The sequence below is a fragment of the Pelagicoccus sp. SDUM812002 genome (genome assembly GCF_031127835.1).
Lineage (GTDB): Bacteria > Verrucomicrobiota > Verrucomicrobiia > Opitutales > Opitutaceae > Pelagicoccus.
Genome location: NZ_JARXHX010000011.1, coordinates 55588 through 170930, shown reverse-complemented (window position 1 = coordinate 170930; position 115343 = coordinate 55588). Strand labels below are relative to the sequence as shown.

At 54.3% G+C, this 115343-nt stretch carries 89 protein-coding genes, 1 tRNA gene and 1 pseudogene (2 of these 91 only partly in view); 48 read left to right on the top strand and 43 right to left on the bottom strand.

The window, feature by feature from the left end; genetic code table 11:
• Positions 1-683, bottom strand: the 5' portion of a protein-coding gene (locus QEH53_RS16205; RefSeq protein WP_309024263.1) for a Gfo/Idh/MocA family oxidoreductase. It extends 343 nt beyond the left edge of the window; only the first 683 of its 1026 coding nucleotides appear in the window; it begins with the start codon at positions 681-683; its stop codon lies beyond the left edge, outside the window.
• 104 nt (positions 684-787) lie between these two features.
• Between QEH53_RS16205 and QEH53_RS16200 the strand changes: the two genes are divergently transcribed.
• Complete coding sequence (locus QEH53_RS16200) at positions 788-2068, top strand: hypothetical protein (protein ID WP_309024262.1); 1281 nt, start codon at positions 788-790, stop codon at positions 2066-2068.
• A 191-nt stretch (positions 2069-2259) separates the two neighbouring features.
• Here QEH53_RS16200 and QEH53_RS16195 read toward each other — a convergent pair whose 3' ends face one another.
• The gene (locus QEH53_RS16195; protein WP_309024261.1) at positions 2260-2655 is read right to left on the bottom strand and encodes a hypothetical protein; all 396 of its coding nucleotides are present in this window, start codon (positions 2653-2655) and stop codon (positions 2260-2262) included.
• Between the two features lie 26 nt (positions 2656-2681).
• On the bottom strand, positions 2682-5081 hold the full coding sequence (locus QEH53_RS16190; protein WP_309024260.1) for a response regulator: 2400 nt from the start codon (positions 5079-5081) through the stop codon (positions 2682-2684).
• 236 nt (positions 5082-5317) lie between these two features.
• Between QEH53_RS16190 and QEH53_RS16185 the strand changes: the two genes are divergently transcribed.
• Positions 5318-5734, top strand: a complete 417-nt coding sequence (locus QEH53_RS16185) for a hypothetical protein (RefSeq protein WP_309024259.1) — start codon at positions 5318-5320, stop codon at positions 5732-5734.
• A gap of 76 nt (positions 5735-5810) precedes the next feature.
• Here QEH53_RS16185 and mpaA read toward each other — a convergent pair whose 3' ends face one another.
• On the bottom strand, positions 5811-7346 hold the full coding sequence (gene mpaA / locus QEH53_RS16180) for a murein tripeptide amidase MpaA (RefSeq protein ID WP_309024258.1): 1536 nt from the start codon (positions 7344-7346) through the stop codon (positions 5811-5813).
• Complete coding sequence (locus QEH53_RS16175) at positions 7250-7618, bottom strand: hypothetical protein (protein ID WP_309024257.1); 369 nt, start codon at positions 7616-7618, stop codon at positions 7250-7252. Before QEH53_RS16175 ends, mpaA begins: the two co-directional genes overlap by 97 nt.
• 69 nt (positions 7619-7687) lie before the next feature.
• On the opposite strand from QEH53_RS16175, the gene QEH53_RS16170 reads away from it, so the two are divergent.
• From QEH53_RS16170 to QEH53_RS16160, 3 genes are all read left to right on the top strand, one after another.
• The gene (locus tag QEH53_RS16170) at positions 7688-8866 is read left to right on the top strand and encodes an N-acetylmuramoyl-L-alanine amidase (RefSeq protein WP_309024256.1); all 1179 of its coding nucleotides are present in this window, start codon (positions 7688-7690) and stop codon (positions 8864-8866) included.
• Positions 8867-8943: 77 nt separating this feature from the next.
• Positions 8944-12819, top strand: a complete 3876-nt coding sequence (gene purL / locus QEH53_RS16165; RefSeq protein ID WP_309024255.1) for a phosphoribosylformylglycinamidine synthase — start codon at positions 8944-8946, stop codon at positions 12817-12819.
• A gap of 236 nt (positions 12820-13055) precedes the next feature.
• Complete coding sequence (locus QEH53_RS16160) at positions 13056-14408, top strand: HAMP domain-containing sensor histidine kinase (RefSeq protein ID WP_309024254.1); 1353 nt, start codon at positions 13056-13058, stop codon at positions 14406-14408.
• A 20-nt stretch (positions 14409-14428) separates the two neighbouring features.
• Here the strand turns inward: QEH53_RS16160 and QEH53_RS16155 are convergent, their stop codons facing one another.
• Positions 14429-15256 carry an AraC family transcriptional regulator gene (locus QEH53_RS16155; protein ID WP_309024253.1) on the bottom strand — a complete coding sequence of 276 codons (828 nt, stop codon included), beginning with the start codon at positions 15254-15256 and terminating at the stop codon, positions 14429-14431.
• A gap of 78 nt (positions 15257-15334) precedes the next feature.
• Between QEH53_RS16155 and QEH53_RS16150 the strand changes: the two genes are divergently transcribed.
• Together QEH53_RS16150 and QEH53_RS16145 are read left to right on the top strand one after the other, a co-directional pair.
• On the top strand, positions 15335-16093 hold the full coding sequence (locus QEH53_RS16150) for an SDR family oxidoreductase (RefSeq protein WP_309024252.1): 759 nt from the start codon (positions 15335-15337) through the stop codon (positions 16091-16093).
• A 26-nt stretch (positions 16094-16119) separates the two neighbouring features.
• Positions 16120-17193 (top strand): mannonate dehydratase, encoded by a 1074-nt coding sequence (locus tag QEH53_RS16145; protein ID WP_309024251.1) that lies wholly within the window; start codon positions 16120-16122, stop codon positions 17191-17193.
• A 124-nt stretch (positions 17194-17317) separates the two neighbouring features.
• On the opposite strand, the gene QEH53_RS16140 is transcribed toward QEH53_RS16145, so the two are convergent.
• Both QEH53_RS16140 and QEH53_RS16135 read right to left on the bottom strand, forming a co-directional pair.
• Positions 17318-19615 (bottom strand): response regulator, encoded by a 2298-nt coding sequence (locus tag QEH53_RS16140; protein ID WP_309024250.1) that lies wholly within the window; start codon positions 19613-19615, stop codon positions 17318-17320.
• A gap of 155 nt (positions 19616-19770) precedes the next feature.
• Positions 19771-20967, bottom strand: coding sequence for an amino acid aminotransferase (locus QEH53_RS16135; protein ID WP_309024249.1), 1197 nt, complete (start codon positions 20965-20967; stop codon positions 19771-19773).
• A 342-nt stretch (positions 20968-21309) separates the two neighbouring features.
• Here QEH53_RS16135 and QEH53_RS16130 point away from each other — a divergent pair.
• Together QEH53_RS16130 and QEH53_RS16125 are read left to right on the top strand one after the other, a co-directional pair.
• Positions 21310-21588, top strand: a pseudogene (locus tag QEH53_RS16130) (peptidylprolyl isomerase); the annotation flags it as partial.
• A gap of 3 nt (positions 21589-21591) precedes the next feature.
• Positions 21592-21873, top strand: coding sequence for a peptidylprolyl isomerase (locus tag QEH53_RS16125; protein ID WP_309024271.1), 282 nt, complete (start codon positions 21592-21594; stop codon positions 21871-21873).
• Between the two features lie 97 nt (positions 21874-21970).
• On the opposite strand, the gene QEH53_RS16120 is transcribed toward QEH53_RS16125, so the two are convergent.
• Positions 21971-25387, bottom strand: coding sequence for an ATP-binding protein (locus QEH53_RS16120; RefSeq protein WP_309024248.1), 3417 nt, complete (start codon positions 25385-25387; stop codon positions 21971-21973).
• Between the two features lie 146 nt (positions 25388-25533).
• On the opposite strand from QEH53_RS16120, the gene QEH53_RS16115 reads away from it, so the two are divergent.
• The 5 genes from QEH53_RS16115 to QEH53_RS16095 all read left to right on the top strand — a co-directional run bounded on the left by QEH53_RS16115 (position 25534) and on the right by QEH53_RS16095 (position 29367).
• Entirely contained in the window at positions 25534-25875 is a 342-nt protein-coding gene (locus QEH53_RS16115) for a cupin domain-containing protein (protein WP_309024247.1), read from the top strand.
• Positions 25876-26056: 181 nt separating this feature from the next.
• Positions 26057-26473 carry an Hsp20/alpha crystallin family protein gene (locus tag QEH53_RS16110; RefSeq protein WP_309024246.1) on the top strand — a complete coding sequence of 139 codons (417 nt, stop codon included), beginning with the start codon at positions 26057-26059 and terminating at the stop codon, positions 26471-26473.
• A gap of 23 nt (positions 26474-26496) precedes the next feature.
• A complete protein-coding gene (locus QEH53_RS16105; RefSeq protein WP_309024245.1) occupies positions 26497-26874 on the top strand; it encodes an Hsp20/alpha crystallin family protein in 378 nt (125 codons plus the stop codon).
• 136 nt (positions 26875-27010) lie between these two features.
• The gene (locus QEH53_RS16100; protein ID WP_309024244.1) at positions 27011-27337 is read left to right on the top strand and encodes a hypothetical protein; all 327 of its coding nucleotides are present in this window, start codon (positions 27011-27013) and stop codon (positions 27335-27337) included.
• 722 nt (positions 27338-28059) lie between these two features.
• Positions 28060-29367: an NAD(P)/FAD-dependent oxidoreductase gene (locus QEH53_RS16095; RefSeq protein ID WP_309024243.1), complete on the top strand. Its 1308-nt coding sequence runs from the start codon at positions 28060-28062 to the stop codon at positions 29365-29367.
• A gap of 102 nt (positions 29368-29469) precedes the next feature.
• Here QEH53_RS16095 and QEH53_RS16090 read toward each other — a convergent pair whose 3' ends face one another.
• The gene (locus QEH53_RS16090) at positions 29470-30927 is read right to left on the bottom strand and encodes a Do family serine endopeptidase (RefSeq protein ID WP_309024242.1); all 1458 of its coding nucleotides are present in this window, start codon (positions 30925-30927) and stop codon (positions 29470-29472) included.
• A 562-nt stretch (positions 30928-31489) separates the two neighbouring features.
• Between QEH53_RS16090 and QEH53_RS16085 the strand changes: the two genes are divergently transcribed.
• From QEH53_RS16085 to QEH53_RS16075, 3 genes are all read left to right on the top strand, one after another.
• Positions 31490-31939 carry a CopD family protein gene (locus QEH53_RS16085; RefSeq protein ID WP_309024241.1) on the top strand — a complete coding sequence of 150 codons (450 nt, stop codon included), beginning with the start codon at positions 31490-31492 and terminating at the stop codon, positions 31937-31939.
• A 34-nt stretch (positions 31940-31973) separates the two neighbouring features.
• A complete protein-coding gene (locus tag QEH53_RS16080; protein WP_309024240.1) occupies positions 31974-32846 on the top strand; it encodes a cation diffusion facilitator family transporter in 873 nt (290 codons plus the stop codon).
• Positions 32847-33630: 784 nt separating this feature from the next.
• Positions 33631-36273, top strand: a complete 2643-nt coding sequence (locus tag QEH53_RS16075; protein ID WP_309024239.1) for a TonB-dependent receptor — start codon at positions 33631-33633, stop codon at positions 36271-36273.
• Between the two features lie 662 nt (positions 36274-36935).
• Here QEH53_RS16075 and QEH53_RS16070 read toward each other — a convergent pair.
• The 4 genes from QEH53_RS16070 to QEH53_RS16055 form a co-directional block, all read right to left on the bottom strand.
• Complete coding sequence (locus QEH53_RS16070) at positions 36936-37298, bottom strand: hypothetical protein (RefSeq protein WP_309024238.1); 363 nt, start codon at positions 37296-37298, stop codon at positions 36936-36938.
• A 293-nt stretch (positions 37299-37591) separates the two neighbouring features.
• Entirely contained in the window at positions 37592-39247 is a 1656-nt protein-coding gene (locus tag QEH53_RS16065; RefSeq protein WP_309024237.1) for an ammonia-forming cytochrome c nitrite reductase subunit c552, read from the bottom strand.
• A gap of 67 nt (positions 39248-39314) precedes the next feature.
• Complete coding sequence (nrfH, locus tag QEH53_RS16060) at positions 39315-39839, bottom strand: cytochrome c nitrite reductase small subunit (protein WP_309024236.1); 525 nt, start codon at positions 39837-39839, stop codon at positions 39315-39317.
• Positions 39840-40358: 519 nt separating this feature from the next.
• The gene (locus QEH53_RS16055; protein ID WP_309024235.1) at positions 40359-40529 is read right to left on the bottom strand and encodes a hypothetical protein; all 171 of its coding nucleotides are present in this window, start codon (positions 40527-40529) and stop codon (positions 40359-40361) included.
• A gap of 448 nt (positions 40530-40977) precedes the next feature.
• Here QEH53_RS16055 and QEH53_RS16050 point away from each other — a divergent pair, with 448 nt between their 5' ends.
• Positions 40978-42276, top strand: a complete 1299-nt coding sequence (locus tag QEH53_RS16050; RefSeq protein WP_309024234.1) for a cation:proton antiporter — start codon at positions 40978-40980, stop codon at positions 42274-42276.
• Between the two features lie 295 nt (positions 42277-42571).
• Here the strand turns inward: QEH53_RS16050 and QEH53_RS16045 are convergent, their stop codons facing one another.
• Entirely contained in the window at positions 42572-43531 is a 960-nt protein-coding gene (locus QEH53_RS16045; protein ID WP_309024233.1) for a right-handed parallel beta-helix repeat-containing protein, read from the bottom strand.
• Between the two features lie 323 nt (positions 43532-43854).
• Between QEH53_RS16045 and QEH53_RS16040 the strand changes: the two genes are divergently transcribed.
• Entirely contained in the window at positions 43855-45021 is a 1167-nt protein-coding gene (locus QEH53_RS16040) for an adenylate kinase (RefSeq protein ID WP_309024232.1), read from the top strand.
• Between the two features lie 137 nt (positions 45022-45158).
• Here the strand turns inward: QEH53_RS16040 and QEH53_RS16035 are convergent, their stop codons facing one another.
• From QEH53_RS16035 to QEH53_RS16015, 5 genes are all read right to left on the bottom strand, one after another.
• A complete protein-coding gene (locus QEH53_RS16035; RefSeq protein ID WP_309024231.1) occupies positions 45159-45329 on the bottom strand; it encodes a hypothetical protein in 171 nt (56 codons plus the stop codon).
• A 53-nt stretch (positions 45330-45382) separates the two neighbouring features.
• A complete protein-coding gene (locus tag QEH53_RS16030; protein WP_309024230.1) occupies positions 45383-45967 on the bottom strand; it encodes a hypothetical protein in 585 nt (194 codons plus the stop codon).
• Between the two features lie 10 nt (positions 45968-45977).
• Positions 45978-47123 carry a helix-turn-helix transcriptional regulator gene (locus QEH53_RS16025; protein WP_309024229.1) on the bottom strand — a complete coding sequence of 382 codons (1146 nt, stop codon included), beginning with the start codon at positions 47121-47123 and terminating at the stop codon, positions 45978-45980.
• Positions 47124-47760: 637 nt separating this feature from the next.
• Positions 47761-48651 carry a nuclease-related domain-containing protein gene (locus QEH53_RS16020; protein WP_309024228.1) on the bottom strand — a complete coding sequence of 297 codons (891 nt, stop codon included), beginning with the start codon at positions 48649-48651 and terminating at the stop codon, positions 47761-47763.
• Between the two features lie 37 nt (positions 48652-48688).
• Positions 48689-49465 (bottom strand): HNH endonuclease, encoded by a 777-nt coding sequence (locus tag QEH53_RS16015; protein ID WP_309024227.1) that lies wholly within the window; start codon positions 49463-49465, stop codon positions 48689-48691.
• 489 nt (positions 49466-49954) lie between these two features.
• On the opposite strand from QEH53_RS16015, the gene QEH53_RS16010 reads away from it, so the two are divergent.
• Positions 49955-50245: a hypothetical protein gene (locus tag QEH53_RS16010; protein ID WP_309024226.1), complete on the top strand. Its 291-nt coding sequence runs from the start codon at positions 49955-49957 to the stop codon at positions 50243-50245.
• Between the two features lie 488 nt (positions 50246-50733).
• Positions 50734-51531 (top strand): hypothetical protein, encoded by a 798-nt coding sequence (locus QEH53_RS16005; protein WP_309024225.1) that lies wholly within the window; start codon positions 50734-50736, stop codon positions 51529-51531.
• 69 nt (positions 51532-51600) lie between these two features.
• Here QEH53_RS16005 and QEH53_RS16000 read toward each other — a convergent pair whose 3' ends face one another.
• The 3 genes from QEH53_RS16000 to QEH53_RS15990 all read right to left on the bottom strand — a co-directional run bounded on the left by QEH53_RS16000 (position 51601) and on the right by QEH53_RS15990 (position 53395).
• On the bottom strand, positions 51601-52047 hold the full coding sequence (locus QEH53_RS16000) for a hypothetical protein (RefSeq protein ID WP_309024224.1): 447 nt from the start codon (positions 52045-52047) through the stop codon (positions 51601-51603).
• Between the two features lie 157 nt (positions 52048-52204).
• Positions 52205-52702 (bottom strand): DUF1456 family protein, encoded by a 498-nt coding sequence (locus QEH53_RS15995; RefSeq protein WP_309024223.1) that lies wholly within the window; start codon positions 52700-52702, stop codon positions 52205-52207.
• Between the two features lie 123 nt (positions 52703-52825).
• Positions 52826-53395 carry a phosphoribosyltransferase family protein gene (locus QEH53_RS15990; RefSeq protein WP_309024222.1) on the bottom strand — a complete coding sequence of 190 codons (570 nt, stop codon included), beginning with the start codon at positions 53393-53395 and terminating at the stop codon, positions 52826-52828.
• 66 nt (positions 53396-53461) lie between these two features.
• On the opposite strand from QEH53_RS15990, the gene QEH53_RS15985 reads away from it, so the two are divergent.
• Positions 53462-54016, top strand: coding sequence for a phosphoribosyltransferase family protein (locus QEH53_RS15985; protein WP_309024221.1), 555 nt, complete (start codon positions 53462-53464; stop codon positions 54014-54016).
• A 410-nt stretch (positions 54017-54426) separates the two neighbouring features.
• Here QEH53_RS15985 and QEH53_RS15980 read toward each other — a convergent pair whose 3' ends face one another.
• The 3 genes from QEH53_RS15980 to QEH53_RS15970 all read right to left on the bottom strand — a co-directional run bounded on the left by QEH53_RS15980 (position 54427) and on the right by QEH53_RS15970 (position 57491).
• Positions 54427-55830, bottom strand: coding sequence for an alpha-L-fucosidase (locus QEH53_RS15980; protein ID WP_309024220.1), 1404 nt, complete (start codon positions 55828-55830; stop codon positions 54427-54429).
• A gap of 345 nt (positions 55831-56175) precedes the next feature.
• A complete protein-coding gene (locus QEH53_RS15975; protein WP_309024219.1) occupies positions 56176-56691 on the bottom strand; it encodes an outer membrane beta-barrel protein in 516 nt (171 codons plus the stop codon).
• 712 nt (positions 56692-57403) lie between these two features.
• Positions 57404-57491: transfer RNA gene (locus QEH53_RS15970), tRNA-Ser, on the bottom strand.
• A 194-nt stretch (positions 57492-57685) separates the two neighbouring features.
• Here QEH53_RS15970 and nuoB point away from each other — a divergent pair.
• From nuoB to QEH53_RS15885, 17 genes are all read left to right on the top strand, one after another.
• Positions 57686-58201, top strand: coding sequence for an NADH-quinone oxidoreductase subunit NuoB (gene nuoB / locus QEH53_RS15965; protein ID WP_309024218.1), 516 nt, complete (start codon positions 57686-57688; stop codon positions 58199-58201).
• A gap of 12 nt (positions 58202-58213) precedes the next feature.
• Positions 58214-58834, top strand: a complete 621-nt coding sequence (locus QEH53_RS15960) for an NADH-quinone oxidoreductase subunit C (RefSeq protein WP_309024217.1) — start codon at positions 58214-58216, stop codon at positions 58832-58834.
• A 43-nt stretch (positions 58835-58877) separates the two neighbouring features.
• Positions 58878-60119, top strand: a complete 1242-nt coding sequence (gene nuoD, locus QEH53_RS15955) for an NADH dehydrogenase (quinone) subunit D (protein ID WP_309024216.1) — start codon at positions 58878-58880, stop codon at positions 60117-60119.
• A 97-nt stretch (positions 60120-60216) separates the two neighbouring features.
• Complete coding sequence (locus QEH53_RS15950) at positions 60217-60699, top strand: NAD(P)H-dependent oxidoreductase subunit E (protein ID WP_309024215.1); 483 nt, start codon at positions 60217-60219, stop codon at positions 60697-60699.
• Between the two features lie 5 nt (positions 60700-60704).
• A complete protein-coding gene (gene nuoF / locus QEH53_RS15945) occupies positions 60705-62069 on the top strand; it encodes an NADH-quinone oxidoreductase subunit NuoF (protein ID WP_309024214.1) in 1365 nt (454 codons plus the stop codon).
• Positions 62062-63762, top strand: coding sequence for a 2Fe-2S iron-sulfur cluster-binding protein (locus QEH53_RS15940; RefSeq protein WP_309024213.1), 1701 nt, complete (start codon positions 62062-62064; stop codon positions 63760-63762). Before nuoF ends, QEH53_RS15940 begins: the two co-directional genes overlap by 8 nt.
• A 5-nt stretch (positions 63763-63767) precedes the next feature.
• The gene (locus QEH53_RS15935; protein WP_309024212.1) at positions 63768-64871 is read left to right on the top strand and encodes a complex I subunit 1 family protein; all 1104 of its coding nucleotides are present in this window, start codon (positions 63768-63770) and stop codon (positions 64869-64871) included.
• Between the two features lie 12 nt (positions 64872-64883).
• On the top strand, positions 64884-65498 hold the full coding sequence (locus QEH53_RS15930) for an NADH-quinone oxidoreductase subunit I (RefSeq protein WP_309024211.1): 615 nt from the start codon (positions 64884-64886) through the stop codon (positions 65496-65498).
• Entirely contained in the window at positions 65495-65998 is a 504-nt protein-coding gene (locus QEH53_RS15925; RefSeq protein WP_309024210.1) for an NADH-quinone oxidoreductase subunit J, read from the top strand. Before QEH53_RS15930 ends, QEH53_RS15925 begins: the two co-directional genes overlap by 4 nt.
• A 49-nt stretch (positions 65999-66047) precedes the next feature.
• Positions 66048-66353 carry an NADH-quinone oxidoreductase subunit NuoK gene (nuoK, locus tag QEH53_RS15920; protein WP_309024209.1) on the top strand — a complete coding sequence of 102 codons (306 nt, stop codon included), beginning with the start codon at positions 66048-66050 and terminating at the stop codon, positions 66351-66353.
• A gap of 7 nt (positions 66354-66360) precedes the next feature.
• Entirely contained in the window at positions 66361-68232 is a 1872-nt protein-coding gene (locus QEH53_RS15915) for an NADH-quinone oxidoreductase subunit L (RefSeq protein ID WP_309024208.1), read from the top strand.
• Positions 68233-68266: 34 nt separating this feature from the next.
• The gene (locus QEH53_RS15910; RefSeq protein WP_309024207.1) at positions 68267-69793 is read left to right on the top strand and encodes an NADH-quinone oxidoreductase subunit M; all 1527 of its coding nucleotides are present in this window, start codon (positions 68267-68269) and stop codon (positions 69791-69793) included.
• An 18-nt stretch (positions 69794-69811) separates the two neighbouring features.
• Entirely contained in the window at positions 69812-71344 is a 1533-nt protein-coding gene (locus QEH53_RS15905) for an NADH-quinone oxidoreductase subunit N (RefSeq protein ID WP_309024206.1), read from the top strand.
• Between the two features lie 148 nt (positions 71345-71492).
• The gene (locus tag QEH53_RS15900) at positions 71493-72839 is read left to right on the top strand and encodes an FAD-dependent thymidylate synthase (protein ID WP_309024205.1); all 1347 of its coding nucleotides are present in this window, start codon (positions 71493-71495) and stop codon (positions 72837-72839) included.
• A complete protein-coding gene (locus QEH53_RS15895; RefSeq protein ID WP_309024204.1) occupies positions 72839-73258 on the top strand; it encodes a hypothetical protein in 420 nt (139 codons plus the stop codon). Before QEH53_RS15900 ends, QEH53_RS15895 begins: the two co-directional genes overlap by 1 nt.
• A 94-nt stretch (positions 73259-73352) precedes the next feature.
• The gene (locus QEH53_RS15890; protein ID WP_309024203.1) at positions 73353-75344 is read left to right on the top strand and encodes a DUF3857 domain-containing protein; all 1992 of its coding nucleotides are present in this window, start codon (positions 73353-73355) and stop codon (positions 75342-75344) included.
• A complete protein-coding gene (locus QEH53_RS15885) occupies positions 75341-77320 on the top strand; it encodes a DUF3857 domain-containing protein (RefSeq protein ID WP_309024202.1) in 1980 nt (659 codons plus the stop codon). Before QEH53_RS15890 ends, QEH53_RS15885 begins: the two co-directional genes overlap by 4 nt.
• Here the strand turns inward: QEH53_RS15885 and QEH53_RS15880 are convergent.
• Together QEH53_RS15880 and QEH53_RS15875 are read right to left on the bottom strand one after the other, a co-directional pair.
• Positions 77317-77598 carry a hypothetical protein gene (locus tag QEH53_RS15880; protein WP_309024201.1) on the bottom strand — a complete coding sequence of 94 codons (282 nt, stop codon included), beginning with the start codon at positions 77596-77598 and terminating at the stop codon, positions 77317-77319. The genes QEH53_RS15885 and QEH53_RS15880 overlap by 4 nt on opposite strands.
• A 99-nt stretch (positions 77599-77697) precedes the next feature.
• Positions 77698-79335 (bottom strand): ComEC/Rec2 family competence protein, encoded by a 1638-nt coding sequence (locus QEH53_RS15875; protein ID WP_309024200.1) that lies wholly within the window; start codon positions 79333-79335, stop codon positions 77698-77700.
• A 199-nt stretch (positions 79336-79534) separates the two neighbouring features.
• On the opposite strand from QEH53_RS15875, the gene coaE reads away from it, so the two are divergent.
• The 4 genes from coaE to QEH53_RS15855 all read left to right on the top strand — a co-directional run bounded on the left by coaE (position 79535) and on the right by QEH53_RS15855 (position 85390).
• Positions 79535-80110 carry a dephospho-CoA kinase gene (gene coaE / locus QEH53_RS15870; RefSeq protein WP_309024199.1) on the top strand — a complete coding sequence of 192 codons (576 nt, stop codon included), beginning with the start codon at positions 79535-79537 and terminating at the stop codon, positions 80108-80110.
• 91 nt (positions 80111-80201) lie between these two features.
• Positions 80202-82286 carry a transcription termination factor Rho gene (rho, locus tag QEH53_RS24210; RefSeq protein WP_345785732.1) on the top strand — a complete coding sequence of 695 codons (2085 nt, stop codon included), beginning with the start codon at positions 80202-80204 and terminating at the stop codon, positions 82284-82286.
• Positions 82287-82446: 160 nt separating this feature from the next.
• Positions 82447-84162, top strand: coding sequence for a GspE/PulE family protein (locus QEH53_RS15860; protein ID WP_309024198.1), 1716 nt, complete (start codon positions 82447-82449; stop codon positions 84160-84162).
• A gap of 145 nt (positions 84163-84307) precedes the next feature.
• A complete protein-coding gene (locus tag QEH53_RS15855) occupies positions 84308-85390 on the top strand; it encodes a type IV pilus twitching motility protein PilT (RefSeq protein WP_309024197.1) in 1083 nt (360 codons plus the stop codon).
• Between the two features lie 186 nt (positions 85391-85576).
• Here the strand turns inward: QEH53_RS15855 and glnD are convergent, their stop codons facing one another.
• The 3 genes from glnD to QEH53_RS15840 form a co-directional block, all read right to left on the bottom strand.
• Positions 85577-88384 carry a [protein-PII] uridylyltransferase gene (glnD, locus tag QEH53_RS15850; RefSeq protein WP_309024196.1) on the bottom strand — a complete coding sequence of 936 codons (2808 nt, stop codon included), beginning with the start codon at positions 88382-88384 and terminating at the stop codon, positions 85577-85579.
• 525 nt (positions 88385-88909) lie between these two features.
• On the bottom strand, positions 88910-94885 hold the full coding sequence (locus tag QEH53_RS15845) for an alpha-2-macroglobulin family protein (RefSeq protein ID WP_309024195.1): 5976 nt from the start codon (positions 94883-94885) through the stop codon (positions 88910-88912).
• Positions 94886-95053: 168 nt separating this feature from the next.
• Positions 95054-98413 carry a PVC-type heme-binding CxxCH protein gene (locus tag QEH53_RS15840; protein WP_309024194.1) on the bottom strand — a complete coding sequence of 1120 codons (3360 nt, stop codon included), beginning with the start codon at positions 98411-98413 and terminating at the stop codon, positions 95054-95056.
• 164 nt (positions 98414-98577) lie between these two features.
• Between QEH53_RS15840 and QEH53_RS15835 the strand changes: the two genes are divergently transcribed.
• The gene (locus QEH53_RS15835) at positions 98578-99498 is read left to right on the top strand and encodes a sugar phosphate isomerase/epimerase family protein (RefSeq protein WP_309024193.1); all 921 of its coding nucleotides are present in this window, start codon (positions 98578-98580) and stop codon (positions 99496-99498) included.
• Between the two features lie 138 nt (positions 99499-99636).
• Here the strand turns inward: QEH53_RS15835 and QEH53_RS15830 are convergent, their stop codons facing one another.
• A complete protein-coding gene (locus QEH53_RS15830; RefSeq protein ID WP_309024192.1) occupies positions 99637-100503 on the bottom strand; it encodes a TIM barrel protein in 867 nt (288 codons plus the stop codon).
• Positions 100504-100769: 266 nt separating this feature from the next.
• Between QEH53_RS15830 and QEH53_RS15825 the strand changes: the two genes are divergently transcribed.
• Complete coding sequence (locus QEH53_RS15825) at positions 100770-103502, top strand: valine--tRNA ligase (RefSeq protein WP_309024191.1); 2733 nt, start codon at positions 100770-100772, stop codon at positions 103500-103502.
• A 479-nt stretch (positions 103503-103981) separates the two neighbouring features.
• Positions 103982-105151: a right-handed parallel beta-helix repeat-containing protein gene (locus QEH53_RS15820; RefSeq protein ID WP_309024190.1), complete on the top strand. Its 1170-nt coding sequence runs from the start codon at positions 103982-103984 to the stop codon at positions 105149-105151.
• A gap of 13 nt (positions 105152-105164) precedes the next feature.
• On the opposite strand, the gene QEH53_RS15815 is transcribed toward QEH53_RS15820, so the two are convergent.
• Both QEH53_RS15815 and QEH53_RS15810 read right to left on the bottom strand, forming a co-directional pair.
• Positions 105165-105995, bottom strand: a complete 831-nt coding sequence (locus tag QEH53_RS15815; protein WP_309024189.1) for an arylamine N-acetyltransferase — start codon at positions 105993-105995, stop codon at positions 105165-105167.
• Between the two features lie 6 nt (positions 105996-106001).
• Positions 106002-106460: a DMT family transporter gene (locus tag QEH53_RS15810; protein ID WP_309024188.1), complete on the bottom strand. Its 459-nt coding sequence runs from the start codon at positions 106458-106460 to the stop codon at positions 106002-106004.
• A 120-nt stretch (positions 106461-106580) separates the two neighbouring features.
• Between QEH53_RS15810 and QEH53_RS15805 the strand changes: the two genes are divergently transcribed.
• Positions 106581-107243, top strand: coding sequence for a DUF561 domain-containing protein (locus QEH53_RS15805; RefSeq protein ID WP_309024187.1), 663 nt, complete (start codon positions 106581-106583; stop codon positions 107241-107243).
• Between the two features lie 9 nt (positions 107244-107252).
• Here the strand turns inward: QEH53_RS15805 and QEH53_RS15800 are convergent, their stop codons facing one another.
• Both QEH53_RS15800 and QEH53_RS15795 read right to left on the bottom strand, forming a co-directional pair.
• Positions 107253-107849 carry a cyclic nucleotide-binding domain-containing protein gene (locus QEH53_RS15800; protein ID WP_309024186.1) on the bottom strand — a complete coding sequence of 199 codons (597 nt, stop codon included), beginning with the start codon at positions 107847-107849 and terminating at the stop codon, positions 107253-107255.
• On the bottom strand, positions 107846-108403 hold the full coding sequence (locus QEH53_RS15795; RefSeq protein ID WP_309024185.1) for a hypothetical protein: 558 nt from the start codon (positions 108401-108403) through the stop codon (positions 107846-107848). Before QEH53_RS15795 ends, QEH53_RS15800 begins: the two co-directional genes overlap by 4 nt.
• A 270-nt stretch (positions 108404-108673) precedes the next feature.
• Between QEH53_RS15795 and mqo the strand changes: the two genes are divergently transcribed.
• A complete protein-coding gene (gene mqo, locus QEH53_RS15790; protein ID WP_309024184.1) occupies positions 108674-110188 on the top strand; it encodes a malate dehydrogenase (quinone) in 1515 nt (504 codons plus the stop codon).
• Positions 110189-110318: 130 nt separating this feature from the next.
• On the opposite strand, the gene QEH53_RS15785 is transcribed toward mqo, so the two are convergent.
• The 7 genes from QEH53_RS15785 to QEH53_RS15755 form a co-directional block, all read right to left on the bottom strand.
• Positions 110319-111401, bottom strand: a complete 1083-nt coding sequence (locus QEH53_RS15785) for an endonuclease/exonuclease/phosphatase family protein (RefSeq protein ID WP_309024183.1) — start codon at positions 111399-111401, stop codon at positions 110319-110321.
• 96 nt (positions 111402-111497) lie between these two features.
• On the bottom strand, positions 111498-112481 hold the full coding sequence (locus tag QEH53_RS15780; RefSeq protein ID WP_309024182.1) for a PEGA domain-containing protein: 984 nt from the start codon (positions 112479-112481) through the stop codon (positions 111498-111500).
• A gap of 226 nt (positions 112482-112707) precedes the next feature.
• Positions 112708-113112, bottom strand: a complete 405-nt coding sequence (locus QEH53_RS15775; RefSeq protein WP_309024181.1) for a hypothetical protein — start codon at positions 113110-113112, stop codon at positions 112708-112710.
• Between the two features lie 87 nt (positions 113113-113199).
• On the bottom strand, positions 113200-113553 hold the full coding sequence (locus QEH53_RS15770) for a hypothetical protein (protein WP_309024180.1): 354 nt from the start codon (positions 113551-113553) through the stop codon (positions 113200-113202).
• Positions 113554-113558: 5 nt separating this feature from the next.
• Positions 113559-115052 (bottom strand): hypothetical protein, encoded by a 1494-nt coding sequence (locus QEH53_RS15765; protein ID WP_309024179.1) that lies wholly within the window; start codon positions 115050-115052, stop codon positions 113559-113561.
• On the bottom strand, positions 115052-115318 hold the full coding sequence (locus QEH53_RS15760; protein WP_309024178.1) for a hypothetical protein: 267 nt from the start codon (positions 115316-115318) through the stop codon (positions 115052-115054). The genes QEH53_RS15765 and QEH53_RS15760 overlap by 1 nt, the downstream gene beginning before the upstream one ends.
• Positions 115315-115343, bottom strand: the final stretch of a protein-coding gene (locus QEH53_RS15755) for a DNA translocase FtsK (RefSeq protein WP_309024177.1). Its footprint extends 1828 nt past the window's final position; 29 of the gene's 1857 nt are visible here — the last part of the coding sequence; its start codon lies beyond the right edge, outside the window — the gene reads right to left on this strand; the stop codon is at positions 115315-115317. The genes QEH53_RS15760 and QEH53_RS15755 overlap by 4 nt, the downstream gene beginning before the upstream one ends.

The following is a 115343-nucleotide window of genomic DNA, read 5'->3' as shown; positions in this document are numbered from 1 at the left end:
CGATACGCTGAAACGAAGCCTACGGTACCGCTCGAAAATTGGATGGTAGCCTGTCCGCCTTGGTCCCTTATTTCGTTTGAGCTGTCGCAGCCGTGCTCAAGCTTGCCGCTGACTGAAAGAGCTTCGCCGCACCAGTAGCGGAGGATGTCGAAAGCGTGTGTACCTGTATGAATGAGCTGATGGGTCATATGACAGGTTACGGATTCCAGCCTCCCGTAGGTCTGGTTTTCGATGAGCTCCTTGATTTTTCGAAAATGGGCTCTTGCCCGTCGTGGATAGTCAACTACAGCTGTCGCCTTATGGTTCTCTAGGGCTGCCTGGATGGCCTCTCCTTCCGCGATGGAGCAGCCCAAGGCTTTTTCCAACCAGAGTCCTTTTATCCCGCACTCGAGCGCGGCGAGCGCCATCTCCTTCCTCTGCGGGGCGTAGGCGCAGATGCTTGCGATGTCTATTCGCTCTTTCTGAAGAAGGTCTCGGTAGTCTAGGTAAAGGTGTTCCTTAGAGATGTTCCAATCCTCTCCGAACAGCGTTAGAGCTTCGTCATCCGTATCCGCGCCAGAGACCAATCGCACCTCTTCGGAGGCGTCGTAGGTTCCAGCATGCGTGCAGCCGGCGGGTCTCAAGGGGTCTTTTTCGAGGGTGGAAGCGATGCGGCCGGTGCCAATGATACAAGAGCGAAGCATAAGATTTGGAAGTGCCGGGTTGATTTTTCGGTGTTAGCTATTCAGAGAATGGAGACCCTCCTTTATTGTAACCCATCTAACTCTAATGTGAATACCTCTAGCAAATGAATCCTCATACCTTAAAGAAACTCTCCGCAGCAGCAGCTCTGCTCGGATCTACTTCAATCGCTTTTGCAGGAGGCTCCTTTCAGGAGGCGTCCGATTATCTTGATCTCGATGGCGATTTCATCGGCTTTATGGACTTCGACGGCGACGGGCAAGCCATAGGCGAGAAGCTGAACGTCATCTATCAAGACATGGCTCAGGTCGTACCGGACATGCCGCCCATACCGCTCGATTTTCCCGCCCTGTTCGAAACGATGGGCTTCGGCTCGATTCGTTCGATGGGGGTAAGCTCTTCCGAGATTGAGGAAGGTCTTTACAGAAACCGCTCCGTAACACTCTTGGAAGGGGACCCAGAGGGCTTGTTCAAGCTCTATGGACTTGAATCAATCCCGTTCAGGGCGGCGCAGATTGCCCCTGCCGATGCGACTTCAGCTTTTTCGGGCAAAATCGATTTTAACCAACTTGTTAGCACAGCAAGGGCCTTGGCCGCTCAGGTCATGGGACCGATGGGTGAAGGCATGGTCGATCAAGGGTTGATGCAGCCGATTCCAGGAACGGATGTTACAGCTCAAGAGGCCGTCGCCGCTCTATCGGGAGGCATGGACGTGGTGATGAGTCAGAGCCTGGAGAACCCGGATAAGCCTGAGTTTAAGGTTTGGGCATCCTTAAAAGGCGCTGGCAGCTTGTTACCTCGCCTCGAGCCACTGTTCTCGCAAATGGGAATCCAGTTTGTGGATACGGCTGCAGGCCGCTTTGCAGACCTCTCGATGCTGATGGAAGGAGCCCCGATAGGATTGTTTATAGAATCGCCGGCAGGCTCGGAAGACCTGATCCTCTACACGGACAAGGAGTGGGTTAGCACTTTTGGTGTGGCGAGTGGGCGCCTTGTCGATACGGAAGGCTTCAAAAATGTAGCGGGGAGGCTCCCCCAGGATGCGGCTTTCTACGCCTACAGCAGCGGTTTTGACACTCAGCAGCTCGAAGCGATTTTGTCACGGAATCCGGATACGGCTGTGATGGCTCCGGCTATCGTCAAGGCGATCGATTCCTTGTTTGGTGGTTTTGTAGCTCCAAGCGCCTCTGCCACTTTTCGTGATGGCGATGCCTTAGTCACCGAAGGGTATGGAGGATTTTCCTACAAAAGTATAATCGTGGCTTTACCTGCCGGCATCGGAGCTGGCATCGGAGCCGGTATCGTCGCTGAGCAAGCCAAGAACGCGAGCTCTTGGAGCGGCGAGGATACCGAGGAGTACCAGGATGACGGCTCACTCGAAGAGTGAACCGCTAGGTTAAGCCTCTTAAAGTAGGATTTTCGAAGCGTTCCGGTCTAAGTGCTGGAGCGCTTTTTCATGTCTCTTCCTTTTCTGAAGGAGATAGGAAGGTGCGAGAAATCGGACGAATCGAAGAAGCCGAATTTGTAATCGGATTTTGGTTACACCTTGCTTGGGAAGAAGAGAAAGGTGGCCATCTTTCAATGGCGCTTATCGGCGCATTCTTCGCTTTCGGTGAGGTAAGCTAGGGCTTCCTCGCGGGTTTCGAAATGCACAACCGGCCAAGTCGGTTTTGAACCTGTATTCGAGTAGGCTACTTCCACTTCTTTGAGAATTTTCGTCGTCCCTTGAAAGGCGACGGTAATGTGAGGATTGCTGCGAGCGGCGGCTTGGTCCATGTACGCTATGAGGCGAATGCTATTTTCTTTGAAGGCGACTGACTCTGCCTCATCGAAAGAAACAAGTTCCCAGCGAAGGTCATCGAATCGCTCGTCACCGTAGACTTCTTTATTGCTTTCAACGATGTCCGCGCAGGTGACCTTTCCGAAGTATTCGAAAAGGACGTAGCTTGATTTCCAATTGATTCTGTAAGGCATCGACAGGTACTCTGTACTTGAGAAGCCTAGTTGCTTCTTTGAGTTTTGGCCTGTTGATAGGCCTTCTCGAGGGCCGTGCCAATCTTTTCTGGGCGTATCGGTTTACTTACGTAATCGTGCATGCCGGCTGCGATCGCTCTTTCACGGTCGCCCTGCATAGCATTTGCTGTAAGCGCGATGACATACGGACACCGCTCGACCGGGAAGCGTTTGGCAATCTCGCGGGTAGCTTCGTATCCATCCATGTTGGGCATTTGTACGTCCATAAGTATGACATCGTAGTTGTTGCTCTCGAGTTTTTCGAGGACTTCAAGTCCGTCATTCGCGATGTCTATTTGATAGGAGAGTTGCTTGAGGACAAGCCTGGCGACCTTCTGGTTGATCTTGTTGTCCTCGGCCATGAGGATGCGCAGCGGGTGAGTCTTGCCGAGTTTGCAAGCTGAGTTTTCTCGTGCGTCCTTTCTCGCCTTTTTTGTTTTTCCGTTCGTTTGTAGCGACTTTCCAATTACGTCGATCAGGTTGCTTGGTTTGATGGGCTTTGAGATCGAGTACTTGGAGTCCTGATCGGTGCTCTTGCCATATGGCGTTATTTTGATCAGGCTCGGGTTTTGGTTTTTCGAGCTAACGGAATTGAGCAGGTTATCTCGTTCGACCTTTGGGTAGCGTTGGTCAACGAGTATCAATTGGAAGTCTTGGGCTTCCGCAAGCAAGAGTGCTTTATCGATGGAACCGCAGCTATGGATAGTGGCTTCCCATTTTCTGAGCTGTCTCGCGAGTGACTCCCGGATGACCTCGTTGGGAGCCACCAGCAGAAGGGACTTTTGGGAGATAAGGGAGCATCCCCTGTTGTCGATCTCTGGCGAGTAGACTACGGGAGAGGTTCTCTCTGCCCGAATTGAGAAGATAAATGAGGAGCCTTTTCCTTTCTCGCTCCGCACGCTCATTTCCCCACCCATTAGCTCGGTTAGTTTCTTGGATATGGCGAGTCCGAGTCCTGTGCCGCCGTATTTGCGGGTGGTTGAAGAGTCAACTTGGCTGAAGGACTTGAATAGGCGGTCCTGCTTTTCTTTGGGAATACCGATACCGGAGTCTCGCACCTCGAATTCGAGTATGCAGTCAAGGTCCGTGGTCTCTTTAGCTCTCAGCAGGACTTCGACTTGGCCCATCTCGGTGAACTTGATGGCGTTGCCTACGAGGTTGACGAGAATCTGGCGCAGACGGGTGACGTCTCCTAGGATGCCGAATGGAATCTCGCCTTGCACTTCGTAGCAAAGTTCGAGCCCTTTGCTGGAGGCTTTCTCCGCAAGTAGTTCGAGCGATTCTTCGACGCAGCAACGCGGGTCGACGGGTCGATTTTCTAGCTCCATCTTGTCGGATTCGATCTTAGAGAAATCGAGTATGTCGTTGATGAGGACGAGCAGGGAGTCGCCGCTCGCGCGAATGGTCTGGAGGTAGTCGCGTTGGTCGTCGTCGATTTCTGTATCGAGGAGCACTCCGGTGAGACCGATGACCGCGTTCATGGGAGTGCGGATCTCGTGACTCATGGAAGCGAGGAAAGCGCTCTTCGCCTGATTGGCGAGTTCGGCCTCGAGGGCAGCCTGGTTTGCTTTGGCGATAGCCTCGTCGAGCTGCTGGTAAAGGTGTTCGGTCTCTTGCTTGATTTGCAGGAGGTCGGCTTGGTTGGAGGTGTTCTCCTGATGCTCGCGAGAGCAGACGAGGATACTTCCTAGGGAAGAGGCGGTTAGTGAGATATCGCGACCGGCGAAGCTGCCGCTCCAGCTGTCCGTGAAGGTCATCGATGGAATGATCTCGCTTATCCAGCGTTTCGACTGGTCCTCATCCAGCAGGTCCAGCCAGGGCGTTCCGACCAGGGACGGCATGGAAGAAGTGGAGTGGGCGACGGCGAAAGCGGGATTGAGAAACTCCAGAATACCCTCTTGGGAAATAGAAGCGAGGCCCTCGGACGCGTTTTCTACGAGGGCGATGCAATGCTCTGCCATTGAGTCAGCTCCCGGTTGACTGACAGTACTCGATTTTTCGGCCGGAAGATTGCGAATGAGCCCGATGCTGCCTTGCCCGCTTGGGCGGACGACCATGAATCCTGGGATAGAGTGTCCGTTGTGAGTGGGCATCCAGACTACGCCAGAAGCGCCGGTGCTGGGCAGCTGGTCTCCGGGTACTCGCTCCTCCAACCAATTAAGAGGGTTAATTTTCTCAGTTTCGGTTCGGTCCTTCAGGGAAGGGTTCGCGTGAGCTACTCTTCCATCCTCTCCGGTGACGAATGCGAACTCCGAGAGGGCGTCTAAGCTGTGGGCCAACAACTCCGAACCGAGCATGCCGTGCAGCCTCAAGAGAGCGTCAAGCTGTTCGTTCAGACTAGCTGCTGTCGTGGGGGGAAACGATAGAGAATAGTCCTTGACGGTCATTGTTTTCGAAATGGGGTGGCTTGCGTTTTCGTCTTAGGTATCGGCGTTCAGTGGCTTCGATTAAACCAGAGACTCGAAGCAAGTATGCTTAACCAGCGATATCTTCGGTATTGTCTTCGCGGCGAGGGGGTGATTCCCCTTCCTTTTTTTCGTCCGATTCGAGGTGTGATTGGATATGACAGCTTTGTAATTGGGGTAGCGGTTTGCATGTAATTTTAGTGGGTTAAATTGGGTGGATGAAAACCAAACTCGCTCTCGCTGCTCTTGTTCTCTCAAGTTTCCTCGCGACCTCGCCTGCAGTCGCTCGCTCCCATCCTAGTACGGAAAAGTCGTTCGAGGGTTTCCTTGCCCGAATGGATTTGAACCAAGATCACTTGGTCAATGAAGCCGAATTGAAAGTGGCCTTGCAGGCGCTCGAAGACCGGCTTTGGGAACGGGTTTCGAGAGTCGAGGAAGGCGATGCAGCGGAGGCGATGGTCCTCCGAGCTCGCCTAGAATCGAATGGGGAGGACCCGATGTTAGGAACGCCCGATCTGGCAGCGACGTTCATTATGGCTAATTTTGACGCCGATGGTAACTGGGAACTAGACCTTGAGGAACTTGGCCAAGCCTTTTCGACGCTTCGAAAGTGGCGTAGCGAAGGCCAGAGCTAAAGATCCTCGTATTTGATTTAGATTGATAGAACAGCCCTCCGCGATCGTCTCGATTCGGAGGGCTCAATCGATTATGTCAAATTTTGGATACTAGTTTTGGTTTGCAGGCATCGAGGCCGTAGCGGAGAAGTTCTACCAAGTTGTCGAGATGCTTGTCATGCAGGGCGGATACGGAAAGCGGAGGCAACTCGTAGGTGATTACGTGCCAACCTTTTTCCTTGGCCCAGCTGCCGAAGGAGCCTGGCGTCTGGTAGCCGATGTTTCCGACGAGTGGCAGTCCAGTTCGTTTGGAAAGCCAGTATCCGAGCGGATTGTATTCTGGGTCCTCTACGCACGCTAGCGGCGCGTGCAAGGAGATGATCGTTTTGGGAGCTAGCGATTCGACGAGAAGGGTGAGGGCCTGGGTCTCGGGCTCGGAGGCTGGATGCGATCCGGTTGAGTGAAAGACATAGCCATGGTTGGGTGCCCATTTTGTGGTTACCGGTTCGGCTTGCCAGTTGCTCGCGGGAAAATTGCGGTTGAGCTCGACGCCGTTGGCGTTGACGCGTGTCCCGAGGAGCGTGCCATCGGGATTTGCGCAGAGCACTGTCGCGCAGCGAGGCGAGGCTTGATCCAACGATCGCAGTGCTTTGGAAAGCAGGGTGGTTGTTTCGGGTTCCTCACCGTGGATGGCGGCGAAGATGAGCAGGTCGCATCGGCCTGAGCTGGGTAGGTGGACTTCGAGAGGGATGCCATTGACGGAGGAGCCGTAGATAGAATGGGCGGTTGGCGTGCGGGAGCGCTCAGCGATCGGCTTGGAAGCTGGAGGAAGCTCGGCCCAGTAGTCTTGGCGCGGCGTCACTCGGAGGCCTAGGATTTCGCCGCTGGGGTTGAAGCAAAGCTGTCCGGAGTTTTCAACTACGCCTTGCATGGGATCGTTTCGGGTGAGTAGGGCCCCGTCGAGGTCAAGCCAATCCGCGTGGGATGACAATTGTAAAGCAGCGGCGATCCCGAGGCTGGTTTCGATCATGCAACCGAATTGAACCTTCAATCCGAGGTTTTTGACGGAGGCCGTGAGTCGGCGGGCTGGAGCGATGCCGCCAGACTTCGATAGTTTGACGTTGATGCCATGGAAACCTTGCGAACAGTCGTCGAGATCTGCGAGTCGCGAGCAGGACTCGTCAGCGACGAGCTGCAGGGGGCTGTGTTGCTTGAGCCAGACCGTGTCTTCGAGGGAAGTGGCTCGTGGCATGGGTTGTTCGACGAATTCAATGGGTCCGTAGGTAGCGATTGTATTGATGGCGTCGAGGGCTTGCTCGCGCGTGGTCCAGGTTTCGTTTCCGTCGATGCGGAGCGGCTTGTCGGGGCTGAACTCTCGAAGGGCTTGTATTGAGGCTTCGAAGGAGCGGGCGTCGACCTTGAGTTTCAGCGCAGGGAAGCGGAGAGCGTCCGCGGTTCGCCGTTTAACTTCGTCAGGACTGCCGAGACCAATGCTGAAACAGGTTGCGACGGGGTTGCCGAGCGTTGGGCGAAGGCCTAGGAATGCGACGAGGTCTTGGCCGGCAGCTTTTGCTGCCCCGTCGTGTAGGGCGAGATCGATGCTAGCCTTGGCAGCGTTGTTTCCGGGAGACAAGCGTGCAAGTATTCCAAGCTGTTTTCTAGTTTGTGGAAGCTGAGGCGGGTCCAATCGAACTCGCGGAGGAAGCGTAGAGTGCTGAGAGCTGTTTCGCCGTAGGTTGAGACGGGAGCGGCTTCGCCGAGTCCAGAGTTTCCCAGAGAGTCTGAGAGTTTGAGGAGGATGCAGGTCCGCTCGGAAATACCGCGTTGGTTTTGGCCGAGTCTGCTGGCGATGGACCAGGGCTGTTTCAGCTCGAGGGAGTAGACATGGATCTGGCAGGTCAGCATTGACTGTGGCAGGAGCAAGTTTCTCGCCAAATCAGTGGACCTTGGCCTGGGAGTTGCATGGAGTGCGGCATGCGTTTCCTTCCCTTACTTTGGCTGCATGGCCTGCTCGCTTTTTCGGCGGTTGCGGATCCGGACGCGATCTATCGAGCCCTGTACTCGGAGCGGAATTGGGATGAGTTGGAAGCTTTTCAGGGCACCGCGAGCCGAAGCTTCTTTGAGGAGGCGATGGATCGGACTTATGCGCCTATCGTCGATTGGCGGTCGTGGATGCAGGTGGAGGCCGACGGTGTTTGGATCGAGAAGGGTGAAGCTCTCGGCGGGGAGCGTCTTTTTTTGCGATTCGCGGGTGAGGAGCAGAAAGATCGAGAGGAGCTGGAGGTTCCTCGTGGGTTTGTGGGACTGCGTATCGTTCTCGATCCGGGGCACATCGGCGGAGAGTGGGGACCGGTGGAAGAGCGCTCGTTTAAGATCGGCGATGGGCCGCTCGTGCAAGAGGGAGATTTGACGTTAGCGATCGCGCAGCGACTGGCTGATCGTTTGCGAGCTTTGGGGGCGGAAGTGCTTCTGACGCGGGAGTCCGCAGTGCCGACGACAGGCTTGCGCGTTGAGGATTTTTTGGGAGAGGCGAAAGCACGACTCGGGGAGGGAGACGAGAGGCTGCAGGCTTTAGCGGAACGATTGTTTTATCGAACAGCGGAAATTCGGGCTAGAGCGGACCGCATCGAAGATTGGGGCGGAGCGGATTTGGCGCTGGCCATTCACTTGAACGCCAGCGGCTTTTCCGACCCAGAAAATCCTGAGCTGCACGAAGCGAACGACGCTCATGTTCTGATCAACGGCTGTTATTTAGAAGGAGAGCTCGCTTCGCCAGATCAGCGCTTGGAGCTATTGCTTCGCTTGTTCAAGGGTTACCACTTGCAGGAAGAGCGGGTGGGCTCCGCTCTCGTAGAATCGATCCGCGAGCACACTGGCCTGCCTGCCTACCTCTATGAGAGCGGCAATGCTCACCCCCTCGACGATTGGGGCTACCTTTGGGCGAGGAACCTTTTGGCGAGCCGGATTTTCGATTGTCCCGTGGTTTACCTGGAGCCTTGGCAAGCGAACAGCGCGCCCGTCTACGAGTGGGCGGCAGCTGGCGATTACGAAGGGTTGCGGGAATTTGATGGGCAGTTGAAGCCCTCCTTGCCGTCACTGTATTGCGACTTTGTGCTAGCGGGCTTGTCGAAGAGCTTTCCGATGCCGGAGTGAGCGAATTGGGAGTCGGCTAGTTTTTTCCCGACTCCGCGCTTGTCGGGCAAGCGGTAAGCTCTCAGTTTGCCAGCGTTATGATCATCCTTCGTGGCGCGCCCTCTCATTCTCACTTCCGTTTGCAAAAGCTGCAGGCTGCTCTCTCCGCAGCGGGCCTGCCGGTCAAATCCGTTTACGCTGAGTACCTGCATGCTGCCGAAATCGAAGGTGATCTCACGGCTGACGAGCATGAGGTCCTCGCCAAGCTGCTGACCTATGGTCCCACGCTCGAAGAGCATGAACCTGTTGGCCTGCAACGAATTGTGGCACCGCGTCCAGGCACGCTTTCTCCCTGGTCGTCTAAGGCAACTGACATCGCCCACATCTGCGGTTTGGCTAAGCTAGAGCGGGTGGAGCGAGCAATTTCGTTCTGGATCGAATTTGAGGACGGCGACCTCGATGTAGATCAGTTGAAGGCGATCGACGCCCAGCTGCATGACCGGATGACGCAGGTCGTTTTCAGTACGCAAAATGAGCTCGCGGTGCTATTTCGCCACGAGGAGCCCAAGCCCTACGCGACCGTTCCGGTTTTGGAAGGTGGCCGTGCAGCCTTGGCCGCTGCTAACAAGGATCTGGGGCTTGCCTTAGCGGAAGACGAAATCGACTACCTCGTGGAAAGCTTCCAGAAGCTCGGCCGAGATCCGGCGGATATCGAGCTGATGATGTTTGCCCAAGCGAACTCAGAGCACTGCCGACACAAGATCTTCAACGCGTCTTGGGATATCGACGGCCAAGCCCAAGAGAAGTCGCTCTTCAAGATGATCAAAAACACCTTCGAGATGCGCAGCGAAGGGATCCTCTCGGCTTACAAGGATAACGCCGCCGTGTTTGAAGGCAGCAAGAGCAACCGATTTTTCGCTGACCCGAAGACCAACGTTTACGGAACCTCCCTCGAGGACATAGCGATCCTCTGCAAGGTCGAGACTCATAACCACCCGACCGCGATATCCCCGTTTCCTGGTGCAGCAACCGGCTCCGGCGGCGAAATTCGCGACGAAGGCGCGACTGGGATAGGCTCCAAGCCTAAGGCTGGTTTAAATGGATTTACGGTATCCAATTTAAGACTACCAGGAGCTGTTCAGCCGTGGGAGAAGGAATTCGGCAAGCCGGAGCGTATCGTATCTGCCCTCGATATCATGATCGACGGACCGCTCGGCGGGGCCGCTTTCAACAACGAATTTGGCCGTCCCAACATTCTCGGCTACTTCCGTACGTTCGAACAGGAAGTTCCTGGCGCTAACGGGCCGGAAATCCGCGGCTACCACAAGCCCATCATGCTCGCCGGCGGCTTGGGCAACATCCGCACAGAGCACATCGAAAAGGGCGAAGTCCATGCTGGCGACAAGCTCGTAGTGCTCGGCGGTCCGACCATGCTCATCGGCTTGGGCGGCGGAGCGGCGAGCTCTATCGATAGCGGAACCGGCAACGAGGATCTCGATTTCGCCTCTGTGCAGCGCGACAACCCGGAGATGGAGCGTCGCTGTCAGGAAGTTATTGACCGCTGCTGGGCCCTCGGTTCTGAAAACCCGATCTCTTTTATTCACGACGTCGGAGCTGGCGGTCTTTCCAATGCGATGCCCGAGCTCGTGAACGACGCCGGCAAGGGCGGTATCTTTGACCTGCGCAAGATCAACAATGACGAGCCAGGCATGAGCCCCCTCGAAATCTGGTGCAACGAGTCGCAGGAGCGCTACGTGATGGCCATCCCTGGGGGACGCATCGAGGCCTTCGAAGAAATCTGTAAGCGTGAGCGTTGTCCGTATGCTATCATAGGCGAAGCGACCGATGAGCGACGGCTCGTTCTAAACGATCCGCACTTCGGCAACACGCCTATCGATATTCCTCTCGACGTTCTGCTCGGAAAACCACCCCGCATGCACCGTGACGAGAAATCGCTGGTTCGTCCGCAAGAGCAGCTTAAGCTCTCCAGCGTCACGCTCGCGGAAGCGACCAAGCGCGTTCTCTCGCACCCCACCGTAGCGGACAAAACTTTCCTCATCACCATTGGCGACCGTACCGTTACGGGTCTCATCCATCGCGATCAAATGGTCGGACCGTGGCAAGTTCCAGTCGCAGATTGCGCTGTGACAGCGTCATCGTTCGATGGATACACAGGTGAAGCCATGTCCATCGGTGAACGCACGCCGACGGCCGTCAACAACGCTGCTGCTTCGGCTCGCCTCGCGGTAGGTGAGGCGTTGACCAATCTCGCTTCCGCGCAAGTTGGCCCGCTAACGCAAGTAAACCTTTCCGCCAATTGGATGGCAGCTCCCTCCGTGGCTGGCGATGCGGCAGATCTTTATCAAGCTGTTAAGGCGGTCGGCATGGAGTTGTGTCCTGATCTCGGAGTTACGATTCCTGTTGGCAAGGACTCCATGAGCATGAGCACCGTTTGGCAGGAAGAAGGTGGCGAGAAGCGTGTCACTGCTCCGACTTCGCTCATTATTTCTGCCTTCGCTCGTTGCGAAGACATTCGCCTCTCGCTCACGCCACAACTTATCCAAGATTCGGATACGAGCTTGATTCTCGTCGATCTTGGCCGTGGAAAGAATCGTCTCGGCTCATCCATTCTCGCCCAGACCGTTAGCCAGATGGGCGAAGGATCGCCAGATGTGGACAGCGCCGAGGACCTCAAGAATTTCTGGAACGCGATCCAGCAGCTTGGCAAGGAGGAGAAATTGCTCGCATACCACGACCGCTCCGATGGCGGTTTGTTGGCAACTGCGGTCGAGATGGCGTTCGCGGGCAACGTTGGTGTCGATTTGGAGATCCCCACCGATACGGACGCCTTCGCGTCGCTTTTCGCGGAAGAATTGGGAGCATTGATTCAAGTCAAGGATAGCGATCAAGACGCTGTTTTTGAGGTGCTTAGTAATTATAAGTTGGATACGTGTAGTTCGGTAGTCGGAGCTCTCAACGATGATCAAACGTTCAAGGTGCTTCAAGGTGGGGAAGACATTTACGACGAAGACCTTTCGGTGCTTCGCGGTATTTGGTCGGATGTGACCTTCCGCATGCAGAGCTTGCGCGATAACCCAGAGTCGGCCCAATCCGAGCAAGAGATTCGTCAAGACTTATCAAATAAGGGTATCAACCCGAAGCTTACCTTCGATATTCAGGTCGGTAAGGATTTCGACTCGCGCCCGAAGATGGCGATCCTTCGCGAGCAAGGCGTAAACGGAGAAGTGGAGATGGCGGGAGCCTTCCACCGCGCTGGTTTTGAGGCAATCGACGTGCACATGACTGATGTACTCGATGGTAAAGTTTCGTTAGCGGACTTCAAGGGACTGGCGGCTTGTGGTGGTTTCAGCTATGGAGACGTGCTCGGCGCGGGCGAGGGCTGGGCCAAGAGCATTCTTTTCAACGCGAAAGCCCGCGAAGCTTTCAGGGCGTTCTTCGAGCGCGAGGATACTTTTTCGCTCGGCGTGTGCAACGGATGTCAAATGTTGAGTAATCTGCGTAGTTTGATTCCGGGTACGGCGCATTGGCCGCACTTCGTGCAAAACCGCAGCGAGCGTTATGAAGGTCGTTTGGTTTCCGTGAAGATCGAAAAGAGCCCAAGCGTACTCTACAAGGACATGGCTGGCAGTGTGCTGCCGATAGCGGTAGCTCACGGCGAAGGCAGAGCAGAGTTTAAGAGCGCAGCGGCTGCGGCGGCTTGCGATGCTTCCGGGCTGGTCTCTGCTCGCTACGTGGACAATAACCACAATGCTACGGAAGCGTACCCGCTTAATCCTAACGGATCGCCGTTTGGTATCACTTCTTTGACGAGCGAAGATGGTCGGTCGACGATCCTGATGCCGCATCCTGAGCGTGTATTCCGTACGGCGCAGCTTAGCTGGGCGCCTAAGGAGTGGGGCGAAGATTCGCCTTGGATGCGCCTATTCCGGAACGCTCGCACGTTTGTAGGGTAGGTTTTAGAACCACGGATTCGCTGTGATTTTACTGGATAGGGTTAAGCTTTGGCTCATCCCTTTCTTCGGTTTATCCGAAAATCGCGTTTAGATAGCGATTTGTGGAGGATGGGGATGCTTTACGGTTTTGAGAATCTGGTTTGACGGGCGTCGATACTGGTCCTTACGTAGGCTTTACCCTTCGGTTTAGGCGACATTTGTCGTTTAGGTAATATATCCGATTTTCCATCCTCACCATGTATAAATCTTTTCAATACGCGTTGCAGCCCTCAGAGCTTGAGCTCAAATTTCACGCGAGCCGCCTCGACTCGGATAAGCGTCGGCTGGCGCGTGTATTCTGGTTTGCTTTGACCGTGACCTGCACGTTTGCAGTGCTTGGCTTGATACTAGTGCCAGCTTCGAGTTCCAGGACGGCTATGAATTTGCTGCGTCTAATTGGCTTTATTGTACTGGGCTCGGGCTTGCTTTCGATGAGCCGGATAAAAACGAAGCATACGTTGGACTGGGTGGGGTTTGGCTGCGTGGCGTGGTTGATCGTTCAGGTCGAGTTCGGACACTATCTGAAGTTAGGCTCATTCGAGGCGATGGTGGCTTGGGACGTATTCATTCTTTTTCTGTTGTATTTGGCTTTGCCTATCTCCCTGGTTTTTCAAGTCGTGCTCGCGTTGATCTTGAGTGTGACGAGCCTTTCGATTTGGATCTCTGGGCTGGGGGACCTCTATTTTGGGGTGGAGTACGTGGGAGTGACGAGCGTCTACATCGGGGCTAACTTTTTTGGCTTCGTTTGTTCGGTACATAACGAGCGAACGGCTCGAGAAGAGTTCGGGCTACTCGAGAACGAGAAGCGTTTGAAGGCGGATCTCGAATCTGCATTTTCCCGTCTGGAGTCGACGATTGAAAGCCGTAACCAGATTTTCAGCATATTGGCTCATGACTTGAGGGGGACGATGGGTGGGCTCGATTCGGTTGGGAAGTTACTTTCCGAAGAAGATTCAAAGTGCGAAGTCGAGCGCCAGGAGTTGCTCGATTTGCTGTGCCTGGGTACGAAAGCTAGCTACGATTTGTTAGAGGATCTTCTTCAATGGGCGCTGGCGGAAAATGAGAGGTTCCAATCCGAGCCTGAAGATGTGTCGCTGAGCGCAGCGGTTTCCCGCAGCATGGAGCTCACGGCGGTGGTGGCTCGCAATAAGGGTATCGAGCTTAGTTCGTCGATTGACGAAGCGCTGATGGTTCATGTCGATCCCAAGATGTTGGATACGGTGATTCGGAATCTCATCTCAAACGCTATAAAGTTTACCCATTCGGGTGGTTCCGTGAGGGTTGCGAGCGCGGAGGTAGAGGAAGGATTTGTCGAGGTTTCGGTTTCGGACACCGGGGTTGGGATCGATGAGGGGCGTCTGTCTCGACTCTTTCAATTGTCGCCCAGCGAAAGCTCGAAGGGTACGGCGGGAGAGCTGGGAACGAGTCTTGGCTTACGCGTCTGCGGAGATTTCGTGGCCAAGCTGGGCGGCCGTATTTCGGTGTCGAGCGAGGTCGGGATCGGGACGTGCTTCACGGTTACGCTTCCATCGATGCGACTAACTGTTTAATGTGCGCGCGGGCATGAGGCTCACCTGCTCGGAGCGCTGCCGTGGTGCTTTTTGTAGGCTCGGCTGAAGTCTTGGGGGTGACGGTAACCCATCTCGTAGGCGACGCTTTTTACGGAGTGGCCTTCCAGCTTTAGCAAATGGCGGGCGTGGTCCATCTTGAGCTTTTGGAAGTGGCTTCCAGGGGATTCGCCGAGCTCGTTCATGAAGAGGCGGTGAAGTGTCATGGGAGAGGTGTCAAGGAAGCGGGCGAGTGAGCTGGCGGGGTTGGTCTTGTTGAGGTTATGCAGCATCCATTGGCGAGCGGCGCGAATGCGGTTTTGGCCAGGGCTGCTATTCTGCGTTTCGCCTGCTTTTTGAAATGTGAGGTCGAGCAGGCTACGGATATGGAAGAGCTCGATCCTGTTTTGTTTCGATGTATCTAGGGTGGAGATACGGGATTGCTCATGCAGGGCGGCGAGGAGCCTCGTCTGATCCTTGGAGAAGGAGAAGGTTTGGTAGAAATCTTTAGCGAGCTGCGTCTCGCTGAGCGGGGCTTCGCTCCAGATCCAGTTGAGCACTTTGACCCCGGTGGCCTTTTGTATGGGAAAGCCGAAGGGTAGGGCAGGCCCGCATAGCATGCCTTCTCCGGCTTGGAAGTTTTGGGTGCCTTGCGGGTTCTGGAGAGTTACGGCTCCCTCGAGCAGGATCCAATAGGTCCATCCTGGGTTGCTATGCATAGGGATCGCCTCGCGAGCGAAATTGCGTTCGCCCCACCCGAGGTAGACGAGAGGCTGGTTTATGTCTCCCTGCCAAGTCGGATAAAGGTCGGAGGGCGGGTGCAGGCGGTGCGGATATTCTGGAGGGGACATAGGAATTTATAACATCGGGTTAATTTAACCGTTATCAATTCTCTTTTTATTAGGGAGCTTGCGCGTAGATTCGACCTTATGAAGAACGCATTTGATCTCGCGGGCCAACGGGCCCTGATCACCGGAGGAGGCACGGGAATTGGCTTGGGCATGGCCAGATGCTTGGTGGCCAGTGGCGCCGAGGTTATTCTGGTAGGTCGGCGCGAATCGGCCCTGCAGGAAGCGGTGGAGGAAATCGGCGAGCGCGCTTCGTATCGGGTTTGCGATGTGACGGATCTGGCGGCGATTCCGGACTTTGTGACGTCAGTGGAAGCGGCGTTAGGCCCGGTGGACACTTTGATCAATAACGCAGGCGTACACTTGAAAAAGGACGCAGCTGGGATCAGCGATATTGAGTTCCAGACGGTGATGCAAACGCACGTGAACGCGGCGTTTGCCTTGAGCCGAGAATTCGGCAAGGCCATGATGGAGCGGGGATCGGGCAACATCATTTTTACAGCGTCGATGGCTTCCATTTTCGGGATCCCCATGGTGGCGGCCTATTCGGCGGCCAAGACTGCCCATCTCGGTTTGGTGCGGGCTTTGACGGCTGACTTCTCTCCGCGTGGGGTGCGTGTGAATGCGATCGCTCCGGGGTGGATACATTCCGAGATCATGCACAAGGCGGTAAACGCGGATCCCAAGCGCAAAGAGAAGATTCTATCGCGTACGCCGCTTGGCGACTTCGGTGACCCCGAGGACGTGGGCTGGGCGGCTGCCTATTTGGCTTCGCCCGCCGCCAAGTTCGTGACAGGGGTTTGCTTGCCAGTGGACGGCGGCGCATCGATCGGCTTTTAACTGTAGGTAATCTTAGGATACGGTTTATGAAATTGGGATTTGGCCTCTATCGGCATATGCTCGACCGCGAGCACCTTCGCTTCGCCAAACAGGCGGGAGCTACACACATCGTTGTGCACTTGGTGGACTACTTTAACCAAGGTGGCGACGGCAAGGACCAGCCGACGACAGGAGGTCGTGGCGGGGGCTGGGGCCATGCAGGCAATCCGGACCACCTATGGAGTAAGGAGGAGCTGCTGGAGATAAAGGCTTTGATCGAGGGCGAAGGCTTGGTTTGGCACGCCATCGAGAATTTCGATCCGGCTCATTGGCACGACGTCTTGTTGGACGGTCCGAAGAAGGCTGAGCAAATTGAGGGCTTGAAGCAGATGATTCGCGTTATCGGCGAATTGGGGATCGCGGTGATGGGCTACAACTTCAGTCTGGCGGGTGTTTTTGGTCGTACCACCGGCAACTATGCCCGTGGTGAAGCGGGCGGCGTGGGGATGGAAGGTTTCGTGGACGAAGAGCCGATGCTGGATGGCATGGTTTGGAACATGACCTTCGACGAACACGCGACAGGCACAGCGGAGCGCACGCGAATCAGCAGCGACGAGCTTTGGGCTCGGCTTAGCTATTTCTTGCAGGAGCTCGTTCCGGTAGCGGAAGAAGCGGGCGTCATGTTAGCGGCCCATCCGGACGATCCTCCGGTACCGCGTTTGCGCGATACCCCTCGTCTGGTTTACCAGCCGGAAATGTATCAGCGCCTCTTGGATATCGTTCCGAGCCGGTGCAACGGCCTTGAGTATTGCCTCGGCACCTTGGCAGAGATGACGGAGGGCGATATCTACGAGGCGACCGAGAAGTATGCGGCGCAACAGAAAATTGGATACGTGCACTTTCGCAACGTCCGAGGTAAGGCTCCGAACTACGAGGAGGTCTTCATCGACGAGGGTGACATCGATATGGAGAGAATCGTAGCGATTTTGAAAAAGCACGATTTCCAAGGTGTACTTATCCCGGACCATGCTCCGGCTATGGCGTGTTCAGCTCCTTGGTTTGCTGGAATGGCTTACTCGATGGGCTACATGAAGGCCTTACTGGGAGCTCTACAGAAGTAGGGAGCAGCGTCGTCGATTGATCTTAGGCTCGGGTTTGCGGATTGAATAGTTCTGGGGGGAACTTTTCCGCGGCCCGGGCCTTTTTCTATTTTTGGTTCCGAAGTTAACGAGTGAGGGCAAGAAATTAGGATCGGTTCTTCTTTTTTTGGAAATCTCCGAGGACTCGCTTAATCTTGGAGCGGGAGATGGGCTTTGTAATGAAATCTTCGATACCTGATTCCGTACAGGATTGTCTGGTCTGCGGCGTCGAGTCGGCTGTGACCGCTACGAAATAGGGGCGCGGTCGCCCGTTGCCTTTCGAGCGGAGCTGGTTGTGAGTCTCGATGCCGTTCATTTGGGGCATGTGGATGTCGAGGAAGACAATGTCGTATGGGTTTTGGGAAATGAGCTCGATGGCGGTGGCGCCGTCGCTGCAGGCCTCGGAGTCCAGCTCGAGTTCGGAAAGAACTTCGCGCAGGACCTCCCGGTTGCTCTTGATGTCGTCGACGATAAGAGTACGGGTATTGGGCGGTGGCTTGAAGTCGGCGTCGCTGGAGTGTTCGGGGAGGTCGCTTTGGGAAACGTGGGTTGAGTCGACTGGGATCCAGCCGCTAAAGGTCATGCCGTGCTCAATGTTGCGAGAGGGTTCAATATGGCCTCCGAGGATGTCGAGGGCGCGGCGGCAGATGCTGAGCCCGAGACCAGCGCCTTCCTTCTCGCGGGAGTTGGAGGAATCGACTCGAACGAAGGGTTCGAATATCTGCCGCATGCTGTTTGGGGGGATGCCCGGGCCGTCGTCGATGACATTGAAAATCAGTTTGGCGGAGCTGTTGGTCGCATCAGCGGCCTTTAGCTTAAGCATCAGCAGGACCTTGCCTTGCTCGGTAAACTTGATGGCGTTGTCTATTAGGTTGTTGAGAACGTTCCGTAGAAGTTTCTTGTCGAGAGCGAAGCTTTGGTCCCGTGGCCCAGATAACGAGGTGAGAAAGCTGATGCCTTTTACTTCGGCCTTGAGGGAGAAGGTCGATTCGAAGTCACTGCGCAGGTCGTTGAGGGTGACAGAGTCCGATTCGCGGTCGTAGATTTCGGGATCCATCTTGGAAATCTCGAGCAAGCTGTTGATGTGCTCATGGAGTTGGTGTCCTGCCGAGTTTATGCTGCTGGCGATAGCGGAAACCTTGGGATCGACGCCGGGGCGTTTCATGAGGATTTCGGAGAATCCAAGGATGGGGTTGAGGGGTGTTTTGAGATCATGGCTGATCATCGCGAGGAAGCGGTCCTTGGCTTGGTTTTCGCGATTGGAATTTACGAGCGCTTCCTCGAGGCACTTCAGGGCGGTGACGTCGCGTCCGGAAAATTGGATTTCTTGGGCGTCGTTTTGCAAGTCGCCGATCGAGGTCGCTTGCCAGAGGTGACGCAGGTCTTGCCCGTTGTGGGTTAGGCTATGTGTGAGGAATGAGTGTTGGAGAGCTTCTTTGGCTCCGGTTCCGGTGGCGATGGAGAAGTCTGCGAGATTTGGGTACTGCTCGATGGCCTGTTCGAGTGTAAGTTCGAGATCGAGCTTGTCGGTGTGGAGGAAGTGCATTGCGAAAACTGAATTGTAGTAGGTGATCTGGAGATCAACGTTGACGCGAACGACCGCGTCTCCTTGCGATTCGGCGATCGCTCGGTAGCGTTCCAGCAGCTGGAGGTTTTCGTTTTCGGTTCTTTTGCGTTCTTCTATGAGTTGGGTTGTTCCTTCCATGTGAACAGCGGTTCCGTCCCTCCGGCGTTGGGTAACGACTCCGAACTGTTTTATCCAAAGGTATTGGTTATCAGCGGTGCGGCAGCGGTACTCCGAGTCCCAGGTATTCTTTTTCCCATCGATGGTTTCTTGCAGGCATTGCTTCGTTTCATCAGAGTCTGCGGGGTGGATTCGATTGATCCAAAAGGATGAGTCGCTTTGTATTTCCGAGTACTGGAAACCGAGCATGCAGCCGTGAGGTCCGGCAAGGTCCAAGGTGTCTTTGCTAAGGTCCCAGTCCCAACAGACTTGTTGGGAGCAGCTCATCAACAGGTTCGTTTTCTGCAGAAGATTCTCGTAGCGTTGGCGGTAGCTCTCTTCAGCTTTGAAGCTTGGGTGCTCAGGTCCGATGGGGCTGAGGGTGACTCGAAAGCATGTCTCTGCTTGGCTGTTGTCACCGAGACGCTCGAAGTGGAGTGTCGTCGCTGGGCGGTTTTGGGGGTTGGGAAGCGTTACGTGCCAGCTTTGTTGCTCGCTTCTGAGGAAGGTTTCGAATGCGTTCTGGCAGGTTTGCTCCAACTCGGGCTGGACAGCGGAGGACCAGCTTATCGGACTTGAGGCCGACGGGGATTCTGTATTTGGATCAGCGACAACCTGGGCGAGGGCGTTTATGAAAAAACTCTGAGGGAATGACCTACTGTCCAGTTTGGTTATTTTCATGAGGAGAGGTTGGCTGCAGGCCAATGGGCCTTTCTATACTGGGAGTACTTCTGTGTCGTAGACTACCGGTTATTGTTGAGTTATCAAATGACAGGCACGAAAAAGGCGAGCCAGAGGCTCGCCTTATCCACAAATCAATTAGCTCTACTACTTCCCTAGAGGACGGCTTTGATGGCAGCTACGACGCGATCAATGTTTTTGTCGGTTATGCCAGCGACGTTGATGCGGCCGGAGTCGACGATGTAGACGCTGTGGTTCTCGCGAAGGGCAACAGCTTGTTCCTTGCCGAGACCGGTGAAGGAGAACATGCCTTTCTGCTCGGTGAGAAAGCTGAAGTCGCGCTCTACTCCTGCTGCTTTGAGCGCATCCACGAATTGGGTACGCACGCTGGCAATACGCTCGCGCATGGCGGCGAGCTCCGCATGCCATTTCTCGGTGAGAGCTTCGTCGGTGAGAATGGTGGTGACGATTGCTCCACCGTGGGCGGGCGGGTTGGAGTAGTTGACGCGTACGGAAATCTTGAGCTGGCTAAGGAGGTTGGCGTAGTTCGCTGCGTCGTCGGTGACGACATGAAGGGCACCGACACGGTCTTGGTAGAGCCCGAGGTTCTTCGAGAAGGATTGGCACACGAAGGCGGGAAGGCCGGCCTTGGCTACGATACGAGCTGCGGCTGCGTCCTCTTCGATTCCGTCACCAAAACCTTGGTATGCGAAGTCGATGAGCGGTATCCATTTCTTGGATGCTGCGATACGTGCAACATCTTCCCATTGTTCGGAAGTGAGATCAGCTCCAGTAGGGTTATGGCAGCAGCCGTGCAAGATGACGACGTCTCCGGCGGGAATAGCCTCGAGGGATGCGAGAAAACCGCCGTAGTCTAGGCTGAGGGTAGCGGAGTCGAAGTAGTTGTAGGTTTCAACGTTGAGACCGGGTGCGGCGAATATGCCTTTGTGGTTGACCCAAGTGGGGTTCGAAACCCAGACGGTCTTGGTTTCAAGATTCTTTGCTATGAAGTCGGCGGCGACGCGCAGGGCGCCGGTGCCGCCGGGCGTTTGCAGAGAGGCGACGCGGCCTTGGAGTTGACCAGCGAGTTCCTCGCCGAAGCAGAGCTTTTGGGTGAGGCTAGCATACGCGGGCGTGCCAGTCATAGGCAAGTAGCTCTTGGAGGTGGAGCTTTCGAGCATGCGTTTCTCCGCTTCCTTGACGGTGTCGAGGATGGGGGTGTCGCCGGACTGGTCGACGAAGACGCCTACGGAGAGGTTGATCTTATCGGGACTGGGATCGGCCTTGAATGCCTCGGTGAGGCTGAGGATGGGGTCCGCGGGAGCGAGGCTAACGGTGTCGAAGTGTGACATGGCTCTGATAGTTTAGGCTGTGTGTGGTTTTGGTGCTTTGTCAGGCAGCGGGGACCGTAGTTCGAGACGGATCCGTGTCAATGACGTTGGAAGGGCTAAGTAGCAGGTTCCGTGGGTGGGAAACGGTCTTGGGAGAACGGGTGGATGCGATAGGATTCGGAGGTTGCGATTCGAGAAAGCTGAGGTTCGGGTAATCTTTGGGGTCTAGCTGGGGCAATTGGGATGTGTCCTAAATGTAGATTGGCGGTTGGCCAGATTGGGGCTTTACGCGTCCGAAGGAGATTGAGAGGGTTGCAGTTCTCTTAAATTCGAACTGATCACACACGACCCTGTTACAATACTATGTCTAGAGCAAGTGCCCGTCATATTCTCGTTGAGAGCGAAGATCTCTGCAGCGACCTGAAGTCTAAAATCGAGGGCGGAGCGTCCTTCGCCGATCTTGCCAAGGAGCACTCGAAGTGTCCGTCTGGCCAGCGTGGTGGCGAGTTGGGTGAGTTCGGAAAAGGGCAGATGGTGCCTGAGTTCGACGAGGTGGTCTTTTCGGCGCCGGTGAACGAGGTGCAAGGTCCGGTCAAGACGCAGTTTGGCTTCCACCTTTTGGAAGTGACTGCTCGCGGGGACTCGATGCCTCGGGCGAGCGCTCGCCACATCTTGGTCGAGTCGGAAGAGCAATGCAGCGATCTGAAGGCGAAGATTGCGGCGGGCGAGTCATTCGAGGCGATGGCCAAGGCTCACTCGAAGTGTCCATCCGGCCAGAGCGGCGGAGCCTTAGGCGAATTCGGTCGTGGGCAGATGGTGCCTGAATTCGACGAGGTTGTTTTCTCAGCGCCGGTCAACGAGGTGCAGGGGCCAGTTAAGACGCAGTTTGGCTACCACCTTCTGGAAGTGACAGACCGCAACGTTTAGAGACTCACCGAAGAATTCTTCTGTATTTCGAGGCCGCCCTGAAGGGTGGCCTTTCTCTTTGGCGCTTGGGCTTAGTGTCTGCGGTCCTGAGCAATTTTCATCGCGTAGAGCTCGCGGGGCGCGGCGTATGTTCTGTGGGAAGAGTAAGAGTGGCGGTGGCTCCGAGTCCCGTCCCTGGGGATTTGAGAGTGAGCTCGCCTCCGAGGACCTTGGCCGCATTTGCGCAGCTGTGGAGGCCGAAGCCGTGCCCTTTGGTCTTCGTGGTGAAGCCGTGGCGAAACAGCTTTTCGTAGATCTCCGTGGCGATTCCGATGCCGTTGTCGCTTACGTAAATTGAGATTTGATCCGTGCTCACGTGTTGGGCCGAGCTGAGGGCGATGATCCCGATTTCGGGACCTTGTTCGTAGATCGCGTCGAATGCGTTGGAGATGAGGTTCAGGATGACGTCGAGAAGGCGGTGCTTGTCGTTCTTAACAATGAGGGCATCGGGGATTTCGTTAATGATCTCGATTTGGTGTCTTCCGTGGTCCTTGCCGATGATGCTCAATGCGGTTTCGCAAAGCTCGCGGATGCAGACATCTTCGATGACGCAGTCGTTTTTGGCGTGGGTTTGTTGGGCCGCTATGACACTTTTTATATGGTCGATATCGTCATTCATGACGCCCAGCTCATATAGGGTGGCGGCCATCTCGTCTTCCAGTGTCTTTGATAGTTGTAACAAATAGTTGGGTACGTTTTTGCCTCGAGGGTCGCTCGAAATGAACTCGGCTAGGTCAGATTGGTGCTGGCAAACGAGGTTCGCGATGCGACCGAGTTTGCTAGCGTGGGATCCTTGGGTTTTTTGGCTGAGGACATTTACGCTGACGTTGAGCGAGTTCAGTACATTTCCGACATTATGCAGCACGTTAATAGCGACCTCTGCCTTGCCGGCGGTGCGGGCGGTGTCCACTAGCTGATTTTGCATTTCCTGCAGTTGGTTCAGGGTCGCGGTCAGGGTTTCGGTGGTAGCGGTGAGCTCCTCGGTTTTTTCCTCTAGTTCGTTATTCTGGCTTTCGAGCCGTCCGGCTTGCAGCTGGAGCTCCATGTTCTTAGCTTCGACTTCGTTAGTGCGTTCGCGAACGAGCTGAGCCAGTTTGCGGCTTTTCTGTATCTGGACGCGGTTGTAGTAACGAACGATGGCGAATACTACGATGGCGGCGGCGGTCAGGTAGAGAGCGTAGGCCCACGGTTTCAGGTACCAAGGAGTTAGTATTATAAATTCGTAGTCGTGAGACGAATACATTTCGCCGGTGGCGTCCATTGCGTTGATTCGAATAGTGTAGTGCCCCGGGCTTAGGTTGCTGAGTTCTCTTTCGTGGTCGTCACTGAAGTCGTCCCAAGCTGAGTCGAGACCATCGATATAGATTTGATATTGGTGGTGCGAGGCGGCGGAGAAGCTCGGAAACTCGATGCTGAGCTGGAGCGAGTTTTCGGAGTGTTGAAGGATCAACGGGGCGTCGGCGCTGGCTTTGATGGGGAGCGGCTGGCGTGTGTTGGCTAAGCGGATACGATGAAGTCGGGGTCTTATCTCTGCTGCGGTGGCTGAACGAGGTTTGGCTTTCGCTCGAATTAGGCCAAAAATTCCCCCGGCCCAAATATTTCCATTGGCTGCTTGAGCGATACAGGTGGCTCGGGTATCGATGGAATAGCCGATGCTGGAGATGTCTCCGATAACGGACTTGTCCGGCCGGGGAAGGACGATGCTGCTACGGGCGTTGAGCGCGACGAACGCATCTTCCCCGTTTCGGCCGAAGACCTGCTCGAAGCCGTACGGGGGGCCGCCCGGGTAGTAGTGCATCTCGTTGTCGGTGACAAACGTTTGGCTCGAGTTGTCCCAGCGGACGCAGGGGCTGGTGTTGACGTAGAGCTGGCCCTCAATGTTGACTATGGTGGACCAGATGCCCTTGGTCGGGTTTGGCAGCGGGATGGTTTCGGTGTGGCCTCCTTCTTCGTCTAGGAAGATGCGGGCGATTTCAGAGCCGCCGAGACTGCCGAATAGATTCCCGTGCTCGTCTTCTGCCAAGCTGTAGACGTCCTGCTCGGGACCTTCTAAGCGGGCAATGAAGGTCCACGCACCGTCGCGTCGTTCGTAGCGATGGATGCCGCGGAAGTTGCCTGCAAGGACGACGCCGGGGTGTTTCGGTGGTTGGAAGAAATTGGTTGGACCGACAGGATCTATTTCGCGGAATTGCTGGTCAGCGTCCATCACGAGGGTGATGCCTCCGGAGATGAAGAGGGTGTCCTGGACTACGATCATGTCCTCGATATCGTTCTGCTGCCGGAGCAAGGTGAAGGCCTCGCTCATTTGAGTGGCGTCAGGATTGCTGACGTAGAGGCCGTATTCGGTGCCCAGGTAGATGCGGTCGTGCAAAAGAGCGATGCTTGTGATGTCCTCGACGAGCCCGTGGCTTTCGTCGAAGAACAGTGATTGGGAGTCGCTAGGAACGCGGGTTAGGCTGTTTTCTGTGGCAATCCAAACGCCGCCTTGGGAATCGACGCCGACTTTCTGGATATGGACGTCGTCAAGTCCCTGTTGCTTGGAGTAATGTAGAAGGGTTTCGCCTTGGTTGTCGATGATGAGTAGGCCCTTGGAGGAGGTGCCGATTGCGAGGGTGCCCGGAGCGGTCTGGGCAAAACTGGTGACGCGTGTTGGGTCTTCCGCGAGCGCGGTGGAGCCGGGCCAGAGCGCGGTTTTGGAACCGTCGAAGGAGATGAGCTTGTTGGTTTGGGTGAGGAGCCAGACGCCCCCCTCGATGCGAGGCGCGACTGCGGTCATCCACTCATAGACATTGCAGGAGTCGAGAAGGGAGGTTGCGTCGGTCAGGGTATTCGTTTCCCAGTCCCAGCGGGCGAGGAGGTTGTCGTTGCCGCCCGTCAAATAGAGCTCGTCTTCGATGGCGAAGCAGCTAGTCGCCCAATTCGATAGTCGGTGATAGTCGATGTTGCCATCGGGATCGACGATTACGAGATGGATTCCCGCGAGTCCGAAGAAGTGTCCGCGAGCGAAGGCAGCAATTTCTAGGCTCGGGAGGTTGGTTGGATACTTATCGGCTGGGGTCAGGGATTCGACCTGGTAGCCTCCGAAGGCGTCAGCGTCTAAACGGGCGAGTCCGTCACGTTGGGATATTATCGTTTGCTTTTGCTGAGGGAGAATCAGGCTGTGGTTCGCCCAGGCAAGATCTCCGACTCGCTCCCAGTTGGTACCGTCGAAGGTGAAACAGCCGACGGAGGTTAGGATCGCGAGCTCGCCATTGGGCAGGGAGCCCAAGTGGTGAATGGTTCCGCGGACGCCGGTATCTCGGGAGTAGTATGTTTCGACTCGCGGAATGCCCCATAAGGAGAGGCGGGCGTCGTCGATTTGGCTGCTTGCGTCTTGGCGGCTGAGCAGGAGAAAGCAGAGCGTCAGCAGAAGCGGGACGGGGCGAGTTACTGCCGCGAAAAATAGAAGTAGTGGGATGGGGAGATGCTTCGGCATGTCTTGCTTTCCCGATTATGACACACGCGGCTCTGCATTTAAAGCGAATCGCGTCTATTTGGCGGTGGTTTAACAGGGGATTTAAGAGTTCCGGCGAGTGCCGCTTTGCGTTTGCTCTTAGGTGGAGCTCTGATTGCTTGTGAGCGATGAGTCAGTTCGAGATTACCCAATTGGACGAGGTGGCTGCCGTTCCGTGTCCCTGTGGCCAATCGCGGCGCGCTTTTGCGACACCGGACAATCCGGTGGCGACGCTTCACCTCGTGGACATTTCCAAGGACGCGAAAACGCATTACCACAAGAAGCTGACTGAGATCTACTTGGTGCTCGAAGGAACTGGACATATGGAGCTCGACGGGGAGCTCTATCCGGTCAAACCGATGACCTCAGTACTGATCAAGCCCGGCTGTCGTCATCGGGCCATCGGTAATTTGAAAATCGTCAATGTCCCCGTGCCCGCCTTCGATCCTGAAGACGAGTGGTTCGATTGATGAGGCACTCTGGGACAAGCTGACTCTTTGTGACATTTGTCACTGTGAAAATATGTTTCACAGCTGGGGATCGATAAATTCACAAGTCATTGAATAACAATGTCAATGAGCTGTTTAGCTCCTTGGCATTTCTTGTGCATCAAGACAGGCACACCTTAAATTCAATCGAAGGAGGATTACCATGAAACTCGTAAAACGTAACACATGGCCAAGCGATCCGTTTTTCGAAATGGACCGACTTTTTAACCGGGCTTTTGGCTCCAGCGAACTGTGGCCAGCAGCATTCAAGAGCCCTGCCCACCGTGACTTCCCGCTTGATGTCTACGGTGACGATGAACGCTACTACGTAACCGCTGAGCTTCCCGGTGTACCTCGGGATGCCGTAGATCTCAAGGTGGAGAACTCCGTTCTGAGCATCATGGTCAACGTGGAGGATAAGACGGAAAGTGGAAGCAGCAGGCGAACCATGACTCGGAGCATCACCGTAGGCGACGACATCGATATCGATGGCGTGTCCGCGAAGCTCGAAAACGGGATCTTGCAGGTAAGTTTGCCGAAGGCGGAGGAACGACGGCCTCGCAAGATCGAAATCTCCTAAACGTTTAACTGAAGGGATCTGTCATGAATACTGAAATTGCTACGAATCAAAACCAGTCGGCGGAAAAGGAAGTGAAGTCCTACCGGAAGCCTGAGTACGCCGTTCACTCAGAAGACAACGCCTACCGCTTGGAAGTGCACCTGCCGGGCGTCCCTAAAGACGGCGCTCGGATCACGCTCGATGGGAATTTGCTGAACATAGAGGCATCGCCTGTTGACCTCGTCCAAGAAGAGTGGAGCACCTTCCGCCGCGAGCGTGCGGAAGGGGACTTCCGGCTAAACCTTGAGCTCAACGTCGATATCGATGCGGACGAGATAAAGGCCAAGGTGGAAGACGGTGTGCTCACCGTGAACCTGCCTCTCGCAGCTAAAGCCGCCAAACGCACGATCGCGATTCAATAGCGAAAGTTGAGGTTGTCATCGGCGCTTCTCCACGAGGGAAGCGCCATCTAACCATCCCGCGGTCAACTTTTACAGTTTGAGACCGTCTTTCCTGAGTTGCCTTTCTCAGTATCCGCGATTAACTTATGTAAGAAATATGGATTCAGAGCCAAACGATCAACTGATACCGCGTTGGCAGGCTCCAGGTGCGACTGATGAAATCTACGACGTTGCAAAGGCGGCCATGTTGGCGGGTATAAGCTCGCGTACGTTTCTAAAGTACTTTCGTTTGGGCCTGTATCAGTCTCTTGGAGACGCTTCTCGCCAAGGATATCAATTCGATTGGGAGGCAGTGTACCTCGCTCGCCAAGCTGAGCGAGTGCGTGCCCGGTTTTGTGTAGAGATGCGTGTCGCTACTTTGGTAGTGAAGCTTAAGAAAGAGAACGAAGTACTCCGTGAGGAACTTCGTTTTTGGCGCCGTTAACTCTATGGTTGCCTCGTTTACCAGAGGGCAGTTCTCCAACCTTCGACAACGATGCTTGCAGAAGACAAAGTTCAAACAAAATTAGATAGGTCCCGCAAGAAACGGGACGCATGGTTGCAACGGGCAAAGCGGATTGAGGCGGCGCTCGCCAAAGAGTCTTGGCTTCCGATCGGACTTCGGAGCTTATTAGTTTCAGAGATGTCGCAAGTAGTGCGAGACCTGCGGTGCGGCCGCCGAGCCCGAGCCTCGTATGTGGTGCACTGCCTCGCCCACATGAGTTTACGCTATGGCCCGAGGTTGCTCGATTCGGAAGCTGTAGAGCAATTACGAATACTCGATTTGGAGCTGGGTATGGCTGAAAAGAGCCGCTCCCGTAAAAACCGTTTCTGTTCAAGTTAACGCTCTTTGCGGTGAGAGGGACTGTCGCGGCAATCGCTCTCGCACTCGAAGCGTTTAATTCTAAAAGAGGAAGCATCAATATAGGGAAGTTATTCTTATCGAAGTCACACGAGAAAGCCGATGCTCTTGAATTGATGGCAACTGATTCCTCTCATTCCTCATCCGCTGCCGGACGAGGGTGGGTCGCTCGAGCTTCAACTGCTAAGAAATATACACGCCATTTGCCTTGTCCGCGCGATTGTCGCGAGACGAGGTTTTTTTGTATCCAAAAAATTATGTAGTTCGAGCTGCGGCACTAGCAGTGCAAACAGTCGAAGGAATTTATGAAGAAACCGCACATACTCGTCCTCGGAGCTGGCTTCGCCGGCATCGAGTTCTGCAAGCGCATCGACGGAGAACGTTTTGACGTCACTCTCGTCGACCGCCAAAACCACCACCTCTTCCAGCCGCTGCTCTATCAAGTCGCAAGTAGCGGTTTGGCGGTACCAGAGATTGCTCAGCCAATTCGCACCATACTCTCAGGAAAGAAAGGGCTGCAAATTCTGATGGACGAAGCGGTAGGCATCGACCTGCGAGCTAAGAAAGTGGAGCTGCGCCGGCAAACGATTCAGTATGACTATTTGCTTTTGGCCTTTGGTGCGGTGACCGGTTACTTCGGAAACAACCAGTGGGCACGACATGCTCCGGGACTGAAGACGGTCAAGGATGCGACGCGTATTCGCCAAAGCATACTTTATGCTTATGAACAGGCTGAGACCTGCGAAGACGACTTGGAGCAAAGACGCTTGCTCACCACGGTCGTGATCGGGGGCGGGCCAACGGGTGTAGAGCTCGCCGGGGCTTTTGCCGAGCTCGCTCGCCACAGTTTGGCTCGAGACTTTTCGAATGTCGACCCAGAGCGAAGCAAGGTGATCCTGATCGAAGCAGGAGATCGCGTACTGGGGCACATGGATAAGCGAATGTCGGAAGCGGCGTTGCGTCAGTTGCGAGCTCTTGGAGTAGATGTAAGACTCAATACCAGGGTAGAGAACATCGATGAAGGAGTGGTCGAGATCGAAGGAGAGCGTATCGAAGCGGCGAACATCCTATGGGGGGCGGGTGTGGAAGCGCATCCTTTGACGAGGACGCTAGGAGTCGAGCTCAGTCGCGGAGGGAAAATCCTTGTGGAGTCGGACCTGAGCGTGCCGGGCTTCGACGAGGTTTTCGCCTTGGGAGATATTGTGGACCTCGTTGATGCGAAAGGAGTCAGGGTCCCCGGTGTCTCTCCTGCGGCGATGCAAATGGCGAAGCATGTGGCGAGTTGTTTTAACGGCGGCTGCTTCGAGAAAACGCCAGCTGAACGAAAGGCCTTCACCTATTGGGACAAAGGAACCATGGCGACCATCGGTCGGAGCAAGGCGGTAGCGGAGGTTAAGTCGTTTCGCATGCGTGGTTTCATTGCGTGGCTAGCATGGCTTTTCGTACACCTCGTTTTCCTGATCGGATTTCGCAACAAAGTTGTGGTGTTATTCCAGTGGGCGTATTCGTATTTAACGTACAGAAAGGGTGCTCGAATTATTCACTCAGCTGAGGATCTGGATAATCCGTCGGTATCGAAAGAGAATGATCCTTTGCCTCGGGTAGGGGAGTAAAGCTCGTATGCAAATCAAGAAGGTGTCTCATTTAACTTTTCACGAAAACGGCCGCGAACTTCTCCGCGGCCGTTGGTTGAAAGGTTTATTCGCCTTAGCTTTTTACTCGACCCTGAGGGCGAGGTATCCAGTACGGCCTCTACTGTAGATGAAGAGCTTATTTGCTCCGCTCCTTAAAGCCTCTCTCGCTTCGCTCACAGTTTCGATGGGAGAGTCGTTGATCTCGAGTATTACGACTCCTTCGCCAAGAGAGCGAGCGTATGGAGAATCCGGCGACACGTCAGTAATGACGACTCCATTGATGTTTTCCGGAATACGGAACTGCTCCGCGAGCTCGGCATCGATGGCGGTGACTTCCACACCGTCGACGAGTTCGTTTGCGCCCATGGCAAACCGACCGGAAGCGCTGCCGATAGTGATGTCCACAGTCTTGCGATCACCGTCCCGCAGTATCTCTAGCTCGACCTTGGATTCGGGAATCGTATTGCCGATGCTGATACGGAATTGATTAGCAGTCTCTACTGGCTTCCCGTCGACCGCGAGAATGATGTCGCCATGCTCTATACCGCCCTTGTCCGCCGCCGAGTCTTCTTCTACATCTTGGATGAGCACGCCTTTCGTGTTATCGAGTCCGAACGCTTCAGCGAGGTCGGGGGTCACGTCTTCGATGGAAACTCCGAGGAAGCCACGGCGAACTTCACCTGAATCGGCGAGTTGCTTAGAAACGTTGACTGCTAGGTTCGATGGAATCGCGAAACCGATGCCGATGTTTCCTCCACTGCGGGAAATGATGGCTGAGTTGATGCCAACGAGTCTTCCGTTAGCGTCGATCAAGGCTCCGCCGGAGTTACCGGGATTGATCGATGCGTCTGTCTGAATGAAGCTCTCGTACCCACGATCGCCGTAAATGCCGATGCGGCGGTTCGTGGCGGATACGATCCCTTGAGTGACAGTTAAGCCGACTTCCATAGGATTGCCGATCGCGAAAACGACGTCTCCAACTTTGATGTTGTCGCTGTCCGCGATCTTGATTGCGGGAAGATCGTCTGCGTTGATCTTCAATATCGCGACGTCAGTAAGCGGGTCGGTCCCGACGATTTCGGCCTCAATTTCGCGGCCATCGTTGAGACGTACCAGGATTTCATCCACCTCTCCTGATCGTTGGTCGGAGACAACGTGGTTGTTCGTAATGATGTAGCCGTCTTCGCTGATGATCACACCGGATCCGATACCCTGCGGCATGCGACGCTCTTCAGCCTGCGGCACCTCCTGTTGATTATTTCGGGGAGATGGAAGTCCGAAGAAACGGCGCAGAAGCTCATCTTCAGGAGTCATGCCACGACCGCCGCGAGCAACTTTAACGATGCGTGCAGTATGCACCGAGACGACAGAAGGGGTCGCTGTTTCCAGCATATTGGCATAGCTGTGCGGGACGAAATTTTCGTCCCGGTCAATGGTTTGGGTATCTACCTCGAGTTCGAGGGGAGCCGCTTGGATAAAGGGGATAGCGGACGATGCGGCCACGGCTATCGCGAGTGAGATTGAGTGGAATCGTTTCATTTAGTGTCTCCTTATTGAGAAGTATTGTATGTCGGCAACTTGAATCGCCGAAGACCTTTTCTTTGTCCCTGCAAACGAAGCGCCAAGAGTCGTATGCCGCGTAAACTGTTGCGGGACAGGGGGAATATGACTCGCTCAGGTGGGAGCGGTTCCATGGACGAGGGAAATTATGGCTCACCATTTTTCGAGTGCATGTGCCATTGTTCCACAGCGTGAGGTCAAGTACGGAATGGTCGCTTCTGAGAAAGAGGACTAAGGCGTACGAGCGTATTCGAAGATGCGTTACAGCAACTCAAAACCTTCGGATCGAACCTATCCATGATTGCGGAGTCGAATGTATGAGTTCAGATGACGGCTGGGAAGTGGGGATTGCTAGGAAAATTTACGGATCTACGCGGGTTGTTGGGCGGAGAGCGAGAACTTCTCTCTGGCGTTGTTTACTCTGGCATTATCGCTGATAGACTTGTGCCGAGACGGAGGTTGAAAGGTGTTGCGTGTCGTCACTTAATCCGAAGCCTCACCATTTGCGTTAGGCATTGGAATTGAAGAAGCGGTTTCGGGTATGAACATTTATGGCAGTTTGATCGTTCTGCACTTGTTAGGTGCGTGCGTTTGGGTCGGCGGCCACTTCTTGCTGGCTGGGTTGATTCTACCGCAAGCCTATCGAGTGCGTGACACGAGCCTCGTCTACCGAATCGAATCTGCTTACGCGTCAGTTGGTATACCTGCCTTGCTGCTCGAGGTTTCGACGGGTTTGGTCTTGGCTTATTTGCACCTACCTGAACTCGCCTCTTGGCTCGACTTCTCGAATCCAATGGGACGGCTAGTGGGAATCAAGGTGATATTGCTCCTCCTGACATTGGCCTTAGGGTTTGATGTCCGTTATCGCCTTTTCCCGAAAGTCGAAACGGATGGCTTAGCAGTGCTCAAATGGCATGTCAGTTTGATCACGATTCTATCAGTGCTGCTCGTTTTCGTGGGTGCTTCCTTCAGAATCGGGTGGATGTATTGATGGTGATGCGTATCCAGGAAGCTGAGAATGAGATATGTCTGAAGGCGTTGATCCAAATCGATTGAGCACCTTGAGCCTGTTGGCGAATATATCGCTGGCGGGTGTGAAGCTCTTGGTCGGGTTCTTTGGAAATTCCTTCGCATTAATCGCTGATGGGATCGAGTCGCTGGCGGATATCGTGTCGTCCGCCATCGTTTGGACCGGCGTTCGCATCTCGGACAAGAGCGCGGACCACGATCATCCTTATGGCCATGGCAAGGCGGAGGCAATCGCAGCATTATTGGCTAGTGTGGGGTTGCTCGTTTCGGCCACCTTCATTGGGGTCAATGCAGTCCGTGAGATCCTTGTGCCGCATCACACTCCCGCTTTGTTCACGGTGCCGGTGTTAGTGGTGATCGTTTTGATCAAGGAGTGGCTGCACCATGTTCTGCTGCATTCTGGAAGACGCATGGAGAGCGGTGCACTCAAGGCCGAAGCCTTGCATCATCGAAGCGATTCGCTCACTTCGCTTGGCGTGCTGGTAGGCATCGGCATCGCCATCTTTGCTGGTCCGGGTTTCGAGGCTGCGGATGATATCGCTGCCCTGTTGGTCACGGTGTTGATCGTTTACAACGCGATCCGTATTGCCCGGCCCGCACTAGACGAGCTCATGGACAAGCGAGTAGAGGATTTCCGCATCGATGCGATCGATAAGCTGTCTCGCGCGATAACAGGTATCGAATGTTTGGAGACGATTGTGGTGCGACGAAGCGGCCGCGAGTTTGTAGCTGAAATCCACATGGAAGTCGCACCCGAGATGAGTATAGAGAAAGGGCACCGACTTTCTCATCAGTTGAAAGACGCCTTGCTCGCCGATCCTTCGTTGCGCCTGACGCATGTGGTGGTGCATGTTGAACCTTTCGGCTAGGGCTGGCTCGGTCGACACGCTCATCCATAGTTTATAAGTCTATCTTCCTATTCAAAAAAACCGATCCCGTTGGTCGGCGATTCGTAAGGAATGCCTCGCACGTGGGAAAAGGGGACTAGGATCCTCACGAGCCTTTGTATTGCCGTGGAACATAGGTACCCGGAGGTCCGAAGGCATACTGCATTGCGAGTTGAGGGTCGGGAACTGTATTGTATAAGAAATATGGTTACGAGACTCGGGTACGGTTCGCGCTGAAAGGCTCCGTTTTTTATATAGCAAGAGAAGTTTATTTCTGCTTGCTGTAGATATCTTGAAAATTTCTCATATAGAAATATAGGAGCCGTTGCATTTGGAGAAGAAATAGTCGGAGGATCGTCGCCTTTCGTGCTCGTGAATTCCCCCATTGTAGCAATCGTCGTGCACGAATTTAGCGCTGTAAAATTGGTGAGTTTGTTCGAATTCGATATGCCAAACTTGCGGTTGTAGCGGATATATTTGAAAATATTGGTTATTTTAATATATTATATTTAGTAGGATTTGTAATGTAATAGCGAGTGGCGAAATTGGTGGATTTTATTTGTAAGCGACTGTTTATCAATGGAATATTGAACATTGAAGAGAACTCATTAAAACCGGGCGTCGGTTATGGACCAGCGATTTTAAACCGAAATAAGGCCGCTCTGCTGCTAGGCGACGATGGTTTCGAGTGGTGTGTTGGAGCGTGTTTGGCGCTTGTGATGCTCGGGGCAGAAGTGGTTTTTCACTTAAAAAACACCACAAAAAGATGTCTACACACAAACCGTTCAAAGCAGGTGAAGATTCACTTTGTCTTCCCTCGCTAGACTGTGAGAAAGCTTGTAATCGAGCTGCTCTCGCATGCGCTGCAGGATCTGCAGCTGTCGTATTCGCTGCCTTTGCTCCGGCACAAGAAACGACCTCCGATACAGGTTTCGAAGTATTTGAAACCTTTACTGCCGCTGGACAAGGGGACAGCCGAGCCAGCAATTCGTTGAATCTTGAAGCTATTGAGATCGCGACTCCCGGTCAGTCCCCCTTCAAGCTTGTCGACAAGATTCCAGGAGTTAACGTTGTTTCTCGCGACCCCTTCGGTCATTATGAGGCGACCGACGTTCGCGTGAGAGCGTTCAGTATTCAAAATTTGGGGGTAACATTAGATGGGGTTCCCGTGGGAACGAGCAGCTCCCGCTATGGGACGCCGGTGACCCGCTTGGTTGACAACCAGAATCTCACTGCAGTGAAGGTTTCTCAGGGCGCGGGGGACGTCACCACTCCCGCTTATCAGGCCCTTGGCGGTTCGCTCCAGTACTTCACCAAGGACCCGAGCGAGGAGAGGGGCGCTTTCTTCAGCTTAGCCTATGGTTCATTCGACCACATCAGCATGTTTGGCAAGTACGAGCTAGGAGAGTTTCTTCCCGGTCTTACTGGCTACCTGAGCGGCTCGCACTTTGAGTTCACGCCTCGTGGACTTGACGGCTTGGCGGTCGGTATGGCCCGTCGTTATGAAGGCAAGTTCAAGTACCGTTTCCCTTCCGATAAGGCCTCGATATCCTATACGTTCACCTACAACGATCGTGATGACTTCGATACGCAAGGGTTGGATTGGGGAGAGTGGCAGGATGCTGAAGCGGGTAATTACCGCGGCACGGGTCAAGGCTATATCGAATACACTCCTTGGGGCGGTTACATCGATCAGGTGGGCGTGAACAACTTGGGCGACCTTTCTGACCAAGGGAGAAATCTCGGACCTCCGACTTATATAGATCCCGATGTGGGTCCAGGCGAAGGGATCAACGCACGCTACTACAATCTCTGGCGCAATGGCCGTATGGATGCGCTGCAGCGAATTATAATGGATTACCAGTTCGGAAACGGTAATACGCTTTCCGTAATTCCGTATTACCAGGATAAAAACAACTATGGTCTATTCGGTCGCGACAACGGTTACGCTCAGGACAAAATTCGCGAAGCTTACGCGGCCGATCCTAGCCGCACCGATATATGGTCATCGCCATGGTACGATTCGGATGGTAACGCTGTTAACGCGAGCGGTGAGATTGTCACTGAGTACAGTGGTGACCACGCTTTGGTTGCTCCTGGCACGCCTGCCTATGCTGATGGTGTAGCGTTTGTTCCTGGTGTTCCAGGTCGTACGGGTCGCGACGAAAACTTCGGCGGTCATCGTTACGGCGTATCCGCGACTTACACTATGGAGACGGAGAACAATAAATTGATCTTCGGTGGCTGGTACGAGTTTGACCATCATGGCACCGAGCGTCCCAATATGAACCTCGAAGGTGGGTCCATCCTTGGCTGGTTCGAGTACGACCAGTTCAATTTTATGAACTATACCCGTTATCTCGATCAGGATGTAACACAGATATGGATACAAGACACGTTTACCACTATGGATGGCGACCTAGAGATCATCGTAGGCAACAAGGCCATCGAACTGACGCGTGATGCTCGCGGATTTCTGACTGCTTCCGAGTGGATCCAAAACGAGGTGACGGTTCGCTCTACGACCTACGAAGACTACTTCCTGCCGCAGTTTGGTCTTCTTTATTCACTCAATGACAGTACCGAGCTGTTCTTCAATTACTCTGAAAATATGGCGACGCCCAGCACGGGTACAATCACCACGGCAGGGGACTCCTTTAATCCAGATATCCTAAAGCCGGAGTATTCAGAAAACTTCGATATTGGCATTCGCGGTAACATTGGAGCCAATAGTTATAGTGTGCAGGCTTATCGGATTAGCTATACCGATCGTATTCTGTCCTCCTCCGTCCCGCTGGACTCTCCAAACGCGGGCGCTGCGGGTACTAGCGTTTATCAGAATGTTGGCGGTGTAGATTCCTGGGGCTTGGAGGCTTCCGGCGATTTCCAGACCGGCATTGAAGGTCTTAAGTTAAGCGGTTCCATCGCGCTCCAGGAGACAACCTTTCAGCAAGACCTTCTTGATGAAGTCGTCTTTCTAGACCCAGGAGATCCTCTTCCGACCGCGGCCGAAGGATATCGCGTGGCGCCAACAGACGACCCGCTCGTCTACGAAATCTTCGAAGATATAAGCGGCAATGATCTTGGGAATACGCCGTTCCTAACCATGAATTTCGATGCTATCTACCGAAAGGGTCCTTGGCGCCTGAACTTTGGTGGCAAGTATTATGACGATGTCTATGTCAACACATTGAACACGCAGCCGGTTGACTCCTACACCGTGTTCGACGCGGGCGCCACTTATACCGGAATGAGCGATACGCCGCTGGATGGCTGGAAAGTGGGGTTGAGTATCTATAACTTGTTCGACGAATATTTCTGGGTGGCCAGAGGCTATAACGACGCGGACGGTCAGGTACTCGCCGACCGAGGACGTATGTACACCCTCAAGTTTGATTTCGCGTATTAGACGCAGGTAACAACACTTGGTTTGAGTAAAATCTGACTCACTTCTTTGTGAAGCGGGTCAACCCGAGCTCGGTCCGGCAATCTAGCTGGATCGAGCTTCGGTTTTGGGAGAATTTGCCCGCGTAGGGCACGACAAAACGCTAGTGGAGATGGCGAAGCACTTTTCACGAAGGGGTGTGAGGAGTGATTTGGCGCTTGTATATTGTTCTTGCAGTGCGGAAGACGTGGAAGTCGTCACTCCATTTTCGATTTTATGCGGAGAGACCTGTTCCTTTCGGTCCGTGACTCTTTGCCATCTGCGCGAACTCTTTGGCCCGTTCGAGCCAAAGCGGCTCTTTTGTAGCCTGATACATATCTAGCATAAACTATCGACTACCGGTGACGCCGGTGCACATGGTGAGATTCTTACGAAAGGCTTTGTATTGATAGCTAGCCTCTCCTGATCGGAGAGCCACGGTCCGCAGGTCGGGGCGCTGGAGAAGGTCTCCGGCTCGGATCAGAACCGTGCGGATTCCGACTGCTCCGTGACTATACTGGCCCCGGGGTAGCTCTTCAGCTCCAGCGATCTCATTCCAATTTAGTCAGCCTCTGCTTTCTTTGGCTTGACCAATCAATGTATTCAACAGATCATTACTAATCGTTCGGTAGGACTCGTCCTCCGTTTCAGCGAATAGCAAGCTGAAGTAGTAGGCAACGCCGGACATTTAGTGAGAGACGCCGAGGGAGTACCTGCCGCTTTGCTTCTCCTCGCTGGAAATTCATTTCATTGTTGGGGATCGAACTGACATAGGCCAGGCACCAGTCCAAAGCTTTCTCCGCCAAGCCTAGGGCCTCTCCGTCTCCTGAGTATCGAAAATAGTCGTGCAGGAACAGTGGAATACCGCCGACTCCGTTGAGCAGGTTATAATGCCTTTGAGGCTTGTTTTCGTAGTCGATCGTCTCCCAGCAAACTCCGGACTCAGGATTCTCCGCTGTTCTGCAGATGAATGAGTAAATCGTTTGGATTTCTTCTTCCCATACAGTCATGCGAAACCCAAGTCTGGATTGGGGAGCGAGCGCTCAATTCGAATAAACCGATAGAAAGTATCCATATCCGGATACGTCGAATAGACTGAAAGACGTTAGGGGAGAATTATCAATGGTTCGCTGAAACCTCGACGGTTTTATAAGCTGGCATTAACTTGTTTACGCCGAGGATAAAAATCGTATAATACAGCGTTTATAGCTTGCCTGAGAGGAGTGAATACGAAGGTAGGGTTTCTCTAGAGAGGTACGCTCCATTTTAACTTTGTAACTCTTAGGATCGCGCGAGGAGCTCCTTAGTTTTTGTCGCTGAGAGGCGGATCGACGGTGATGCCCTCGACTGCGTTTTCAGGTTCAGGGAGCTCGGGGGCTGCGGGAGCGCGTAGGCGCAAGGCGGCGGCTTGGGCTTGTCGGCTGAAGTCGATCGATTCGCCGAGAATGCGGGCTGCTTCCTGGTCGGCGTGGAATCCGAGTGAATTTTCGCTGCTGATATAATCCAGGCGCCACATGGCTTTACGCTGCAGCTCCAGTACGGGAGCGAGGTCGGCCTCGGCAGCTCCGACGCTTTGAGCTTCGCGGATGGAATCGAGCATGTCGGTCATGGCGACAGCGGCTTTGCCCATGAGGGAGCGCGTGCGATTTTGTATGGTTTTGACTTTGTCGACCAGTTCTTCCTCCGGCACATTGTGACAGGTCTGGCAGGCGTTATTTACGTTAAGCAAAGGGCTGCGTACCCAGTGGTTGGATACCTTTGTGGCACCTTGCCGTTCGTAGGGCATGTGGCAATCGACACAGCTGACGCCGCTGCGGGCGTGGATGCCTTGGCTCCAAAGCTCGAACTCGGGGTGCTGGGCCTTGTAGATGGTCGCACCGGTTTCAGCGTGTTTGTAGTCACCGAAGCGGCTGCCGTCGGGAAAGGTATGATTCTCGTAAGTAGTCTCGATGTCTTCGACCTTGAGCCCGTTTTCCCAAGGGAAGAAGAGGGTCTCTTTCGAGGCGCAGTAGTACTCCACGTGGCACTGGGCACAGGAGAAGCTTCGCATCTCTTGGCGGCTGGCTTCGACGTTGGGATCGTAGGCGGTGCGGCGAGGACCCTCGCGCCAGCGTTCGACGCTGGGCAAGTGCGGTACGGGGTCGTCGCTTTCCGCGAGGGCAGCGATGCCGAGGATGAAGCCGGGCCGGGTAACGCGTAGGGCCATGGATTGCGGATCGTGGCAGTCGACGCAGCTAACGGGATGGGCGTTGCCGATGGAATGTGGGTCTGACGCGACTTGTTTGTTAGCTGACTGCTCGAGCGCCCCTCCGGGAAAGAGCGGGTTGTCTACGCCGGGGGTGCCGTCCGTGGTCTGGAGTAGCTCCTCGTGGGCTTCGGCGTAGGAGAGGGAGCTGACATGTTTGAAGCCTTCAAGCACAGCTGGCCAATTAAAGCTAGCGGCTATTTCCTGAGGGCCGGCGGGTTGTCCCTGGGCTTCCAACCCGAGGCGGCGGTAGGTGGGGATGACGGAGGCGTGGCAGTGCAGGCAGGCGCCGCCTTGGGAGCGGTTGGTCACGCGCTTGGTAACCTCTTGGTCGTAGAGCATATAGGCGTGGCCGCGCAGTTCGCGGTAGTCTATGCTGAAGGCGTAGCCAGCATAGAGGCGGCGCAGCCAGGGGTATTGATCGAGCTTGCTGGCAGAGAGTGCGCTTGACCCGCCGTGGGTGGTTTCGGTCGAGTCGACGGATCGCTTGTAGGTGTCGAACTGGTACGGCCAGTTGGTGCCCCAAGGAACGGGGTCGGAAGTGGATTCGTCGACTTCGACGAGTCGGACGAAAGGCCGCTGGGCTTCCTGCTTGTGCTCGAAGATGGTGACTAGGAGGGCAGTAGCTCCAAAGGCGATCACCATCGCGAAGGCGATGATGGCGGCTAGCAAGCGAGCTGACTTCTTGGGGCTTGGTGTTTCGGTTTGGCTCATGGGAAGTAGGGGTGGCTGGGTACTGGCGGTTTAGGTTTCTGCGGGTGGCCGTTTGAGAAAAAGGGAGCTAGCGGTGGGCGTGGCCGACGGAGCTGTGGCATCGCACGCAGGAAAGGCTCTCTCGCGGAGAGTCGCCTTGGTCGATGAGAAGGGTGTCGTGGGCGACCTCCTCGTGGCAGTGCAGGCAGGCGTTTTGGGTGACGCGGCGGTTGCGCGGCTTGATGCGGATCGGCTTGTGGTAGTTGTCGAGAGTGAAGGCCAGGGAATGGAAGAATCCATTGTCAGCCTTGGTGACCCACTTGCCGAGCGGATGGTGGGAGAGGTGGCAGTCGTTGCACACGGCGACGTGGTGGTGGCTGGACTTTTGCCAAGTGTCGTAGTAGTCCTGCATGACATGGCAGTTGACGCAGGCCTCCGGTTTGTTGCTGAGGTAGCTGGCTCCTTGGCCGTACCCGAAGGTGAAGAGGCCCACCCCGCTCGCGAGGCCGAGGGATCCGGCTAAAACCATGTACCCGAGACCGATTGCCGCGAGGGACTGCGGTAAACGAATGCCGCCATGGCGGCTGCGTAAGCGTCGCTGCAGATTATCCATACAAGAGGTCCCGCACTATAACGCAGTAACGTTATTCTGTATAGGGCAGGGGGTAAATACTTCGGACGAAAAGGCTGCGGCTGAGTTTTTGGTGTAGATACTCCTGAACTGGCTAAAAGCTCTGTGGGCTAATCAAATAGTGTTCTGTTCTCTTCGCAAAGACCAATTTAGGGAATTGCCAGCGTGCTGAAGGAGTCCGCCGTGTCTCGCACCAAAGGAAGGTAGCTTTGCAATCAATCACTCGACCGAGCTCGTTTTTGGTATCACCTTCCTGGAAGACTACGTTAAAATTAGGGGGTGTATATAGATTGAGGATACGGAATGTCAGGTTTTTGTGGAATCATGTCGAAGGCATTCATCTTCGAGAGTGTCCGCTTCCCGGATATCCGCAGATGGCTGACCCCCAGCGGAGAAAAGGCTTAGGTAAACTCAGGTTTCGCTAGCTCCTTCTATCGCCGCCTAATATGGGCGTGGGGCGCAGCAGGCGCCAGGGCGGTGCTTTATGTAATGGTTTCTGTTTCAACGTTGCAAATAGCCAATCCAGACGAGCGTGCTAAAGTATAAACCCGCCTGCTTATGGCGGTAGGTGAAGGGAATATGGTAGTGGTCATGGCCTTCTTTGTTGCCTTTTTTTTTCTGCTCGAGAAGCCGGCTTTTATCAAGAGGGTGGTCAGGCTTCTGACTTTTCATCGTTTCCCATTTAGTTCTCATCGTGTTGAAACCTAGCAATGCTGCCCCGCCGTCTGATGTCCCGCATTTACGGCCTTGGGCTGGTCTAGAGCTCGTCGAACTGTTGATGAAGAGAAAACGTCCCTTCCGCGGCGGTGGCCACTGAAGCAACAGAAGGCTGAGCCGAATGAATTCAAGAAGTGCGCAACTGTCATTCAGAAGTAAGTGAAAAGCGAATACGGGAGATCACAATTTTTCGAGCAAACCTATGGAGGTTCGAACTCGGCTACTCAATTAGCTCGCAACGTATGTTAGGAAAATATTTAGGTCCCTAACTGTTCGAGCGAGAGGCAGCGTGTCCGGGAAGTAGGACCTTCGTTTCAGGTCTTGGAGGTTTACTTCGACCATAGTTTTGACGTCGTCCTATTTTTGGAAAGCGCGTGTGGCAGCAAAGCTGCTAGCCTAGGGGGTGTCTTTAGAATATTGGTACATCCTAGCTGGCGTCCTCTTACTCTCCGTTGCTTTGGCGGGCTCGTTCTTTCGTGGACTTCCACTGACCACCACCATGTGCTATTTTCTCATCGGGGTCGCGTGTGGGCCGTTTGGGTTTGGAATCGTCTATATCGATCCGGTGGAGAGGAGCGATACCTTAGAGCATCTGGCCGAGCTGGCGGTTATTGTATCTTTATTCACCGCGGGTTTAAAGCTGCGTCCACCGCTTAGCGACAAGCGTTGGCGAGCCTCGGCACGTCTCGCATTTGGTTCGATGGCCATCACAGTCGGTTTAGTGGCGACTGCGCTTGTATTAATTTTGGACGCCTCATGGGGAGTTGCAATCCTGGTAGGAGCTGTACTCGCACCTACCGACCCAGTGTTGGCGTCAGCAGTTCAGCTAACCGGGGCAGGAGATAAAAACCATCTCCGCTTCAACCTGACAGCGGAAGCCGGTCTAAACGATGGTACCGCTTTTCCATTCGTAATGTTGGGGCTCGGGCTGCTCGGATTGCATGATATTGGAGCGGGAGGCTGGCGATGGTTTGCAGTGGACGTCGTTTGGGCGATCGCGGCGGGCCTTGCTCTCGGCTGGGCGTTTGGTAGACTCACCGGTGAGCTCGTTCTCTACCTGCGGCGATGCCATAAGGAGGGCATTGGCTACGACCTCTTTCTAGCTCTCGGGGTTATTGCTTTATCCTACGGGGTTGCTCACGTGGTCCACGCGTATGGTTTCCTAGCTGTATTTGCTGCGGGTGTCGCCCTGCGATCGACGGAGAGGCGACACAGTGAGGCCTTGGAGGAAGCCGACTGTTACTCCGAGGTCGACGACGGGGAGAACGACTCTAATCCGGCGATGCAACCCACCCGGGCTCCGGCCCACATGACGGATATGTTGCTCGAGTGGAACGAGCAGGTCGAACGATTGTTCGAGGTGGCTCTGGTGCTATGCCTGGGCATTATGCTGTCTCCAGACCACATTCCCGTAGCAGCCCTTTGGTTCATACCTCTGCTTCTTCTCGTTATCCGTCCTATCTCGGTCATGATCGGTCTCGCTGGCCACAGCCTCAATACCAGTGGCAAACTTATGATTTCTTGGTTGGGTATCCGTGGTATCGGCTCATTCTACTATTTGATGTATGCCGTGAGTTACGGGCTTTCAGAGGGTCTCTCGCGGCAACTCCTATCGCTTGTGGTCTGGTCTATCGCCGCCTCCATTTTCGTCCACGGTGTCACCGCTTCCCCGCTCATGCGGTACTATGGGAGAAGGCAATAGCAGTTCTTGTACGTCGAGAACGATGCAACAGCCTTGAACCGTATTCCCGATGCCAGAATTCTAGACCTAGCTTAAGTAGGCGTAGGCGGATCAGAGGGCTCGAGTGAGGGCAAGTCCGTCAGCGACGAATAGAGTCTTTGCAATCTAGCTCTGTTATTGGATATCTAGCACTACCGAGTTGCTCCTGCCCATAGTTGCAAAAAACGAACATAAGTTACCACTCTGACCGCAACCGGTATGGATTGACACTTACGTCTATTTAGTGCGACCGAAAATTGTAGTGTAAAACTGGTGACTAGTTGTAATCGAACACCGCTGTGATATCCAGTTCGAGTCGGAAGAACTGGGCACTCTCGGTGAGTTCTATTTCTTGGGTATAGAGTCCGTTGGCCTTTTCTGGGTCGAGATCGATCGGTTCCCACGGCCCTTCTGGATTAGGCGAGCTCGTGATGCGGAAGTACTCGAGCAACGACCAAGATAGGGTGATGCGATTGTCGACTGGAGCGCTCATGCGTAAGTCGGGGACGATCACTTCTTGTACCTCCGCGGGTTCTGAGAATTCGCTGGTTTTACCGCCAATCGTGTAGATGGCTGTAAAGTTGTCCATCAGGGCGATCGAGGAGTCTGCCGAGAGCTCCCACTCCTTGAGGAACGGTTGGTCGGCGACGACGTTCCCGCGATCAAGGGCGGTTCGTCCTTGGAACTCGGTGGTCGAGCGATTGCCGAATATTTCCACCGTGGCGTTCGCGACTTTAGGCGGGGCCACGGCGATGAGCACACGCGTCCTGTTGTTCTCGTCCGGCCGGTACCGCAGGGCGAAGACCTTGCTCGGCTCTGCAATCGGCGGATTTTCGTAGATGAATCCTTCGAGGTGCGTTTCGTCTCCGTTTTCGTAGATTGATGGCGATACGACAGTGACGGCTTGGTTGCCATAGACTGCTAGACCGGTTTCTGAGTTGGGGGCGAAAGTATCGTCATGGGATTCTGACGCGGTGTTTTCGAACGTTGCCCCGTGCTTGTTGGGCACTGGAAGTCCGTTGATGTTAACGCCGATGTGGTTGTTCCGCATCTCCACCTTTTCCTTGATGGTGGAGTTTATGCCGTACGCTTCGTTGCCCGCGATGATGTTGTTATCGATAAGGACTCCGGTCGGTTCCTTCCCGAGGTTATCGGGGGATAGCTTGATACCAATCAAGTTGGCCCAGGCGGAAGTGGCTCCGACGTCGGTGCCAATCTTGTTTCCTTTTATAGTCACGTTGGATGCTGCTCCGGCGACTAGGATACCGGAAACGTCCTCGCGCGAGATGACATTTCCCGTCGCGTCGTCGAATGTGCCGATGACGATATCGCTGCCGCCGTAGATCGCTACACCGATCTGTCCTCCGTAGTCCGTACCCGTGGTGGTGCCGATGTAGTAGTGCTAGGTTTCGAAGAGCCTATCGGAAGTCATTTTCGGTCAAAATGATTCAGGAGCATTTTGGGCTCCCGTTTGGGTGCCACCCCGATTTTTTCGCTCTTTTCTTTATATCAAGATTTAAGAGCTGACTCTCTGTAAGCCCCTTCCAAGATAAAGCGATCATGTTGAACATAGCATTGTTTGGGCCTCCTGGAGCAGGTAAAGGAACTCAGTCAGAGCGGCTGGTTGAAGACTATAATCTGCACTACATCTCGACCGGCGAAATTTTGCGCAAGGAGATGGCGGAAAAGACGCCATTGGGCGAAGAGGCTCGCAGTATTATTGCCGCGGGTGGGCTGGTGTCCGACGAAATTATTGTCCAGATCATCGAGAAGTTCATTACTGACAATCATCAGGCGAAAGGGTTTTTGTTCGATGGCTTCCCGCGTACCTATATTCAGGCTTACATTCTGGAAGGCTTGATGATTAAGCTGCACGGCTCTTTGACTTGCCTGATCAATTTGCAGGTTCCGGAAGAAGTGTCAGTCGAACGACTCCTTCAGCGTGGCAAGAGCTCGGGACGAAGTGACGATAATGAAGTGGTGATTCGTAACCGACTCCGCGAATACAACGAGAAGACTTTACCTGTGTTGAAGTTCTACAAGGAGAAGGGGCTGTGTCATGACGTGGATGCGACGGCTTCGATCGACGCGGTCTACGAATCGATCAAGGAAGTGGTCGAGCAGGAGTTGCGCAAAACTCTGTTGAATGTGGTGATCTTTGGCTATCCCGGTTCGGGGCGTGGCTCTCAGGGAAGGGCGCTGGCCGTCAAGTACGGACTGGAGTTTGTGGCGACGGGTCCGATGTTGGAGGAGGAGATCGCGGCGAACACTGAATTGGGAAAGAAGATCCAGTCACTGTACGACAGCGGTCAGCTGGTGCCCGATGAGATTGTGGTCCCCTTGATCGAGCGTCGGATCGAGAATGCGGGCGACGTGAAAGGCTTCATTTTCAAGGGCTTTCCCCGCACCTTGGTACAGTCCTACATTCTCGACGGCTTGCTAGAAAAACATGGTTCATCCATTTCCAAGGTGATTGAGATCGACGTTCCCACCTTGGAGTTGATTCGAAGGTTGGACGCGCGCAGCAAGACCGACCGATGCATGCCCTACGACAGTAGCACCCCCAAGATCGTCAAGCGCCTAGAAGAGCACGAGATCAAGACGGTCCCGGTTATTCGCAAATACAATCAGCTGCACGGCGTGGCGCAGATCGACGGCAAAGGCAGCTTCGAAGAGGTGTCGGCGCGAATATCGGCCGCCATGGAAGATACTTCCCACGCTCCTTAGCGTGTATCTGTTTTTTAATGACGGTTCTGTTGGTTCGCTCCTCGGCCATTACGGAGGAGCGAAGTGGCGAAACTTGAGAAGTGTAGCGCCTGAACAATTGTTCAGCGGGCACAGATGAGAGCTAAGGTATTCACTGACTAAGCGACAAAGACGTTTTCTCGGTGGTAGTCTACTACCGAACGAAGTGACACTTGAGGAACTAGGTGACGAAACAATTTGGGGTCGGGGTTGAAGTGATGGGGGAGGGTGATGGGCTTGCCTTCGTATTGGAGGAAGTTTTCCAGCATCGTATTCAGTTTCGATGACAAGGGTAGTGGATTGACCCTTTTATTCTACCTTTCAAGCGTATCAAGGTTCCGATTCAGTGCGTTGGGGGCTTTGATTTGAATAGCTCTTCGTATTCAGAATTCCAGTTTTTGTAGGGTGTGTCGTTGTCGTATTGCCATTGGGCTACGACACGTTGGATATCCGCTAGTTTCACTCGGCCTTCGTCGAGCATCAGTTTCATTAGAGCGAGGCTGGTGAGTTGCTTAACTCCGTACTCTTCGGCTAGCTCAATCATGTCCTGGTCGTCGGTGACGACTTGGATTCCTAAAACGAGAGCTGTTGCTAAAATTCGTGTGTCGACGGGAGCGGGTCCCTTACCGCGGGTTTGATGGAATGCCTCTTTGGCGTATTGCCACATGTAATCGAAGGTTTCTTCGATATCTTGTTTTTGCTGATTGCTCAGCGATATAGATCGAGTGCGGTTGTTGGCGTATTCAGAATCCGAAACCCAATGGAATTTGTTTTGTAGTCGGGAGTTTGATCGAAACTCTTTATTGAGTTCCGAATGCACATAGAGGGTGACGTTTTTTTTGCCGAAAGGTACGCAAAGAAGTGGGTGGATATTTTGCGCTAGGCGAAAGTAGCTATTGGAATCCACCAATATCTTCGTCTGTGCCATTAAACTTGGATTACTGGGCTAGGGCTTCACAATACGCCCGTCCATCCATGGGGCTGACGCTAAGGAGGCTGGCAACGAGCGAAGAGCTTGGACCCTTTTCTTTTATGTAGCTCCCAAGAGCTTTGTAGATGTTGGTGCCAAAGCTCTCCTGGGCGACTCTCATGAAGTGGTCGGCACTTGGCGTCTTATCATCGAAGAATGCCGCACTCAGTAGTTTGTAGCCTTTGCTGAATTGGGTACGCCGTTGATGCAGAGAGTATGGCGGGACTTCGGTGAAAGTCTTGTCGTGTTCTTTGGCGTATTTTTCAATTTCCAAATATACTGAGTAAGGCGAGATTGCGTATTTTTTCGCGTATTCGCAAAGGGCGTTCAAGCGACCACTTTCTGATCTTCGATTGCTATAGGAATCGTAGGCTTTTTCAGCTGCTCCTTCTGGGAAAAGCAAAGTACCGGCGAAGGTGTCGGCGAAGTTTTCAGCTTCTTCGAGCTTGTTGTTTTCGAGGAGGTCGATTGTCAGCACGTGACCGAGCTCATGGGCCATCCAGAATTTGAAGTCGTGGATTTGAACGTCGAGATTGAGATAGATCCAGGTCGTCTTCGAATCGGGCAGGTGAATGTGCAGGGCATTTTCGTGTTTCGACTTTTCGCCCCAGAGTGTCGGGATTATGACAGCCTGGTAGTCGTGGAACATGCCAATTAGATCTTCAAATTCGATGGGAGCGTCTTCGCTGACGTTGAGATCGCGTCGAATTTTGGCGACGAGTTCCTGCATGTAGCGGTAGTTCGTGCTGGGATTCTTGAGAGAAGCGGGGCCAAGGAATGGGTCGAAGTCTAAGTACTCGACTAAGGGGCGAAGCAAGTAGCCCATATCCTTTGCTCTTTCGATGTGCTTCTCGGTTGTGACACCAGTTCCGCGTTTTCGAAATGCAACAAGGGGTTCCTTTACCATCAGAGAAGCGCTTGTGAGTTCGTTGTGCTTGAGGTTGAGGAGCCGGCCCAGCTTCATGAGCTCAGCCGGTCGTGGGAACGATTGGTCTTTGAACCACTTCGAAACAGCGGCTCGAGTTACGCCCAATTGAGAAGCGATTGAACTTTGGCTTAGCCCGAGTTCGTCGCACTTCTGTTGGATCGCGTCTTGGTTAAGGGTCTTTTCCATTGAGCAGCTCGGTGACAAGGGGTGCGTGTCAACTTTTGTCAACTAGAAACCGTTACGGTTCCCTCTGCAAGCTTTGCTTTGAGTTTGTCAGTCGTATGTTTTCTTTGTATGCCGAACAGCTCTTTGGGATATGTGGGCGATAGCGGTGGAGAAGGGCGCGTTGCGTTCTTTAGCTAGATCGTGAAACAACTGATGATCTATTCGATTGATGCGATTTCTGCGGCGAAAGCTTTTGAGCTTGTGAGGGAAGAGGCGAAGACTTCCGTCCCTGCGTTTTAAGCTACGAATACGTGTTCGCGGTGGTAGTCGAGAAATTGCGGGTCGGGGTTGAATCGGTGTCTTTGATGTTTGCGAGTAGCTTGGCGCGTTGGGTTGGTGCTTTTTTTTAACCGCAGGGTTCGCTGAGTTCGCAGAGGATCCTGCAGTGTTGGGGGATTGGTCGGGTCGGGTTTTTTGTAACCACGGATTCGCACGGATAAGCACGGATTTGATCTGACTCGCTGAAAGCCCCTTCCTTCGAAGCGTTAATAGGGAACGGCGATTGTTCGCCGACAGATCGCTACCGCAAGGAGTAAGGATTGACACTTTCAACCACAACTACACTTTTAACCACAATCCACACCGAATCGGGTTTGCCTTACTTTTTTAGGAGGCAGAGCGACTCCAGTTGTCGGGAGAAAAGGTCGATGGTTTCGTCGTCGAGGGTTCTCTTGTTATTTCCTCTGACGGCGGAGCAGAGGGTTTTGTGATTCACAACTCTGGTTCGGGCTTTGGGGTTGCTGCTTTCAATCCACCAGCCGGGGATCGTCAGTATGGGAAGGATCGTGATGCTTTTGCCGGTTCGATCTTGTATCCAGTTTTCAAGCCACTTGCGTTGACGTTTGAGCTGTTCCAGTTCCGAGGTCGAGACTCCCCATGGCCACGTCAGCTTTCGTCCGTCAAACGTGACGACGTGATCTTTTCGGTTGCCGATGGCTTTTCTTTTGCTGCGGGTTTTCGTTTCGATCAGGGCGATGCCGGAAGGGCCGATCGCCACGTGATCGAGGTTGAACTTCTCTCCGTTGTTTGATGCGGGAACGTCGTGAAAAACCCACCAACCTTCTCGTTCGATGGGTTTGAGGGAGTTCGCTACGATTCTTTCACCTTCGAGCCCTAGTTCCAGATTCGCTAGCTCTTGAAAGGCATTGATGAGAACTCGAAAGGAGAGTCCGAAGCCCGCAAGGGCAGCCAATGAACAAACGGGAATCCAGAAGATGCCGGTAGCGGTGGGATAGAGGATATAGATTGTGGCGAAGGCGATTAGGAAAGCGGTGAATGGGACGAGCAAGCCGAGTATGAGGAGATTTGGTAGCTTCTCGTTTTTCTGCCCGATTCTCTCTTCAAGGGAATCTCCGGGGCTTCGGATGTATTCAAATTCGAGCGGCGGCCGCCGTTTTTTGAATCTTTTTCTGATTTTGATCACCAAAACAAATCCCCCGAAGAAGACTGCTAGGTAGACGGCTAAATATAAGAATGCTGTAAGGTTCACAAAAGTCGAAAGAAGTAGAGGAGTTGGACTTTCAGATTTAAGCTACGAAGATCTTCTCGCGGTGGTAGGCGAGGAATTGTTGGTCGGGTTGGAAGCGGTGGGGGAGGGTGATGGGTTTGCCTTCGTAGCGTTGGAAGTTGTCGCGAATGGTTTCCAGTGTCACGTACTCGCGGATGCGCTTGGAGAGGACGACGCGGAGTTTTTCGTCGAGCGTTATTAGGCCTCGGTCGAACGCAGTGTCTTGGGTTTTGGCGAGGCAGAGGCCATTGGAGGGGTTGAGTCTGTTTTTCTTAGAATCCTTCCAGGGGACAATATGGCTGGCTGTGAGCAGTATTGAAATCGGATTGCCCGTCATACAGCAGGTGTAGTGGTAGCTGACTTTTACAGCCCTGCTGAAGAATGAATGGCCGCGACGTTGTTTTGCTGAAGCGACTCGATCAGTTTCGAAATCTGGTTTGTTGAAATCTTCGATAACGGAGTACGGCAATTGTTCACCTTCTACGAGTTCATCGAATCGTTCTTGGCTCAATAGGGCAAGAACGTCCCAGTTGGATTCGAATTCTGCCCAGATCGCGGCGTCCTGCCGACTTGCTCCTTTCAGGCCTGATACTCCTCTTTGTTGATGAACTCGATCAAAGCTGGCTAGGTTGCAGAGTTTCATGGAAAGAGACGCTGGAGATCTCTCCATTTTCTCTGCGACGAGTTTAATGAATTTATTAGTAGAGCTGAACTGACCGAAGCTAAGTTGTGTGTACAGGTTCATTGCAATGATTAGTTCGTCGCGCGTCCAGTTCTTGCGGGGTGTATTAGCCATTTAAATTTAGAAATTGATTTTTAAGTGGTCTATGGTGTGGGCCCATTTGGTAGTTAGGTTGTGGGTTTTATTTAAAGTTTTCCTTCGTTTTGGCAATCGAGTAATTTGGGGCGAGCTAGAATGGGTGGGGTAAAGTGATTGTAAGCGTTTTAGATTGGATAAAAGTATGGGATAGGGAATTTAAAACACAGATCGTTTTTCATCTCAAAGGCGTAATAGACGGATTACATAAAATGTTATTTGACCATATTTGTTGGCATTGTGTTTGAATTCAGAATCTGAACCGTAGCTGGTAATTTCTTGTTGCTCCTCTGCAGGTCGATGGATTCGAAATATTGCAGGGATTCTGTTCTCTTACTTGGACTGGTGGGTTGATTTTGGATCTTTTAGATTCTAGAGCCGCAAACAGTATTGATCGTAAGGTAGAAAAAGCACGTTTATTGAAAGTCTTTTGTTTGCTTGATGAGCATGGGTGGGATAATTTGATTAATGATCTCGGAAAATGTAATTATTACTAGATACGAAGTAAAGGAAGGGTATTGTATATTCATTGAGTCCCTTTGTGAGGGATTGGTGCCTTCTGTTTTCGACGGTGACAACAAACCCGTCGTATTTGATTCATTAGTCGAAGCCGAATCTGAGATTGAAGACTATTCGACGACTCGTCTCGAAGAAGCTACTACCGAAGAAGAGATAGCTATTTACTCAGAGGATACGGATGAATTTGTGTTGAGTGTTAAAGTTCTGGAAGGCGGTCGAGTAATTCCAATTTATGATTAATATCAGTGCTCCCGTATTAAATTATTTGAGCCCGATAAACTGCAAGATGAGACCGCGGGTTCGCCTCCGAGAAGCTATCAAACTATAGGTGGTCAATTAATTTTTTCGATAGTAGATGTTGAGGCGACTTAAGTTCAGCGAGTTTTTCTTGAGACAGGTCTTTGCTCTCTCGTAGAGAGCGGACGTTATCTCCAAATTTCTTTAAGGTTGTTTCGGTGGCTGGCACCAAGAAACAGTACCTTATTGTGGACTATCAGACCACGGACGATAAGTCACAATTTACGCTCGTGCGCGAAAGTTATGGTCACTTGTTTAATCAGCCAGCGCAGACGGGATCGGCCAGAGCGGGGCTTGAGAATGGAAGGGTGAATTCTTGGTGTTGTCCGTCGGCTATATTGGGACAGGTCAGTAATTACTTAGCAATGTTGCTTAATAGTACGGATCCTAGGTCGAATGTTGTTGGATGGAATGGGTACGACTTGACGACGATGAAAGCTAGATTGGGAGAACGTGTTCCTTCTGGTCGCGAGCTGCTCTGGTTTGCCGTTTGGACGGTGCTAGTGCTAGTGCTGGTCTTGGTTTACTTTGCCAAGGAGCATTTCGTTTGGGAGTCGGAAGCCCACAGGGCTGTGGTTTTGGCAGAGACGGAACGCGAAGGCCAACCTGCCATTGAGCCTGGCGAGATGGAGGGAAATGCGGCTTGGCCTTTGTCTGGGGGACAATTGGACACGTTGGATGAGCGGTTCATTTTGACGCCGCGGAAGTCGCTCGATCCTCCGGTGATGGAAGTGACTTCTGGAAAAAGCGGATGGAATCCTGATTCTCCTGAAGTTGCTGGGGATGCACGGCGCATAAATCCAGAAGAAGTTAAGTGGTTGAAAGAGCGGCTCGAGGCAGTGGCGGTTGAGTCTTCTTTGCCAGTGGGGAAAGTCTTCGAGAACGTTCTCCAGCATGTGCGACGAGTGGGACGAATCCCATATGTGGCGCAGACTCACGGGTGGGGTTTGCCTGAAGATACCTTGCTACGCAATGAGGGTGACTGTGCTGACAAGTCGCTCTTGCTCGCTGAGAAATTGATAGCTGCAGGCCTCGAAGAGGTAGCCATTTGTATCGGAGTGGGTCCCGACTACGAGCCGGGTGCTCCGGGTCATGCTTGGGTCCAAGCGATGATTGGCGATAGGCTGTGGCGCATCGAATCGACAAGTGGACAGATGCGGGTGGCGAATTCTGGCTCCGCTCTGGATATGTTTGAGGCTGTCGCCACAATTTGGAGACTTGGGAAATGAGGGTGGAAGAGGTGGGGGTTCCTCTCTGAGTCTTTCAAAGATGGTCGCGTGTTTAGAGCGTTTCGTGACTTAGCGGCGTTTCTTTCCGTTTGGATTTGGCTGGCGAGAAGGCAGCCATGCAAATGCTTTGTCTGGTAGGTGGCTAAGCCAGACAAATGCGGGGACAACAACCAAGCCCAAGAAGCCGTACCAGAATCTTAGAGTGCCAAAATCTTGTATCGTTAACAGAAGGGTTGAGTCCGACTTCGTTCCTTCGATGGCGTTTTTTCCTGATGCGATAACTGGAATCTCGTCACCGACGCGGTGTCTTTTGCTATAGGTTACGTTGTTCTTGCGTCCTGAGAGTTCGAATACGAAGTAGCGACTTTTTCCGATGCTCTCAGTGGCAGTGATCAAGACACGGTGCTCAGTCCCGAATTTTTTGATCTGAGCCGTGTTGTACCAAAACAGAGCAAAAAACAGTAAGGCGGCTACGGGGATAAGGAGGATGAAGAGGGAGGGGCTTTTGGCTTTCAAAGGAGAGTACTGAAGGCAATTGGCTTAGAGGTTTCCAGTCTGTTCTACGCGACGAATCCGGCGGAGCGAAGCATTAAGGATTAAGAAGTCTGTTTGCCCACGAATTACACGAATATCAGCGAAGGGGGTGGAAAGGTGGAGGTCGAGCGTTGGTCCATTAGCCTGAAGCTCTGCTATTGGCCCAGGGGTCCTCGGGTGGGCGGAAGGTGAGGGCGAGGCCTTTGAGGAAGTTGCGCAGGAATTGATCGCCGCACTTCTTGTAATGCTTGTGGTTTGTCGCCCGGAATAGGGCGTTTATTTCGCCTTTCGATACTTGGAACCCCGCGGCTTTCATCGTGGCGATCATATCGGTATCCTTCATTGAGAAGGCGATGCGTAGTTTGCGCAGCACTACAGTGTTGTTGATCCAAGTGTTCGCCTCCTCATCAACAGGACGGTCGCTCGGTCCGCGTCGGCTTAGGATCAGCCCATCTAAGAACGCGTGGATGGTTTCAATCGAGCAGGCGACGTATCCTTCGTCCGTTTCGTCCTTTAAGATATTGGATACATCGAGAGCGGTCAGTTCAACGCCGCCTTCTTTGATCATCTGTACCACTTCGGCGTTTTTAAGATCAAGCGCGTACCTCACGCTTCTCATCACATCGTTGTTTGTCATTATCTACTCTTTTGTCGGGAATGTTCTTCGATGGAGGAGAAGGCCCGAGTTGTGATGTGAAGACCAGTGTTTTCGTTCTTTGCCTTGTTTTGCTTTTTCCGGCCCGCCCCATTTGGGCAAATTTCAGGGCTGGGGAAGGTGATCCTTTAAAATTTCGTACAGCTCCGGGCGGTCCTTCTTTATCTCTTCCCTCGTGAGGCCTTCTAGGGAATGCGGGTACTTTAACCACGCACTCGTCTCGTGTATGTAATAATCGGGTACAAGGTCGGTTCGGTTGCGTTCCGGCTTGTAGTAGGGGACCGCGATGCGAATGTCATGCGGCATATTCAAGCGAGCTCCGGCCTTTAGTTCATTGATGATTGCCTCGACTGACTTCCCACTGTCGGAAACGTCGTCGACGATCAGCAAGCTGTCCTCGTGCTGCACCTTGTCGACCAGATAGCTTAGGCCATAAACCCGCACTTCGCGGTTCTGTTCGTCAATCCCCGAAGAGTAGGAGGCAGTCCGAATCGCGATGTTGTCCGTCTCGATGCCGTGGTAGCTTAAATACTCCTGGACCGCGATCCCTATCGGGACACCGCCTCGCCAGATCGCGATCATGAAGGTCGGGCGAAAGCCGCTCTCCAGCACCTTCGCGGCGAGCTTCCAAGAATCCTCCAAAAGTCCCTCAGCAGTTAGGAAAAGCTTCTCCATTTGTTTTTGAAATCGACGGCCCGCCAAAAGCCAATCTCATTATTGAGACCGCACCCAGCACGACCTATGAAAAAGCGCTTTCTAGACGAGGCAACCATCATCGAAGATTCGTTTCGCCTCGGCATTCAGATTTTCGAAAGCGGCTTTCGTCCTACCTTTATTGTCGGCCTTTGGCGGGGCGGCAGTCCGGTGGGGATCTATGTGCAGGAATGCTTGCAAGCCCTCGGCGTCGAGACCGACCACTTTTCAGTGCGCACCTCATACCAAGGCCTGCCCGGCTACCAGGACATGATCGACGCCCCGGAGAATATCCGCGTCCACGGTACCCGGTACCTTGTGGAGAATCTCAACGCGGACGACCGCCTCCTCATCGTCGACGATGTCTGCAGCTCTGGCCACAGCATCCGCGCGCTGCAAATTCGCCTGCAGAAGAAGCTCAAGCGAAACTATCCAGCCGAGACCCAAACAGCGGTCCTCTGGCATCGCCCCCATTTCAAGCGAGCCGACGTCCAGCCGAACTACTTCCTGCACACGACCGACGAATGGCTCGTCTTCCCCTACGAACTCAAAGGCCTAACTCTCGACGAAATCAAGCAGCACAAACCTGCGGCTGCGGTGTAGGTACGGGCCTCGGTCTCGGTGGTCTCTAGGGTAACAGGAAAACGAGATTTCCTCTTTAGATCCATACCTCAAGCGACGAAGGTTTTGTTTGTGTGATGATCCAGGCTTGGGACCAGGTCGGAAACGATGGGGGAGGGTGATAGGAATCTCCGGATCTTCCAGGCGGAGAGCAAAGGGGGCTCGCTGTCTGGTGCGGCAATTGGATGGGTGAGTCGTTAGGGGTGTTCTGAGCGAAGCGACATTTGAACAACGAAGAGACGGAATGGCGGGCGGCTTGCTCACCCTCGGCAGGAGTTCGTCCCACCATTTTGCTTTCGAGGAGGAGTCGATCCCTAATGCTCGCACACCATCTTCTTTCGCGAAACGGGTTCCCTGTGGATTTTAGCTTTAACCTCAAGTGCTCTGGCCAATCACTCGGTTTTGGATGCGGTAGCCGCTAATACGCTTGGGCTTCCGAGGGGGATGCGGATGACGGTGACGGGGGCGGGGTCCGGCAAATCGGGCAGCTTGATCTGTAGGGTTTCGCCTTTGGTGGCATGGGTGAGGGGCTGAGCTGTGGCGAGAAAGGTGGGCTCGCCGTAGGTTTGTCCGGAGGCGAGGGTGGGAATGACGATTTCATTTCCCTCTGGCAGAGTGAAAAGGTGAGCGTAGAGGGCGTCGTCGGTCTGGGTGTAACGGCCCCAATCAGGCTGAGGGAAGGGGCTGGCTCGGGCTCCGTAGATGGACGCGGCGTTCGTTTCCATCCATGTGCCCATATTTTGGAGACGTTCGATGCTGGCGGCTGGAATGACTCCTTCGGGAGTTGGGCCGACGTTGAGGAGGAAGTTGCCTCCTTTGGATACGATTTCCACAAGATTGCGAATGAGGTCGTCGGAAGTTTTCCAATTTGTATCATAGGCCTTCCAGCCCCAAGTGTCGTTCATGGTCATGCACGATTCCCAGTCGAGGCCGTCGACGCCGGTGGCGGGGATTTCCTGCTCCGGCGTGCCGTAGTCGCCCGCGAAATTACCTTCCTTATCGAATCCGGCGTAGCCTTGGCGGCCTTTGTCGATGCGGTTGTTGACGATGAGGCCAGGCTGAATCTGGCGGACGAAGCGGTAGAGGTCTTTGCCCATGTCGGTGGTATAGTCGTCGATCCACTCGCCGTCGAACCAGAGGATGCCGATGTCGCCGTATTGGGTGAGCAGCTCGTTGAGTTGAGGCTTTAGGTAGGTCTCGTAGTAGCGAGGAAAGTTCGGGTTGGTCAGCTCCGGCCGATTGTATTCAGGTTCTAATGGCGCTTGGGCGGCGGGGTGGTGCCAGTCCATGATGGAGTGGTAGAAGCAGAGCTTGATGTCGTGCGTGCGACAGGCGTCGGCGAGCTCGGCGAGAATGTCTCGCTGGAAAGGAGAGGCGTCCGTGATGTCCCAGTCCGTCACTTTCGAATCCCAGAGGGCGAATCCGTCGTGGTGCTTGGAGGTAATGACGATGTATTTCATGCCGGCCTGCTTCGCGAGGCTTACCCAGGCGTCGGCGTCAAAGAAGAGGGGGTTAAACATGCGGGCGTAAGCTTCGTAGTCGTCGATGGGGACGCGTCCGTGGTGCATGATCCACTCGCCGATGTCTTCGACGGGGTCGCCTTTGTAATAGCCTGCGAGTTCCGCATAGACACCCCAATGGATGAACATGCCAAAACGGGCTTCCTTCCACCAGCCCAAGCGGGCGTCTTTCGCTTCTGGGGTTTCGTCCATGGGATCTTTCATTTGGGCTGTGGCGTTGCTGGCAACGAAGCAGAGGAGCAGTGCGGAGAGCAGTTTGGTCGTTCGTAGGAACATGGGGTGATTTGGGTTTAGGGGTGGTGACCGGAGTTGAAATCTGGGATAAGCGGGCCGTCTTCTATCGCGTGTCCTGTCGTAACTCCGGCGTTTGCCTCGATAAGAGAGGCTACGGTTGCTCGACGCGAACAAATATCCGGCATAGAGTAAAATTGCGGGGTATTCTGTGGATCGGATGTATTGGAGGAATCGGGGTGATTCGCTTTGTTCGCGTTCTCTCTAGCAGTTCGGAGGCCCGCTGATCTTCCACAAAACCGTTTCAGGTGTTATCAGCCCTTCACAGTTAGAGAACAAAAAAAGACGTACCCTAATCGGATACGCCTCAAATGCTGTATATTTAGATTCTTAGAATCGAAAGTTGGCTCCTAGTTGGACAACGTCAGTTCCGTCGTAGTCCTCGAAGCCTAGTTCGAGGGCGAACTTCTGATTGAACTCATAACCAAAACCTGCCCCAAAGCCTATGTCGTCGGCGCTGGCGCTCTCGCTTACCGAGCCCATTGAAGCATCGATTGAAATATCGCCATAGCCTGCACTTACGAATCCGAAAAGGCCTGAGTCAGCCTTCAAGATCCCCCTTACCCCAGCGAACCATGCGGTGTCGATTTCCACATCGACGCCAAAAATATCTTCCGATCCAATGCCCTTGGCGAAGCGAATCTCAGGAGCAATATAGAAATTCTCCGCGACTTTGAAGCTATAGCCTCCACCTACGAAAATTGCATCGAGATCAAGGTTCACTCCTGCCTCTGATTCGCTGAATCTGGCAACTCCGGCTTTCCCGAACCAGCCCTCGCTTGCGTGGAGACTAGAAGCGAAAATTGCTAGGCTTAAGATAGATACCGATTTTGTAAACGTATTCATTCTTTTGGGTTTTTTGATTAATGAGACTTGTTTGGAATTGACGAGAGCTGTGCCTATCGTCCGCTATTATTGCTGTATCCTTTTAAGAATTAGGAAAAATCAATACCTAAATAAATATAGTAGTAAGACGTAGTTGCTTCTTAAGCTTTCGTAATGAAGCACCATTCCGCATTATACTCAGGGAAAAAGACTTAGGAGCACCTACGCGCTCGTTCCCATGCCTCTTCTGGATCCTCCTCATCGATGTAGCAACGCCTCCTCCTAATGTTGAGGTACCCCGTGTTCAGCATGAGGTTGCCACTGTAGAACTCGCTTCGGTGCTCGATCCTTGGGGCAAGCGAACTGACGGCTGCGGGGAAGGGGGGCGAGGAAGTCTTTCACCTTCCAAGCTTAGCTCAAACGGTAGGACAAGCGGAGTCCTGTGCGGCACAGCTGGTCCGGTGTCTCGCGGGAAGACGAGGGCTTATTCCAATCGTGTTTGACCGTATTGGGCGTGGAGAGGAAAGCGTAACGCGACGCGCGAGGGACTGTTAGCCTCAATTGGTGCACCACCCAATCCCAAAGCCCTTGCAGATCCGGATCATCAGTTGCTATTTGCTGAACGGACTTATCGGGCCTTGTTTGCATCCTCGAAACGTTCCTGACACTTCATGTCAGTGCACATTGCCGAAGCGCAAAAAAAATATAACCCGTTGTTATACATCGGGTAACATGGCGGAGAGAGGGGGATTCGAACCCCCGGTACCTTGCGGTACACTCGCTTTCCAAGCGAGCGCCTTAAGCCACTCAGCCATCTCTCCAGCTCGCTATTTCCTCGGTACGCCCAAGCGTCCCCTAGAAAAGAACGGCCAAATAAGGCGATTCGCATCTTCCCGGTCAATGTCTTTTCTTAAAAAATAAATTCGAGGGCAAATCCCTCCGGTTTCGGGCAAATCCCGCTTGCATGTTACTTAGGGCGACGTAGGTTCGGGCGTTTGAAGCTTTCTGAGAAAAAATGGTCTCTTCTAACGCAGACATAGGTTACAACAGCAAGGTCGAGGGCGGCGTGATCGTCTCCAAGGCCGATGCGGTTATTAACTGGATTCGCACCCACTCGCTTTGGCCGATGCCGATGGGATTGGCGTGCTGCGCGATCGAGCTCATGGCCTCCGGGGCTTCGAAGTTCGATATCTCGCGCTTCGGCGCCGAGGTGATGCGCTTTTCCCCTCGTCAATCGGACGTAATGATCGTCGCCGGCACTGTAACTTACAAGATGGCCCCGATCGTACGCCGTATCTACGACCAGATGGCGGAGCCGAAATGGGTGATCGCCATGGGGGCCTGCGCTTCGTCGGGAGGCATGTACCGCTCGTACGCTACTTTGCAAGGTGTTGACCGGATCGTTCCGGTGGACGTTTACGTGAGCGGATGCCCGCCACGGCCGGAAGCCCTTCTCGACGCCCTGATCAAATTGCAGGACAAGGTCGGCACGGAAACGTCGTCCAAGAACCTGTTTAAAGTAAAATCCTGATCTGCTCGCACGATGATTGCTCAAGATCTACTCGCCGCCCTGCAAGGAGTTAACTCTGAAGTTGCAGAGCGCGAATCTGCCGACTGGCCTTCTTTTAATTGCCCGATCGACTCGCTGGTCGATGTTCTCAAGACCCTCCGCGACAACCATGGCTACGATTTGTTGGCCGACGCGACGGGAATAGACAATGGAGTAGAGACTCACCCGCGCTTTACAGTTGTCTACCATGTGCAGTCCACTGCCAATGCGGTTTACGTGCGTGTGGCGGCGGATTGCCTGGACAGCGAAAATCCGGTGGCTCCTACCGTTTCGCACCTTTGGCCGGCTGCCGATTGGCACGAGCGCGAGTGCTACGACCTTCTCGGAATTAAGTTTGAGGGGCACCCCGACCTCCGCCGTATCCTCATGTGGGATGGCTACCCGCACCATCCGCTGCGTAAGGACTTTCCGTTGGCAGGGCACGATGGCGAATTTTGGGATGAAGAAATCAGCGAGGAAACGGGAACCGGTACGATCGCTGCTCCTATGATGGGCGGCCCGTTCGTCTCCAAGAGCTCCGAATTCGAAGCGGACCGCGAGCCTCGCGCCAAAGACGAGAGCTGGGATGAGAAGAAGGAAAAGCCAGACGGCTAGGAGCGAAACCGCAGCAGCCAAACGACGAAAACGAATTTAGCCAATGGCGACCGAATCTAAAGAATACACGATGCCCGATGCGGGGTCCCGCACAGCGCAAGCTTCGGAAGAGTTCGAGACTGAAAAGCTCGAGCTCAGCATGGGCCCATCCCACCCGTCTACACACGGGGTGTTGCGCCTCAACTTGGAGCTCGACGGCGAGATCATCCAAAAATGTGATCCCGTGCTGGGATACCTGCACCGTGGCGATGAGAAGATTGCCGAGAACATGACTTATAACCAGTTCGTTCCGTACACGGACCGACTGGACTACCTCGCCCCGCTGGCCAACAACGCGATCTACGCCATCGCGGTTGAGAAATTGACCGGTATCCAAGTGCCGGAGCGCTGCCAGTCGATCCGCGTGATCACCAGCGAAATGGCTCGTATCTCGTCGCATTTGCTAGGGCTGGGAGCGTACACCATGGACGTCGGCGCCTTGACGGTGTTCATGATCACTTTCACCGAACGCGAGAATCTCTACACGCTCTTCGAGGAGCTGACGGGTGCTCGCTTCACTACTAGTTACAGCCGCATCGGCGGAGTCACTCGCGACATGCCCGCTGGCTGGACCGACAAGGTGCTCGATTTTTGTACGAAGTTCCTGCCGTTGCTCGACGACGTAGAAAGCTTGCTTTCGCGCAACCGCGTTTTCGTGGATCGCACGGCGGACATCGGCACGATCAGCAAGGAAGATGCGATCGCTTACGGCATGACCGGTCCTAACGCTCGCGCCTCGGGTGTGGACGTAGACCTGCGCCGCGATGCTCCTTATTCTGGATACGAGAAGTATGACTTCGAAGTAGTGCTTGGCGAAAACGGGGACTGCTACGATCGCTATATCGTTCGCATGGAAGAAATGCGCCAGAGCGTGCGGATCATTCGTCAGGCCATCGCCCAATTGCCAGAAGGTCCGTACCGCGCGGAAGACGCGAAGAAGATCATCCTGCCGCACAAGGACAAGACGCTCACCTCCATGGAAGAGCTGATCCAAAACTTCATGATTACCACAGAAGGTCCGCAGATCCCGGCTGGCGAAGTTTACTTCGAAGGCGAAGCTCCGAAAGGGGCGCTTGGATTCTTCATCCATTCTAAGGGTGGAGGTGTGCCATACCGCATGAAGATCCGCGGCCCCTCCTTCTGTAATTTGAGCATCCTGCCAAAGCTTTGCGTGGGATCTATGGTTTCCGATGTTCCGGCTATCTTGGGAAGCTTCGATTTCGTGATGGGGGAATGCGATCGATAGATTTTTACCCACGAAATACGCGAATATTCACGAATTGAATACGTTTTTATTTGTGAGGACTTGAGAGAATCGTGGGCAGCAAATTGATTTTACACAAATGGACTTAAAGCCAGAGACGCTAGCTGAGATCGAAGCTGCGATTCCGAAGTATCCGGAAGCGCAGAGCGCGGTCATGCCATTGTTGCACGCGATCCAAAAGGATCAGGGTGCCATCTCGAACGAGGCCGCTGAATGGGTGGCCGAGAAACTGGGCATCGCTCCGATCAACGTGCTATCGGTCGTAACCTTCTACCCTTTCTTTCGCCAGCATAAGATCGGCAAGCGACACATCCGCGTGTGCCGTACGCTCTCTTGCGCCATGGCGGGTGGGTCCAAAGTTTGCGACAAAGTTCTATCGGAATTTGAGGCCGAGCTGAATCACGCCTCTCCCGATGGCGAGGTGACGGTAGAGTTTGCCGAGTGTCTCGCGAGTTGTGGAAGCGCACCGGTGATGTTGGTCGACGAAGACCTGCACGAAAACCTTACCGTCGAGAAGGCCAAAGAAATTTGCGACAAGATCAAAGCGGAGGCGAAAGCGTAGTTAAGATGGCAATACATCCGAAAGAACAGCGTCTCGTCCTAAAATATGCCGACGAACCTGGCTACACGCCGAGCATCGACAGCTACTTGGCCCATGGCGGTTACGACATGCTCAAGAAGGCGGTCACCATGGAGCCGCAGGCGATCATCGACGAAGTGAAAGCTTCGACCTTGCGCGGTCGTGGCGGAGCCGGTTTCCCTTGTGGACTCAAGTGGAGCTTTGTGGACCGCAAGTCCGGTAAGCCGATCTACTTGATCTGCAATTGCGACGAGTCAGAGCCCGGCACTTTCAAAGATCGCCAAATTGTGCACAAGGATCCGCATCAGTTGATCGAAGGCATGATGATTTCCTGTTTTGCGAATAACGTTGCCAAAGCATTCATCTACATTCGCGAGGAGATGCCGTACGGGGCGAAGATCCTCGACGAAGCGATACTCGAAGCGAAGGAAAAGGGATTCGTTGGCGATAATGTATTGGGATCAGGATACAGCTGCGAAATCGTAGTACACCGCGGAGCGGCGGCCTACATTTGCGGCGAGGAAACTGGTCTGATCGAGTCGCTTGAAGGCAAGCGGGCGAATCCGCGCATCAAGCCTCCTTACTTCCCAGCGGTGCTCGGCCTCTACAATTGCCCGACTATCGTTAACAACGTCGAAACCCTCTGTAACGCCGTCCACATTTTGGATATGGGCGCGGAAGGCTTCAAGAAGATCGGCCGTCCTAACAATGCGGGTACACGTATCTGGTGTGTGTCCGGCGGTGTGCAGCGTCCCGGCTACTACGAAGTGGGCGAGATGACGCTTGGCGAACTGGTTTACGATATCTGTGGCGGACCGCTTCCCGGTCGCAGCATTAAGGCGATTATCCCTGGTGGTTCTTCAATGAAGATCCTCAAGAACGGCGAGCGCTATAAGGGCAAGAATCCGGACGGCAGCGAATACGATTGGGGGCTGGAAGACATTCCGCTCGACTACGACGGCATCGCTGCGGCTGGCTCCATGTCTGGATCCGGTGGCATGATGGTGCTCGATGACACGGTATCCATCCCGGCAGCGCTAGCCAATTTGATGGCCTTCTACTCTCACGAATCTTGCGGCCAGTGTACACCGTGTCGCGAAGGTTCGCTCTGGTTGAAAAAGATAACTTCCCGTATGGTTCATGGCGAGGCTCGCCCGGAAGATGTGGATCTCATGCTCGACGTAGCAGGCCAGATTGCAGGCCGTACCATTTGCGCTTTCGGTTTTGCGGTGGCGTGGCCGGTGCAGAGCTACATTGCCAAGTTTGAAGACGAATTTAGAGAATATGCGGCGCACCTCAGCGATCCCAATGCTGACCGCCAAGCCATAAAGGAACTCGCGTGTAATGGCTGAGGAAAAGAAAGAAAACCTGATAACGGTCAATATTGACGGACAAGATCTACAGGTGCCTGCCGGTACCAACATGGTCGAAGCTGTCAAAATGCTCGGCAAGGAGGTTCCGCATTACTGCTACCATCCGAAGCTCTCAATCGCTGGCAACTGCCGCATGTGTCTCGTGGAAATGGGTATGCCTGGCAAGGACCGCGCCACCGGCGAGCCGATGCTCAACGAGGACGGCACTCCCAAGATCATGTGGATGCCGGGGCCTGCGATCGCTTGCGGTACCAACGCGGCTCCTGGGATGCACATCAAGACCAACTCGCCAAAGGCCGTTGAGTCTAGGGAGTCGGTGACTGAGTTTCTGCTCGTCAATCATCCGCTCGACTGTCCTATTTGTGATCAAGCTGGCGAGTGTAAGCTGCAAGAATTCTCCGCGTCTCACGGACGTGGATACAGTCGCTTCATCGAAGAGAAGAACGTTAAGCCCAAGCGCACCCGTCTTGGCCCGAGAGTCACTCTCGACGATGAGCGTTGTATTCTCTGTTCGCGTTGCGTCCGCTTTTCGCAAGAGATCGCCAAGGACGACGTGCTTGGCTTTACCGATCGCGGCAGCTATTCTACTTTGACCTGCTTCCCGGGCAAGGAGCTCGCCAACAACTACTCCCTAAATACAGTAGACATCTGCCCTGTGGGAGCTCTCACCAGCACAGACTTTCGCTTCAAGATGCGTGTCTGGTTCCTCAAGGAAAGCAAGAGCATCGACCTCGAATCAAGCGTCGGCTGCAATACAGTGGTTTCTTCCCGCGAAGGAAAAGTCTATCGCGTGACGCCGCGTCGCAACGACGAAGTCAACGACACTTGGATGCCCGACTCCGGCCGCGAGCTCTACAAGCAAATCGAATCGGAGGATCGCCTCTCGTATTCGACGGTTAACGGTTCCCAGACTTCGGCGGTGGAAGCCATCAAGGCAGCTGCTGAAATTCTAAAAGGGGAGGGCGTTGCGATCGTCGGTTCCGGGCGCAATACCGTCGAAGAGCAATTCGTGCTCAAGCAAATCGCCGATCAGGTGAATGCAAAAGGCGTGTATCTGGTTGCTCGATATGGTGACGGTGATGGAATCCTAGTTTCCAAGGATCGCAACCCGAACGTGCGCGGTGCCTTGGCAACCGGTTTGATTTCCGATCTTCCCGCAGAGCAGCTTTCGGTTCTCGCTTCTCAAATTGACAGTGGCGAAGTCAGCACGGTCCTCGCGTCTAAGGAAGATCTCGTGGCAGCAGGGCTTAGCGAAGAGCAGCTCAAGAAGGTGAAGCTCATCGTCATCGATACGCATGCTTCAGCGACCACGAAGAATGCGGATGTAGCGATTGCGGGCCTGACCCAGTTCGAAAAGTCCGGTTCGGTGATCAACCAGCAGTTCCGTATCCAAAAATTCCATAAAGCGGTTCCGGGGCCTGTTGGCTCGATTGACGACCTCGCAGCTTTGTCTGCCATTCAGGCCAGCCTTTCAGGCGAAACCTTCCCATCGGTGGTCGGTACCGTTTGGGAAAAGATCGCTGCGGAAGGAAATATTTTCGAAGGTCTCAGCTTCAAAGGTATCGCCGATACGGGCGTGCTTTTGGACGGCTCGGCTTTCTCCGGGCTCGCTTTTGTCGAAGGCAAGTCTCTCCACTTTGAACCCAAGCTAGAAGCTGCTGCAGCGGAATAAGCGTCATGGAACTCACTGATATAGCAATCAAGTCGATCTACGCGATTGTCGTAGTGAGCGTGCTGATGGGCTTTTGCTCCTATGCCGTTCTCGCCGAGCGCAAGATTTCCAGCTGGATTCAAGGTCGTGTCGGTCCAAACCGTACGACCCTTCCGTTCATAGGATCGATCCCGTACGTCGGCCGCTTCCTAACGCGACTCGGCGTCTTCCAGCCAGCGGCGGACGGATTAAAGTTTCTCTTCAAGGAGGACATTACTCCCGACCACGTCAACAAGGTCTACTTCATCCTCGCTCCTATCCTTTCGCTGGTTCCTGCGTTGACGACTGTAGTGGTGGTTCCTTTCGGATACTTCGAAAACTCCGCAGGGGAGGTTGTGAACTTGGTCCTGGCTGATCTCAACGTAGCGATCCTTTTCCTTTTCGCCGTCTCCTCGCTGGGCGTCTATGGTGTGGTGCTCGCTGGATGGGCTTCTAATTCCAAGTATCCATTTCTTGGAGGCATTCGCGCTTCCGCTCAGATGATCTCTTACGAGCTCGCCATGGGGATTTCGGTGCTGCCGGTTTTCATGTGGCTCAATGCTCCTGGAACCGACGGAACGCTAAGTCTGGTAGATGTCGTGAATGCCCAAGGGGGCGCGCTTTGGAATGCGATGTGGATGCCAGTTTCGTTCCTGATTTTCGTCGTTTGTATTTTTGCCGAAACGAACCGTTTGCCGTTCGATATGGCTGAGTCGGAAACCGAGCTCGTTAGCGGTTTCCACACCGAGTACAGCTCCTTCAAGTTCGGTCTCTTCTTCGTGGGCGAGTACGCTCACATGCTCGTGGGCTCGGCAGTTGTCGCGATTCTCTTCCTCGGCGGATGGCATCCATTGCCCTTTATGACGTGGGCGGATTTCGGCGTCCACGGCTGGCTAGCCGGAGTGCTTTCTGTTGGCACCATGATCGGCAAGCTCTGTGGCTTTATGTTCTTCTTTATGTGGATCCGTTGGACGCTTCCACGTTTCCGCTACGACCAAGTGATGCGCATCGGCTGGCAAATGCTCCTGCCGCTTTCGATCGCCAACCTGATCGTGTACACCTTTGTAATCTACTTTTTGGAGAGACCTTAACCCACACGCGCCATGCCGATCGTAGTTAAGAGAAAACCACTGACCTTTTTAGAAAAGCTCTACATCCCTGAGATCGTTCGTGGTCTCACAGTTACTTTCCGTCGTATGTTTTTCGGCGAAACCGTAACCTTGGAGTATCCGGAACAGCGCCCGCCGATTCCTGCGGGTTATCGTGGAGTACCGACGCTTGTTCGGGATCCGGAAGGACGCGAAAAGTGCGTATCCTGCCAGCTTTGCGAGTTCGTTTGTCCACCGAAAGCGATCCGCATCACTCCAGGCGAGATCCCTGAAGATAGCGATTACTCTCATGTCGAGAAGGCGCCCAAGGAATTCGATATCGATATGCTCCGCTGCATCTACTGCGGCATGTGCCAAGAGGTTTGCCCGGAAGAGGCGATCTGGTTGCAGAACCAGTATTCGATGTCTGGTTACACGCGTGCAGAGATGGTGAATAACAAGGCCAAACTTTACGAACTTGGCGGCACTCTCCCCGACGAACACTTCAAGTGGAACAAGAAAAAGGAAGCGGCCGCGAATGGTGGCGACCATGGCCATGGACCTGCCATGCCGCCAGCTGACATGCCTCGTAGCGAGAACCCCGAAGTCCCTCCTGTTTATCCAAAATGACTGACCTGTTTTTCTACCTTTTCGCGACCTTTACTCTCGGTTGCGCTTTTGGCGTCGTTTTCAGCCGCAATCCCGTCAACGCGGCGATGTTCCTGATCATGACCTTTCTAGGGATGGCCTCGCTCTTCGTGTTGCTCGAAGCCTACTTCCTCGCGGTGATCCAGATCCTGGTCTATGCGGGGGCCGTCGTGGTGCTCTTCCTCTTTATTATCATGCTCCTCGATGTGAAGGAAGAGAACACGCATCGCGTGACGCCGCTCACATGGGTTGCGAGTTTGATCGGTTTTGCCCTGCTTATTCTCGGTGTGGTGGCCATCACTTCCAGCGACAATATAAAGGCGGTTGGCGACACGCTTCCGGAAGCTGCCGGCGCCTCTCTCAAGAACTTTGGCTATGAGCTCTTCACGACTTACCAGCTGCCTATGCAGGTGACTGGCTTCCTCCTCTTGATTGCGATGATAGGCGTCATTGTTCTCAGTAAGCGAATGAAGACCGACTAAGCCTCTCGAACCCTCCTTATAAGACGAACTTTTCTCTCTTTCTCAATCGATGACCGTCGGACTTGAACAATACATAGCGGTAAGCGCCGCGCTCTTCGCCATCGGTTTCTTTGGCGTCTTGCGACGCAAGAACACGCTTGTCATCTACATGTGCCTCGAGCTTATGCTCAACGCCTGCAACCTCGGCCTGATCGCTTTCTCTCGCTACCATGGGGGTATGAGTGGTTCGGTTTTTGTGTTTTTCACCATCACGGTGGCAGCAGCAGAAGTTGCGGTGGGCCTTGCGATCATCGTGGCCCTTTTCCGCAAGCGCCAGACTGTGCAGGTGCCAGCCCTCAACGCCCTGAAGAACTAGCTTACTGATGAATCCTGAACTATTCGCATACGCTCTTCTCGCGTTCCCATTGATCTCTGCGGCAGCGATCGCTTTTGGCATGCGTCGCAATGGAGCATTGGCCTCTGGCGTATCCGTCACTGCCGCCACTCTCATCCTCGCCACTGCAGGGCATATCATCTTCCGTCTAGACAATTTCGAGTTCACCACAAACTGGATACAGCTCGGCCCTCTTTCCTTGGACTTCGGATTCCTCATCGACGACCTCGCTAAGCTCATGCTCTTCGTGGTGGCATTCGTGGGTTTTCTCGTTCATGTATTCAGTCTTGGATACATGAAGGAAGATCCGAACAAGGCTCGTTTCTTTGGCGGACTTTCCATTTTCATGTTTTCCATGCTTGGCCTCGTGATGGCTAACAGCTTGGTGACGCTCTTTATCTTCTGGGAGCTCGTCGGTTTCAGCTCTTACATGCTGATTGGCTTCTATCTCGACAAGCCCAGCGCGGCGGCCGCTTCGAAGAAGGCATTCATCGCGAACCGCGTGGGTGATTTCGGTTTCCTCATCGGTATTGCCATGACGATCGGTATCTTTGGAACGGTCAGCCTCACTGAAATGCGCGAGGCGGTGGTTTCTGGTGAAGTGGTTGTAGGCACTGCGGCCCTCGGGTTGCTTCTTTTCTGCGGTACCGTTGGCAAGTCCGGCCAGATCCCGCTTCACGTGTGGCTCCCTGATGCAATGGAGGGGCCGACTCCGGTTTCAGCTTTGATCCATGCTGCGACAATGGTGGCAGCGGGTGTATTCCTTCTCTGCCGTACTGGTTTCCTCATGACAGAGGATGCGTTGAACGTAATCATGTGGGTAGGGGTAGCGACCGCGATTTACGCGGGGCTGACCGCTATCGCCCAACGCGACATCAAGAAGATTCTCGCCTACTCCACGGTATCCCAGCTTGGTTATATGGTAGCAGCTTTCGGTCTCGGAAGTTTGGTAGCCCTCAAGGAAAGTCCGGCTGACGCGGCTAGCGCGGTAATCACGGGCGGCGTTGCGGCAGCGATGTTTCACCTGACGACCCACGCTTTCTTCAAGGCACTGCTTTTCCTCGGTTCCGGTTCGATCATTCACGCCTGCCACCACGAGCAAGACATCTTCAAGATGGGTGGCTTAGCCAAGAAAATGAAAGTGACTTTTTTCTGCTTCACTCTCGGTTTGGCGGCATTGGTGGGAACTCCCTACCTCTCTGGCTATTTCTCGAAGGACGCGATTCTGGCGCTAGCAGTCGAGCAGAATATGGCCGTTTTTTACCTGTTGGTATTTGGAGCGTTCTTAACAACGTTCTATATGGTCCGCCTTTGGAAGATCGTTTTTCTCGGCGAAGCCAATTCAGACAGCGCCAAGCACGCCCACGAAAACGGGTTGGTAATGACGGTGCCTCTAATATTTCTAGCTGCGTTGGCAGTGCTGGGTGGTTACGCTGGGATTTATCCTGAAGCGATGTCGCCTCTCATAAACCTCGGTGACGAGATTGCTCACGGCGAGCATCATGGAACGGTCATGATGCATGGCATCGGCGCATGGTTGATTGGACTTGTTTTGGCTTGGGTGATCTACGGTGCCGGCTCCAGGGAAGATCGTTTTGGTGGCCCGGTTTACGCGGTACTTCAAAAGAAGTTCTTCTTCGACGAGGCCTACGATTTCTACATTGCCAAGATCCAGCAGCGAGTGGCTTTGACTATCCATTTTTTCGAGCAAATCGCTTTGTCCGGCTTGATCATTCGCGGAGCGGCTGGGGTTGCTGGTTTGGTCGGTATCGGTCTCAAGAGCCTGCATGTCGGTAGCCTTCACCAATACGTTTACTGGTTCATCGCCGGCCTCGCAATCTTCTGGTTTATCGCGGGCTAAGCATGTGCGGTAAAATTGAATACGATTTTCTAAAATGAACGACTCCGTTTCACTTCTACATTTTGCCATTGCGGTTCCGCTGATTGCGGCTTTCGCCACGCTTTGGGCAGGCAAGCTTGGCCGTCCTGCGGTGCAGATCGTTTCTGTAACCGGATTTGCGATACCGACCATCCTCGCGATTTTCGCTTGGGTTTCCTACAGCCCGGACGTTGCCGGCGGCTACGATTTTGTAACTCGGCATAACACGGGTCTCGAATCGGTCGGTATCAGCTTGCACCTTGGGCTCAACGGTGTGGCACTGCCTCTTTTCGTAATGGCCGCAGTGGTAGGCTTGGCAGCTGGTCTTTATGGGGCACAGTCCAAAGCGGAAAACCTCTCTCGTTACTTGTTCTGCTTGCTGGTCATGCAGGGCGGCCTGATGGGCGTATTCGCTTCTATTGACGTTTTCTTTTTCTACTTCTTCCACGAATTGGCCCTCATCCCGACCTTTGTAATGGTGGGAGTCTGGGGTGGTCGTGACCGCGGCTACGCCGCCATGAAGATGACCATCTACCTGACGCTCGGAGCAATGCTCTCGCTCGCTGGTTTGATCGCTCTCTATGTGAAGAGCGGTGCAGAATCCTTTGACCTGATCACGCTGAAGGAACACCTATCAGCAGCGCCTTTGAGTGAAACGGTCTCGAATTACGCGTTCGGACTTTTGCTATTCGGCTTCGGTATTCTGGTATCGCTCTGGCCACTACACACTTGGGCACCGCTCGGTTACGGAGCCGCTCCGAGTTCTGCAGCCATGTTGCACGCGGGAGTGCTGAAAAAGTTTGGACTCTATGGCCTGATCCAAATCGCGGTGCCTCTAATCCCGGGTGGAGTAGGGCAGTGGGAGAATTGGATCATTTGGCTGGCTCTTGGAAACGTGGTGATTGTTGGTCTGGTGACGATGGCACAGCGCGACTTGAAGCAAATGCTTGGTTACAGTTCGGTTATGCACATGGGCTACGCTTTCCTCGGCATCGCAGCCATGTCGGTGATCGGTGTTGCGGGGGCAGTGATCATGATGGTGGCACACGGTTTAACGGTAGCGTTGCTCTTCATGCTCTCGACGATGATTCACCATCGCACCCAGACTTTCGAGATGGAAGAGATGGGCGGGCTCTCCAAGAAAGCTCCAGTGCTCAGTGCATTCTTCGTTTGCGGCATGATGGCCAGTATCGCTCTTCCCGGTCCGGGACTTGCCAACTTCTGGGGCGAGTTTGGAATCTTCGTCAGTCTTTGGCAGTTCAAGCCTTGGGTGCTTTGTGTAGCGGCGACTGGTATTATCATCTCGGCGGTTTATGCTCTGCGTGCGATCGCTCGCGTTTTCTTTGGTACGGAGTCTGAGGATTTCCTAGAAGTGCAAAAGGAACACGCTGTCACTGATATGACTTGGGCCGAGCGCGTCCCGGCATTGATTCTGATCATCCTGCTTTTCTTCATCGGCTTCTTTCCGAAGACCATTTCTTCCTCACTCAACGATGCGCTTGAGAGCGAACCCGTCTACGCGACGAGCGAAGCCAACAAGTAATTATTATTTGGATATACGATGCCAACTGATACTTTGAATTCCCTCGGCGAAATCGCTGCTACCAATACCTGGGGCGCGATCTACCCAGAAATGATCCTCGGCTGCTTAGCTCTCCTTTTGCTGGCTCTCGAGGTGATCCTCCCGAAGTTCGCACACGGTGCAATCCCACGCATTGCGATTCTCGGGCAGGTCCTGTTGCTTGGCTACATCGTGATCTTCGATGTATCAGGAGGATCCAGTCGAGTGGCCTTCGGTGGCATGGTCGAGCTCAGCGCAACGACTCAAGCTCTACGGATCTTCTTTCTGCTCGCCTCAATATTCGTCAGCTATTTGGCGATGGTGAGTTTCGAAAATAAGTCGCTAGCTCGCATCGAGTACTTCGCGATCACATTGGTGGTAACCGGTGCACTCTCCATCATGGCGATGTCGAACCACTTCGTCATGCTTTTCGTGGCCCTCGAAACGGCAACTGTCGGTTTCTACGTGCTGGTTAGTTACTTCCGCCAAAATCCGCTCTCGCTCGAAGCGGGCCTCAAGTACCTGATCATGGGAGCCTTGAGTTCGGCTATATTGCTTTTCGGCATCGTGCTTCTCTACGGTGCAGCCAGCAATCCAGCGCTCGCAGGCAGCAGCCTCGACTCGATGAATTTCCAAAACCTGCGGGTCTTCCTCGAGGCGAACCCAACGGATACGTTGGCGATCATTGGTATGTTGCTCGTGATCTCAGGCGTAGCCTTCAAGATCGGGGCGTTCCCGTTCCAAATCTGGATCCCTGACGTTTACCAAGGCGCGCCGGTACCGACCACTGCATTTCTAGCGGTGTCTTCCAAAGCGGCTGGCTTTGCGGTTCTTTTGACACTGGTAAAGACCTTTGCGCCGCTCTCCAATGTTCTCATTCCCGTGCTTTCTGGGATCGCAGCGCTTACCATTCTTTTTGGTAACTTTGCCGCTCTTACGCAGCGTAACCTCAAGAGAGTTATCGGCCTTTCGGGCGTCTCGCATGCTGGGTTCTTGCTGATTGGCGTCATTGCCGCCCAATCTGTTCCGGAGGCGACCAATTGGGTGCTTTTCTATCTTTTCGCTTACTTACTCGGATCGATGGCAGTATTCGCGGTATTCGCTCACTTGCCAAAAGCGTGGGACTCCGACCTCGATCTCGACGATCTCGGCGACTTGGCAAAGCGAAACGGCTTTCTGGGAATCGCTTTGGCGATCGGTATCGGTTCATTGGCGGGAATTCCTCCGCTGGCTGGATTCATCGGAAAATTCCTCATCTTCGTGGCCGCATTTAAGGCTGAGCTATTCACCTTGCTCGGCGTGGGTATCGTTGGGGTGGTGGTATCGATCTACTACTATTTTGGCGTGATCAAAGCCGCCTTTTTCGAGGTTTGGCGTTTCACCGATGAGAATGAGGAAAGCGGAACTCCCTCGGCTCTTCCTGGTGCGACCCTTACGGCCCTCGGCAAGTTGACCATCGTGGTTGCGATCGCTGGCTCGGTGGTGCTTGGTTTCTTCCAAGGACCGCTCGGCTCCTGGCTATCAGGTCAGTAGAAGCTGTTTTAATGCGTTGCAGATCAAGAGCTAAGCTCGCCAACTAACCGGCGAGCTTTTTTTGCGATTAAGTTTGAGATGGCGAGGGTTCCACATTGATTCTCTTTATCAGCCTTATACTCCCTCCCTATTCACGCACCCTTTTTGAATGAAAGTAACTGGTCTAGCGATCGTACCCCCTGAAACTGCGGCTGACGAAGCCCAGGTCACTCCTGAGCTCCTTGCTTCCGTGTTGGCCCGCTACTCACGTAGTAATGAAGGAATCGATACGATCATGTCGAAAGTCGACCTCCAGAATGCGGACAAATCGATAGACCGGATCCTGAAGTTCGTCGACTACGGTCACGCTTCGATTGGTGGTTTGACGGGTGGCATCGCGGTGGCGATCGACGACGTTTCGATGTGGCTCGCCTACAAACTGTTTGAGGTGTCGCAGATGTCCGATGGGCAGGAATCCAGCACGCGCTACATCGCAATGGATCCTCAGAATATCCCGACCCCCGATGAGATCGGGATGCCGGTGGACCTCGCCGAGGAATGGCTAGCCATCATTAGCGAGGGATTCGATTGCTACAACAAGGAGTACGCCCGTCTCGACAATGTCGCTGAGGCAGACTCTAGCGTGGTAAGAGCACCCGAGGGTACACCAGAAAAGGTGCTTTCTCGCATGCGCAAGAATTTCGCCCTGGACCGAGCTCGCTATTTCATTCCGCTAGCGACCAAGACTAACCTGGCCCTTGTCATGTCCGCACGCATGTGGGCCCAGACGATCAAGCATGTCGCCTCGCTACCGCAAAAGGAAGCTCAAGTAGTGGCAGAGCTGATACGTTCAGAAGTGGCGAAGTTTGCTCCTCGCCTCGTTAAACACAGCAAGGTGGAGAAGTCTTTCCAGAAGCAAGCGCTTGAAGAGCATAATCGAAGCTTGGACCTCATGAAGACGCGTCTTTCGATTGAAAATCTTGAAGATGAGGTTTGGGTTGATGTCGCCAATAGCATGCCTCCGTTTCTCGCTGAGAAGCAATCGATCGGAAACGCCCTCAAGTACCGAGCGAATCGATACGGCTATTGCGGCACCGCGATACGGCGCATGCGTGTCTCTTTTGCATGGAACAACATGGCTATTGCTGAGCTGCGCGACTTGAATCGCCATCGCACGGGCCATCGCTACACCCCCTGTATCCAAGCTGGATTCTATCTTGCTCCGGAGACGGACCGTGAGGAATTTCGTCCGTTCTTGGAACGACAGAAGGCGTTTCTTGAAAAACTGATGGATCGAGGTGAGGCGACCTATGTTTATGGCTTGATGCTTGGCAGCCAGACTCCGTTTGAACACTCGACGCATGCGGACAAGTTTATCTACGAAGCGGAATTGCGCACTGGATTGGGTGCTCACTACCGCTACGCGGAGCACCTGAGCAAGGTGCTCGCTGAATTCTACAAGCAGGTACCCGACGCCCGCGAATGGGTGGTCGAGGGAACGGCGGAGCCTGAGTGATGGGTAGTTTTCGAAACCTATTTGTTTTCCTCGCAGTCGTAGGGCTCATCGCTCTCGCGACGGAGTCGGAGGCCGCCAAGAAGAAGGAGCCGGAGAAATTGGTACCCGTTAAAATCATTAAGCCGAGCGAGACGAAGTTCAAACAGGCCAAGATCATTCAGAAAAAGGAGGCGAAGCCGAAGCGATTCCTTTGGTTCAAGAAGAAGGAGCCGAAGGTAACTCAACCCCAGATGGCCCGCATCGTACAGGAGCCGATGGCGACGCAAATCGAGCAGACGACAGCCGAGAAAGCGAAGCTGATAGAGACTCCCAAGAAAACGGTTAAGGTGAAGGAAGCGGAGGCTGCAGCAAAAAGTGAGTTGCCGGACGCGACTGTCCCTAAAGGGGAAAATGCCTCCGCTCAAGTCGCGGAGGATTAAGTGCTCTACCTCTTTAACCCGGAAAAATTATAAGTTTATCCGAATCGGAAACAGGCTTGATAGGGTATGGGAACTTATGTAAGTACTTTTCAGTATGACCCTCCCTTCTATCCCCGTAGCAGGCGTCGCCGCCTGCATCATTTTCCTCTCGATATCCTCGCTCTCGGCTCAGCGATCTGAACTTGCCAAAGGAGGGTGGGACGAGATTCCGGAAGAGGAATTGACGGCGACAGCTCCGAAGATCGATCCCAACGCTCACAGTGAGTTCACCTACCGCAGTGTCAAAGTAGATGACCGCGAGGACTATTACTCGAGCCACTCCTTCCACAACCGTGTCAAGTTGTACGACGAGGCTGCGGTAAAGGATTGGGACAAGGTCGACATTGAGTATTTCGAGGGTTTCCGCGTTACAAAGATCAAAGCCCGCGTCATCTATCCGGATTTGACGGTGGCAGAGCTTTCCTCGCGAGATATTGTCAGGCGTAAGATTTTCAAGAATGACTCCTTCAGTGGCTACGCTAAGTCCTTTTCCTTTCCGGGGCTGAAGCCTGGATGCATTATAGAGTACTCGTGGAAGACGGGGATCGATGCGTGGTTTAAAGGCGTGACGCTCGATCTGCTGAGTGACTACCCGACATGGCGCTACGATGTAGTGATAAAACCATACAAGGGTTTAGCGGCGAGTGTGAGAAGCTACAATGGAGGCGCGAAATGGGAAAAAGTGACGGGTGGTTTCCAAACTTTTGCAGAGAACCTCCCCGCTAAATCTGATGTACCTTATGTAGGGCCGTATCGAGATTTCGAACCCTTCGTTCTGGTCGAGTATTCGTCAGAAATTGAAGCTCTCGAACAAGAGAAGTATTGGAACTATCGAGCGGGTCGACTCGACGACGTAAACGACGAACTGATCAAACCCAAATCAGGACAGGTCAAGAAGCTCGCGTCGGAGCTGTTTGCGGGTGTAGGATTAAATGAGGAGAAAGTGAAGATCGCGTACGATTATTGTACCACGGAGATCCTCAATATTAGCGAGCCCAACACTGTCTACACCGAGGAAGAGATCGAGGAGTTGAGCAAGAACAAGAATCCTTCTCAGACGTTGAAAAATGGATACGGAACTGCTTTTGACATTAACTCGCTTTTCGCTTCATTGCTCGCATCGGGAGGGTTTCAAGTCTCATTGGCGGAGGTTGAAGATAGATCGGTTTGCACTTATCACAAAGGTAAGCTGGGCGGTTTTAATCTATCGGATTGGGCGGTTGCCGTCCTCGTGAACAACGAATATCAATACTTCGATCCCGGTAGCAGCTTCTTGCCACTGGGCGTTTTGAACGCGCAGAATACTGGTGCGAAAGCGATTTTGATCAAAGGGAAGTTCTACGAGGACGTGATGACGCCAGAAGTTGGGCCGGAATTCTCGACCGTAAGCAGGATCGCAGATGTTCGAATCGATGAATACGGTGACTTGGAAGGATCCATCGCGATCAAGTTCGATGGCTATGAAGGAGTTGCGATGAAGCGGGCCTTTTCTGGTCAGACGGATGACGAACGAGAAGAATTTGTATTGGAGAAACACTGGCAATCCCGAATGCCGCGAACAGAGATCGACGATTTCAGCGTGAAATACGCGGACTCAAGAGAGAATGGCTTAATTGTTCGTTTTAATGTCAAGATTCCTGGATACGCTGATCTAGCAGGTGAACGAATGATCTTGAATCCATCTGTCTTTCAGCAAGGAGCCTCCACTGTTTTTCCTGACGAGACGCGCGAAGTTCCCATAGGCTTTCCTTTTCGTCCGCTTGTTATGGATAAAGTGACCATCAAGGTACCTTCCGAATTTCATTACGAGGCGAGTTCGGGAACAACCGCTGAGTTCGACGGTGCGCTGATAACCCGCAAGTCACTAGTGACAATTAGCGATGCGGCCGAACTGGTTTACCAACGGCTTTACACTCTTAAGGGAACACTTATCAACACCGAGTTCTACGGTCGCGTAAAGGCTGAGTTCGATGCACTGAACGAGGCAGATCATCGCCCCCTGACTTTTGTGATGAATAGTGAACTTCTGACGAGCAGCGCCGAATGAGATTTTTCAATATTATCGTGGCTTTGTCCGTGGTTTTAGCGGCTCAATGCGCTGCTAAGTCAAATTATCCTGGTTGGCTGGCTGATAGCATCGACCAACCGCAATTGATAGAGAAATACTCTGAGGACCACGATGCCTTCGCATTGCGTGATGAATCAGAAGTTGAATACAGGGGGCGCGGACAGGTTGTAGAGAAGGTTCGCAGGGCCTTTCACGTCTATGATCGCGATGGTCGGGAATACGCTTCTATCGGAATCCCTCTCTCCTCTGGGGCGAAGCTTAAGAGTTTCGACGGGTGGATTATTTATGCATCTGGAAAGATTGAGCGCTTAAAGAAATCGGACCTCGTGGAAATTGCAGTGGATCGTGCCATGCTTAAAAGTGATTCTGTTCTACTGCAACTCGATCGATCGGAGTCTATGCGCGAAGGGACTGTATTTGCTTATGAATACGAGGTCAGTCGGTCTCAGGTTTTTTTGCAGAGTGGCTGGTGTTTTCATCTGCAAATACCGGTAGGGCTGTCCCGCTTTTCAGCCACTTTGCCGAGTGGATGGAAAATGCAGTCTCATCTATTTGGAGCAGATTTCGCTACGTCTCGCACGCAGGGGGATACTTATATTTGGGAAGCCCGCGATCTGGATGCGGTGGAAGTCGAAGAATTTCAACCGTTTCGCTCCCTGATTACTGGAAACCTCGTGTATTCGATTTATCCTGACGAGAAAGAAATATCTCGGTTTCCTTACGTCGTTTTCAAGGACTGGAGCGCCGTGGCTCAACATATGGATAAGGTCCAGTCGGATAGAATAGAGGCGGGTAACGATTTGCGAATGAAAGCAGAGGAATTGGCTGAGGGGAAGAGCTCTCGTTGGGATATTGTATCGGAAATCTGCACTTATGCTCAATCGGTCAATTACTTAGCTGTGGCCATCGATCTTAATAAAGGAGGCGGCTACAGACCGGAGGATGCGAACAAAACGTTCGAGACTCACCACGGCGATTGCAAGGACATGACGGCTCTTGCCCGAGCGATGCTGAAGGCAGTGGGGATCGAGTCCTATTCAGTGGCCGCCCAGATCGGAGAGGACTCTTGGGTGCACGATGAGTGGGCATCGCCTCATGCTTTTAATCACTGTATTTTGGCGGTGCCAGTTGGCGAGAACGCCCCGGAGCTTTCAGGAATCGTGCCTCATCCTGTTCATGGGAAGCTCCTCGTTTTCGATCCGACTACCAAGAACGCAGCGCCGGGGATTCTGCCTTATTACCTAGAAGGACGGAAGGTCCTCGTTTGTAGTCCGCAGGATGCCGGTCTGTTGATGTTGCCGAACTATGGACCTGACGTAAATCGTGTGGTGCGGCACGTCGATGCGAAGATCGACGAGCTCGGAGATCTCAGCGGAACGTTGAAGGAGAGCAATTTTGGAGCGAACGCTCAAATCCTGCGCGGGCTCTACCGAAATATGAAGCGAGATGACTTCGAAGCTCTGATTCGCGGTTGGGTGGCGCGTGGCACACGCGAAGCGAAAATAGAAGAAATCGAATGCGAGGACTCGTTCGAGGAGAATCGCTTCGACCTAAAAGTCACATTCGTTGCCCAACGTTACGCTCGCTTCATGAACAAGGGTGAAATGTTGCTCTTCAGCCCGGTTTTTCTCAGTCGGATCCAATGGGTCCCTCCAGTGGAGGAGGAACGTAAGACTCCCTACACGATCGCCGCCAGACATTTGGAGGAAACGCTGTCTATCGAGTTGCCTAGCGGGTACCTTCTGGATTCCTTCAAAAAGCCTCCGCTCTTAGACACTGAATTCGGTTCGTTTTCCTTAGACTTGGAAATCGAAAGCGAAAAGGTGGAAGTGAGCCGACAAAACTCGCTGCGTTACACTGAAGTGCCGGTATCAGGCTACGGACAGGTGGTCGATTTCTACGAGCAAGTGGCTCGCTCTGAGTCGTCGAAAGTCGTTTTTCGGAGAGATGGCTAAGCCTGAGCTCGGATCTCGTCTTTCTTGGCCTCGCGTTCTTCTTCTAGTCGAGCCCGCTCGCTCGCTATTTGTTTGCGGAGGTCCTGGGCCTCGGGACGGTTTCCGCTTGCCTCGGCTGCAACGAGCTTCGGCTTGAGGAAGATCTCGCGTTCCGCGATTTTCGCTTGGTACTTCTCGTCGATTTCGGCGAGCTTCGCCTTCTGCTCCTCGGTTACGACTTTTCTGTCCCCGTCGCTGGCGGCGAGGCGTTCCATTGCGAGTTCGTAGGCAGATTTCATAGGGATTGAGGAAGTACGCGATCTAGAATAAGGGTCAATTGAAATGCTAGATCAGCCCCGCGGCTGGTTCCTGTTTAAGGTTTCGGCCATTCTTTAGGCTCAGACTCTCAGGAGAGCGTAGATCCAAAGGGTACAGCTCGTTAAGGTGGCGAGCTGCCAAAAGCGTTTTCGAATGATGTCGGATTGCGAGTATGAGACGGTTATTGCTGCGAGAGAGCTTAGGATGGCGGCGGCTGCCCAGTAGGCGCTCACGGGCTTGGTTTCTATGCTGGAAAAGGGGAGGGTACTAGTTAGCTCGAGGAAACCGTGAATGAGTTTGATCAACAGCAAGGCTGCGTTATTGAAGAGTTCGCTGATCGGAATCCATTCGATTACCGGTGAGAATAAAAGCGAAAGGAATCCAGCTACGATCGCGAGGGAGGCGATGGGTAGGGCGATCAAGTTGATAAGGATACCGTAGCTGGGGAGAATCTGAAAATAGTAGATGCCTAGTAGCGCGGAAATGAGAAAAGCTGCAGTGCTAACTCCAGCTGCGTTAAGTATCCAATTCTTGAATATGGATATGCCCTTCTGGAGGTTGTTTTGAAGAGGGTGCGGAATGTTCGGGAAAATGGGAACGAGTTCATTAAGCGTTTTGCCTAAGGGAAGCCCGAATAATAGGATGGCGCTTACGGTGAAGTAGGACATCTGGAATCCGGCTTGGAAGAGTTGGCCAGGAAGCAAAGTCAGGTAAACAAGAGCGGAGAGCGCGAGAGCGTTGACGGGCGAGGCTTGCTTGTATCCGAAGCTGGTGAGGTAGAAGCAAGCTACCATGAGTAGCGCTCGCCATGAAGAGGCCGATCCGCCGGTTATGAATACGAAACATGCGATCGAGGCGAGGGCTGCCATGGCTCGATAGCATCGTTTGAATCGAAGAAGCGAAAGTAGTTGGTGAATGCATACAGCGATGACGCCGATGTGAAGTCCGCTAATTGCGAAAAGGTGCATGGTCCCGTTGGCTAGGAAAAGTTGTTTTTGGTCTGGTGTGAGCTCGCTTTTTTGTCCCAGCATCACCCCTTTGTACGCGCCTGTGAAAGGACCGTGTGGGCGCTTGTTCTGTGAAAGGACATGCGAGAATCGCTCCTTTGTGCGGTTCGCGAGCTGCGAGAGTCCACGTGCCTCGCCTGTTTTCTCAAGGAGGTATCCTTGTTTGTAAGCGTGTGAGATTCCTAGGTTTCGCAGGTAGGCATCGAAGCGATCACCTTCGGAATAAGATGGAATAGTGCGAACCACGCCTGATGCGGAAAAGCGTTCTCCTTCGAGCGGATAGTGTTCGAGAGCGGCACTTTCGAGGAAGAAAAAGATCTTCAGCCCTGTAAGTTCTTTTTGCTGTAGCGGAGCCTTCGCTACGCGGGCCAAGCCAAGGGTTGTGGTTGGGTCGGTCGCGTTGAAAAGAGTTTCAACTTGGAGTTCCAGTTGAGCTTCCCGCGCGATGGGCGCAATTTGGCTCCCTGGATCAAGGTGGAGGTTTTGGAAGCGGGCGGCTCCGAGAAGCACCATCGAAATGATCGCCAGGCAGTGCCATCGGACCCCTGCGGAGCCGGCGCTACGGTAGGCGAAAACGATCCCGACTGCGGAAAGGAGGATAAGGATCCAAGGTTCGGGAAGAGTGATGAATCGGGCTATGCCGATCCCGAGAGCGTAGGGTAACAGTATCCAAAGCAGCGGTACGCGTCGCGGCTTTGTGGCTGGGGGCATTCTAGATGAGTTGGTTTATAAAAAGAGCGATTGAAATTCGGCCGAGGGACCGATTCGGGGTAAAGATTGAAGAGTTAGAGGACAGTGCATTGTCGAGAATGGGAGATGTATCGAGAAAGCCAAGCTTCGGTTGTTGGAGAAGTGTGGTTCAGATTTCGATGTTGTGTGACAGACTTCTTGGTTTATGGGACTTGAAGGGATGAAAATTGGGCTAACAGGCGGAATTGGATGCGGGAAGTCGACGGTCTCGAAGTTTTTTAGTGGGCGCGGCTTTTCGACCATCGATGCGGATGCAATCGTCCATGAACTGTTAGCAGAGGACGAGGAGGCAATTGCCGCTGTGGTAGGCGTGTTTGGAGAGTCTGTTCGGTTAGAGTCCGGCGGCGTTGATCGGACAGAGGTGGGGCAGCGTGTTTTCGGCGATTCGGAGCTATTAGGGAAATTAGAGGCGATTTTGCACCCGCGAGTCCGCTCGGTTTGGGAGAAGGCTGCGGAATCCGGCGGAAATTGGCTGATTGAGATCCCGCTTCTATTCGAAAAAAACCTACAGAAAAACGTTGATCTTACGATTTGCGTGTTCTCTGATCCGCAGACGCAGGTCGAGCGACTTGAGAAGAGAGGAATGAATCGAACTCAAGCCCTGGCCCGCATGAAGCGACAGATGCCGGTGTCCGAAAAAGCGGAACTTTCGGACTGCGTTTTACTCAATGAGGGTAGCCTCGAATTCCTCACCGAGCAGGTGGACCATCTGATCTCGAAAATCAAAAACCTCTAAACCCAATAGCGTGTAACTTTATGAACGTCAGGCTGACGTGGCCGACGTTCCGGGACTAATTGACTCCCTTTCCACTCTAGAATCATTCGATATGTCTAGTGACTCAGACTCAAGCAACGATGGCGGCTTGCCGCTCGACTACGGTTTCGACGACCTGCCTCGCAAGGCAGCCAAGAAAGCTACGAAGAAGGTAGCCAAGAAGGCGGCAAAAAAAGCTACGAAGAAGGTAGCTAAAAAAGCAGCCAAGAAAGTGGCGAAAAAGGTCTCCAAAGAGTCCTCCTCGGATGCTCCAGCTCCAGCTTCAGCTCCAGCTCAGAGCTTCGATGCTCCGGCTCCGAAGGAGGTCGCTTCCAAGCCGGCTCCAACGAGAGGTGATGACAACGAATTTCGGCCTGCCGATTTCAAGGGACGTGGCTCTCATTCCGAAGATAAGCAAACGGTAGAAGTCGTATCGGATCCTGCCGACGCCCCAGCACCTCGTAAAAAGGTGGTGGAAGATCCGCGCAAATCCGAAGGACAAGCCCCTAACCCCGACAAGGATTCCTTTTCTGGCAAGTCGGAGGATCAATCTGGTGGCGACCAGCGTTCCGAGCATGGTGATCGCCAGCAACGGAATGATCGTAACCAAAGGAACGACCGAAACCAAAAAGGCGGCAAGTTCAACAAGAACAAGAATAAGAAAGGTGGCCCGCACGTTGGCGGCAGCGGCCCCCATGGTGGCGGAAACAATCAACAGGGTGGCAAGGGTCCGAAGGGCAATCGCAACCAGAAAGGTGGCAAGCAACAAGGAGGCTGGCGTCAGCCGCCCCCACCTTCGGAGCGAGACCATATCGAAGGGGATCTTCCTGCTTCCTCTCGTTTTCCCAATAGGGAAGCGTGTGAGGCTATCTTAGCCGAGCTCGATGGAACGGAAATGATCGATTTGACCTCGCTCTACGAATTGAAGGTAGAGCCAATGGGTGCGGAAGTTCGAACTCTTGGCGCTGAACTAGAGCCCAAGAGTAGCCGCAAGCAAGCGATCGAGGCTCTCTACAAGTTTGCCCGCGAAGGGAAACGCGTACTCAAGGATAATGGCTATTTGGATACAAGCGACGATGGGCATGGCTATATCGTTCACCAAGTCAGCAACTACCAACTTAAGCCTGAGAGCGTATACGTTCCTGCGTCTTTGATTCGTGAATACGGATTGCAGCGCGGTCACGCAGTAGAGGTTCTGGCTGTCGCTCCGGAAGAGGGCGAGCGCTGTCCCGCTGCCTTGAAGATCGTGTCGGCGATGGGCGAGGATCCGGTCGAATTGGCCAAGATTACTCCCTTCGAGGACCTCATCCCATATTATCCGACTGAACGCCTCGTTTTGGAAACGCCAGACCCTGGCAATAGCAAGAAGGACGTATCCATGCGTGCCTTCGACCTGCTGACGCCGATAGGATTTGGCCAACGCGGATTGATTGTGGCTCCGCCTCGCACCGGTAAGACGATCTTACTGCAAGGGCTGGCGAATTCCATTCAGGAGAACTGGCCGAAAGCGCACTTGATCGTATTGCTCATTGATGAGCGCCCGGAAGAAGTGACCGACTTTAAGCGTCGTGTGAAGGGCGAGGTGATCAGCTCAACCTTCGACGAAACGCCGACCAGCCACGTGCATTGCGCCGAGATGGTCTGCGAAAAGGCCCGTAGAATGGTGGAGAAAGGGAAGGACGTTATTATCCTGCTCGACTCGATCACCCGTCTCGCTCGCGCCTACAACGCTCTGGCCAGCAATAGCGGTAAAATCATGTCCGGTGGTATCGAGGCGACCGCCATGCAGAAGCCGAAGCGTTTCTTTGGATCGGCTCGTAATATCGAAGACGGTGGTACGCTTACCATCATGGGTACCGCTTTGGTGGATACGGGAAGTAAAATGGACGAAGTCATTTTTGAGGAATTCAAGGGGACGGGTAACATGGAAATCCACCTCGACCGCGAGCTCATCAACAAACGCGTATTCCCAGCTATCAACTTCGAACGCAGCGGGACGCGTAAGGAAGAGCTTCTCTACCACCCTCAGGAAATGGAGAAGGTCTACGGCCTTCGCCGCGTGATGCAGGGAGTTCCTGGAGTCGAAGCGATGGAGATGTTGATCAAGCGCTTGAAGGTGACCAAGAACAACATCGAGTTCTTGATGTCGCTGAAGTAGTTACGCTTCAGCTGTTTTGGATTTTAGGGCGAGGCGGTGTCGTTGCTGCCTCGCTTTCCCGTTCTCGCATCGTCCGGCAAAACGATCGCGGGCTAAAGCTCCGCCCTAGCCTTTATTTGTCTGGCGACTCCGTGAGGCATGGGTTTTGGTTGAGTGAGTTATGGCAGACGCGTCGCTAATCCTTCATGTCGTAGAATCGCGCGGACTTGTGTCCGAAGAGCAACTACGCGCCGTGCGGGCAGCTCTTCCTCGGGCTGGGGACGAGGAAGTCGTGGAGGCTATCTTCTCTAAGGGGTACACGGATCGCAAAGTGGTGGTCCGGGAGTTGGCGAAGGAATTCGCCATCGAGTCAATCGACCTCGCTGAAGCGCCTTGGCCAAACAACGTCCGCGAGCTTTTGGAGGAGTCCTTGGCCCGCCGTTTTCAGGTCTTTCCCCTCTCGGGCGGCCGCGATCGTCTCAGGGTCGCAATTTCGGATCCGCTACAAGAGCTCGATACCTTGTCTCACCTTTTGGGTAAGCAGGTCGTGCCGGTTCTGGCGATGGAGGAGGACGTGGAGATCGCTATCGATGCGTCCTATCTCGACTCGCACCTTACGGCTTCGGCTCGTTTGAGCGAGGAGGAGCGCAAGCTGGCGGATGAGGTGCAGGTCGCGGACTCTGGAGTGGAGATCGCAACGACGATGACAGGCGAGGATGATGCTCCGATCATCCGACTCGTGCAGGTAATCATCTCGGATGCGATCGGCATGCGAGCTTCGGATATCCACTTCGAACCTTTAGAAACTCGATTTCGGGTCCGTTTCCGGGTGGACGGAACCTTGCAGGAAATTCCCAATCCGCCGCCTCAGCGCCTGCAGCTTCCGGTCATATCTCGTATCAAGGTCATGGGCAAGATGAGTATTGCCGAGAAACGCCTGCCGCAGGATGGGCGCATCCAAGTGAAGGTGGAGGGGACGGAGTACGATCTGCGTGTATCGACTCTGCCGACCGCTTACGGCGAAAGCGTCGTGATGCGTATTTTGGACAAGTCTAGCTTAATGCTGGGCCTGCCTGAGCTAGGATTCTTGCCCGACGACCAAGAGGTTTACGAGCGCATGATAACGATGCCGGACGGCATGCTGTTGGTCACGGGACCGACCGGATCCGGCAAGACCACCACGCTCTACAGCTGCTTGCACTTCCTCAACAAGTCAGACCGCAAGATCATCACGGTCGAGGATCCGATCGAGTACCAGATGCCTGGGATCAATCAGGTGCCCGTTAAGAAATCGATCGGAATGAGCTTCTCGGCCGCTTTGAAAGCAATCCTCCGCCAAGCTCCGAACATAATAATGGTGGGGGAGATCCGTGACCGAGAGACAGCTGAAATCGCCATCAATGCTTCGCTCACGGGACACATGGTTTTTAGCACCCTGCATACTAATGACGCTCCGTCGGCAGTGACGCGTTTAGTCGATATCGGTGTGAAGCCTTATCTAGTAGCGACTTCCCTGAGAGCGGCGATTGCTCAGCGACTCGTGCGAAAAATTTGTCCGAATTGTCGGGAGCGTTATGAGCCGAGCTTGCGGGAGATTCACGCCGTGGGTTTGGATCCGATAAACGCTCGGGCAGCGACCTTCATGCGTGGCAACGGCTGTATGGAGTGTCACGATCAAGGCTTCCGCGGACGAATCGGCGTGTTTGAGATCTTCAATGTCAACGAAGAGGTCGAGCGCTTGATCTATTCGAATGGTACCTCCGCCCAGCTGCGGACCTTGGGGCGGCAGCTTGGCATGCGCTCGATGCGCGAGGATGGAGTACGTAAGGTGATGGCTGGCATGACGACAGTGGAGGAAGTGCTGTCGGTGACGGTGGACGAGCCGGCTTTTGCCTAGAAGAACAGCTGTCTGTGGAGCAGCTGTTTTCGTCCGATAGGTACTTTTCGACAGTTGGTGCGCTTCTCTCCGTGTTTCTTTGTAGGGGAGATTCGTTGGCTTGCTGAGCTCAGGTGTGGTCGGTTTTTGACGATACTGCTCTTATATGAGCTACGAGATGAACGAGCTGTTGGAATTGGTCTTCGACGAGGGGGCCTCTGACTTGCATATTCAGGTCGGTCGTCCACCGACGATTCGACTGCACGGGGATATGGTTTCGGTCGATGGGCCGGACCTCACGCCTTCGGATACGGAGAAGCTGATGCAATCCATCACGCCAGACTCTTACATTCAATCAGTGAAGACGTCCGGAGGAGCTGACTTCGGTTTCGCATACTTGGATCGGGCACGTTTTCGCGTGAGCGTTTTGAAGGCCAAGGGTACGTACGGAATGGTTCTTCGTTTGATCCCAGCTGACTTCATCCCGCTCGATAAGATCGGTATTCCGGACAAGATACGCGATCTGCTTTATCGCCCTCGTGGCTTGATATTGGTGACCGGGCCCACGGGGTCGGGTAAGAGTACGACCTTGGCTTCGATGATTAACTACATCAACGAGCGGCGAAGCGGTCACATCATCACGATCGAGGATCCGATCGAATACTATCACGACCATAAGAAGTGTATCATCACCCAGCGTGAGGTAGGCGTGGACGTGGATAGCTTCTCGGGAGCGATCCGCAGCGCTTTGCGTCAGGACCCGGATGTTATCCTAGTTGGGGAAATGCGAGACTTGGAAACGATCGAGGCAGCGATTAGCGCGGCGGAAACGGGGCACTTGGTTTTTGGCACGTTGCACACGAACAGTGCGGCGAAGACGATCGACCGAATCGTGGACGCCTTCCCGGCGAACATGAAGGAGATGATCCGTACGCAGCTCGCCTCTTCGATAGTGGGAGTCATCTCCCAGGTTCTTTGCAAGAAGAAGGGCGGTGGTCGAGTGGCAGGTCTCGAAATCATGGTCACCACGACTTCGATTAGCGCTCTTATTCGGGACAATAAAACCTACCGTATCAATTCCGATATCCAGACGGGAGCAGCTCTCGGTATGATCCCCATGGATACGCATCTCTTGAGTTTGTATAACCAAGGGCTTATTTCGGCTCGCGACGCTTTTGAAAAGGCTCAATCGCCGGAAGATATGCTCAAGCGTCTGAACGAGCTCGGAGCGGAAGTGGAAGACTCTTAGGAGACTGCACTCACTTAGTATTCTTTTTCTGGGCACGCCTCACGGGCGTGCGTTGTTCTTGGGCGGAGGGGGTAGGCGTTACTCCGATTCTTTGGAGAAATTTGGATTTCCTGATCGTAAGAGACGACTTTTGGGAACTGCTCTTGCAGCACGGACTGGGTGGAACCGGTCCCTCCATAATCCATCTCAACTAGGCTTGCTGTTGGCGGTGAGGGCTTTAGTAAGGCTCTCGCGGAGCTCCATCAGCTTTTCGCCGTCGGAGTCTTCGCCGGGCTCGAGCTCACTTAAGTAGAGTGTGTCGATGGCGATCCCGCGCTCGGTATTGATGCGGGCGAAGGTAATGTCGAAGCCATGCTTGGAGATCTGATGAGAGATCTGGTAGAGTAGGCCAAGGTGGTCTGGTGCTTGGACTTCGAGAATTGTTCTCTGCAGGGAGAGTTCGTGGTAGACGTCCACTTGCGGTTCGAAGGATTCGGCAAGCGGGTTGTCGTCGTTTTTGCTGAAGATGTCGGCGGCCTCCTTGCGCACCATGTCGAGGATGCGTGGGTACAAATCTTCGTTGGAAACGAGAGCGTCCTTCACTGCGTTTGCGAAGGCTTCTTTGGCCTTGGTCTCGTCCGAAGGTCCGCGTCCACTTTCGGTGACGTAGAAGGTATCGATGGCGATGTGGTCGTCGCGTGAAATCGCTTTGGCGGAAAGGATCGAGTAGCCTGCGATATTGAGTGCCCCGGCGAGCTTATGGAAAAGGCCGGCCCGGTCCCAAGTGACGATGTTTACGACGGTGAGGGAACGATTGACGTCGTGCTTCCAGTCGATGATCGGCTTGAGCGCTCCGATGGAGTCGGCTTTAGCGATGGCCTTGATAAGGTCGTTGATCATCTGGATATGCTTGATGATCTCCTCCTTTGACGTGTTGATGAAATATCGGTCCGGTAGAAGTTTGAAATGGGCGTCGACCTCTTCGGAACCGACGCCTTCGATATCGATGGAGTGCAGTTCTTGTTGGGTCATCTTCTTGTGCTGCTCGTAATGCTGGTCCAGCTTGCCTTCTGACTTGAAGACATCGAGGGCACGACGATAGAGGGTGCGATGAAGCGTATCCTTGTATTGGTTCCAGAGTCCCGCAGCTGTGCCTTTGGCGTCGCAAAAGGTGTGCACATAGAGAAGTCGCAGGAGTTCTGGCGACTCGACCTGTTCAGCAAACGCTTTAGCGGTGTCTGGATCATCAATATCGAACCTCTGCCAAAATCGCGCCATTTGTAGGTGATTCTTGATAATAAATCGTACGGAGGCTCGATTTTCTTCGTCGATTTGTAGGCGGTCCAAAATGGGATCTGCGATCTCCACCCCGTTTTCTGCGTGGTTTCGGATGCCTCTCGCTTTGCCGATGTCGTGTAGGAGCAGGATCAAGTAAATAAGATTTGGCAACCGGAGTTCATGAAGCGCCTCTCTGTAGGATTTGTAGATATCTTTTGGATTTGAAAATATTTCATCAAGTTCCCTTATCGTATGAAGGGTATGAACATCAGCGGTATAGCGATGGTAGTACTCATGTTGGACCAGACAGGTCAGTTTTCCCCATTCCGGGATGAAGGCGCCGAGTACGCCGAGCTCATGCATTTCGTTGAGCGTAGGGTATACGTTGCCGGCTTCCTGCATTATTGTACGGAAGCTGAGATTGGCCTCAGGGGACTGCCGTACCTCGTCGTCGACCAGTCCGAGCGATGCTCGAATTAGAGCATTGAGCTCAAAATCTATCTCGACTCCGTTTTGCTGGCTGTGGCGAAAAATTCGGATCAGGCGATTGGGTTCCTCGATGAAAACCTTGTCGTCTTCGAATGTGATTTCCTGGCCACGAATGAGGAAGCCGTCGACCTTCTTCACGCGCTCCTTGCGGCGAGCGAGGAGGAAGCTTTTGACGGACTCGAGCGGGCTTTTGCTTTCTTGCTTCGACGTAAGGGCGAGGCGCTTCTCGATATTTTTGGATACGCGGTAGATGATTTGGGCACGCTTGTAGTAGTCCCGCATGAAGCCTTCGACTCGCTCCAGGATGTCGCGCTGCTTGTAGCCGAGACGGTAGGCGACTTTAGGCTGAAGCTCCAGAGACAGAAGGTCGGTTGGGCGTTTGACGCGAAAGTGGAGCTCGTTGCGGACGCGGATGAGGAATTCGTAGGCGGCCCGGATGTCCTCGAGCTCTTGCTTGCTGAGGTAGTTGAGCGGCACGAGTCCTGCCATGTCCTTGAGGTTGAGGCGGACTTGGGCCATCCAGAGCGTGTTATGGTAGTCCCGCAACCCTCCCACGCCGCTTTTGATGTCCGGCTCCTGCATGTAGATGGAACCTCCAAACTTGGCTCGACGGCTCCGCTGGTCGTCTAGACGCTGTTTGATGTACTCCTTCGGGTCGTCCTTGCGATAGAAGAGATGATACGATTTTTGGAAACCATCAAAGAGCGGGGCGGAGCCGCAGATACGCCGCGCTTCGAGTAGGGCGGTCTTAGTCTGGATGTCGGCCTTTGCCTCCTTGAAGGCTTCCTCTACGGAACGGGTCGAGTGCCCTACTTTCAAGCCAGCGTCCCAGAGCGGGTAGAGGACCTCCTGTACGAGAAGCTCTTGGGCTTTACCAAGTAACTTTCCGTCAGTGTCGGACGGATACAGGAACATGATGTCGATGTCGCTAAGTGGGCAAAGCTCCTCGCGCCCGTAACCGCCTAGCGCTACTACAGAGATAGAGATGTCTGAATTTGCTGAAAGCTTTTGTACCTCTGCCATGGCAGGCTCTGCCAAGTAGGTGATGACGGTGTCGATCATCAGGGAACGTGCTCTGGCAATTTCGAGCCCAGGGGCTCCATTTCGATGCTCGGCCAAAATGGTTTCGGTCCCCGACTTTAGAAAGCCTTTGAGAGCGGCGAGTTTTTCGGCCGACTTAGTCTCGGAGGTAAATGCTAGCTGGGCGCTGGCATCGTTCTTCAATCGTTTGGTGAAGGCTTGAATCATTTACGGGATCGATTGGGAGCACGCGCGTGCGCCTCCGCTCGGAGGGCAGCAAGGCGAATGAGGCGCATCGGGTCAACAGCAAGCTGGAAGCCTGACGATCTTCGTCAAACGCAGTCTCCTGAAGGAAACTGGATTTTGAGGATCAGGTATCGCTGTTCAGTTAGCGACGGAAGCTGTTGAAAGTAAGAGGATACGCAAAGGGGGTAGGAGTTGACGGTATAGCTACCGGACGCCGCGGACGCGTTTTGTTGCCAGTACGTTTCTGGCGTGCCCGATTTCTTGAATGCTCTATCGGGCGCGAGGAAGCTCTAGTTGCGAGAGTGTAGGTTTTTGGTGGATCTTTTGAGATCGTAGGCAAACGCGAAGCGCTCGTCCAGGGAGTGGATGCGTTGCCAATTGCGAGCAATTCCAGGGCTGCAGATCCAGCCAAACAGAAGTGTTGCGAAGGATAGAAGCAGTGCACCCTCAAGCGGGACTTTGTCGGCCCATTCCACCAGTTGATTTGAGATCAAGCTCAACCCACGACTACTCGACTGCGAGGAGGACGCTTTGTGAGTGGCTGTTAAACTCGGGGGCGTACATGCATTGGATCTCAGCGATGCCGCTTTGGTAGCTACCTTTTAGCTGCACTCGGGTGGAGTACTCGAAGACGTATGTCCCTTTCGGGAGGTAGTGGATGAAGAAGTGGCTGGCGGTGTCGCGGGTGCTCTCGTAGTAGCCGAGGCGGTCTTGGTAACGGTGGCCGCTGAGCACATTAACAGGCTCGGTGCCGCTGCCGCGTTGGTCTTTGAGGTGAAGGTACTCCATGTCGCGATCGCTGCGGAGCTCGAGGCGGACCACGAGTTCATCGCCCACGGATAGTGGGCCATCGATGGGCTTGAGAACGGGACCGCTGGCTGAATTTTCTTTGACGAAGAGCGTTTTTTTCAAGGTGAGCGGGGTGGCTTCGTGGGGCGTGACCTTGCTCATGTCTTCGAGGTACTGCCAATGGACGCTGCCCCAGCTGACGCCGTCATCAGTTTTGGTGACGGTTATATTTCCCATTTCGGGCTGGATTTCTTGGCGAACGAAGCTCTTTTGGTAAAAGCCGGTGCCGGCCTCTACGTCTTCCGGTTCGATGGTCTGACTGCCGAGTTTCACAGCTACGAGGGCATCGCTGGCGAGCAGGTTTTGTCCGCGAAGGAGCAGACCATAGACAGCGTCGGCAGTGGCTTTGGTGGTCTTCCAGTTCTGGGTTTGCTTTTGCTTGAGCAGCCAGACCTTGAGGTCCTCCACGGCTTGGGCGTCTTCGGCAACTTCGGCAAAGGCTTCAACCATGAGCGCCTGAGTTTCGATCGGGGCGTGGTACCACCACCAGCTGTTGTACTCTGTGTCTCGCCAAAACATGCCGAGTTCCTCATCGGAGACGCTGCGTTCTTTGAGTGACTTGACGATAGCGGCGGGGGTGTCGCGGTCGCCGAAGCGTTGCAGGGCGAGGGCGAGATGGGCTTCGCTTTGGCGGCTGGATACTCGGGTCCAGTGTTCGCGCGCTCTTTCCAAGAAAAAGTCGAGGGCTTGGCGGTGTTCCTTGGCGACGGGCTTTTCCTGAAGGAAGAAGCTACGTCCGTAGAGGTAGAGCGAGATGAGGTGGCCGGGAACGTAGTCTTCGGGCTGGGACCATTCTTGAATATCCCGGTAGCTTTCCTGCATCCAGTGGTCGAGGGCGTCGAGGGAGCGGATGGCTGGCTCCATGTCGATCTCGGCGCCGAGGTGGCGCATGCGGCCGAAGCCGGTGGCGATGTAGAGAGTGATGTAGTCGCTGGCATAGCCGCCGGGGAACCAGGACCAGCGTCCATCGTCGAGCTGGCGCTCGGCGAGTTTTCTGAGGGCATTGCTGGATTCGTTTTGTAGGCGGTTTTGGTCGAAGAGTATGCCGACGTTGCGGCGGGCTTGGCTCTCGTTTTTCGCTTGGCGAAGCCATGGGGTTTCTTCGATGAGCACGGATTTGAGCTCTTGGTTTTTCTCGAGGGGGCTATCGAGGGCTTCAGTGTTTTTCCAGAGGTCGAAGACGCGTCGGATCTTTGGATCGGAGTTGGCGATGTGGGAGGCGAGCTCGTTGGCGTAGAAGCGATTGAAGAGCTGCTCGCTGCACTCGAAGGGATACTCCATCAAGTAGGGCAAGGCCATGACTGCGTACCATGCCGGCTGGGAAACCATTTGCACGGTGAGGTTCTGATGCTGGAGGCTGTCGGAATCGGCTGAGGCGAGCAGCTTGTCGAAGTCGAACTCTTTGCTGCCTTTGCCTCGGATGGACAAGGGGAGGGATTCGGTGACCAGTATTCGCTTGCTCAATACGGGCAGATATCCCTCCTCTCCGTCGCTGAGGGAATCGGAGGCTCCCACGGCTTTGTAGGTGAGCACGCCGGCTCCGTCGGGCACTTTGATGCGCCAGGAGTAGCTGCGGGATTCTTTGGCGGGAATGGTAAAGCTCTTGTCTGTATCCAAGTTTTGGAGGGATACGTCGGCCGATTCGAGGGTGGCTGCGGCGGAGAAGGTGAGGCGGACTTGGCCGTTCTGCTCGGTCTCGGATTGATTACTCACTTTAACGGTGAATTCGACTTCGTCGCCTTCGCGTAGAAAACGCGGCGGATTGGGTTCTACCATCAGATCTTTTGCGGTTACCGCAGTATCGCTGAGGAAACCGGAGCGCAGCTCGTTGTCATGGGCAAAGCCGAAGAAACGCCACTTGGTGAGCGCTTCCGGCATGGTGAACTGAATTTTAACTACACCGTCCTCGTCGCTTAATAGGTGAGGGTAGAAGAAGGCAGTTTCGTTGAGGTTTTTGCGGGCAGAGACTTGGGATAGGTCGGGAGCGGGGGGAGGGGGTAGGGCAGGGTCGTGACTTAGCTCAAGAGCATTTGTGCTCATTGGAGAAGCGACATCCTTCATACTCGTGTTCAAGCGGCTTCCGGCTAATGTGCTGGTAGCAGTGTATCCTTCGTCTCCGGCGGCGTCTAGAGCAAAGGGGGATAGCTCGAAGGTTTCCTCGGCTCCGCCACTATAACGTTGGTACCGCGCGAGATCGCGAAAACCGTATTGGCGGTTTATCCAATAGGGAAGGCTGCGGTAGCTCCAGCTGACGCTTCGCATGTTGGGTGCCCAATCACTAAGGAAAAGATTGAAGCTTTGTTGCGTATTGGAGAATTGGCTACTTACGCTGGGGTATTCGTTGTAAAAGTTTCCGAGGTAATTAGGCCAGTTGTGTGGTCGGTATTGGTCAAGGGACGCGTCGTATAGGGTCGCGACGATTTCGGCGGCAGCGGTTTGCGCGTCGGGGCCGGTGATGGTGGCAGTCCAAGTTTCGGCTCGGCCGGGCTCGAGTTTGGAGCGAAAACGTTCCCACTTGACCTGTAGCTGTTTGTTAGTCCAAGGCACGGTGACGCGGCGGGTTTCGAAATAAGCTCGGTTTTCGTGTACGAAGGTTGTTCTCAGTGTGAGTCCGCCGCGATAGTCTTCGGTGATTGGGAATTGAATACGCTCTTGGCTTTGCTCGCCGTCGGTCCAATAGCTCTCTAGCGTTTCGCCGTTTCGCTCGATTTCGATGAAGGCCCGGCCTTGCGGATATCCGGTGGCCCATAGAGCATCGAGCCTTTCACCTGGCTCTAGGTTGAGAGAAGGAGCTCCGAGGAAGTTGGGAATCTTGGTGGCATGATGGGGCACGTCGGGCGCTTGTACGGTGAAAGTGTGGCGAGCGGTGACGGGGTTGCCGAAGCGGTCTTTGCTTTGCAGCTCTACGCGGTAAGGACCGGCGGAAAGCTTGGCCGAATAGGTCGCTTTGCCGCTGGAATCGATTTTAATGTTCTTTTTGGATACGGTGCTGGCGTTTTCCCAGGTGGCGGGGTTTGACGGGTCGTATTTTGGTTCGGACAATCGATAACCCCAGTGGTTGTAGCTATTGTACTCAAGTGGCTTTCGCTCGATTGTTTCAGGCTGCTGCAGGCGAAAGACTTTGAGACTGACTTTGGCTGCTTGCGGGGTACCGTCGAGCGATTGGGTGCTGATGGCGATTTCAACGGGCGAATCTTCGGTTAGCCATTCGGCAGCCGAGAGCTGAGCTTGCAGGGCAGTGTAGGCCGCACGGGTGCTGGTGGAAGCGGATCGAGTTTCGCCGTTGGTATCGGTGACGTCTGCGTAGACGGTGTAGGTAAAGATCGGTTCGTTTTCGCGGGGGACACTTTTATCAGGTGTCGCTGGAAAATGGATACTAAAGCTACCGTCAGATTCGGTGGTGACGCTTCCGTGGGCTATGGCTTTGGTAGCGGGGGGAATCCACCACCAGCACCAGAGCGGGGCTTGCACGCCGCGCTCAACGCGCCATTTGACTTTGGTGCCGCCGATGGAGGCTCCTGTATAGGCGGTAGCTTTGCCGGTAAGGGAGACCTCTTCGCCGAGTTTAGGCGCGTTTTCTGGTGGATTGAGAGTGACTTGGAATTTGGGACGTTTGTATTCTTCGACGTTGAAGTAAGTGGACCCGCGACTTCCATCGATTACTTCGATGCTCATTTGTCCTAGCAATCCATCGCTCGGAGCGGTGAAGCTGCCGCTGAAGGATCCATAGTCGTTGGTGCGGTGTGATTGCTCGGAGACTACGCGTCGATTTGCGTCGCGCAAGGCGATCGTTATTTTGCGGTTGGGTTGCGTTTGATATTGGTTCTGGGAGGCGTGAGTCTGGATGGCGATCCCTTTGAAGCTGATCGTTTGGCCGGGACGGTAGATGGCACGATCGGTGAAAAAGGCGGTGTAGTTATTGGAACCCGTACCGCGATCGTTTTGATAGGGCCAGATTGCTTGGCTGTTAGCGATTGTTTGGTGTTGGTAGGAGGCTACGATGATAGTGCGTTCGCGATCGAGGTGGCTGGGAAGTTGGAAGTATCCGTTGGCGTCGGTGGTGAGATTGAGGCTTTTGCGGAATCGTTGGTTTCTGTTTTGGCGCCATACTTGAACCTTGGCACCCTCGATGGGATCGCCGCTGCGGGCCTTGAGTACAAACCCAGCGAGGGGTGTATCCGTTTCTTGGGTGCGCAGGATGAGGGCAAGGTTGCTCACCCAGACGGTTGCGCTGCTGAGTTGGTTGTCTAGAACGGAGAAAGAAGGGTCGTGACTAGCGAGGATGTAGTAGTAACCGGGCTGAAGGTTTGTGGGTGCGGTTAGCTTTTGAGTTCGCTCTTGGAAATCGGGGGTGGAGGGGAGGTCTTCTTGCCAAGCGTAGGTGGGCTCTTGGGCACGTAGTGTCTTGTCTGATAGGTCCTTGGGTTGGGAGCTAGCTAGGTCCGATTCGAAGTCACCGCGGATGGCTCGGAAGTAGATTCTTTCGACGTTGCGGTAGGTGACGTCGATGGTTGGCCATGGAGCGTTCCAAACGTGCTCGGTTTGGATGCTGGCGGACTTTTGCTCGATTTGTTGGAGGAGGTTATAGCACTCGACCGAGCCGACGCTTTCGGGGAACGTTTCGAGTCCTTGTCTAGCGATTTGGTGGGCAATCTGGAACTCGTTTTGGGCGTGATGGTAGGTTGCGAGATTGGCGATCGCTCGGGTGGAGATCTCATGTCGAGCCGTGCGTTCGATGAACTCTGAGAGAGCGTCGCTGTATCGCTGGTCCTTGTCCTCGCCGAGAGCGACATTGTAGCCGTAGGTGAGGCGTGCGAGGTCGGCGTCGAAGAAAGCGGAGCGATCTGAGTCGTCTTCGTGGAAGTGGAGTATCTCTTGGAAGAGCTGAACGGCTTTAAGCTCGGGAGAGTAGGAGCCGCTGGACTCGAGTTGCCAGTCGAGAAAGGCTTGGGGGCCGTCGAAAATGGGGGAATTAGCGGAGATCTCAAAGCTGACTTCGGCCTCGATGGCAGCTTGCTCGCCGCTCTGGTAAAAGGAAAGGGCCTCGTGGGCGAGGAAATCGTAGAGTGTGGGACGGTAGGCGTCTGGGGCGGTTCCCCGAGTGAGAAACGCGTCGTAGTCTTCGATAGGGATGGACTGGAGGAATTCCTTGTTAGCCAGGGCTGCGGTGAAGTGGCGGTCGATCTCGCGGAGGATACGGGTGAGGTCCCAAGTGCGGAAGTCTTCGCTGGGGGATTCCGCGGTCTGGGTGCGTTGGAGGAAGCGCCAGCGGTTTTGCTGGAAGTAGCTCCAGTAGGAATGGGCGAGGAGAGTTTGGAAAACGGGTCGGAGCTCGGGTGGCGTTTGCTCGAGCTCGGCTTGTAGGCGTAGGATGCTTTCCTCGGGAAGTTCGCCTTGGATCTGAGTTTCGAGGGCGATCTTCTTGGAAATAGCTTTGATGGCCTCGGCGTGGGAACCATCGGCGAGGGCAGCTTCGATAATGGGCTCGAGGGCCTCGATGGCGGTTTTGGGGAGCCGTTGGGCTTCGGCTTCGGCGACCTTGAGCCAGAGATCGTCGCGTGGAGCGGCGTGAAGATTGCAGGCGAGCGCGAGGAGAGCGCCCAAGATAAGGAAGGGGCGAAGAGAGGTATCCATAAGAACTTTTGAAACTAGTACGAGAGAACGGGTTCCGCGGATTGGGAAATTGCGTAGGGATTTTTGTCTTGGAATGATGAAGGGCGGATGGGGTGCAAGTCGACCCTACCATCAAAAAAAGGCGTCCTCTTGATGAGAACGCCTTTGTAGTCAAAATATGGTTACGAACTATTCGCCGTGTGTCGTCCTTTCGGTGTTGGGGTCCCAGGTACGGGTGCTGAGGTACTCTACGAGGTCGCGCATGTCCGTTTGAGAGAGCAATGGAGCGAAGATGGCTGGCATGCTGGATGGCATCGCGTCGCGTTTCTCGATTTGGTTTTGAGGATAGGTTTTGGTTTCGCCGGAAACGAGCTTAAGGGTGACCTCGTCGTCATTCTCGTTTTCGACAATCCCGGCGACGGAAGTTCCGTCTTGAAGCGACAGGATGACGTTGTCGAAACCCTCGGCGATGGTGGCGTTTGGGGCGACGATGGACTCGAGGAGTTCTTGGCGATTCAGACGTAGGCCGACGTCGGTGAGGTTAGGTCCAGCGGCGTCGCCGGGGCCGTTTACGATGTGGCAACGAACGCAGGCCATGACTTGGTTGTTGTTGAAGACACGGCGTCCGGCCCGCTCGTCCCCGCCTTCCAAGGCGTAGGAGAAAGCTGCGGTGGGATCGCTCGATGCTGCGACCTTGGCCTGATAGTCTTGAAATGCCTGTTGGACTTTCTTGGATGAATTTTCTTTGGCGGCTTCGATCAGCTCTAGCTGCGCCGCGTAGGGCACATCGCCGGCGGCGAGGCGTCCGATACTTTTTGCGAGCAGCTCGATGGCGAAGTCTTGCTGGGAACCGGCGAGGGTTTCGTATGCGACTCTCTGTTCTTCGACGCTTCCTTCCGCCATTAGGCTGAGGGTGACCTTCGCTTGTTCGGGGGAGCGTTCGGATACGATGGGAAGGGTGGCTAGGCGAAGCTCTGACGCGTTGGACTGGCTGGCCGCAATTACGAGCTCGTCCATGCGTGGATCGTTGAGCGTGTTGAGGAGTGCGAAAGCGGCAGCTCGAGCTTCTCCGTTGGCAGATTCGTCTTTAGCAAAGGCGTAAAGTTGATCCTCGAGCCCGGTGACTTCGAGCTCTTTTAGGGCTTGGAGAAACTTCACCTGTACGGCGTTGTTTTCCGAGGCGAAGAATTGCTTGGCATTAGCCTTGAAGGCATCGATGGCGATTTGGGCATTGCGGGCTGCGAGAGGTTGATAGACGCCTATGACGCGGTCGCGCTGGAGTGGGTCAGGCCACGACTTTAGCTGTGTGATCGCTTCGAGCCGGAAATCCTGGGGGTTGCTCTCGTTAGCTGCGTAATTGGCGAGAAATTGGGCATTGTCCTCTCCGCCGATTCGAAAACGGGCGTTGATGGCTCGTATCGCGAGAATCGGGTCATCAGCGAAAGGGCTGTCGATCGCTTTCGCGAGGGAGTGGTAGGCTCCCTGGATCGGAGCGTCGTTAATGGCGCGTGCGGCTTCGAAGACGATTTCCTTGTCCGAGTCGTGGAGAAAGCGGGCGACGTTGACGTCTCCAAGGCGGCGATACGCAAGCAAGGTAGCGAAGCGGACGGCTTTTGCCTCGTCGGTCACGGCTTCAGCGAGGGCACCCATGTTCTTGGCCCCGACCAATCCCATAACGATGGCATGGCTGAGGTAAGGATCCTCGTCTGCGTTTTCGAGGGCGGCCTGTAGGAGAGCGGGAGCGGCATCTACCTGCTCGAGCTTGCCGATGCTTTGGGCGGCGAAGTAACGGACACGGGAGGATGGGTGGGCGAGGTGTTCGATAAGCAACGCTTCGTTTCCGCTGATCTTGTGGTCGCCGATGAGCTTGGTGGCTTGGGCGACGACTTCGGGTTCGTCGTTTTCGGAGGCGGCGAGTTTTGAGATGGCGGCGTTCGCTTTTGCGATTTCGTGGTCGGCCAAGATGCCGAGGCCCCAAGTAGCGTGCAAGCGAGAGTGTAGGGATGAATTGCTGTCCTGGGCTATCTTGACGAACGTTTGTAGGCTGTCTTCTCCCCGGCTAGCTAGCTCAAGCTGGGCTTCGAGGCGGATGTTCCAATTAGGATGGGAGAGGAGGCTGGCGAGTTCTTCGACGCTGCGGCCTGTCATGCCTTCCGCGTAGAGCTTTTGCGTCTCGGCGACGATGGAGCTCGCTTGCACTTCAGGATTGGAAATGGAGTAAACGCGACCTTGGCCAGGTTTTGGCCAACCGTTCACCCAGTCGAGCACGTAGAATTTTCCATCAGGGGCGAATGTCACATCGGTGGGCAGGACGCCTTTAGCGAATGGCTTCTTCTCATCGAGCTCGAACCAGGCTCCTTTGGGTTTCATCGTGTACGTGTAGACGCCACTGGTGGCTATGGTGCCTTTGAAGTGGGTGATGAAGAGGTGACCGGCGTAGTCTGGCGAGAGACCGGTGCCAGGGTAGAAGGCGATGCCGGAGGGACCGTCCTCGATGTAGGAAATCGGAGGAAGTGCGAACTTTGTGCGGCCTTCGAATTCGGTTTGCCACCAGCCTTCCGACATCCAAACACCGGCGGCTCCCAGGGGTGCGTGTTGGTGGCCTATGCGCCAGCCAGAGTCCCCACCTTCGGCGATGAGTACGAGGCGCTCGAAGTCGCCGTTGTCGCAATCGTTGTCTCCGGTGAAGAGGTTTCCGAACTCGTCGAAGGCGAGTTCCTGGGGGTTGCGCAAGCCCGTGTGCACGACTTCGAGCTCGGTTCCGTCTAGGTTGCTGCGGTAGACGGCTCCGGTATCTGGATACGAGATGTGGCTGCCGTCGGGGGCCGTTACGTCGGCACCGCGGTCGCCGATGGAGAAGTAGAGCTTGCCGTCCGGGCCGAGAATGAGGCCGTGGAAGTCATGTCCGGTGTAGCCGAAGTGAACGCCCCAGCCGCTGAGGACCTTCTCGCTCTTTTGGGCTTTACCGGTATCGTCGATTCCTTGGAATTTCCACAGATGGGGGATGTTGGTGAAGTAGATGTCCCCTTTTCGGGCTAAGACTCCGGAGGCGATGCCGTCGACGGAAGTATTGAATCCGTCGGCGTAGACAGAGGAGAAGTCGGCTGTGCCGTCTCCGTCGCGATCTTCTAGGAGGCGGAGAATTTCGCCCTCTACAGCGAAGTTAGGAGCGTCGTCTCCGAAGAGCTCGATAATGCCTTGTGCGCGATCTTCGACGGTGCGGAAAGCCATGTCTTCTTCTAGCATGCCCATGTAGCCGCGGATATCCAAGGTGCTGGATCCGTAGCGGTAGGTCTCGGCCACGAAGAGGCGACCATGCTCGTCGAAGTCGAAGGCGACTGGATTCGCGAGCATGGGCTCGGCTGCCCAGAGGGTAGCTTCCATGCCTTCCGGGAGCTGCATTTGCTGGAGGGCAAGTTCGACGTCTGGACTGGCCTCCAGGATGATGGGCTCGGGACGACGGTCGGCGTCGTTGAGTTTCATCTTAGCAGCGAAAAGGCTGCTAGTGGATAGGCCACAAAGGGCGATGGCGATGACGAGATTTCTCATGTTTGGCGTAAAGGCGGGGGAGCTTGTTGGAAGCCGCTTTTGGTGCAACGGGTCTATAGCTCTTATGAATGGGGAATTGTGAAGTTGGTTGCCAATAACCCAAGGCTAGTGTTCGTCTTCTAGTCGATTCCTAAGTTTTTAACCCGAACCCGTTACCCTTATCCATGGACTCTCGCCGACATTTCGTGAAAAGTGCTTTTGGCCTCGCGGCCGCCTCATTTCTAACCGGCAAGAGCCTTGCTCAGACTGCGGCAGACCCCCGCAAGGACGGCACATGGTTCGACATTTCATTGGCTCAGTGGTCTATCAACAAGGCGTTTTGGAGCGGGGAGAAAGACAAGATGCGTTTTGCCCAGATCGCCAAGAACGAATTTGGCGTGAATGCGGTCGAGTACGTAAACCAGTTTTATATGGAGGGGTGGTCGAAAGCTGTCCTGGCCGAGCTGGTCAAGATTTCTGCGGGCGAGGGCGTAAGGAATGTTCTCATCATGTGCGACCGGGAAGGACGTCTTGGCGATCCTGACGAGGCGAAGCGGACCCAAGCGGTGCAGAACCATGTTCGCTGGATCGAGGCGGCGCGAGCTTTGGGTTGCCATGCGATCCGGGTCAATGCGGCTTCCGAAGGCAAATTCGACGAGCAGCTGAAGCTGGCGGCGGACGGACTGCGACGGCTCAGCGAAATCGGCGACCGCTACGGGATAAGCGTGATCGTCGAAAACCACGGGGGGCTCTCGAGCAATGGTGCCTGGCTTTCCGCGGTGATGCGCCTGGTGGACCATCCGCGCTGCGGAACCTTGCCTGATTTCGGAAACTTTACGATCAATCGTGAATCGGGAGAGGAGTACGACAAGTATTTAGGCACGCAACAGCTGATGCCCTTTGCCAAGGGAGTGAGCGCCAAGACCTTCAACTTCAATCCGGAAGGTTTCGAGCGCGATATGGATTATCCACGACTTATGGATGTCGTGAAAAGGTCAGGATATCGTGGATACATCGGCATCGAGTGGGAGGGTAAATCCCTCGACGAACCCACTGGAATCTTGATGACGAAGAAGCTGCTCCAGAAACTGGGTGGTAGAGCTTAGATTCGAGAGACGGATCGGCTGGCCCGCACGTGGTCGCCGCTTCCAGCAACACTGAGATCTGTAGCGCTCGACCTCACGAAAAAAGTCGATTCCCGCTAGGGAAATCGACCGTTCTTTGAAGCTGTATGCTACGTTTGACTACACGTCGCAGGTGCGAATGCCGTGCGCGAGCGCCGCAATGGGATCTTCCCAGCTTGGTACGAATTCTTGGGCGACGTAGCCGTCGAATCCTGTATCCACAATCGCCTGCATGATAGCGGGGTAGTAGAGTTCTTGGGTTTCGTCGATCTCGTGACGGCCAGGTACGCCGCCTGTGTGGTAGTGGCCGAAGTATTGGTGGTTTTCTCGAATGGTGTCGATGATGTCGCCATCCATGATCTGCATGTGGTAGATGTCGTAGAGCATCTTGAATTGCTCAGAGCCGACTTGCTTGACCAGTTCGACGCCCCAGCTGGTGTGATCGCACTGGTAGTCTGGGTGGTTTCGCTTGGAGTTGAGCAGTTCCATAACCACCTGCACGTTGTGCTTCTCCACGATAGGCATGATACGTTCTAGGCCGATCTTGCAATTTTCTAGGCCTTGTTCGTCGTCGAGGCCATCGCGGTTGCCGGAGAAAACGATCATGCGTTTGGCGCCTTGGGCCGCGACTTTAGGGGTGGTTTGCTCGAAGAAGGTGACGATGGCATCGTGGTTCTCCACGCGATTCAAGCCGTCTGTGATGCCGCCGGGAACTCCCCAAACCAGAGAGGCTTCGAGGCCGTGTTTTTTGAGGGTTGCGATTTCGTCGACGTTGACGAGGTCGATGGCCTCCAGTCCGACTTCTTTGCCGCGTATGCAGAGGTCTTCGAACTCGATTTTGCCGTAGCACCAGCGGCAGGCGGAATGGTGGATGTTTCGCTTCAAGTTCATAGGCGAATTGGATTCGTGGTGATTGGCAAAGGCTTTGGCGCTGGCGATTGCGGCGGCTCCTAGTGCGACTTTTTTCAAGAGGTCGCGGCGTGGCATTTTTGGATCCATGGTGATGGTTTGGTTTCGTTGGGGTTCAGACGATGCAGATCGGGCTCCCAAATGGGAACTCGACGGAATGCTGCCATTAAAGGCCGCAGGCTCAATCACTTAAATTAGATAATGGATTATCCCGAACTGAATTTGCTTATCGCTGTGAGAAAGGCGCAAAGTGGGGAACTGAAAACGTGGGCGAATCGCACTTGCCCTCCCTTGAGCTGAGCCTTATCGCTAGGCCCTTTTTTTCGAAAAACCGCGCAAAGCTCATGGCACAGGAAATTAATCAAGGCTACGATCCGAAGGAAGTTGAAGCCAAGTGGTACGCCGCTTGGGAGAAAAACGGTTGCTTCGAAGGAGAAGTGGAAGCGGGCAAGGACCCGTATTCCATCATGATCCCACCGCCCAACGTCACCGGGATCCTGCACATGGGCCACGTTCTCGACAACACACTGCAGGACATCTTCATCCGTCGTGCACGTCTCGAGGGCAAGAGCACGCTCTGGTACCCCGGCACCGACCACGCTTCGATCGCCACCCAGACGAAGGTCGAGCAAGCCCTGCGCAACGAAGGCACTTCCCGCCGCGAGATTGGCCGCGACAAGTTCCTCGAACGCGCTTGGCAGTGGAGCGACGACCACGGCGGCAAGATTCTCAATCAGCTCAAAAAGCTCGGCGCCTCCTGCGACTGGCGTCGTACCACCTTTACCATGGACGAAGAGTACGAGCGCTCGGTTCGGGCGGCCTTCGTAAAGCTCTACGAACGCGGCTACATTTATCGCGGCAAGCGTCTCGTCAATTGGTGCCCTAGCTCCCAGACAGCACTCTCCAACGAGGAAGTCGTCATGAAGCCCCAGAAGGGCAAGTTTTGGAAGATGCGCTACGAGATTGTCGAAGAGCCAGGCCGCTATATCGAGATTTCTACCACCCGCCCCGAAACCATAATGGGCGACACCGCGGTAGCGGTTCATCCGGACGATGAGCGTTACACGGACCTCGTCGGTAAGCACGTCTGGCGTCCCTTCCCTCGGGAGGAAATCCCCATTGTGGCGGATCGCGCGGTCGAAAAGGATTTCGGAACCGGCGCCTTGAAGGTCACGCCAGCCCACGACCAGGTGGACTTCGATATCGGCAAGCGCCACGACCTGCCGCTCATCGATGTGATGAATCCTGACGGCACGCTCAGCGAGGCAGCTGGTCCGGAATTCGCTGGCATGGAGCGTTTCAAAGCTCGCAAGGTTGCCGCCCAGAAGCTCGAAGAGCTCGGCCTGCTGGTCGATACCGAAGACTACGAAAACAACGTCGGTTTCTCCGAGCGGGCGGACGTGCCCATCGAACCGCGCCTTTCCGAGCAGTGGTACCTCAAGTACCCGAAGGTCGAGGAAGCCAAAGCGGCCGTTGAAAAAGGCATCATCAAGTTCCACCCGAAGCGCTGGGAAAAGGTTTACCTGCATTGGCTCAACAACATCCAGGACTGGTGCATCAGCCGTCAGCTCTGGTGGGGGCAACGTATTCCCGTGTGGTATAAGAAGGGAGCAGACCGCCTCGACCCCGCTAACTTGCACGTGTCGGTCGACGGCCCGTCCGATCCCGAGAACTGGGAACAGGACGAGGACGCGCTCGACACCTGGGCCTCCTCTTACATCTGGCCGTTCGCTTGTTTTGGGTGGCCAAACGAAGACGAGAAGACCCTCAAGGAGCTCGCCCACTTCTACCCGACCAGCACCCTTGTCACCGGCTTCGACATTATCTTTTTCTGGGTCGCTCGCATGATCATGGCGGGTCTCGAACTTTACGGAGACGACAAGAAAGAGCTCACCGACGACGAGATCGCGGCCCGTATCCCCTTCAAGGATATTTTCATTCACGGCCTTATTCGCGATGCCAAAGGACGCAAGATGTCCAAGACCTTGGGCAACTCTCCCGACCCGCTCGACCTCATCGAAAAGTTCGGAGCAGACGGTCTGCGTTTCGGCATCATAAACATCGCCCCTAGCGGCTCCGATATCCTTTTCTCAGAAGAGCGTATCGAAATCGGGCGCAACTTCAGCAACAAGCTTTGGAACGCCTGCCGCTTCCGCCAAATGAATGGAGCCGTCGATGCGAACACGTCGCTCGACTCCATTGTAAGTCGACTCGCGACGTCGCCACTCGATGGGTACAGTAACTGGATTCTCAATCGTACTCTCGACACCATGCGAGAGATCGAGGGTCAATTTGCCAAGTTCGAAATGCATCAGCTTACCCATACGCTCTATAACTTCGTTTGGGGCGACTTCTGCGATTGGTATGTCGAAGCGGCGAAAGCGCTGCTGCAGAAGAAGGCTGATCCGCGTCACGACATGGCCCTCGCCACTTCTGACCTCGTGATTCGCCAAGCCCTGCAGCTGCTGCATCCGGTCATGCCGCACATCACCGAAGAACTCTGGCATGCCATGGGTTACTGCGAAGAAAGCGGATACATCCAAGACACGGTTTTGCTAACGGCGGAAGAACTTGCGGAGAAACTCGCTGCAGCGGGTGTCACGGTCGATTCAGCGGCCGCTGAGAATGTCGAGCACGTCAAGGAACTCATCACCAAGGCCCGCTCCGTGAAAGCCGAGTACAACGTAGCCTCCAAGCGCGACGTGACGCTCTTTGTAAGTGCCGTCGACTCCGACAGCGCCAAGATCGTCTTCGAGAATTTGGATACGATCAAGAAGCTGGCGGGAGCCTCGGTCATCGAGCTCAAGGAAACTGTAGACGGCTGTCCAGGTGCAGTCGGTGCCCTAGGCACTGTCTATCTTGATCTCTCTAGTGCGATCGACGTGGATGCGGAAAAGGTTCGTCTCAGCAAGGAGCTCGGAAAGCTCGACGGTGCGATCAAGGCTGGTAGCGGCAAGCTCAACAGCCCAGCCTTTGTCGACAAGGCACCCGCTCATGTGGTTGAGGGGGCTCGTAAGCAGTTAGCGGATACGCAAGCCAAGCGGGACGAAATCGCTCGTTTGCTAGAAAGCTTGTAGCACTAGTCGCTGAATCGGCGAATAGGTGGTTACCCATGTAGATGTTCAATAAGGAGCAGGTCAGACGACCTGCTCTTTTTGGTATCAAGATCGTTGCGTGAAACAACTTCCGGCCACGGCACTGGAGGGATGTCGACTGGCAAAACACACTCTCAAGATCACGACGAACCTATAAGTGCGAGACCTCTTGGTGGACACCCCATCTGGATCGAGGGTATTCTAACTCCTAGGACACGGTGACAGTTACTAAGGCTCAGCTTAAATGTATCTGAATGGAGGATACTGGGTTGTTGCGTTTTGCAATGTTTCGGCCGGGCAGGTGCGACGCGCTCGAGGAAAGGTGCCATAACGCACGGATTTTGGATAGGGAGTGGATAGGGGTTAGTAGTAAATTTGTAAATGGGCCAGATTTGGCAGCGAGGTTGTAGCTTTTTTGACGATATAGCCCTATACTTACAATCTCCCTTAATCTTTTTACTATGTTATCCCGAGAAAGTCTTAAAGTCGTACATTTTATTCTCATCGCAGTTTTTGCGTTTTCGAGTTTGGCATATTCGTCGCCGGTCAGTCGGCCACAAGCGGAGGACGCGCCAGACATGTCGGAGCAAGCAGTTCAGGTTTTTGAAATTACTCGCGATAGAGACTTCAAGAAGGTGCAAGCGATCTTAGATGAGCGCGGTACGGATCCACTTTTGATTAAGATAGCTGCAGGTGAGTACAAGTTGAAGCGAAGTCTGCACATTAATCGTTCCAACGTGACGGTTCGTGGAGAGTCAGGCGTGTTGCTGAAGTTAGCCAACAAGGCTCAAACTCCGGTGATCGCAGTCGGTTCGCAGGCAGAGTACCCTTTGGACTCGGAACGGATTCAAAATATCGCGATATTGGATTTGGAAATCGACGGAAATAGGGAAGCTCAATTGAGCGAATACGATCGCCACCTGCCATGGATTCGCAACAACGGGATCGATGTTCGCACCGTTACGGGATTGCGCGTGGAAGGCGTGCGCTGCGGAAACAACCGCTCCGGTGGCTTGGTCATCAGCTGGCGTTGTCGCGACGTGCTCGCCAAGAATTGCATTTTCGACAACAACTATTTCGACGGAGTCGCTTACTACGACAGCACTCAGGTTTACACGGTCGATTGCGATCTTCGCGACAACCAAGGCGCTGGCGTCAGCATCGACAATGCGGTTTACGATGCCTTGTTCTCGAACTGCTTGATTCAAAACAACCAAGATGTGGGTGTGTTTGCCCGTCACAGTACAGGGTTGATGTTTTACCAGTCTACGATTCGCAACTCCGGTAATTGGGCGTTCTTTCTCTCGCACGACGACAACGAAAACGGCGTGTTCAACGTCGAAATCGCGTCTTGCTCCATCGAGGAGAATAATGGTGGAGTGCGTATGGGATCTGTGGATACCAAGCAATCCAGCGGTAATCGGGTGACCTTGACCTCCTTTGCTGGAAACGACGCCGGAGGTCGGACGGATTTGTCCACTGCAGGTTCGCCGATCGATCGCTTGGAGGCGGGTTGGAATCCGCTGAGCGACGGGTTAGTGGAAGGATCTCGGTCGGTTCGACCCTTTTCGAAGCGCCTCTATCAAGCACTCAACAAGTATGATTCTCTGGTAGGGGCTCCAGAATCCTAAGCCGATTCAGTCGCTAGTTTTTTAGCGGTTTACCGGCGAGGACGATTCGATCCTCGGGAGAAAGCTCCAGGTCGAAACGGTCCGATAGGATTTGTCGTAGTTCGCTTTGGCTTTTTATTTCCGTACGTTTCGCGTTGCCGGACCAATCGCGTTCAATTAGTTCTGTATCGGCGACGACGATACGACCGGTCTTTGTTAGGCGAGCGACAAGGAGCGAATTTCGAAAACGCGCTTGTGGGTGGGTGTGCGAGTACCAGTTGCCGATTTCGAGATCGATGGGCGGCACCGGCTTGGGAGATAATTGATAGATGTCGTTCCAATCATCGCTTAGTTTGATTTGATGGACGAGTTGCTCGTCGCGTTGGATGATGCGGCGAGGTTCGAAGTCTAGGTGTTGCGTTTCGCTCGTATCGAGCGCGATCGGTTCGACCAGTCCGACTCCTCCGAATCCCACATCCGCGAGATGCGGACCGAATTCGGTTTCAACGCGTAGGACCATATGGCTGAGCGGGGTCGTGACATCTTCGGGAGCAAGCCAGCTAACGCGAGCGAGCAGGGGATCGACTCGAAACCCGATAGCTCGCAGGACGGCGGCGAAAAGTGTGTTTTGCTCGAAGCAGTAGCCCCCTCGTTTTTGGGCGACTAGTTTTTCGAAGACGTCGGGGGGGTCGATGGAGACTGGGCGGTTGAGCAGGGGATCTAGGTTCTCGAAGGGAATGGATTCCTCGTGGAGGCGGTGCAGGTGCTTGAGGGAGGAAAGCGTTGGTTTGGCTTCGGCGGTGAAACCGATTCGCTGGAAGTAGAGGCCGAGTTCGAGCTGGTCTTGTGGAATGGTAGCGTTCATGGGTGCTTAGGCAGCAGGTTGGTAGTTGTAGAGGCTCGCTCCTGCGAGCACGAGTAAAAGCGATGCCAGTCGGGTTGGCGTGAGAGGGGCCGCGGGCATGCCGAACCAAGCGAAATGGCTGACGACGGCGCCGACGAGTAGTTGCCCGCAGATGACGAAGAGAAGCGTAGAGGCGACTCCGAAGTCGGGCATCACTTTATAGATGGTGGAAAGAGCGAGGGCGCTGATGAGCCCGCCCGTCAGCCACAAATAGAGGGGAACTTGTGAAAGGATCTCGCGAGCCGGCAATTGACTGCGGTGAGTGGCGAGGTAGACCGCAATGCCGAGGAGTCCGATCAAGTAGACGGAGGCGCTGGCCAGCAGCGGATTGTTGATACGTTGGCTTAGCTGGCCGCTCAGGGAGCTTTGCAGCGAGATGGCCATGCCGGCCGTGAGGCTGATGAGTGCGAGTTGCGTGTTGGGCATGGGGCGAGTCTAGCGCTCGGGGCCCAGACAGGCATCGACCTATGTTGAGAGACGCTGAAGATTGCTAAGCGATCCTACTTTTCTACCCTGATCGCTTTAATGCGGTGACCGACTGCAGCGATGGCCTCGATGGCGGGCTTCAGTTCCAGCACGAGAGATTCTGAAGGAAAGCGTTGTCGGCGTATCGTGACAATCGGAGTGGCGACCACCATCGCTGAGGCAGAGACACTGGAAGCGGCTGGTGTCGATGTGGTGTTAGCGACTGGTATGGACGCGGGCGGCCATCGGCCATCGTATTTGGATTCACCTGAGGAATCGTTGGTAGAGACCTTTGCGTTGGTGCCTGCGATCCGCGATCGAGTGAAGGTACCTGTGGTAGCAGCGGGTGGCATTGCGGACGTTCGCGGTATGCGGGCAGCCTTTGCTCTAGGCGCAGACGCGGTGCAGATCGGAACAGCCTTTCTCGCTTGCGAAGAATCGGGGGCTCAGGAACTTCATCGGCAACGTCTGCGTGCAAATAAAGATGGCCGTACGGTTTTGTCGCGACGATTCACTGGGCGCTTAGCTCGGTTCATGCCGAATCGAATCCTGCAGGAATTGGAAGCATCCGAATCGGAAGTGTTACCATTCCCTGCACAGAGTTGGCTGACTGGACCGCTAAAGCAAGCAGCTGTCGAGAATGGAGATGCGGAAGGTATGGCGCTTTATTCCGGGCAAGGAGTTCCGTTGCTCAAACACCGGAATGCGGGTGCTTTGATGGACGCTCTCGTGGCGGGATTGTAGGTGCGAAGATTATATGTTCGCTGTCACCGCCTTGCGGATACGGCTTAGTTGGGTGGGAGTAACTCCAATAGCGGAGGCGATGTGATGAAGTGGAATGCGGTCGAGGATCGACGCATGTTTTTCGATGAACGCTCGGTAGCGAGCGGTTGAGTCGGAGAGGGCGAGTCCTACCTCGATTGGTTCCTTTTCGAGCACCCAGTTCGTCTCCAGATATTGGATATGGTACCACTTCAGGTCCTCGCTCGATTCAAGCAAGCGGCGATAGGCGTGGTGGTCGATCGCCAGTACGCTCGATGGCTCGAGAGCTTGCAGGGCGAAGTCTGAAGCTTCGCTCTTCAGGAGAGCGCGAATGGTTCCGGGGAAGGTGTTTTCCGGGAAGAACTTCTTGTTGTATTCCTTTCCGTCGGCGGAGAGCGTATAGGAACGGAGCAGGCCTTGGCAGACAAAATAGAGGTGGCGGCTGGGAGTTCCGATTTGCACGAGGGTTTCTCCTTTGCTGAGTTTCCGTTCGCTGCAAGCTTGGCAAAGCTTGGTCCAAGTGGAGTCGCTGAGTTCCGCGTAGCGAGTCATGGCGTGTCGGAGAAGCTGGAGTTTTGTGGCGCTCATGGGCGAGGCATCTGGAGGATAGTGAGTTCGAGAAGGTGGCGAACTTTAGGTAGCCATTGACTGAGATAGGCTTCGTTTGACGTAGTACCTTGCGGTGGGAGATGGAAGAAGCCGGCGAAGCGACAAGGGCTGAGAGCGTAGCGGTAGAGCGCGTTATTGCAGAGGAAACAGCCTGCATCGCTGCTCGTCGTGATCGAATCCTCGGGTGTCTCTGGTAGCGGCCAGCGGCCGTGGGCGCTCTCGGGACCAGCTGGATCGATCGTTTCGCCGGTGGGTGATTTTTGAACTTCGTCGATACCGAAGCGTCGATTGATAGCGAGGGTTTCGATTCTTAGGAATCGAGGCGAGCCTTCGCCTAGGCCGAGGACGATGTCAGGTTGGAAGGAGTCGATCAGAGGTAGGGCAAGCGTCTCAATAGCGCCCCACTCGACAGGTAGGTCGAGATGCTGGATCTCTTGATCGAGGAGGTCAGAGGCTAGGGCGGCTCCCATTGTCTGAGAGCCGTTTCGTGCGCGCCCGCGAAAAGGCTGGAAGCTAGTGATCAGGGATTTCACGGGTTTGAGCACAATCTTTTTTTAGCAGATTGTTGGGGCTGGGATCAATGCATGTTTCTGGTAGTGCAAGACTTGCGGGTCATTAGGAGCAGTCGGCAATGAATTGCAGCGGTATAAGCCATTCTAAGGCGTTGCCAAGGGGCTGGCTTTGCTTCTGAAGTGCGGTCCCGTTTCTTGGAAATTGAAGACTTCACCTTCTCGGAAGGGGAGACGGGACACCAAAAACATCATTGAAGCTGCGAGTCCGAATGGATTCGCGGTCGCAACGCTATGAAACAACGTACCGTAAGACCTTCGACCGGTCCCATTCTCGAAAATCCTGACGTCGTCCTGATTGGCGGCGGCATAATGAGCGCGACTCTCGGGATCATGCTGAAACGGCTGAGCCCTCAGTTGACGATCCAGATCGTGGAATCGCTCCCGCGCGTTGCCCTAGAAAGTTCTCATGCTTGGAACAACGCGGGCACCGGGCACGCGGCGCTTTGCGAGCTGAACTATACGCCCCAAAAGGCGGATGGTTCGGTCGACGTCTCGAAGGCGATGAAGATTAACGAGCAATTCGAGAACTCGAAGCACTTTTGGGCGCGTTTAGTGGATGAAGGTGTGATCTCCGATCCGAGTGTATTCATCAAGCGGGTACCGCACATGAGTTTCGTGCATGGGGAAGCGGACCGTGATTATCTGAAGGCCCGTTTCGATGCTCTGAAAGCGCAACACCTGTTTGGAGAGATGCAGTACTCGGAGGATCCTGAGGTGGTGAAGGAGTGGGCACCGCTTCTTTGGCAGGGGCGTCCCGACGATGAAATGGTAGCAGCTACGAGAGTGGAAAGCGGCACGGATATCAACTTCGGTGCTCTCACGCAGCAATTGATCGACCACCTGATCTCGCTCGACGGCGTAGAGCTCGCCATGCAGGCGCGGGTCACGGATATTTCCCAGGCGGCAGATGGGCAATGGAAGCTCAAGGTCGACAGTGAGGAATACGGGAAGCAGAAGCTGGCGGCCAGGTTCGCCTTCATCGGTGCTGGTGGTGGCTCCCTGCACTTATTGCAGAAATCGGGAATTCCCGAGGGCAAAGGCTTTGGAGGATTTCCAGTGAGCGGACAGTTTCTTGTCTGCACGGATCATGACATCATCGAGCGGCACGCAGCCAAGGTCTATGGCAAGGCTGCGGTGGGTGCCCCTCCGATGTCGGTGCCGCATTTGGATACGCGCGTGATCGATGGCCGTCGCGCATTGCTGTTTGGCCCGTATGCGGGCTTTTCTCCCAAGTTTTTAAAGGAAGGATCGATGCTCGATCTTATCAAGTCTGTGAAGCTCGACAATATTCTGCCCCTCCTGACGGTGGGGCGTGATAATATGGACCTGACCCAGTATCTGATCAACGAAGTGCGTAAGTCGCACAGCGATCGTGTGGAAGGCTTGCGCGAGTTCTTCCCGGACGCAAAGGAAGAGGACTGGAAGCTGGTTACTGCTGGCCAACGCGTACAGATCATCAAGAAAAACGCGGGCGGAAAAGGCGGCAAGCTTGAGTTTGGCACAGAGGTGGTGGCAGCTCAGGATGGTTCGATCGCGGCCTTGCTGGGAGCGTCGCCGGGAGCGTCGACTTCTGTCTCCATCATAGTAGAAGTTTTGGAGAAGTGTTTCCCTGAAGAGGTGAAGACCGAAGAGTGGCAAGAGCGATTGAGCACGATGTTGCCAGCGTACGGAAAGCACCTGGCGGGCGATGAATTCCTGTATCGAGATCTTAGAGACAAGTCGGATCGACTACTGAAGATCGATTAAGCGACAGACTGAATTTTTCTAGAGCGGACTTTGGGGAGTCCGCTCTTTTTCTTTTGGGGGAGTATTCCGCGATCACAATAGGAAGTGTGGATGGGAAGTCCTGATGCTTTGTGCTCGGGACGCGCCTGAACTAGATGCCGCCGGCTAGCTTACGTTTGAGGTATTGGCCGGAGAAATCGATTTTCAGCTCCACCCATAGGGGAAGGTGGTCGGACATTTGGTGGGTTCGCCAATAGGTTTTATAGTAGCGACTTTTACTGGCTGCGTTCCGTATCGCTCCTCGGCTGGTCAGATGGTAGGCAGCGCCCATCGCTTCGGCGTAGAGCTCCTGGTCGAGCTCGGTGTAGACATACTGGTAGTAGTCGAAGACGCCGGCACGTCCGGTCCAGTCGAGTCTGTCTTTTTGGATAAGAAACGCGATTTGGTCGTAGCTGCGATTTTTGCTGGCGTTGGTTACAAAATCACGGTGGTGGTCCGGAATGGTAAAGCCGCCGGTTTTGGTGAGCTCGCCGAAGGCTCCCTTTTCATCGCTTGAGAAGATGTTGAAGTCGCCGAGTAAAATTAGGTTACGTGACCAGACGGCGGGATCTTGCGTACGCTTTTTGAGGAACTTCGCGACCTTGCGGATCTCCTCGATTCGGTCTGCTGGTTCGATGCCGCCGATCGCTTTTTGTCGGCCCCACAGAATGTGTGCGGAGCAGAGCATGAAAGTCGACCAGCCTGCTTTGAAGCCACAAATGTAGGGACTCCGCCAGAATTGCTGAGCGGGCACTACGTCGCCGGTTTCGGTTTTGATGTCTGGAAGTACGAGTTCACCAGCTAGCCCACCGAAGGCGACTTTACGCGAGTCGTACAGGTAGACCATTCGCTCATCGTTGCCCTTGCTGCCCTCGGTGGTGTCGCTAATGAGTGGCTTCCAAAAGCCGCCGAGGATCTTGAGGACTCTGTTGAGGGCTTTGAGATCGCGGTAGACTTCTTGGACGGCGACGATGTCAAAACGCGAAATGATTTCGGCCAGGTAGTAGATCGCCTCCTCGGAGCGCTCGCCATAGGCTGGTTTATCGAAGTCGCGAATATTCCACGTCGCTACTAAAAGTGTGGAGTCGACGGTCTTCTCTGGGATTTCCTTCAGTGCTTCTTTGAGAATGATTAGGCGTTCGGCTGTGCGTTTTCCAGAGGGAGTGCTGGGGTCGAGGTCTTGGTAAAAAGGCATGGCGAGGCTCGGAGTTGGAAAAGGAAAGAGTGGAACTCCATAATGCCACCGGAGAGTCCCGAGTGTCGAACTACTTGAGGAAGGGTGCCTAGGAGCTTATTGATCGAGGTCGATTACGATTGGATTTTGGAGGCCTTCCCGGTTTTCGATGATTTGTTCGGCGGCGAGGCGGAGGTCGGCTGTGACGGAGAGGCGGATGCGGCCCAGTGGGGCTTGGCTGAAGGTCGCCTCGCGACCTTCTTGTTCGTCGATGTAAAGGATGATGTCGTCGTTGTTGTCGGCGGTTTTTTCGAGGGAGACGGAGATCTTGGCCCGTTGTTTCCCTCCGACGACGGCCACTTGGATAGGGCGAACCGCGAGCTGTAGCTCGACGAGCGGTGGTTCGATGGTCTCGCTTTGGCTGACAAGAACTTCGAGCTCGGTGGGTAGGTAGCCGTCTTTTTCGAAAGCGAGGAGATGTTTGCCTTTGCGGACGTTTTGAATGCCGAGCGAGGACAGACCGATGTATTCACCGTCTAGGTACGTTTTTGCTCCGGAGGGAAAGGACTTGGCGATGATGGTAGCGGAGACACTTTGGATTTCCGCAAGGATTTGGTTCTTCCTCTGGGACCAAGCGGTCAAGAGTCGGTTGCGAGTGCCTTGGTCCAAGCTTTTGGCGAACTCCTTGATTTCCGCGTCGAAGGTTTCGAGCTCAACGAGACTACTGTCGGAGCTGAATTCGCTGGCCCGCGTTTGCATCTGGGCGGCTTGGGCGTCGCGTTTCGCGAGGCTTTCCTCGATGGTTTTGCTTTGTTTGGTCCAGCTTTCGATCAGCTTGGGGTCCGCGTCGTCGCGGGCTTGGTAAAGGGCGATTTGGGCGTGGATCTTGTCAAGATCGCCGCGGGGCGAACGTTCGTTGAGTCGATAGATCGCTTGCGAGGTGGCTTTGGCGAGCTGGACGGTTTCGCTCGCGTAGCGTTCCTGGGCATTCGCGGTGAAGTAGTAGTAGCCGAGGCCTCCGACGGAGAGGAGGATGACGAGGACTAGGAGGACGAGGGCGATTCCGCCTCGACGAGGGTTGGAAGTGGGGCGGATGTGCATCGCTGAGAAGGTCGGCGCTCGGGGTGGGGGGAGCAATGGAAAAGGGATGGTGGCTTGGGAAATCTAATCGTGCAGTGCGGGACGAGGGTAAACCTCGCACCCTACGTTTGTGGCAGGTGCGAGAGCGTGCCACGAACGTCAGCGGCGAGCGTTTGCGGGCGGATTTAGCGCTGGGGACGCGGGCTTCCGCATTCGTTGGAGCTTCGGCGGACTGGAAAGCTTCGCCCTACGGGGTTTCGTAGAGGGTGTCGGCGACGTTTAGGGTGTCGTCGAGGGTCGCCACGGACTGGATACGGTGGTGAGGGAGGGGGTTCACGAGGAGCTTCTGGAAGGGGGCGAAGTCCAGGAGGTCGTGAGTTTTGGCTCCGCACTTTTCGGTGAGGGTGACGCGGTAGCCGGTTTCGCCGTCTTTGAGGCGGCGGATCTTAGGAGCGGCTTTGGCTTTGGGCTGCTTCGTGGCCTTGGCTCGTTTGCCTTTCTTGTTGGACGGAAGTTCGACCGCTGGATCTTCGAAGGGGTAGAGTTGGCCAAGGATGTCCGAGATGGTGGTCTCGATGTGACTGAGGTCAGCGAGGCAAGTCTCTCGCTCGATGAGCAGAGAGTTGACCGCGACGAGCTCGTCTATGGACATGTTAGTTGGCATGTGTGTTTGTCGCCCAAGAAGGGCACGGGTGGATGTATTTATCCTGCACTGCGGACGGGGTGGAGCCCGTCCCTCCTATTCTTTTTCCTCGGCGGGCTTGTCGGATTCGGGGGCGTCGTCCTTCTTGGTCTCTTCTTCCTTGGTTGGCTTGGGGGCTGCTTTTTTGGCTGCCTTTTTAGCGGGAGCTTGTGTTGGGAATGCGGATACGGGAGCGGGTGGAGCTGGGAAGGGGAATACGCCTTCTTCGCCGACGATGGACTCGACTTGGCTTTCGAGTTCGCTGATGCGCTGGTAGGCGGCTTCGCGCTCCTCGAGCAGGGTGTCTATCTTGGTACGGGCTTCGAGGGCTTGGCGGATGGTTTCGCTGTCGCCGCGCAGGACGATTTCTTCGAAGCTTAGGGGTTCGAGTTTTTGTGCTTTCTTGGCCATGGTTGTTATTCTTTGAAGAAGCTTAGGATGTTTTTGAGAATGGTTTTGCGGGATCCGCTATTGCGGGCGGCGGTTGCAGTTTGCTGGAAAGTTTTTTGTGGTTGGCTTGTATTGGCGGCTTGGAGACGTTGGGCAATGGTCTTCTCGGCGGCGTTGGCGATGTCTTGGTTATCGTCGTAGCAAAGCTCGCGGAGCTGAGGCTCGGGAACCTTGGGATTGTTTGCTACGGATTCGCGGACTTTTTCGCAGATGTCGTGGCTAAGAGTTGCGAGGGATGCCGGCGAGAGGTCGAAGGCTGCGGCGGCGAAGGCGCGGAGGGAAGGATTAGGACTAGCGGCGAAGCGTTCCGCGACGGGCGCTTCGATTTCCGGATAGTCGATGGCCTGGAAGGCTATGTGTTCGGCTACGGTGTTGTCGGAGCGGTGGTTGATGAGCAGGTCCCAATGGTGCTCGCAGAGGTCGTCTCGGTAGGCTACGAGGGTGGCGACTTGGGGATCGGAGTGGAGGCAGAGCTCGTTGAGGAGCTCGGGGCTAGCGTTGGGATTCTTGGCGAGGGCGATGCAGGCTTGCAGGTCGTGCGAGGTGGCGACGCGTTCGGCGATGTCTTGTTGGATGCTGGCGCTGGCGGCGAGGTAGCGTCGCACTTTGGCAGATGTATCCTGAGCGAGGATACGTTGGATCGCCGCGGGCAAGTTTGGCTTTTGGGAGAGGTAGACGCGGTCTTCGATGGTGTCGGACTCGGCTAGCCAGAGCATTTCCGGAAGAGAGATGGGGCTGCTGTCGAGAGCGGGGAAGCGAACTGTCGGGTGCGCCGAGTACCGCAGGGAATTGCGGACAGAGGCGGGAAACTTGTCGGCCTGGCGTTGGAGGAGGGACTGGAGGATTTCGTCGTCGGAGTCGGCCCACATTTGGAAGAGCTCGGGATCGAGGTACTTGTTTCGCACGAGGGCGGATTTGACGAGGGCGGAGTCGTCGCGGCTGAGCTGGTGGGCGACGTCGCCGTCGAGGTTTTCGCGCTCGGCGAGGGCGATCTTGACGGCGGGTTCATCGTCCGTGGCGAGGATGAACTGGAGGTAGGTCGGCAGGCTCGGGTTTTGGGCGATCGCAGCGCGGACGAAGGTGGCTTCGTCTTGGGCGAGCGTTTGGCACTCCTTGGGGCTGACGTTGGGATTGCTTGCGACAGCGATGCGCACGCTAGCGCTGGCGTGAGTGGCGAGCAGTCCGAGCGATTGGGCGGGGGTGCGGGGGTTGCTGGCGAGAGCGGTGGCAATGTTTACTTGCTTTGGCTTGAGGCCGTCAGCGATGCCTTGGGCTAGCTCGGATGGGAGGAGCGGGTATTGGGCGAGGAAGAGGAGGTATTTGTCGTTGTCCGCGTATTCTGAATACAGGCTACGCAGGGCGAAGCTGGAGATTGGCTTCTTGCGGGTGGCCTTGATGACCTTTTCGGGTCCGTGCTCTTCGAGGGCGTCGAGCAGATCGTTGATGGAGAGGATATCCATTAGGCGCGCTGCTGAAGAGTGAAGGGTGTAGAGTGAAGGGTGAGCTGGTGGGGATCAGGTCGTTGCGGCGTGGCGCAAGCGCCAGCCCTACGGGAGGCGGATCCTGCAGTGCGGCCTGGAGCAAGGGCCAATCCTATGGAGAGGCGAGTTGGAGTGACTCCCGCGGTACCGAGGAGCTCCTGCGACGACAAAGCGAAGCGCCCACGGCCGTGCCACCTTTGCGTCTTCGGACAAGCCGCGCCACCTGTTGGGAGTTGGGAGCTCATTGCTGGAGGTTCTCCAGGGTGACGA

Excerpts from the sequence above, each read along its gene's own strand:
- QEH53_RS15880 (WP_309024201.1), bottom strand. The coding sequence starts at position 77,598 with ATGAAATCTGCCTACGAACTCGCAATGGAACGCCTCGCCGCCAGCGAC.
- QEH53_RS15800 (WP_309024186.1), bottom strand. The coding sequence starts at position 107,849 with ATGAGCGCCACAAAACTCCAGCTTCTCCGACACGCCATGACTCGCTAC.
- QEH53_RS16190 (WP_309024260.1), bottom strand. The coding sequence starts at position 5,081 with ATGACCGTCAAGGACTATTCTCTATCGTTTCCCCCCACGACAGCAGCT.
- QEH53_RS16100 (WP_309024244.1), top strand. The coding sequence starts at position 27,011 with ATGGATTCAGAGCCAAACGATCAACTGATACCGCGTTGGCAGGCTCCA.
- QEH53_RS15840 (WP_309024194.1), bottom strand. The coding sequence starts at position 98,413 with ATGAGAAATCTCGTCATCGCCATCGCCCTTTGTGGCCTATCCACTAGC.
- QEH53_RS15780 (WP_309024182.1), bottom strand. The coding sequence starts at position 112,481 with ATGCACATCCGCCCCACTTCCAACCCTCGTCGAGGCGGAATCGCCCTC.
- QEH53_RS15770 (WP_309024180.1), bottom strand. The coding sequence starts at position 113,553 with ATGGCCAAGAAAGCACAAAAACTCGAACCCCTAAGCTTCGAAGAAATC.
- QEH53_RS15930 (WP_309024211.1), top strand. The coding sequence starts at position 64,884 with ATGCCGATCGTAGTTAAGAGAAAACCACTGACCTTTTTAGAAAAGCTC.
- QEH53_RS15975 (WP_309024219.1), bottom strand. The coding sequence starts at position 56,691 with ATGAATACGTTTACAAAATCGGTATCTATCTTAAGCCTAGCAATTTTC.
- QEH53_RS15990 (WP_309024222.1), bottom strand. The coding sequence starts at position 53,395 with ATGGAGAAGCTTTTCCTAACTGCTGAGGGACTTTTGGAGGATTCTTGG.
- QEH53_RS16075 (WP_309024239.1), top strand. The coding sequence starts at position 33,631 with ATGTCTACACACAAACCGTTCAAAGCAGGTGAAGATTCACTTTGTCTT.
- QEH53_RS16070 (WP_309024238.1), bottom strand. The coding sequence starts at position 37,298 with ATGACTGTATGGGAAGAAGAAATCCAAACGATTTACTCATTCATCTGC.
- nuoB (WP_309024218.1), top strand. The coding sequence starts at position 57,686 with ATGGTCTCTTCTAACGCAGACATAGGTTACAACAGCAAGGTCGAGGGC.
- QEH53_RS16110 (WP_309024246.1), top strand. The coding sequence starts at position 26,057 with ATGAAACTCGTAAAACGTAACACATGGCCAAGCGATCCGTTTTTCGAA.
- QEH53_RS15855 (WP_309024197.1), top strand. The coding sequence starts at position 84,308 with ATGAGCTACGAGATGAACGAGCTGTTGGAATTGGTCTTCGACGAGGGG.
- QEH53_RS15885 (WP_309024202.1), top strand. The coding sequence starts at position 75,341 with ATGAGATTTTTCAATATTATCGTGGCTTTGTCCGTGGTTTTAGCGGCT.
- QEH53_RS15875 (WP_309024200.1), bottom strand. The coding sequence starts at position 79,335 with ATGCCCCCAGCCACAAAGCCGCGACGCGTACCGCTGCTTTGGATACTG.
- QEH53_RS15935 (WP_309024212.1), top strand. The coding sequence starts at position 63,768 with ATGGAACTCACTGATATAGCAATCAAGTCGATCTACGCGATTGTCGTA.
- QEH53_RS16030 (WP_309024230.1), bottom strand. The coding sequence starts at position 45,967 with ATGGCACAGACGAAGATATTGGTGGATTCCAATAGCTACTTTCGCCTA.
- QEH53_RS16150 (WP_309024252.1), top strand. The coding sequence starts at position 15,335 with ATGAAGAACGCATTTGATCTCGCGGGCCAACGGGCCCTGATCACCGGA.
- glnD (WP_309024196.1), bottom strand. The coding sequence starts at position 88,384 with ATGATTCAAGCCTTCACCAAACGATTGAAGAACGATGCCAGCGCCCAG.
- QEH53_RS16140 (WP_309024250.1), bottom strand. The coding sequence starts at position 19,615 with ATGAAAATAACCAAACTGGACAGTAGGTCATTCCCTCAGAGTTTTTTC.
- QEH53_RS16080 (WP_309024240.1), top strand. The coding sequence starts at position 31,974 with ATGTCTGAAGGCGTTGATCCAAATCGATTGAGCACCTTGAGCCTGTTG.
- QEH53_RS15775 (WP_309024181.1), bottom strand. The coding sequence starts at position 113,112 with ATGTCCATAGACGAGCTCGTCGCGGTCAACTCTCTGCTCATCGAGCGA.
- mqo (WP_309024184.1), top strand. The coding sequence starts at position 108,674 with ATGAAACAACGTACCGTAAGACCTTCGACCGGTCCCATTCTCGAAAAT.
- QEH53_RS16085 (WP_309024241.1), top strand. The coding sequence starts at position 31,490 with ATGAACATTTATGGCAGTTTGATCGTTCTGCACTTGTTAGGTGCGTGC.
- QEH53_RS16090 (WP_309024242.1), bottom strand. The coding sequence starts at position 30,927 with ATGAAACGATTCCACTCAATCTCACTCGCGATAGCCGTGGCCGCATCG.
- QEH53_RS16120 (WP_309024248.1), bottom strand. The coding sequence starts at position 25,387 with ATGCCGAAGCATCTCCCCATCCCACTACTTCTATTTTTCGCGGCAGTA.
- QEH53_RS16170 (WP_309024256.1), top strand. The coding sequence starts at position 7,688 with ATGCGTTTCCTTCCCTTACTTTGGCTGCATGGCCTGCTCGCTTTTTCG.
- QEH53_RS15960 (WP_309024217.1), top strand. The coding sequence starts at position 58,214 with ATGATTGCTCAAGATCTACTCGCCGCCCTGCAAGGAGTTAACTCTGAA.
- QEH53_RS15810 (WP_309024188.1), bottom strand. The coding sequence starts at position 106,460 with ATGCCCAACACGCAACTCGCACTCATCAGCCTCACGGCCGGCATGGCC.
- QEH53_RS15860 (WP_309024198.1), top strand. The coding sequence starts at position 82,447 with ATGGCAGACGCGTCGCTAATCCTTCATGTCGTAGAATCGCGCGGACTT.
- nuoF (WP_309024214.1), top strand. The coding sequence starts at position 60,705 with ATGGCAATACATCCGAAAGAACAGCGTCTCGTCCTAAAATATGCCGAC.
- QEH53_RS15760 (WP_309024178.1), bottom strand. The coding sequence starts at position 115,318 with ATGAGCTCCCAACTCCCAACAGGTGGCGCGGCTTGTCCGAAGACGCAA.
- QEH53_RS16200 (WP_309024262.1), top strand. The coding sequence starts at position 788 with ATGAATCCTCATACCTTAAAGAAACTCTCCGCAGCAGCAGCTCTGCTC.
- QEH53_RS15890 (WP_309024203.1), top strand. The coding sequence starts at position 73,353 with ATGACCCTCCCTTCTATCCCCGTAGCAGGCGTCGCCGCCTGCATCATT.
- QEH53_RS16005 (WP_309024225.1), top strand. The coding sequence starts at position 50,734 with ATGAAAGCTAGATTGGGAGAACGTGTTCCTTCTGGTCGCGAGCTGCTC.
- QEH53_RS16175 (WP_309024257.1), bottom strand. The coding sequence starts at position 7,618 with ATGCTGACCTGCCAGATCCATGTCTACTCCCTCGAGCTGAAACAGCCC.
- QEH53_RS16145 (WP_309024251.1), top strand. The coding sequence starts at position 16,120 with ATGAAATTGGGATTTGGCCTCTATCGGCATATGCTCGACCGCGAGCAC.
- QEH53_RS16015 (WP_309024227.1), bottom strand. The coding sequence starts at position 49,465 with ATGGCTAATACACCCCGCAAGAACTGGACGCGCGACGAACTAATCATT.
- QEH53_RS15985 (WP_309024221.1), top strand. The coding sequence starts at position 53,462 with ATGAAAAAGCGCTTTCTAGACGAGGCAACCATCATCGAAGATTCGTTT.
- nuoD (WP_309024216.1), top strand. The coding sequence starts at position 58,878 with ATGGCGACCGAATCTAAAGAATACACGATGCCCGATGCGGGGTCCCGC.
- QEH53_RS15830 (WP_309024192.1), bottom strand. The coding sequence starts at position 100,503 with ATGCCACGCCGCGACCTCTTGAAAAAAGTCGCACTAGGAGCCGCCGCA.
- QEH53_RS15845 (WP_309024195.1), bottom strand. The coding sequence starts at position 94,885 with ATGGATACCTCTCTTCGCCCCTTCCTTATCTTGGGCGCTCTCCTCGCG.
- QEH53_RS16155 (WP_309024253.1), bottom strand. The coding sequence starts at position 15,256 with ATGTCCCCTCCAGAATATCCGCACCGCCTGCACCCGCCCTCCGACCTT.
- QEH53_RS16025 (WP_309024229.1), bottom strand. The coding sequence starts at position 47,123 with ATGGAAAAGACCCTTAACCAAGACGCGATCCAACAGAAGTGCGACGAA.
- QEH53_RS16135 (WP_309024249.1), bottom strand. The coding sequence starts at position 20,967 with ATGTCACACTTCGACACCGTTAGCCTCGCTCCCGCGGACCCCATCCTC.
- QEH53_RS15765 (WP_309024179.1), bottom strand. The coding sequence starts at position 115,052 with ATGGATATCCTCTCCATCAACGATCTGCTCGACGCCCTCGAAGAGCAC.
- QEH53_RS15815 (WP_309024189.1), bottom strand. The coding sequence starts at position 105,995 with ATGAACGCTACCATTCCACAAGACCAGCTCGAACTCGGCCTCTACTTC.
- QEH53_RS16065 (WP_309024237.1), bottom strand. The coding sequence starts at position 39,247 with ATGAGCCAAACCGAAACACCAAGCCCCAAGAAGTCAGCTCGCTTGCTA.
- QEH53_RS16010 (WP_309024226.1), top strand. The coding sequence starts at position 49,955 with ATGATCTCGGAAAATGTAATTATTACTAGATACGAAGTAAAGGAAGGG.
- QEH53_RS15910 (WP_309024207.1), top strand. The coding sequence starts at position 68,267 with ATGAACGACTCCGTTTCACTTCTACATTTTGCCATTGCGGTTCCGCTG.
- QEH53_RS15995 (WP_309024223.1), bottom strand. The coding sequence starts at position 52,702 with ATGACAAACAACGATGTGATGAGAAGCGTGAGGTACGCGCTTGATCTT.
- nrfH (WP_309024236.1), bottom strand. The coding sequence starts at position 39,839 with ATGGATAATCTGCAGCGACGCTTACGCAGCCGCCATGGCGGCATTCGT.
- QEH53_RS15820 (WP_309024190.1), top strand. The coding sequence starts at position 103,982 with ATGTTATCCCGAGAAAGTCTTAAAGTCGTACATTTTATTCTCATCGCA.
- nuoK (WP_309024209.1), top strand. The coding sequence starts at position 66,048 with ATGACCGTCGGACTTGAACAATACATAGCGGTAAGCGCCGCGCTCTTC.
- QEH53_RS16125 (WP_309024271.1), top strand. The coding sequence starts at position 21,592 with ATGCCTCGGGCGAGCGCTCGCCACATCTTGGTCGAGTCGGAAGAGCAA.
- rho (WP_345785732.1), top strand. The coding sequence starts at position 80,202 with ATGTCTAGTGACTCAGACTCAAGCAACGATGGCGGCTTGCCGCTCGAC.
- QEH53_RS16115 (WP_309024247.1), top strand. The coding sequence starts at position 25,534 with ATGAGTCAGTTCGAGATTACCCAATTGGACGAGGTGGCTGCCGTTCCG.
- QEH53_RS15980 (WP_309024220.1), bottom strand. The coding sequence starts at position 55,830 with ATGTTCCTACGAACGACCAAACTGCTCTCCGCACTGCTCCTCTGCTTC.
- QEH53_RS15915 (WP_309024208.1), top strand. The coding sequence starts at position 66,361 with ATGAATCCTGAACTATTCGCATACGCTCTTCTCGCGTTCCCATTGATC.
- purL (WP_309024255.1), top strand. The coding sequence starts at position 8,944 with ATGATCATCCTTCGTGGCGCGCCCTCTCATTCTCACTTCCGTTTGCAA.
- QEH53_RS15950 (WP_309024215.1), top strand. The coding sequence starts at position 60,217 with ATGGACTTAAAGCCAGAGACGCTAGCTGAGATCGAAGCTGCGATTCCG.
- coaE (WP_309024199.1), top strand. The coding sequence starts at position 79,535 with ATGAAAATTGGGCTAACAGGCGGAATTGGATGCGGGAAGTCGACGGTC.
- QEH53_RS15785 (WP_309024183.1), bottom strand. The coding sequence starts at position 111,401 with ATGCCTTTTTACCAAGACCTCGACCCCAGCACTCCCTCTGGAAAACGC.
- QEH53_RS16185 (WP_309024259.1), top strand. The coding sequence starts at position 5,318 with ATGAAAACCAAACTCGCTCTCGCTGCTCTTGTTCTCTCAAGTTTCCTC.
- QEH53_RS15805 (WP_309024187.1), top strand. The coding sequence starts at position 106,581 with ATGGCCTCGATGGCGGGCTTCAGTTCCAGCACGAGAGATTCTGAAGGA.
- QEH53_RS15835 (WP_309024193.1), top strand. The coding sequence starts at position 98,578 with ATGGACTCTCGCCGACATTTCGTGAAAAGTGCTTTTGGCCTCGCGGCC.
- QEH53_RS16195 (WP_309024261.1), bottom strand. The coding sequence starts at position 2,655 with ATGCCTTACAGAATCAATTGGAAATCAAGCTACGTCCTTTTCGAATAC.
- QEH53_RS15900 (WP_309024205.1), top strand. The coding sequence starts at position 71,493 with ATGAAAGTAACTGGTCTAGCGATCGTACCCCCTGAAACTGCGGCTGAC.
- QEH53_RS15925 (WP_309024210.1), top strand. The coding sequence starts at position 65,495 with ATGACTGACCTGTTTTTCTACCTTTTCGCGACCTTTACTCTCGGTTGC.
- QEH53_RS16160 (WP_309024254.1), top strand. The coding sequence starts at position 13,056 with ATGTATAAATCTTTTCAATACGCGTTGCAGCCCTCAGAGCTTGAGCTC.
- QEH53_RS15940 (WP_309024213.1), top strand. The coding sequence starts at position 62,062 with ATGGCTGAGGAAAAGAAAGAAAACCTGATAACGGTCAATATTGACGGA.
- QEH53_RS15825 (WP_309024191.1), top strand. The coding sequence starts at position 100,770 with ATGGCACAGGAAATTAATCAAGGCTACGATCCGAAGGAAGTTGAAGCC.
- QEH53_RS15895 (WP_309024204.1), top strand. The coding sequence starts at position 72,839 with ATGGGTAGTTTTCGAAACCTATTTGTTTTCCTCGCAGTCGTAGGGCTC.
- QEH53_RS16105 (WP_309024245.1), top strand. The coding sequence starts at position 26,497 with ATGAATACTGAAATTGCTACGAATCAAAACCAGTCGGCGGAAAAGGAA.
- QEH53_RS16040 (WP_309024232.1), top strand. The coding sequence starts at position 43,855 with ATGTTGAACATAGCATTGTTTGGGCCTCCTGGAGCAGGTAAAGGAACT.
- QEH53_RS16095 (WP_309024243.1), top strand. The coding sequence starts at position 28,060 with ATGAAGAAACCGCACATACTCGTCCTCGGAGCTGGCTTCGCCGGCATC.
- QEH53_RS16055 (WP_309024235.1), bottom strand. The coding sequence starts at position 40,529 with ATGAAAAGTCAGAAGCCTGACCACCCTCTTGATAAAAGCCGGCTTCTC.
- QEH53_RS15905 (WP_309024206.1), top strand. The coding sequence starts at position 69,812 with ATGCCAACTGATACTTTGAATTCCCTCGGCGAAATCGCTGCTACCAAT.